Raw genomic sequence first — 113,510 nt, forward strand, 5'->3', positions numbered from 1 at the left:
CACTGATTGGGTGTTGCCGGTGGCGTCGAAGACCATGTCGAAGCCTTCGCCTGATGTCGCTTCCCTGACCAGATCGGGCACCGCGCCGCGCGAGCCATCGAGGGTCTTGAAGCCGAGTTCGGTTGCGGCGAAGGCGAGCCTTTCGCTGCTCATGTCGAGCAGGGTCACATCAAGCTCGGCGATGCGGGCGAAGATGGCGGTGCCGAGCCCGATCGGGCCGGCGCCAATAACCAGCGTGCGGGCACCGGGATCGGCGCGGGCGCGCCGCACGGCATGCGCGCCGATGGCCAGGAATTCGACGGCGGCGGCGTCGGCCAGCGACAGGCCATCGGCCGGATAGAGATTCTGCGCCGGGACAAGAATGCGTTCGCACATGGCGCCGTCGCGGTGGACGCCGAGCACCTCGATCCTGACACAGCAATTCGGCTTGCCGTGCCTGCAGGCGATGCACTTGCCGCAGGAGAGATAGGGGTTGATGACGACCGGTTCGCCAATGGCAAGGTAGACGCCCTCGCCGGTCTCGACGATGGTTCCCGACACCTCATGGCCCATGATGCGGGGGTAGGCGAGGAAGGGGTGCTTGCCCTCGAAGATGTGGTAGTCGGTGCCGCAGATGCCGACATGGCTGACCGCGACCAGCGCCCAGCCGGCAGGCGGCGCGCCAGGCTGGGGACGGTCTTCCAGGACGAGTTCGCCGGGCGAGCGGCAGACGACGGCTTTCATGTTTTCAATCCAGTCTCCAATGAAATCGCCGGCCTGAAACGATTGACGCAATTCCGCGCGGAAAACCGTTTCACACTTTCCTGGAATGCTTCAGACAGGCCGGCGATCGCTTTCGGTTTGTTGCTATTTACCGCCGCGGCGGCGCAGACCGTCGAAATAGACGATGACGATGATCAGCGCGCCGGTGATGATGCGCTGCCAGAAGGCGTTGACGTTGAGCAGGTTGGCGCCGTTGTTGATGGTAGCGAGAATGAAGGCGCCGAGCAGCGGGCCGTGCACCGAGCCGACCGCGCCGAACAGCGAGGTGCCGCCGATCACCGAGGACGCGATCGCCTGCAACTCCCAGCCTTCGGCCTGGGTCGGGTTGCCGATGCCGATGCGCGAGGCCAAGAGCACGCCGACAAAGGCCGCGCAGAGGCCCGACAGCGTATAGGCCATGTAGATGGTGCGCTGGACGTTAACGCCGGACAGGCGCGAGGCCTCGGCGTTGGAGCCGACCGAGAAAAGATAGCGACCCCAGCGGCTGTGATGCAGGAAGATGTAGGCTGGAATGCCGACCAGGATCACCATCCAGAACAAATTGGGGACGCCGAGGAAGGAGTTGCGCGAGAATTCCTGGAAGGCATCGTTGTTGATGGAGATCGAATTGCCGTTGGTCATCAAAAGGCCGATGCCGCGCAGCGAGGTCAGCGTCGCCAGCGTGATGATGAAGGGCGGCAGGCCCATCTTGACGATGCCGAAGCCGTGGAACAGGCCGATGGCGACGCCGACCAGCAGCGTGATCAGGATGGCGAGGAAAACCGGTATGCCGGCATTGATCAGCATCGCGGCGATGACGGTGGCAAAACCGACCACGGCACCGACGGACAGATCGATACCGCCGGTTATGATGACGAAGGTCTGGCCGACCGCCAGGATGGCGATCATCGAACCCTGACGCAGAAGGTTCGAGATGTTGTTGGCCGAGGCGAAGCTCGATGTCGACAGCGACAGGATGACCCAGAGCAGCACCAGCAGCGCCAGCAGCGTCAGCCCGAACAGGGCGTTGTAGTTGCGCTTGGGTTTTTCGGCAGGAATCGCCTCGGTGCTCATATCTTTCCTCCCAGCTTTTCTTGTTTCTCGGCGAGCGCCTGTGTGAGAATTTCCTCGTGATCGGCGGTGCGGAACCCATGTGTCGCCACCAGTTTGCCGCGGCGGAACACATGCAGCGTGTCTGCCAACTCATAGACTTCCGGCAGATAGGACGAGATCAGGATGATGCCGGCGCCCTTCGACAGGAGCGCTCCGAACAGGCGGTAGATCTCGGCCTTGGTGCCGACATCGACGCCGACCGTCGGCTCGTCGAAGATGAACAGCTTGGCGCCATGCGCCAGCCATTTGCCGATGACGATCTTCTGCTGGTTGCCGCCCGACAGGCTGGAGGCCAGCGCATTGCGTGTCGGCGTCTTGATGCGCAGATCGGCGATCTGGCGGTCGGCCTGGGTCTTTTCCTGCGCGCCGGAGATCAGCAGGTTGTTGGAGATGCGCTTGTAGATCGGCAGGTTGAGATTGAGGCCGACCGGCAGGTTGAGGCAAAGGCCCTGGTCGCGGCGGCTTTCCGGCGCCAGCGCCATGCCGAGCTTGATGGCGTCATGCTCGGAGTTGATCTGAACCGGCTTGCCTTCCCACAAAATCTCGCCGGCCGATTTGCGGTGGCGCCCGTAGAGCGTGGTGACGAACTCGCTGCGTCCGGCGCCGATCAGCCCGTAGAGCCCGACGATCTCGCCGGCGCGGACCGTCATCGAGACATTTTCGAAGCCCTTGCCCGACAGGTTCCTGGCCTCGACGATCGCGGCGCCGGGGGTGAAATGTTCCTTGTGATAGACCTGCTCGATCGAGCGGTTGATCATCAGCTTGACCAGTTCGGCGTCGTTGGTCTCACTGATGTTCCTGGTGCCGACCAGCGTGCCGTCACGCAGCACGGAGACGCGATCGGCCAGCTCGAACACTTCCTCCATGCGGTGGCTGATGTAGATGATGGTCACGCCTTCGGACTTCAGCCGGCGGATCAGGGTGAAGAGCTGGTCAGCCTCCTTGCGGGTGAGGTAGGCGGTCGGCTCATCGAAGATCAGGAATTTGGTGCCGCGCACGGTGGCGCGGGCGGCGGCGATCAACTGCTGCTGGCCGATGGTGAGGTCGCCGAGCACGACATGCGCCGGCAGGTCGAAGCCGAGATCGTCGATGATCTTCTGCGCTTCCTTGACCATGGCGCGCTGCTGCAGGATGCCGAAGCGCGAATTCTCCTCGCCGAGGAACATGTTGGCGGCGACCGTCAAATGCCGGCAGAGCACGACTTCCTGGTGCACGGCGTTGATGCCGAGCGCCATCGCTTCATGCGGGGTCGCCAGCGCCGCTGGCTTGCCTTCCCAGACGACCTCGCCGGAGGTGCGCGGCATGACGCCGGTCAGGAGCTTGATCAGTGTGGATTTGCCGGCGCCGTTCTCGCCGACGATGGCGTGGATTTCGCCTGCCTTGAAGGCCAGCGTCACCGGCTTCAGCGCGTGGGTGCCGGGATATTTCTTCTCCAGGCCGCGCAGTTCGAGGATCGTCCTGCCGGGCTCCAGCACGGGGGCAGGATGCAGGTCTTGCGCCGTCGATGTCATGACAATCCTCCCAGATTGGCCTCCCAGATTGGTCTCACAATCCGGTGCGCGGCAAGGCTCTTAAAACGCCCGCCGGAGCAGCCTAGCCCAGGCTGGCGGATTTCCAAGCGATATGGCTGTTGTTTCCGGGGCACGAGGCCCCGGAAACCGTGCGGCTGCGCCGAGGCTCAGTTGAGCTTCGGGTTGAGCAGCGCGTCGATCTTGGGATCCTTCATGTTGGCCTTGGTGACGAGGTTGGCGCCGGTGTCGACATTGGCCTCGACCTTCTCGCCCTTGGAAGCTGCGAGCGCGGTCTTGATGCCGTCATAGCCCATCCGGTAGGGATCCTGGACGACGAGGCCGGAAATGACACCGTCATTCAGGAACTTGATCAGCTTCTCGTCGCTGTCGAAGCCGATCAATCCGACCTTGCCGGCAAGCTTGTTCTCGGCGATCGCCTGGCCGACGCCCTGCGCCATGATCAGGTTGGAGGCGAAGATGCCCTTCAGGTCGGGATTGGCGGTGATCAGGTCGGTCGCGATGTTGAGGCCGGTGGTGGCCTGACCGTCGGCATATTTGTCGGCGACCAGTTCGAGGCCGGGATACTTGGCCTTGAGCTGTTCCTTGAAGCCCTGGGCGCGCTGCTCGAGCGAGCCGGCGCCGGGCAGTGCGGTGATCAGGGCAACCTTGCCTTCGACTTTGCCGCCATTGGCCGCGCCGATGGCCGCCGCAAGACCGTCCGCGGCGACGCGGCCGCCCTGGACGTTGTCGGTGGTCAGGAACGAGGTGAAGGCCTTGGAGTCGGCGCTGGAGTCGATGCCGATGACCTTGACCTTGCTTGCGGCCTCGTCGATCGGCTTGCCGAGCGCCTTGGCTTCGGTCGGCGCGATGACGACTGCGGCCGGGTTGCCGGCGACGGCGTTCTCGAGGATGGAGATCTGGCCGTTGACGTCGGTTTCAGCCTGGGCGCCGAGTTCCGGCACGTTGACGCCGAGATCCTTGCCGGCCTTGCGGGCACCGGCGAGCACGATCTGCCAGTAGAAGGACGTGGTGTCCTTGACGATGATCGGAATGGTCACGTCCGCCGCCGAAACCGGCGCCGAATGCATGACGCCGGCGAGCATCGAAGCGGCTGCCATCGCCATCACGGCACGGCGGTTGAGAATGCTGGTCACGAATTTCATAGGATTCCTCCCTAAGTCGCCCGGTGAACGTTACGGAAGCTCCGTTCGGATAGGCGCGGCCCAAACAGAACTTTATCAATAAAAAACATTTACGCTGTTTTGATAGTGCATCGATCTGGACGATGCAAGCGGTGTTTCGCACCCGACCTCCCATGGCAGGCACAGACTCATGCCGCTCCTCCCTGGACGCGGCCAACGCTCCCGTTCCGTTCCACTAACACATGGAATATTAATTCCATGTGTTAGTCAATATGGAACATTCATTCTTTCTTCGGGGTCGCGGATTTGTGAAGTCGAGCCCCTCCCATCAAGGCCGATGGATGCCGGCGTCACGCCAGACCCTGTACCACCGTGTAGGGACGATATTTCTGATATTCCGTCTGCGGCACGTCGATGTCGAGCAGTTCGAGGTTGCGGGTCAGGTTCGCAAGTTTTGCGGTCCCGGTCAGCACGGTGGCGACCGTCGGCTCGTGCAAGGGAAACTGGAAGGCGGCGGCCGCCAGCGGATAACCGCCTTCGCCGGCGATCTTCTCCATGGCATCGACCCGGTCGAGCACATCGCGGCTCGCGGGCTGGTAATCGAAATGCGCGCCCTGCACCGGTCCGGTCGCCAATATGCCGGAGTTGAAAACGCCGCCGATCACCAGCGACGTCTGTTGCTTCAGGCACAGCGGCAGCAATTCGGCTTCCGCGCTGCGGTCGAGCAGGGAATAGCGGCTCGCGAGCAGGATGCAGTCGAGCGGCGCCCGGCGCATCACGTCAAGGCAGATCTGGACTTCGTTGACGCCGAGCCCATAAGCGGAAATCGTACCGGCCCGCTTCAGGTCCTCGAGCGCCTTGAGCCCGCCGTCCATCAGCTGGCGAAAGTGCAGTTTTGTCTTCTCTACGCCATGCGTGTAGACGCCGATGTCGTGCACATACAGGATATCGATCTTGTTCAGGCCAAGCCGTGCGTAGCTGAAGTCGACCGACCGCATGATGCCGTCATAGGAATAGTCGTAGTCGAGCGCGAACGGCAGTGGATCGACATAGGAGTGATCGGGCACCTGGTCTTCAGGCACCGGGCGAAACAGGCGTCCGACCTTGGTGGACAGCACGTAGGAATCGCGCGGCTTGTAGCGCAGGAAATCGCCGAAGCGTCGCTCCGACAGGCCGAAACCATAGAAGGGTGCGGTGTCGAAATAGCGCAGGCCGGCCTCCCAGGCGCCTTGCAGCGTCTCCATCGCCGCCTCGCGTGAGCAGGCGCGGTAGAGGCCGCCGATCGCGGCGCCGCCGAAGCTGACCTCTGTGACGTCGAGCGCCGTCTGGCCGATGCGGCGTTTTTCCATGCAAACCCTCCCCGTTGCCGGCCGCTGTCCCGCCCGGCAGTCTACCACATGTCAGGTGAATGCTGAGCAATTCCAGGAAAAGTGTGTAGCGGTTTTCCGTCCGGAACTGCGCAGAAACAAAGAGTTAGAGCGTCGCGCCGAGATGCCAGGGCACGAACTCGTTGTCGCCATAGCCAAAATCCTCGCTCTTGGTCTTGCGGCCCGAAGCCGTCTCGACGATCAGTTCGAAGATTTCGCGGCCCATGCCGGCGATGGTCTTTTCGCCCGAGGCGATGACGCCGCAATTGACGTCCATGTCCTCTTCCATCTGATGATACATGGTGGAGTTGGTGGCGACCTTGATCGAAGGTGTCGGCCGGCAGCCGAAGCAGGAACCGCGACCGGTGGTGAAGACGATGACATTGGCGCCACCCGCAACCTGGCCGGTGGCCGAGACCGGGTCGTAGCCGGGAGTGTCCATGAACACCAGTCCGTTGCCGGTGACCTTTTCGGCATAGCCGAACACGCCGTTGAGCGGCGTCTGGCCCCCCTTGGCGACCGCGCCCAGCGACTTTTCCAGGATGGTGGTGAGGCCGCCGCGCTTGTTGCCGGGCGAAGGGTTGTTGTCGATCGAGGCGCCATGCTTGGCGACATGGTCTTCCCACCACTTCACATAGCCATCGAGCTTCTTGGCGATTTCTGGCGTCGCCGCGCGATAGGCGAGCAGATGTTCGGCGCCGTAGATTTCCGTGGTCTCGGAGAGGATGCCGATGCCGCCGACGCCGGCCAGTATGTCCACCGCAGCACCCAGCGCCGGATTGGCCGTGATGCCCGACATGCCGTCGGAGCCGCCGCATTGCAGGCCCACGACGATCTCGCTGACCGGGATCGGCTCGCGCTTCAACTGGCCGACTTCCTCGGCGATCTCGGCCAGCACGCCCATCGCCTTTTCCACCGATTTGCGCGATCCGCCGGCGTCCTGGATGTTGAAGTGGCGTTTGCCGGCGGCGACACCCTTCTGGCCGTAAAGGGTGAGCTGGTTGACCTCGCAGCCGAGGCCGACCATCAGCACGCCGCCGAAATTCGGGTGGCGGGCATAACCGGCGAGCGTGCGGTGCAGCACCATCATGCCGTCGCCGGTGCCGCTCATGCCGCAGCCCTGGCCGTGGACGATGGGCACGAAACCGTCGATGCCTGGATATTTCGGCAGCAAGGTCCGGTTGGCCGTGTCGGCGATCGAATGGCAGACTGTGGCCGAACAATTGACGCTGGCGATGATCCCGATGAAGTTTCGCGTGCCGGCGCGGCCGTCGGCGCGGCGGTAGCCCATGAAGGTGCGAGCGCGATCGGTCTCGGTCGCGTGCTCGGCCTCGCTCGGCGGCACCACCGGCAAACGGCCGGCCTCGAAAACCAGATTGTGCGAATGGACATGCTCGCCGGGCGCGATGTCCTGCGTGGCGCGGCCGATCGCCTGGGCATATTTCACCACGGCTTCACCGGCGGCAATAGGCTTGATCGCCACCTTGTGGCCGGGCTCGATGACGGCGGTGGCAAGCGCGCCGCCCGGCAGGACGGTGCCGATCTCGATGCGGCCATTGGCAACGGCGACATTGTCGGCGGGGGACAGAAGGATGGTGTTCGACACGTTCACGGGCGGTTTCCTGGGTGATCCTGGGATGCGCGGATTGACACGCGCCTGTTAAGAGTTAATGTCTTTTATCGTGAAAAAACAGTTTTGCGTCAATTGTTTTTTCGCGGCGTTACAGGGTGCTCCTAGGCAAATGGTGGCGCCGCAAACAATGGACCGGACCCGGCGAAAGCGATTCCTGCTTTTCAGGGTCATGGGAACGTCATATTGCGCTTCAAGCCGGCCGCCGCAAGCGCCGGCATGAATGGGTCAGGGGATGTCGAAGAGCAACAACGTCTACAAGGACGCCTACAACAGGTGCCTCAGGCTGCTTGACGAGACGCGCAGCCTGCCGTCGGAGCCGGAACTGGGCGCGCTGCTCGGGGTCAGCCGCACCACCGTGCGAAGCATCCTGGCACGCATGGAGGAAACCGGGCTGATCGCCTGGAACAAGCGCGCCAAGACGGTGCTGCGGGACCCCGGACCCGGCGATTTCTTCCCCGAGGAAGAGACCGACACGCTGGCCGAGATCATCGAGCGATCGTTCATGCGGCGGCTGCTCGCGGGCGGCGCCGAAGCCGGCATGCAGATCAACGAGCTCGAACTGGCGCGTGAGATCGGCGTCGGCACGACCAGCGTGCGCGAGTTCCTCATCCGCTTCTCGCGCTTCGGCTTGATCGAGAAGCGCCGCAACAGCCATTGGGTGCTGAAAGGCTTTACGCGGGCCTTCGCGCTGGAGCTGACCGAAATCCGCGAGATGTTCGAGCTGCGCTCGGCCGCTGCCTTCGCGGCTTTGCCGCAGGACAGCCCGGTCTGGGCCGATCTAGACCGCCTGGAGGACGAACATCGCCAGCTGGCACGCGAGATCGCCACGCGCTTCAACGAGTTTTCGGAACTGGACGAGCGCTTCCACCGGCTGATCCACCGCGCCTCGCGCAACCGCTTCATCGTCGATTTCTACGACGTCATCGCCATGATCTTCCATTACCACTACCAGTGGAACAAGGCGCAGGAGCGCGAGCGCAATGAAGTCGCGGTCGGTGAGCATCTTGCCTATATCGAGGCGCTCAAGTCGCGCGACCTCGGCAAGGTCGACGCCGCCTGCCGCAAGCACCTGAAGTCGGCGCGCCAGACATTGCTGACCTCGATTCCCGAAAGCCGTTTGCCGCAAAAACCCTGAGCCGCGTTGGGGAGGCAGCATCGCGGCTCGAATTTCTGTTTTATGCGTGTCATTGTCCCAATGCCGCTGCGCACCCCCGGGTCGGGCCCGAGGGCATGCTTTGGGCGACATGGATCAGTCGTGCTGCGTTGCCGCAGCCTCGAATTGGCGATTTTCCGGTCGCCGGTTGCGTGATAGGTATCCTTACGAGGACTGCTCGAAGAGGCAGATGGTTTGAACAGGCAAGTCATTTGAGCAAGAAGGCGAGACGCTGGAGCATGCCGGCCGCGCTTGTTGCGGCCTGTCTGCTGCTGCTCCAGTCGACGCTCGGCGCGTTCGCCTTCGGCACCGGCCCGAATGCCGCGCAGCTCGATGCTTTCGGCAACGTCATCTGTACCCGCGACGGTGCCACCCAGCTCCCCGGCGGCGACCAGCACCCGTCCCATCTGCCAGCCTGCTGCTCGCTTGGCTGCGGCATGTTTTCATCGGCCTTCGCGCCGCCTGCCAATGCCGGGCTGGCCCTGGGCAGCCTGTCCTTTGAAGCGGTCGCCTTCGTCTTTCCGGCGAGCATTCATCTCGACTTGGCGCGCGAACGCTCGCCGTCGAACCCGCGCGCGCCGCCGCTGGCGGCCTGAGCTGCTTGCCCGGCGGAACCTTTCGCGGGCGCACCCATCCAAAGATTAAACGGCTCGCGACCGGCGACGGCGCGATCATCACTTCATGGAGCAACCATGTCCCATTTTTCCCCCATAGCGGCGGGCACTCTGTTCAGCCGCACTCTATCTCGTTTCCGGGAGCATCTCGGCCGTGTCACGCTGGCGTTTGCGATCATGTTCGTCGGCGCCCAGTCAGTCCTGGCGCATGAGTTCAAGGTCGGCGATCTCGAAATCGAGCATCCCTGGTCGCGCGCCACCCCGGCGGGCGCCAAGGTGGCCGGCGGCTATTTCACCATCATCAACAATGGCAGCGCGCCGGACCGGCTCGTGTCGATTTCCTCCGACATTTCGGACAAGGCCGAACTGCATGAGATGGGCGTCAAGGACGGCGTCATGACCATGCGACCGGTTACCGGCGGCCTGGATGTCCCCGCCGGCGGCAAGGTGGCTCTGGCGCCGGGCGGCTATCACCTGATGTTCATCGGCCTGAAGCGGCAACCCAAGCAAGGCGAGAAATTCGCCGCCACGCTGACCTTCGAGAAGGCCGGCACGGTCAATATCGAGTTCGCCGTGGAGGGCATGGGCGGCGGTATGGACGACCACGCCAATTGACTGGCCAATTCCAGAATTTTGAAATCAGAGGGACCATCATGAACAAGTATCTTTTGGCGGCTGGCGCGCTTCTCGCGCTGGGGACGAATGCCGCCTTCGCGCACATCACGCTCGAAACCCAGGAGGCGCCCGTCGGCTCGACCTACAAGGCAGTGCTGCGCGTGCCGCATGGCTGCGACGGCAAGGCCACGACCGCCGTGCGCGTGCAGATTCCAGAAGGGGTGATCGCGGTGAAGCCTATGCCGAAGCCGGGCTGGACGCTGCAGACCAAGAAGGGCAAATATGAAAAATCCTACCAGCTCTATGGTCAGGCGGTGAGCGACGGCGTCAAGGAAGTCGACTGGAGCGGCGGCAATCTGCCGGATGAATTCTATGACGAGTTCGTCTTCCGCGCGACGCTGACGGCGGATCTGCCCGTAGGCCAGATGCTCTATTTCCCCGTGGTGCAGGAATGCGACGGCGCCACCGACCGCTGGATCGAGATCCCGGCAGCCGGGCAGGATGAAGACGCACTGGAGAACCCGGCGCCCGGCATAAAGCTGACACCGAAGAAATAACTTTCCCTGGTGCGCTCTGCTTGCCGGAGCGCACCGCATTCCCATGGCATGGCATGACCGCAATACCGTTTCGGATGGCCGATACCACCGGCAAGCTCGTAGGCTGGATCGCCTGCGGGCTGCTGGCCGTGGCGTTCATTGTCATCGCTTCGACAAATCAGGCCTTTGCCCATGCCGCGCTGATCAAGACCGACCCGGCCGACGGTGCGGTGCTGATGCAGGCTCCGGCACAGTTTTCGCTGACCTTCAGCGAGCCGGTTTCGCCCCTGGTGCTGACGCTGGTGAAGCCCGACGGCACGCCGGTTGCGCTGACATCCTTCCGCCTCAGCGACCAGACGGTCGAGATCGACAATCCGCAGGCCCTCAAATCCGGCACGCATGTGCTGAGCTGGCGTGTCATTTCCGCCGACGGCCATCCGGTTGGCGGCTCGCTCTTGTTTTCCATCGGCGCGCCAAGCGAGCCGCCCGTCGTGTCCGAGGCGGTCGACTGGCCGCAGCGATCGGCGATCTGGATCGGCAAGATCCTCCTCTATGCGGGCCTTTTCCTCGGTGTCGGCGGCGCTTTCGCCCTTGCCTGGCTGGCCGGGGATGGCCGCGCCGGTCAGCGATTTGTCGCGGCGGCGATCCTGTGCGGGCTGGTGGCGGCGCCCTTGTCGCTCGGCTTTCAGGGGCTCGATGCGCTGGGAGCGCCGCTCCCCCATCTGGTGCAGCCGGTGATCTGGCGGACCGGGCTGGGCACCAGCTTTGGCTGGACGGTGCTGGTCGCCCTGATCGCGCTGGGACTCGGTCTGCTGTCGCTGGCCGGACCGCGTGTGGCGGCCAAGCCGTTTGCCCTTGCCGGCCTTGCCGGTGTCGGCGCCGCGCTCGCCGCCAGCGGCCACGCCAGCGCTGCCGAGCCGCAATGGCTGACGCGGCCCATGGTGTTTGTGCATGGCGCGGGCATCGCCTTCTGGGCCGGCGCCCTGGTGCCGCTCGGTCTCGCGCTCAAGCATCGGACGACTGACGCTGTCGGTTTTCTGCGTCGCTTCTCGCGGGCGATCCTGCCTGCCGTGGCCATGCTCGCGGTAGCCGGGATCGTATTGGCCGTCATCCAGGTGCAGATGCCCTCGGCGCTGATCGACACCGCCTATGGCCGGCTGCTGCTGGTCAAGCTCGTGCTGCTGATCTTCCTGTTCACGCTGGCCGCCATCAATCGCTGGAGGCTCACCGCCTCGGCCGAGGCGGGATCAACGGAAGTGCAGCGCAGGCTCACCCGCTCGATCGGCGCCGAAATGCTGATCGTACTGGCAATCTTCGGGGTTGCTGCCGGCTGGCGCTTCACGCCACCGCCGCGCGCCCTGGCGATCGCGGCGGCGCAGCCGGTCTCGGTTCACATCCACACCCTGCAGGCGATGGCCGATCTCAGCATCACGCCGGGCCATGCTGGCTCGGTCGCCGCCTCGATGATCATCATGACCGGTGATTTCGGGCCGCTCGACGCCAAGGAAGTGACGCTGGTGCTGTCGAAACCCGATTCCGGCATCGAACCGCTGAAGCGCGCGGCGACCAAACCCGGCGACGGCAGCTGGCGCGTGGACAACCTCATCATCCCGATTCCCGGCCGCTGGACAGTGCGCCTCGACATACTGGTCTCGGACTTCGAGATGGTGAAGATCGAAGCGCCGGTGGACATCAGACCGTGATGGTCTATATGGCCGCTTGCGACGCGGTCCAGTGTCCTGCTTGCAACACAAATCGGCGAGGCGGTTGACGCGGCCCGAAAGGGCCGTCAATCATCTTGGGAAGAGTGGGCAACTTGGGAAGACTGGGCATCCCACCAAATCGCGGCTCCAAACCAACAAGATCCGAAAGCAGGGAAGAAACGATGGAACAAGCCGAAATCGGCCTGATCGGCCTTGGCACGATGGGCTCCAACCTGGCGCTGAACATCGCCGAACACGGGCACCGCATCGCCGTCTTCAACCGCACCCGGGCGCGCACCGACGCCTTCGTCGAGAATGCCGGCGCGCTGAAGAACATGGTTGTCCCCTGCTACAGCCTGGAGGAACTGGCCGCCGCTATCCGGCCGCCGCGTCCGATCATCATCATGGTGCTGGCCGGCAAGCCGGTCGACGAACAGATCGAAGCCTTGCGCGGCGTGCTGTCCAACAACGACATCGTCATCGATGCCGGCAATGCCAATTTCCGCGATACGATGCGGCGCTTCTCCGAACTGTCCGGCTCGGGCCTGACCTTCATCGGCATGGGCGTGTCCGGCGGCGAGGAGGGCGCGCGCCATGGCCCGTCGATCATGGTCGGCGGCACGGAAGATAGTTGGAAGCGGGTCGAGAAGGTGCTGACCGCCATCTCGGCCAAATTCAAGGACGAACCGTGCGCGGCGTGGCTCGGCACCGATGGCGCCGGGCATTTCGTCAAGACCATCCACAACGGCATCGAATATGCCGACATGCAGATGATCGCCGAGATCTACGGCATTCTGCGCGATGGTCTGGGCATGGGGCCGAAGGAGATCGGCACGGTCTTCGAAAACTGGAACAAGGGCCGGCTCAACTCCTACCTGATCGAGATCACCGCCAAGGTGCTGGCGGCCGACGATCCCAAGACCGGCAAGCCGGTGGTCGACATCATCCTCGATCGTGCCGGCCAGAAGGGCACCGGCAAATGGTCCGTCATCGAGGCACAGCAGCTCGGCATTCCGGCAACCGCGATCGAGGCCGCGGTGGCGGCGCGCGTGCTGTCGTCGATCAAGGATGAGCGGCTGGCGGCGGAAAAAGCCTATGGCACTATCGGCGTGTCGAAGATTTCCGGTGACAAGGACGCACTGCTGAAAGACCTCGAACTGGCGCTGTTCGCCGGCAAGATCGCCGCCTACGCGCAGGGTTTTGCCGTGATGAGCGGTGCCTCGAAGGAGTTCAACTGGAACCTGCCGATGCCGACCATCGCCAAGATCTGGCGCGCCGGCTGCATTATCCGTTCGCAGATGCTGGATACGATGGCAGAAGCCTTCAGCAGCGGCGGCGCTTCGACCAACCTTTTGATGGCGCCGGCTTTCATCAGCTTGATGCAGGAGGCGCATCCGTCGCTGCGGCGTATCGTGGCAAGGGCTTCCGAAGCCGGCGCGCCGGTGCCGGCGCTGTCTTCCGCGCTTGCCTATTTCGACAGCTATCGCCAGGGCCGCGGCACCTCGAACCTGATCCAGGCGCAGCGCGACTTCTTCGGCGCGCACGGCTTCGAACGCATCGGCGAGCAGGGGGCTTTCCACGGTCCCTGGGGCAGCGGCGCGGCTGGCTGAAGCAGGGCCGGCCTGTAAATGGCGGTTTGGCCTGAGCTGATGCTCAGGTCGCGCCAGGTCAGCCGCGATAGGGCAGAACCTCGCTCGGCTTGCTCAGCGTCTGCAATGAGCCGGGTGCGGCGCCACCGATCCAGCCGAGCACGGCGCGGGCAAGCTCGGAGCCGGCCAGCCGGAAGCTCTCGTTGACGACGAGCAGTTCCCGCCGGAACAAATGCAGCAACTCCGAGGATTGTTTCGACACCACGTCGACGTCGCGGCCGAGCTTGAGGCCGGCATCCTCGATGCCGGCCACGATGGCAAGCGTGGCGGCGGCGGCGCTGCTGACAAAACCGTCCGGCCGGTCCTTGCGCCGCATCAACTGCGCGGTCCGCATCCTGATCTGTTCGATCGATTGATCGATGGAAACGGTGTTGAACGGCACCTCGCTGGCGCCGACTTCGCTCAGGGCATCGACGAAGCCGTTCACCGTATGGCCGTAATAGGTGAGGCCAACGGGCGGCGTGACAAGGGCAAGGCGGCTGCGGCCCCTACCGGCGAGATAGCGCACAGCCTCGTTCGCGAAGGCGTAGTTGTCGAAATCATGATAGGGATGCACCAGCCCCATGTCGGTGCGGCCATGCGTGGCAAAGGGAATGCCGCGCTCCAGCATGTAGCGGGCCCGGGGATCGTTCGGCTGCGTGCGGGAGATGATGACGCCGTCGGCTGATCCGGTCTCGACCAGATAGCGCACCGGATCCAGCGGATCCTGCGAGCGCGAGTATGGCGTGACGATCAGGTGGTAGGGCGTATCGGCGATGACCTCGGTCACGCCATAGATGATATCCGAGACGAAGCTCATGAGCTCGTGCTCGGTGTTCAGCACAAGACTGATGACATTGGTCTTGCCGGTTCTGAGCCTGACGCCGGCGCGGTTCGGGCGGTAGCCGATCTGCTTGGCGACGAGCTGGACACGCCGCCTGGTCTCGGCGCCGATCTCCGGCGCGTCCTTCAGCGCACGAGACACGGTGGTGACGCCAAGCCCGGTCATAAAGGCGAGCGTCTTCAACGTCGGCCGTTCCTGCGCCGACGCTTCCTCGTTCCTGTCCGTACGCTGTCTGTCCATTCGTCCCGCCCGTCAGGCGCATAGCAGTCGCCGGGCGGCCCGGCAATCTTCGCGATTGCCGCGAAGCACGATTTCAAGCCCGGCAATGCGTCAATATACTGAAACGTTACAGATTGCCAATCTCGTCGCGCCGATGACGAATTTGGGTGGCCGTGAAATTCCCTTGAGAATCCAAGGTCAAACGCCATTTCGGCATGTTCCTTGCCGATTTTCATGAGCCTACGGCCTGTTTTGCGCTGCGATTGCTCATATTGCGGCGCACAATGCAGCAGCCGATGGGAGCATTTTATTCGCGGCTCGAAAAAATACCTGTCGGGTTTACGCCTGGGGTTGCGCCATCCGCGCAATTGCCGTATCGAAAATCTGTAACGTTTCAGATTCTGGGAGGAACCGAAATGCGATACAAATTTCTGACCGCCGCGCTGGCGGCAACGGCCGCGCTGCAGTTCGCCGGCCCGGCGGCAGCGACGGACCTGGAAGTCACTCATTGGTGGACTTCCGGTGGCGAGGCGGCGGCGGTCGCGGAACTCGCCAAAGCCTTCGATGCCACAGGCAATCACTGGGTCGACGGCGCGATTGCCGGGTCCGGCGGCACCGCACGGCCGATCATGATCAGCCGCATCACCGGCGGCGACCCGATGGGCGCCACCCAGTTCAATCACGGACGGCAAGCGGAGGAACTGGTGCAGGCCGGCCTCATGCGCGACCTGACCGATGTCGCCACCAAGGGTAAATGGACCGAGGTCGTGCGGCCGAAGAGCCTGCTCGACAGCTGCACCATCGACGGCAAGATCTACTGCGTGCCGGTCAACATCCATTCCTGGCAGTGGCTGTGGCTGTCGAACGCCGCGTTCGAGAAGGCCGGCGTGCCGGTGCCGAAGGACTGGAATGAGTATGTGGCGGCCGCGCCGGCGCTGGAGAAGGCAGGCATTGTCCCGCTGGCGGTGGGCGGGCAGGCTTGGCAGTCGTCCGGCGCCTTCGACGTGCTGCTTGCCGCGGTCGGCGGCACCGACACCTTCCTCAAGGTCTACAAGGACAAGGACGCCAAGTTCGCGGCCGGTCCGGAAGTCGCCAAGGTGTTCAAAGCGGCCGACGATGCGCGCAAGATGGCCAAGAACACCAATGTGCAGGACTGGAACCAGGCCACCAACATGGTCATCACAGGCAAGGCCGGCGGCCAGATCATGGGCGATTGGGCGCAAGGCGAGTTCCAGGTCGCCGGCAAGACCGCCGGCAAGGACTATACCTGCCTTCCCGGCCTTGGCCTGAACGAGGTCATCGCCACGGGTGGCGATGCCTTCTACTTCCCGTTGCTCAAGGATGGCGACAAGGCCAAGGCGCAGGAAGTGCTGGCCGAGACCTTGCTCGATCCCAAGACCCAGGTCGCCTTCAATCTCAAGAAAGGCTCGCTGCCGGTGCGTGGCGACGTCGACCTCAACGCAGCCAACGATTGCATGAAGAAAGGCCTCGCCATCCTGGCCAAGGGTGCCGTCATCCCCTGGACCGACCAGCTGCTTTCGCAGGACAGCCAGAAGCAGAAGGAGGACCTGTTCTCCGAGTTCTTCGCCAAGCCGGAGATGACCGTGGAAGAGGCGCAGAAGCGCTTCGCCGACATCATCGCCACGGCTGACTGACCGCCCGGATCCTCCCAACTCCCGGTCTTGCAGGCGCAGGACCGGGAGTGACCACCTTACCCCTTTCAACGCGGCTGGCGAGATGAGCAAGAGCGAACGCCCGAACCAGCTTTTTCGCAACCTCAATGCGAAGATCGCTTCGATCCCGATGATCCTCACCGCGCTGGTGGTGTTTGTCGGCGGCACGGCGTGGACGGTGCTCTATTCCTTCACCAATTCGAAGCTGCTGCCGCGGCTGAATTTCGTCGGCCTCGACCAGTATTACCGGTTGTGGGCGACGCCACGCTGGCTGGTTTCGATCGAGAATCTTCTGATCTACGGCGTGATCTCGCTGGTGTTCTCGCTGGTGATCGGTTTCATCCTGGCGGCGCTGCTCGACCAGAAGATCCGCTTCGAGGACACGTTTCGCACCATCTTCCTCTATCCCTTCGCGCTGTCCTTCATCGTGACCGGCCTTGTCTGGCAATGGCTGCTCAATCCGGATTTCGGAATCCAGGGCGTGATACGAAGCCTTGGCTGGACGAGCTTCAATTTCGATCCGCTCTACAATTCCAGCATCGTCATCTACGGCATATCGATCGCGGCGCTCTGGCAAGGCACCGGGCTCATCATGTGCCTGATGCTGGCCGGCCTGCGCGGCATAGACGAGGATATCTGGAAGGCCGCCCGGGTGGACGGGATACCGATGTGGAAGACCTATCTGTTCATCATCATCCCGATGATGCGGCCGGTCTTCATCACAACGCTGGTCATCATCGCGTCGGGCATCGTCAAGGTCTATGACCTCGTCGTCGCCCAGACCAGTGGCGGACCGGGCATCGCCTCCGAAGTGCCGGCAAAATATGTCTACGACTACATGTTCTTCGCCCAGAATCTCGGCCAGGGCTTTGCCGCCTCGACCATGATGCTGCTCTCGGTGATGATCGTCATCGTGCCGTGGGCCTATCTCGAATTCGGAGGCAGGAAGCGTGCCTGACCATGCCGTTTCCCTGTCCGCGCCGTCCGGCGCCATTCGTGCCGACGCCTCGGGGCCGAGCGGATCGAAGCCGCGCCACATGTTCTCGCGCCGCAACATCTTTCTCTATGGCACGCTGATCGTCGTGGCGCTCTACTACCTCTTGCCGCTCTATGTGATGATCGTCACCTCGCTCAAGGGCATGCCGGAAATCCGCCTCGGCAATATCTTTTCGCCACCGCTCGAGATCACTTTCGAGCCGTGGGTCAAGGCGTGGTCGACGGCCTGCACCGGCCTCAATTGCGATGGGCTTTCGCGCGGCTTCTGGAACTCCGTTCGCATCACCGTCCCCTCGGTGATCCTGTCGATCGCGATCGCGTCCGTAAACGGCTACGCCCTGGCCAACTGGCGCTTCAAGGGCGCCGACACCTTCTTCATCATCCTGATCGTTGGCGCCTTCATCCCCTACCAGGTGATGATCTATCCGATCGTCATCATCCTGCGCGAGATCGGGCTCTATGGCAGCCTCAGCGGACTGGTGGTCGTCCACTCGATTTTCGGCATGCCGATCCTAACGCTTCTGTTCCGCAACTATTTCACCTCCATGCCGGAGGAATTGTTCCGGGCGGCGCGTGTCGATGGCGCCGGTTTCTGGGGCATCTACCTGCGCATCATGCTGCCGATGTCGCTGCCGATCTTCGTCGTCGCCGTCATCCTGCAGGTCACGGGCATCTGGAACGACTTCCTGTTCGGCGTCGTCTACACGCGCCCCGACACCTATCCGATGACGGTGCAGCTCAACAACATCGTCAATTCGGTGCAGGGCGTGAAGGAATACAACGTCAACATGGCGGCCACCATCCTGACCGGACTGGTCCCGCTCGTCATCTACTTCATTTCCGGCAGGCTTTTCGTGCGTGGCATCGCTGCCGGCGCGGTGAAAGGGTGAGGATGGCCGAAATCGCAAACCCCAGCGTATCGATCCAGGACCTGTCGCTGAACTATGGCGCGGTGTCGGTTCTGCAGACACTCAATCTCGATATCGCCGAGGGCGAGTTCATCGTGCTCTTGGGCCCCTCCGGCTGCGGCAAGTCGACCTTGCTCAACTGCATTGCCGGGCTGCTCGACATTTCGAAGGGCCGCGTCTTCATCAAGGGCAAGAACGTCACCTGGGAAGAGCCCAAGGATCGCGGCATCGGCATGGTGTTCCAGTCCTATGCGCTCTATCCGCAAATGACGGTGGAGAAGAACCTGTCCTTCGGCCTGCGTGTCGCGGGCGTGCCCAGGGACGAGATCGCCAGGCGCATCGCGCGTGCCGCGGAGATCCTGCAGATCGAGCCGCTGCTGCAACGCAAGCCCTCCGCGCTTTCCGGCGGCCAGCGCCAGCGCGTTGCGATCGGGCGGGCACTGGTGCGCGATGTCGACGTCTTCCTGTTCGACGAGCCGCTGTCCAACCTCGACGCCAAGCTGCGCTCGGAACTGCGCGTCGAGATCAAGCTCTTGCACCGCAAATTGCAGAACACCATGATCTACGTCACCCACGACCAGATCGAGGCGATGACGCTCGCCGATCGCATCGCGGTGATGAAGGGCGGCGTCATCCAGCAGTTGGACGCGCCGCAAACCATCTACAACCGGCCGGTCAACCGGTTTGTCGCCGGGTTCCTGGGTTCGCCGGCGATGAATTTCATCGAGGGTCAACTGGAAACGGGCGATAGCCCTGCATTCGCCGCCGATGGCGTTTCGATACGGCTCGACCGATATGAGTTCGACAAGGATGGCGGCGGCGCCGGCAAGCCCTGCGTGTTCGGCATCAGGCCCGAGCACATCGCCTTTGGAGATGCGGCCAAGGCAATGCCATTCACGGCCGAGTCGGCGGTTGAGATCGTCGAGCCGATGGGCTCCGATACACTGGTGTGGACAAAGCTCGGCGGCCGTAATTTTTCCTTCCGCGTCGAGGCGGAAAAGACGCTGCGCACCGGCGACCCGGTCCGGATCGGCTTCGACCCGGCCCGCGCCTCGCTGTTCGATACCCCATCCGGCAACCGTATGTAGCTTCCAGAACCATCCTTCCAAAGACACTCCACAAGCAAACGGACAGAGACGATGAACTGGTCATTCCAACTTTACAGCGCCCGCAATTTCCAACCCTGGGAGGGCGTGCTCGCCACACTCGGCAAGCTCGGCTACACGCAAGTCGAAGGCTTCGGCGGTGTCTATGAAAATCCCAAGGCCTTCCGCGCCGAACTCGACAAGAACGGCCTTTCCATGCCGACCGGGCATTTCTCCATCGATGCGCTGGAGAAGGATTTCGACGGCGTGCGCAGGATCGCCGAGGCGCTCGGCATCAAGCTCTTGATCTGCCCCTATCTGGTGGCGGAGGACAGGCCGTTAGACGCCGCCGGCTGGCGCGGCTTCGGCGAGCGCCTAGCCAAGGTTGGCGAGGCGGCCTCGAAGGCCGGTTATGGTTTTGCCTGGCACAACCATGATTTCGAGTTCAAGGCACTTGCCGACGGCTCGGTGCCGCAGGATCACATCCTGTCTTCCGCCCCCGGTATCGGCTGGGAGATGGACCTCGCCTGGGTGGTGCGCGGCGGCGCCGATCCACAGCCCTGGATCGAAAAGCATGGCAAGCGCATCGTCGCCGTGCATGTGAAGGACATCGCCAGGCCCGGCGAAGGCCTGGATGAGGACGGCTGGTCCGATGTCGGTCATGGCACCATCGACTGGGCAGGCCTGATCAGGCTGCTGCGGGCCAGGAGCGCGGCAGAATACTTTGTCATGGAACAGGACAACCCCAACGACATCGAGCGTTTCGCCCGACGTTCGATCGCAACCGTCAAGAACTACTAGGACCGATCACCATGGCAAAGAAACTGGGTATTGGCGTTATCGGCTGCGGCAACATCTCGAAGGCGTATTTCTCGCTGGCGCCGCTGTTTTGCGGCATCGAGATGCGTGCCTGCGCCGACATCAACATGGACGCGGCCAGGGCGCGGGCGAAGGAATTCAAGCTGCGCGCCGAGACCGTCGAGGACCTGCTCAAGGCCGACGACATCGACATCATCGTCAACCTGACGATCCCGGCGGTGCATTACGAAGTGTCGAAACAGGTGCTCGACGCAGGCAAGCACGTCTATTCGGAAAAGCCGTTCGTGCTCTCGCTCAAGGAGGGCCAGGATCTCAAGGCACGCGCCGAGAAGAAGGGGCTGCGCATCGGCTCGGCGCCCGACACTTTCCTCGGTGGCGCGCACCAGCTGGTGCGTGAGCTGATCGATGAGGGGAAGCTCGGCAAGATCACCAGCGGTACCTGCCATGTCATGGGCCACGGCATGGAACACTGGCACCCCAACCCGGATTTCTTCTTCCAGCCGGGTGCCGGACCGGTGCTCGATATCGGGCCGTACTACATCACCAACCTGATCCAGCTGATCGGGCCGGTGAAGCAGGTGGCGGCCTTCGCGACGACGCCTGCCAAGGAGCGGACGATTTCATCGAAACCGCGCGCGGGCGAAAAAATCCCGGTCAACACGCCGACCACTATCCATGCCGTTCTGGAATTCGAGAACGGTGCCGTGGTGACGCTCAACACCAGCTGGGATGTATGGGCCCATGGCCACGCGCCGATGGAGCTCTATGGCGAGGCGGGCACGGTGTTCGTGCCGGATCCGAACTTTTTCGGCGGCGATGTACGCTTCACCGAGGAGGGCAAGCCGGTCAAGAAGCTGCCGAAATGGAAGCACCCGCTTGGCGTCCCGAATGAAATGCACGGCCAGGGCATGATGGCCAATTATCGCACGTCAGGCCTCGCCGATATGGCGCTGGCGATCGTCGAGGGGCGGCCGCACCGCTGTTCGATGGAACTGGCGCTGCATGCCGTCGATGTCATGACCGGTATCCTGCGCTCCGGCGAAACCGGCAAGTTCGTCGTCATGCAGACGACTTGCGACAGGCCGGCCGCGCTTGGCGTCAAGGCAGCCAAGGAGCTGCTGGCGAAGAAGAAGTAGGCCGCAAGGATTATCGATAATTTTGGGTGCCCCTCTCCCCGTTTGCTCGGGGAGAGGCTAAAGGGTGGGGCGCTGGGCTTGGCCATTGCGCACGCAATTGCCGTGCCCGTCCTTTTTCAAATCCGAGGATTTCCCATGCCCTATGTCGCCGCCGAAAATCGCTATGAAAAAATGATCTACAACCGTTGCGGACGGTCCGGCCTCAAGCTGCCGGCGATCTCGCTCGGTCTGTGGCACAATTTCGGCAACGACACGCCGCACCAGACCAAGCAGGCGATCGTCCGCAAGGCGTTCGATCTCGGCATCACCCATTTCGACCTCGCCAACAATTACGGGCCGCCGCCCGGTTCGGCCGAGACCGCCTTCGGCGAAATCCTGCGCACCGATTTCGCCGGCTACCGGGACGAGCTGATCATCTCGACCAAGGCAGGCTATGAAATGTGGGCCGGGCCCTACGGCGAATGGGGCGGGCGCAAATACATGCTGGCCAGCCTCGACCAGAGCCTGAAGCGGATGGGGCTCGACTATGTCGACATCTTCTATTCGCACCGCTTCGATCCCGACACGCCGCTCGAGGAAACCATGGGGGCGCTCGACCATGCGGTGCGCTCAGGCAAGGCGCTCTATGCCGGCATCTCGTCCTACAACTCGCAACGCACCCGCGAGGCCGCGGACATATTAAGGCAGCTCGGCACACCCTGTGTCATTCACCAGCCGAGCTATTCGATGCTGAACCGCTGGGTCGAGGAAGATGGGTTGCTCGACACGCTGGAAGGGCTCGGCGTCGGCTCGATCGTGTTCTCGCCGTTGGCCCAGGGTATGCTGACCGACAAATATCTCGGTGGTATCCCCGAGGGCAGCCGCGCCACGCAGGGCAAGTCGCTGAAGACAGCTTTCATCAATGACAAGACCATCGCCAACATCAAGGCGCTCAACGTCATTGCCGGCAAGCGCGGCCAGACGCTGGCGCAGATGGCGCTGGCCTGGGTGCTGCGCAAGGGCAAGGTAACGTCGGCACTGATCGGCGCCAGCCGGCCGGAACAGGTCGAGGACTGCGTTGGCGCGCTGAAGGTGCTTGACTTCAGCGACGCCGAATTGGCTGAGATCGATGGCTACGCGCGCGAATCCGACATCAATCTGTGGGCGGCCTCCGCCGAGCGCAAAGGCCCCGCGAGAAAGTAGGCTCGCCAGGAGATGGGCTCGCCTGGCAAGCCGGCAAACAAAACGGCGGGACATGTCCCGCCGTTTTCACGTGGACGCAAATAGCGGGGCTTCAGGGCGTTGCCGGTTTCTGGGCTGTACCCAGCCCTGCCTTCGGCTTTGCCGGCGCGGGAGCAGGGGTCTTCATCTTCGCCTCGATCCAGCCGCTGTAGTTGGCCAGCCGCGTGTAGATGCCATAGGCGTCCTTGTGGCCGCAGGCCGCGCTGCCGTCGGCCGGGCCTTCGCCCCAGCTGACGACACCGACCTGGACCGGGCCGTCGGCGCCGGTCATGAACAGCGGGCCGCCGCTGTCGCCATTGCAGGCATCACGCACACCACTGGTGGTACCGGCGCAGATCATGTTGCCGGTCAACGGATCGGTCATGTCGGCGGCGATCGCATTGGCGGCGGCATCGATGCCCTTTTCGGAATAGCGCATGCGATGGGACAGATCGCCAAGTGCCGCCTTCAGGTCATGCGCGTAGATGGCCTTGATGCCGCTGTTGCAGGCACTGTTCGGCTGCAGATCGAGATCGGCGACCATCAGCGTGGTCGGGAACGTTCCGTCCTGCATCTTGCCCCAGCCGGTTACGGTGGTCTTGCCGTTGTCGGGGGTCGATTCGCGGGCAAGCTTGATGGTCGGCGCGTCGGCCGGCTCGGCAAGCCGGAGCAGGCCGAGGTCGTTGTCGAGCGTCTGCTCGCTGTAACCCTCGTTGACGATGACCTCCACCACTTTATGGCGCTTGCCTTCGCTGAGGTCGGTGGCACCGGTCAGTACCGTGACCGAGTCCGGCGAGATCGGCTCGCCCTTGTCGTTGAGGCAGTGCGCCGCCGTCAGCACCCATTGCGGCGCGATCAGGCTGCCGCCGCAGAATTGCGCATTGGCCTGCGAAGCCGGGTTCTCGTCCAGCCTGGCGGTGGTGAGCAGCGCGACCTGGAACGGATAGGCGCCCTTTTCGGCCTGGTTGCCGCCATAGACGCGGTCGGCGCCGTCGGGGTTCTCCGCCGCTGCCTTGGCCCTGGCATCGGTCACCCGCTGCATCGGCGAGACGGCCGCTTCCGGCCTGACGGTGCTCTCGTCCGCCCGAACGGTGTTGATGAATGCAACGGCGGCAGCAACGCCAAGCAGCGATGCGGCAGCGATTGGCCCGAACCGATTTGTGATGTGCACCTGAACCTCCTGAGACATTTCTCCCGTGCGGATCGACGCCGGGCATTGTGCAAGGAGGTGTTGCCGGTTCAACGATCCGCACGCGCGCCGCATCGAAACGGTGCGCGATCGGTCACAAAACCGAATCCCACTTTTGCTAACCGTGCCCGCGAGCAGAACCCGCACAAAACCCTATAGCCCCCCACGGGCTACGTGGAAGCGATTTGTCATTGCCAATCTTGGATTATTTTAGGCAATATACCCGTGCAGAATTTTTTTGGCGGGGGCCTTGAAAATGACAGCCTAGAAGAACGCTCGCAGGGGATGCCGGCGAGCAAACTCATTTTTCGGCGTCACCACGATCTCGACAATATTTCTGTATTTTGATCCAGTCCTTGCTGACTTTTGGGAGAGTCTCACCATGACAAAACTGACAAACCTTATGATAGCGTCCGCATTGCTTTCCACCGCAATGTGGACGGTCCCGGTCTTCGCCGCCGATCCTGGCTCCGCCAGTGCCGGCAATGGCGAAAGTATGCGGGATGTATCTTCAGGCGACTTCAAGGCCGGTCGGGCAAAACCGATCACCACGCCGAAGCTTACCGACGAAGACAGCCGCGCCGCGCCGCTTGCCGACGAGGCGACGGCTGTCAAATCCTATGGCATCGTCGGACGGTCCGCCGATGGCAAGGAGATCAAGATCGAGCCGAGCGAAGCTCTGCGCGATCTCATCATCAAGGAACTGAACGCTCCGGCCAATGGAGCGGATGGGGTCCAGCGCAAGACCGAAGACCCCGGGCTCGGCGAGGGCGAAGCCGGCCGTCAGGTTTTCGGCCCCGATGATCGCGAGCAGGTCAAGAACACCAAGACCTATCCGTTCTCGGCAATCGGCTATCTCGAAGCCAAGTCGCCGAAGACCGGCAGCTATGGCAGCTGCTCGGCAACGCTGATTGGCCCGCGCACGGTGCTCACCGCGGCGCACTGCCTCTACAGCCATGAGGACAAGGACTGGCTCTCGGAATATCTGTTCGTGCCGGGCCTCAATGGAAGCACTGCCGACGACGCACCCTTCGGTGCCTTCAGCTATGAAAGCGCCTATGTGCTGCAGGGCTTCATCGACAACTACCAGGGCTATTACGGCTCGGTGATCCCGTGGGACCTGGGCATCATCACGCTGAAGCAGGATGTCGGCACCAACCTTGGCTGGCTTGGCTATTCCAACTATGACGATCTCGGTGACTTCACCGCCAATCTCGTCGGCTACCCCGGCGACAAGCCGATGGGCACGATGTGGAAGACAAGTTGCGAAGTGCATGCCGAGAACATCGCTCCGGAATATTTCCAGTATGACTGCGATACGTTCCCGGGGTCGAGCGGCAGCTCGGTCTATGCCTATGACACCAATTCCAAGCAGCGCATCATCACCGGCGTCAACGTGGCGGAAAGCCCCGACGCGAATACCGCCGTGCGCCTGAACGCCGCAAACGTCCAGTGGATCAACAGCCTGTATAAATAACACGCGCTCGCGCGGTTGCGAAAAGAGGCGGCGGATCAATCCCGTCGCCTTTTTTCGTGCCGATCGTTCAGCACGGGCTTCTCTTGCACGAGGCAGGCTCGCCGACTACGCTTGGCCTGCCAAGGGGGCGAGGCATCCAGGGGGTTCAAGGGGATGGCGCGGGCAAGGGCAATGTTCGGGGTCGTGGCCGCATCGATGCTGGGCGCGTTGATGCTTTCGACGGCTTTTGCCGATCCCGCCCCTATCGGCGGTACCTGGGCGGAGCGGGTGCAGATCCTCTATCAGGCCGACACACGCTCCGTGCTGCGCAGGACCGTGCGTGTCTGGGATTTCCATCCGGAGAAGAACCTCGATTTCGTCTGGGAGCCGGCGGCCGGCCAGTCGCCCGACCGGACGATAGCCGAAGACGGCACCGTCAACGGCAAGGGCAGGTTGGTGTGGCGGGTGCGCGGCTCGGCGAGCTATGACCCGAAGACGGTCTATTCCAGCTTTTTCGGCGACGTCAGAAACGGCCGCCCCGATGGGCAGGGCCGACTCGACCTGCGCTCGGGCGAGGTGTTCGAGGGGCACTGGTCCGCCGGGGTACTCAACGGGCAGGGCATTCGTGTCGATGCAGACGGCAACCGCTATGAGGGCCAATTCGTTGGCGGCGTCCCGAATGGCGGGGGCCGGTTGCTGTCGAAAACCGGCGAGATCTTTGCCGGCTCTTTTGTCGATGGATTGAAGAACGGCAAAGGCACCACACGGCTCGCCGGCGGCACGGTCTATACATCGCAGTGGGTAATGGGCAAGGAGGTCGGAGGCTCGCGTCCCGACGTGCTGGCCGATGCCAGGCTCGGCGGCCTGCTCAAGGCGCAGGCGGGTGGCGGCGACGCCGACAAGGTCGAGATCGGCGTTGTGGTCGATCAGCGCATGACCCAGCAGGCCGACTTGAAATACCAGCATCTGGTGCGCGACGAGGACATCGCGATCTATCCGGAGGACAACCTCTACAACGATGCCTGGAACGGCACCGGGCAGGTCAGGACCAGCAATGTCTATGACGGTCCGGACTGGGAGAATAGCCCGGCCTTTGCCGAAGTCGACCTCGGCACCAAGGATCAGTCCAGGGTCAAGCTCGACAGTCTGGAAATGAAGGTCGCCGCCAGCGACGCCTATCGCAAGCCGATGCTGTCGATCTCGGAACATTTCGGCTGCATCGGCTTCAGGCCGGATTTCTCGATCATCAACAATGGCTGGGGCGATGCCAAGGACATGAAGATGTCGATCCAGTTCACCGCCGTGGACGAGGAGGGCAACCCGACCGGCCAGCCAAGCCGCATGTTCACCAAGGACATCGGCGGCTTCGGCGAGGGCGTCGACGTGTCGATCAAGAGCGTGCTCGACGAGGCCGGCGTCGATACGGCCAGCCTGGAGACAGGGCGTTTTTCCTGCCCCTCGGCCGACAGCCTGAACGTCTGCCGCAGCCAGCTCGCCAACAAGGTCAAGTTCGGCGAAGTCGGCGACTATCTCGGCAATTTCAACCAGGCGATGACGCTGAACGCGATCGGCAAGTTCGATTATTCCTGGGCCGACGATCAGGGCAAAGTCTTCCAGCAGAGCGAGCCCTTCCGTGCCCAGATGACCATGGCGGTCTTCGAGATTCCCGAATCGATGGCCGAATGCGGTGATGGCGGTGGCGGCAACCCGGAAGCGATGCGCTACCAGAACATCGAATTCCCGATCGGCAAGCATGACTACACGATCGCCATGCCAGTGCGCGGCAACAAGAATGTCAGCGCCTACACGGCGCGGCTGAAGATGTGGTCGGCGATGTCGTCGATCCATCGTTTCAGCATCGCCGCGCATTTTGCCGACGGCAGCGTGCGCGAGAGCAAGCCGGTGACCTTCTTCTATTTCCGGCCGAAGCAGTCGCTGTTCGAGACCAGGACCGAACCAGCGGCGTGCTATCTGCCCCGCCAGATGGGCAGTTGCTAAGGTATGTCGATATTCAGGTGATGCCGGCCTGCAAATGGCTGATACCTGCGCTTCCGGTGCTCACGTACGAAAAGTACGCTCCGCTCCGGTTCTCGGTATCAGCCATTTTCGGCTCGGCCTGACCTGAATCTCAACATACCTTGATCGGGCAATGCTACGTCCGGCCCATCTCGAAATAGTTGGGCAGCGGGATGAGCCTGGTGAAGATCGTGCCCTGGGGGAAGACGCGCAGTTCCAGCATCGATCCTGACGAGCGTTGCGCGCTTTGGTCGAACAGGAAATTGCCGAGCGAATAGACCTCCGCCACGTCGCCGCCGGCAAGCGGGACGATCGCCTCGCTCGACACATGCGGATGGCCGCCGACAATGGCCGAGACGCCGCGCAGGCGCATCTGGTCGGCAAGCATGTCTTCGCGCGGCGACGGTTCCGTCTTGTACTCACGGCCCCAATGAACGAAGGCGACCACCGGACGCCGCGCATTGTCGTGCAGCAGCCGGTCGAGCAAGGCAGGGGTCAAGAGGTCGGTGTTCTTCGAGCCGTTGGTGTCGATGTCGGTGAGGCCGACAAGATCGAGATCGGCAAGCGCCAGCGTTTCTCCCTGGCCGAAATGCGGGATGCCGGCCGCGTCCAGGGCGCGCAGCGTCTCGGCATAGCCTGATGGGCCGAGATCGTAGGCATGATTGTTGGCCAGGCCGACGCCGGCGACATGCAGCCGCTTCAGCATGCTGGCGGCGAGATCCTCCGGCATGGCCAGCGTCATGTCGTCGATCGCTTCAGGCACGTTGGGCAGGATGACACCTTCGAGATTGACGATCAGCGGCCGCGATCCGGTCAGCGCCAGGACACTGTCGACGATCTTGTCGGCAACGGTGTCGCGCAGCAGGATCTTCTTCATGGCGCGGCCGAAATTCACGTCGCCGGCGATATAGTAGATCCTGTCCTTTGGCCGCGCCGGGTTGTTGAAGCCGGGGCCGAAGGCTCCGAACAGCGCCACCACATAGCTGGTGGTCCGCTCGACATAGTCGGACGTGTGTTCCTGCGAATTCTCGTTGGCGACAACCAGCGGCTGGGCGCCGAACAATTCGCGCTGCAGCCTGGTCTGGATGTAGAGCGCGCCGACGGAATCGGCATGATCGGGCTGGCGAAGCGCGGCGATGCCGTCGAGCGAGCCTGCGGCCAGCATGTTCAGCGTCTGCTGGTCGAAGCGGCGCGCGTCATGCTGCGGCAGATAGTGTGAGAAATCGGTGGATTCGACGATCAGCGTGTCCCGATCGACGATGGCTTTGAGCGCCTCGGCCAGCCTGTCCCAGTCGCCGCGTTTCGCCTTCACCGACATCGCCACCGGCACGATCTTCGCCTCGGGGAAATAGTGATGCAGGAACGGCAGCATGGCGCGCACGCCATGTTCCTTGTCGAACAGGCAGGACTCTTCGACCATGTCGCCATGTGCTTCCAGAAGGCGCACCGCATCGCTGTCGGCTGCCACGGGGCCAAGCACGGTGTCGAAGCCGCGCGCCGTGGTGGCGTAGAGCTTGTGCGTCTTGTGGAAATGGTCCGGCGACAGGATGACGATGCGCTTGTAGCGGAAGCCGGACGCGGCCCGGAAACCAAGCGCCACCAGGTCGGCGGCCAGCAGATGATGCGGCACCGTGATGCCGGTCAGCCGCTGGCTGGATGGCCCGACATCGGCGACGCTGGCGACGGCATCCCTGAAGAGTGTCGCGTCGTCGTAGAAGGGCGGAAAGTTTTCCGTGCCGGGTGGGCAGACGACAGGGGCGGCGAAGGTGGGGAGAGGCAGCGTGAGGAGCAATAGGAGCATTGCCGCGATACCGGGCCACGATCGCGCTAGGGGGATGCCTTGGCGCAGGCCCGGCCTCCTCACGGCTCGGCCAACACGATATTCTCCACGCCGCCGACATAGTAGAACGGCTTCTGCTTCGACGAGGTCAGCCGCACCACCTCGCGTGAAATGAAATCGGCAAGCCCAAACAGCGTCACACCGCCATCGGATGTTCTTGCCTTGCCGCGCAAGCCTTCGAGGATCGAATAGGTGAAGACGCCGTGGCCGAGCTCCGGCAGTTCCGCGGCGGTGTTGTTGGCGGCTGTGGCTGAAAAGACGACGATGCGTGCGTCCTGCGCATCCTTTTCCAGGCGCGGGTTGAAGGCATTGGCCGCGTGGCAGGTGTCGAGCAGCATGAAGCGCATGCCCTTGGCCCGCTCGACCGATTTCTGGATGTCACCCCAGTCGACAAGCGAGGAGCGCTTCCAGCGATCGGCATCCTGTTTGCGGCCGTCGGTCGGAATGAAATAGTAGTCCTCGTCGATGTTGATGCCATGGCCGGCGACGAAGACGATGGTGGTGTCGTGCTCGCCGGGCTTGTCGAGGAAATCCGCAAGCTGGTCGTCGATCGTGTGCGAATCCGGCTCCATGATGGTGTCGGCGCTGGCGACCGTGTAGGTCTGCTGGGCCTTCTCGGGGTTCTCGTCGAGCGCTTCGCGGTTGACCAGCACCAGCGATTCCATCGACGAGAACAAAGGCGCCGATTTCTGTGCGACCACCTTGAGGAACTCGGTGGCATCGTCGACGGGGTAGCGCAAATCGCAGGCGTGGCCCGAACAGGCGTCGGTCAGGAACGGATATTTGTCGACGCCGATAACCGCGACATAGAGCTTGCCCTTGGCCTCGGCCTTCTCGGTCTTCCTCGCTAGCGCCGTCACGCTGCGCTCGGTCAGATAGCCATACTCGTTGGTGCCGGTGATGCGGATGGTGTTTTGGCCATCCTCGACCGGCACCTCGACGATGGTGCCGTTGCCGTCCGCCGAGCGCGTGGCGATGTCGCCGACATTGCGGCTGTTCGACAGGATCGAGAAGCCGGCGACATCGGTGCCGGCTTCCTTGGCGCCTGTTATCTCGACGGCGACGTAACCGTCGCGAACCTTGCTCTGGTCGGCGGCGAGGCGGATGCCGAATTCCGGCGGCTTGCGCTGCAGGAGCTTCTGCAGCTCGTTGTCGACGCCCGGCCGCATCTCCTTGACCGCCTGTTTGGCGCTGCGCAGGATGATCGCCCGGCGCACCATTTCCGGGCTCCAGAGGTATTTCTTCAACTGGCCGGCGCGGATGAAGCGGCCTTCATGGTCGCGGCCCTGGTTGACGTGCCAGCCGATCAGCTTGTCGCCTTCGTCGGAGGAATAATAGTAGCCCTGCGGCATCCAGGCGATCCATTGCGAGCCGGCAAAGAACATCGACACGATCAGCTCGTGCGTCTTCAGGTTCCACAACCTCACTGTCTGGTCGGCACTGCCGGTGACGAGCAGGCCGGCTTTCTCCGACGCGACCATGGCATTGATCTCGCCGGTATGGCCGGTGAATTCGCCGGAGACCCTGGCGGTCGCGGCCTTGTATTCCAGCAGCGTGCCGTCACTGCCGCCGGTGATCAGGCCAAGCCCGCTATCGATCAGCGTGAAGGCGGAATGGGCAAAGCCGTTGGTGGCATCGTTCTCGATCGAACGCACCACCTTGCCGCCATTGACGATCTCCAGCACCGCATTTTCCAGCGCATCCTTGCCGCCCGCCGCGGCGTGCAGCGACCACTGGCCGTCGGCAAGTGCTGCACGGGTAAACGAGCCTGGCTCGGTGAGGGGCTGAGGTTCATCGAAGAAACGCTCGGTGGTGGGCAGTTCCAGCCTTTTGTCTAATGCCCCCAGCTGCTCCGGGCAAGCCACGCGCTCGGGGCAGGGGTTGGTATTGCCCCAGGCGATGACGCCGTTTGTCGGATCGATGCCGATCGCGGTCACCGGTTCGCCCAAACCCTGCAGCAAGGCCTTGCGTTCGCCGGTCGCCGGGTCCCAGACCTGGATGGCGTTGCGGGTGCCGCCGGCGGTCGCCACCAGCGAGCCGTCGGCACTGGCGGCGCTGGCATAGACGCTGCCGTCATGGCCGCTGTAGTCGATCAGCATCTCGCCGGTGTCGGTGTTCCAGACGGTGGAGCGGTGCTTGTCGGCGCAGCGGTAGCCGCAGGAGGCGACCAGCCGTGACCCCTTTGCAAAAGTCAGCGAGCCGATGAGGAAATCCTGCTTCGGCATGGCGCGCACCAGCGTGCCGTCGGCGGCGCGCCAAAGCTGGACCTGCCCGTCCTTGTCGCCGGTGGCGAACAGGCTGCCATCCTGCGAGACAGCCAGCGCCAGGACGCTGACGTCCCGCAATTGTTCGGCCTCATCAGGCAAGGCAATTTCCTCGCCCTTGGCGATATCCCAGAGCCGGACGCCGTTGTCGGTCGTCGTTGCCGCCAGCCGGGTTCCCGCGGCGCCGAAGGCCAGCTTATCGATGTGCCAGGAATCGGCATCGAGCTTCCTGTCCAGCGTCCAGCCGTTCGCGGATTTGTCGTCGAGCCGCCAGAGATAGACGATGCCGTCGCCACCACCGGCAGCCAGGGTCTTGCCATCGGGAGAGAAGGCGAGGTCATAGGTCGCGTAGTCGGCGGCCTTGAGCACGGCCTTCATCTTGCCGGTGGCGAAGTCGAACAGCCTGATGTCGCCATAGGGCGGCTTGTCGCCGAGGCCGGCGCCGAAATAGCCTCCGGCGGCGATCGTCTTGCCGTCCGGCGAGACGGCCACCGCGAAGATCTTACCGTCGCTGCCACCGCCGAGATAGCCGCGTATGGTGCGCAGCGTCACCCCGCTCTGCCAATCCCAGATGCGGATGGTCTTGTCGTCGGATGCCGAGACGAGGTCCTCGCCGTCAGGAGTGAAGGCGAGGTCGGCAATCCGTGCGGTATGGCCTCCGGTATCGAGGTCGAGGTGGAAATCCGGGGCGTCCTCGGCGCGGGCGACCGGGGCCGTGAGCAACGCTCCAGCCATGGCCAACCAGCAGCAGGCACGCATGAGGCGGACGCTGATCCTGGCTTTTCCCATCGCTATTTCGCTTCAGCCGCCGGTTGCCCGTTGCGAACATAAGCCTCGATCGCCGTGGCGAAAGTAGGCGAACCCGCCTTGCGCTGCTTGTCGATATAGCCGGCAAAATAACTCCAGAACGAGACGGCATAGTCACGGAAATAAGCGTCGGTCACCTTGCGCGAACACAGGTCGCCATCGACGCAAAAGGACAGACGGTTGAGGAAGTAGACGATGCGGTCGAAATTCTCGCCGAAATCGGCGAGGGGCATGTCACCACCCGAGGCTGTCATCGCCTCGATACCGATGCGTTGCCGGAAAACCTGCTCTTCCGTCGGCGAGGGGTTGGCGCTGAGCAGATTGTCGTATTTGGCGTTGAGGGCAGAGAGACGATCCTTCAAGGCCCGCTGCGCCTGCTGGTAGTCCTTGGTTTCCCAGAGTTCGACCAGCGACATGGTCTGTTCGACGCGCTTCTGTTCCTGGTTGGCCAGGAACTGGTAGACCGAGAATGCCAGGGTGAAGATGATGGCGAAACGCACCAGCATGCCCGACCAGGCATAGACGAGCATGCGCCAGTCGCGATCGGTAAAGGGATTGCTCTCCTTCTTGATCTCATGGCTGCTTGGCCAGGGAAAACCTTCCGTGGTCTCCGGCAGCGTCTGCTTCGCCTCCGGCGCCTTGGCGGGCGCGGCCGCCTGTGTCTGCTTCGTCGTGTTTGTCGTGCCCCCCGGCTTCTTCATTTGCAGCTGTCCAGTTCGATGGTGACGGAGGGATCAAGTACCACGCCGGGCGCCTCAAGCTGCTTTTTCAGGCATGCGAGCTGCGGGCGCGAAACAATGAACTGCACATCCGGCTCCGCCGGCGCCTTGTTGGGCGAAGGCAAGGCTTCGACCACGCCGCGTGAGGCGCAACTCGAGAGATCCACCACCACCGCGTCACTGCTGGTTTTGGCGAACTGGTCGTACTGGTCGAGGAAGCACGTTGCCAGTTCCGAATTGATGATCACCTGCTTGGCGCAGAGGCCGCAGCTGTCCTGGGCCGAGGCATTGGCAATCAGCAACAGGCCGCCGGCAAGTCCGGCAACCGTTCCGCGCCAGGAGAAAATAGACTTCGTCACAATCGATCCTATCTGTTTCATCCTGCCGCTAGGCTCTTGGCCGCGGCTGGGAATGTTCTCATATCGCGCCAATCGCGCAAGAGCCGGCACCAAGGCCGTGCGGCCCGGTGGCGGAGCTCAGGCGCGCGGCACCGTCTCCATCGGGAAGATCATCACCGCGCCCTTCGGGCCGCCCTTGTCGGCAAGCCGCATCACCGAGCGGGTCGGCGGCGCCATGCCGATATCGGCGAGCATGTCGGAGAAGCTGGCGGGGCCGAGGCCGCGCGTTATCGACGTGACGCCTTCCTGCGCCAGGAAGCTCAGATCTTCCTTTTCGCTTTCCGGCGGCGCCTCGGTCAGCACCGCGATCATCCGCTCCATGCCGAAGCTGGTGTCGGTGAAGGCGAGCAGCCCTTCCTCCAGCGTGGCCCGCGGCGCGAGGCGCTCGGCGACGATGTGGGTGATCGAATAGTCGCTGCCGACATAGAGTACGTTGATGTCGACCAGCTGGTCCGAGCTGTTCTTGGCCAGCACATGCACCTCATCGCCGGGCGAGACGCGCGGCACCGCGGAAGCCTGCAAGGGTTCGAGCCCATCCTTGTCGCGGCGTTTGACCTGGAACTGGACGTCGACATCCTCGGGCTTGTAATCGGAGGCCGCCGCCAGCCGCGAAAGGCCGGTGGCGCGGAAGATGGTGCGCAAATTCCTGGTCGTGGCGTCGACCAGCTTCTGGCGGTCGTCGCGATGGATGATGACCAGCGGCGGCTTGCTGCCGTCCTTCAAGGTCACGTCGCCGGACGCCGGCAGGAACCACAGCGCCGGTTTGTCGGTGGCGTCCCCGGCGGCGCCTGCAATGGCGTTCTCGCGCATCACGGCGAAGCGCAACTCGGCGCTCTTGCCGGGATCGACCAGTTCGATGTTGAAGCCGGTTTCCTCGGCCGCGGCCAGTTCGTCGAGAACCGAATTGACCAGCGTGGTTTCCTTCTCCAGTCCCTTGGTCGCGGCCGGCCGCGCCACGGTGAGCTTGTAGTCGACGGCGATCTCCGCCACCCGCGCATAGGCGTTGGCGGGAATGTCGGCGAGCTTCAGCGCAGGCTTCTTCTCGAACTCGACCGGCTTGACCTGGCTCTCCAGGTTCTTTGCCGACCGCACTTCGAGATAGCCGACTGCGTCGGATAGCGGCGACAGCGCCGAAGGCAGGATGGCAAGCTTGCTGCCGGGCGTCAGGCGATGCAGCAGCCCGGCGCCGATCGACGCCTCACCGTCCTTGACGACGATGGGCCACTGCATGACCGCGTCCGTCTTGTCGGTGCCGAAGACGCGCGCGTCGAGTTCGCCCTCGAACAGCGGCGTCGGCCGGGTGCGGCTGTCGGCCGAATATTGCTGCAGAACGGCCTGGCCAAGCTGGCGATAGGTGACGTTTGGATTTTCGGCGAGCTTCGACAGGATGGTGAAGGTGAAAAGGCCAAAGCGTGGCGCGTCCGCCGTACCCTTGGGCAGCGGCATCTCCGGCGTCGTCTCCACCGTCTGAGCGGCGTAGAAGGCAACCAGCTTGCCCTTGGTGATCGGCTCGGCGCCGGTCGGCGTCAGGTTGAAGGCGGGCTTGCGCGCGCCATTCTCGTCAAGGCCGCGCGACGCGCTTGCGACCGTGTCCTCATAGGTCTGGACGGCCGCCGCCCTTGCGGCCTCGTCGCCGCCGACCAGATCGGCGAATTCGACCTTGCGCTCCAACTCGTCATCGACCTCGACGGCTCGGGTCGCGGTGCCGGAATGGCAGCAGTCGAACACGGCCCAGACAAACGCACCCTTGTCGCGGATCGCATCGAGCGCGTCGCCGATCTCATTGTCGACCAGCGCGTTCGGCACGCCGGCATCGCGGTTGATCCACTTCTCGATGTCGACCGGCAGGAAAATCTCGTCGAGCCCGTCGGTCTCGTCGCCCTTGACCATTTCAGGCTGCTGGGCGCCATGGCCCGACAGATGCAGATAGACGAAATCGTCGCGCTGAACCTTGGCCGCAAGGTCGGCGAGTGCCGCCTTGATCGCCGCGTGGGTCGGCAGGTCTTTGGCGCCGGGCACATCCTTGGCGAGCAGCGTGACGTTCTCCGGCGCGAACCGCACCGGGTCCGGCACGTTTTTCAGCAGATACTCGTGCACCAGGCCGGCATCGTTCTTCGGCCCGATCAGCCAGTTTCTCTGCGGCAGGGCAGGATATTCGGTGCAGGCCACCAGCAGCGCATGATAGGTGCGCGATGCCGCAAGTGCCCGGAACGAAACCGTACCGGCCGCCATCAGCGCGGACGTGCCGACAAGCAGCGTCCGACGTGTCAATTTGATCATATTGCTTCCCCAAGCCCGATCGAATTTCCCAAGCGAGATTACCCTCGTTGAGGATTTTGTCAGTATTTTGAATGTCGCTACGCCATCAGGCCTGCCATCATCAAATGTGCCGGAACGCCGTCGATTGGTTCTGGACAACAACAGAAGAGTAGCAAAGACGACGGTTCGTCGCTATCTGAATGGCATTGGAACGTTTGCACCGGCAAACAGCCTGCGGATGGCGCAGAACAAGTTGGAACAGGACCATGGCTGCGAGGGATGTGCTGACGAAAAACCAGTTGTGCGTGCTCGAGAAGCTCGAGACCGCCAGCGGACCGCTCAGCGCCTATACCTTGCTCGACCAGTTGCGTGAGCGCGGCTTCCGCGCGCCGCTGCAGGTCTATCGCGCGCTCGACACGCTGGTGAAGTCCGGCTTCGTGCACCGGCTGGAAAGCATCAATTCCTTCGTCGCCTGCGCCGAGCCGCACGACCACAGTCATTCGATGACAGCTTTCGCGATCTGCGACACGTGCGGGCAGGTGAACGAAATGTCGGATCACGACGTCGACCACCGGCTGAACGAATGGGTAAGTTCGACCGGCTTCGCCGCCAAGAAGGCGGTGATCGAGTTTCGCGGCACATGTGCCAAGTGCCGGGCCGAAGCGGCCTAGGGCCTGTTCCATGCCGATGGAATCGGGATGAGGCTCTTCCCTTGGTTGAGCCCGAGTTCTTGCGAAAACCGGTTTCCCGCTTTTCAGCATCATGCCTTAACGCGCGGTCGACCAGGCGAACCAGAACGCAACGAGCGCCAGCAAGGCCGAAAGCAGCCGCCGGCTGGTCCGCTCCAGCCGTGGATCGTTGAGGAATGGCTGCAGGGCTCCGGCCAATATGACAATCAGTGCATGGATGGCTGTCGCCACAGCCACATAGATCAAGGTCAGCACGACAGTTTGGGCAAGTATCGGTCGTCCAGCCTCGACGAAGGTCGGCAGTACGGCGACATAGAAGATCGCCGCCTTCGGATTGAGGAGATTGGTGACAAGCCCGCGCAAGAAATATTTCCCGCCCGGATCGCTATTGCTCGAGACCACATCGGTCCCAGCGGTCCAGCCCTCCCAGGCGAGATAAAGCAGGAACAGTATGCCTGCCCAGCGGAGCCCTTCGTAAAGCAGGGATGAAGCCTGGATCAGTTCGGCAACGCCCAAGGCAGCGATGCCGCCGATGAACGCGAGGCCCACCGCGATGCCGGCCACGGTGGCGAAGCCGGCGCGGCGACCGTCGCTCGCCGAGACCAGCGCCAGATAGGTCATGTTGGGGCCTGGCGTCAGTTCGATCAGCAGGGACGCAAGCGCGAACGACAGGAATGTGGCCGTCGAGAACGGCAGCATTGCCTCCACGTCAATGCGCCTCGTCCCAGTTGTTCGCCGCCCGCGCATCGACATGCAGCGGGACCGACATCGACACCGCCGGCATTGCCGCGTTTTCCATGACGTGGCGCACGACGGGGATCGTCGCCTCGACTTCCGCCTCGACCGTTTCGAAGATCAGTTCGTCATGCACCTGCAAGAGCATGCGGGCCGACAGCTTGGCCTTCTCCAGCGCTTCCTCCATGCGCACCATGGCGCGGCGGATGATGTCGGCGGCGGTGCCTTGCAGGCGGGCATTGATCGAGGCGCGCTCGTTGAAAGCGCGCAGCGACGGGTTGGACGAGCGGATATCGGGATAATGGATGCGGCGGCCGAAGATCGTTTCGACGAAGCCGTGCTCACGGGCATAGGCCTTGGTTTCCTCGATATAATCGCGGATGCCTGGGAAGCGTTCGAAGTACTTCTTGATGTAGTTGCTGGCTTCCTCGCGCGGGATCGACAGCTGGTTGGCGAGGCCGAAGGCCGAGATGCCGTAGATGATGCCGAAATTGATCGCCTTGGCGCGGCGGCGTATCTCGGAAGGCATGCCTTCCACGGGAACGTTGAACATTTCCGATGCGGTGATGGCGTGGATATCGGCGCCATCGGCGAAAGCCTGCCGCAGCTGCGGGATCTCGGCGACATGGGCAAGCACGCGCAGTTCGATCTGGCTGTAGTCGGCCGAGACCAGCCGATTGCCCTTGTCGGCGATGAAGGCGGTCCTGATCTTGCGGCCTTCGGCGGTGCGCACCGGAATGTTCTGCAGGTTCGGGTCGGAGGATGACAGCCGGCCCGTCGTCGTCGCGGCCAGCGCGTAGGAGGTGTGGACGCGCCTGGTGTCGGGATGGATGAAGCCGGGCAGCGCATCGGTATAGGTCGATTTCAGCTTGGTGAGCTGGCGCCAGTCGACGATCTTGCGCGGCAGTTCGTGGCCTTCGGCGGCAAGGTCTTCCAGCAGCTGCGCCGAGGTCGACCATTGCCCTGTTTTGGTCTTGGAGCCGCCGGGCAGTCCCATACGGCCGAACAATATGTCGCCGAGCTGCTTGGGCGAGCCGATGTTGATGCGTTCGCCGATGAGCTGATAGATTTCCTCTTCGAGCCGTGCCGCACCTTGCGCCAATTCGCCCGACAGCCTGGACAGGATCTGCCGGTCGACCGAGATGCCGCGCTGTTCCATGCGCGCCAGCACCGGCACCAGCGGCCGCTCCAGCCGCTCATAGACCGAGACCAGGCCCTTGGCGGCAAGTCGGGGCTTCAGCACCAGCCAGAGCCGCAGCGTCACGTCGGCGTCCTCTGCGGCGTGCGCGGTCGCCCTGTCGATGTCGACCTGGTCGAAACCGACCGAGCTCTTGCCCGAACCGGTCACATCCTTGAGCTGGAGCGGGGTGTGGCCAAGCCATTTCTCGGCCAGCGCATCCATGCCGTGACCATGCGGGGTGCCGGCATCGAGGACGTAGGAGATCAGCATGGTGTCGTCGAACGGCGCGACATCGATGCCGTAGCGGCTCATGATGACCAGGTCGTATTTCAGGTTCTGCGCGATCTTGAGGACCGATTTGTCCTCGAGCAGCGGCTTCAGCTCCGCCAGAGCCTCGCGAAGCGGGATCTGGTTTTCGAGCGTGCCGCCGCCGAGCAGATCACCATTGCCGCTCTTGTGGGCGAAGGGAATGTAGCCGGCGCGGCCGGGCGCCGTGGCGATCGCCATGCCGATCAGTTCGGCCTGCATAGGATCGGCCGATGTCGCCCTGACGTCGAAGGCGGCGACGCCGGCCTCCCGCGCCTCGGCGACCCATGCTTTCAGCGTCGAGATATCGCGAATGCAGGGATAGGCCGAGGTGTCGATCTTGCGGGTTGCCGCGCGCTCCAGCCGCAAGGCCGAGAGCAGGGAAGGTGTATCGCCTTGCTTCGCGATGTCCGTCGCGGGCGCCGTTGCGTCCTCGGCTTGACCTGGCCCAGTGGCGGCACCGCTCCGGGCCACAACCGGCGATCCGGCGCCCACATCGGGGCCATGTGCATTGTCGGCGCGCTCGACGGTCACCGCGACAGCCTGGACGTCGCCTGCCTCGGTGCCGGTCGCTTCCGCCACGCGGCGGGTCAGCGAGGTGAATTCCATGGTCTTCAAGAAGCCGATCAGCTTCGGCCCGTCCGGCGCGTGGAGGACGAAATCGTCCAGCCCCTCGGCCACCGGCACGTCGTTCTTCAACGTCACCAACTGGCGCGAGATCAACGCCTTGTCGGTATTGGCGATGATCGATTCGCGCCTTTTGTCCTGCTTGATCTCGCCGGCGCGGGCCAGCAGCCCGTCGAGGTCGCCGAACTGCTCCAGCAACTGCGCCGCCGTCTTCGGCCCGATGCCGGGCACGCCAGGCACATTGTCGACCGAGTCGCCGGTCAACGCCTGCAGATCGACCATCTTTTCCGGCGGCACGCCCCACTTCTCGATGACCTCGGGAATGCCGATCTGGCGATCCTTCATCGGGTCGTACATGCCGACCGTATCGCCGACCAGCTGCATCAAATCCTTGTCGGAGGAGATGATGGTGGTGTCGCCGCCGGCTTCGCGCGCCAGCCGGCAATAGGTGGCGATAAGATCGTCGGCCTCGAAGCCTTCCATCTCGATGCAGGGCAGGTTGAACGCCTTGGTCGCCTGGCGGATCAGGCCGAATTGCGGGATCAGGTCCTCGGGCGGCGCCGAACGGTTGGCCTTGTATTCGGGGTAGAGATCATTGCGGAAGGTCTTCGAGGAATAGTCGAAGATGACCGCGAAATGCGTCGGCACAATACCTACATCGGTGTTGCGGGCATCCTGCATCAGCTTCCACAGCATGTTGCAGAAACCGGAAACGGCACCGACCGGCAGGCCGTCGGACTTGCGGGTCAGCGGCGGCAGGGCGTGATAGGCCCGGAAGATGTAGCCGGAACCGTCGATGAGGAAGAGATGGTCGCCTTTTTTCATGCCGGCAGGGATAGCGCGGCGCGATGGCTTGGTCCATGCCAAAGACATCGCCGGATATCGGTTCCGTCAACACCCTGACAGATTGGGTTATACAGATCCGCTCACGGGCACGTTACAAAAGTGTAACGTTGATGCCCTTGAATCGCCACCTTCACAGACCCAAATACACGTCATCGGCAGTTTTCGCCGAAGTCCGGAGCAAGGCCCGTCCCCCGCCTATCCCGGACAACTGCGGCAGCCTATCCCCCCTCTCCGGGCTGCCGCATCGTTTCGAGTACGAGGCCGCCGTGGTTCCCCCTCCACCACGGCGGTCTTTTTTTGCCTTGCGGCGGCCGTTGCGGGCCGTGGTCCAATGGTCCCGGGCTTTTCGTTTGCCCGCTCTGCCTTTACGGTTCCGGCACTGAATCGAAAGGCTTGCCAAATGTCCGCAGTTTCCCCCGTCCTCGACCGCCTCGACCAGAATCTCGACCAGAGCCTGGAGCGCCTGTTCGGCCTGCTCAGGATCAAGTCGATCTCCACCGATCCCGCCTATGCCACCGACTGCCGCAAAGCGGCGGAATGGCTGGTGGCGGAACTCAAGCTGATCGGCTTCGATGCCAGCGTGCGCGACACGCCAGGACATCCGATGGTGGTTGCGCATCACGACGGGCCGGCCGGTTCGCCGCATGTGTTGTTCTATGGCCATTACGACGTGCAGCCGGTCGATCCGATCGAACTCTGGGAAAACGATCCGTTCGCGCCAGCGATCAAGGAGGTCGGCCCCGACCACAAGGTGATCACGGGGCGTGGCTCGGCCGACGACAAGGGCCAGTTGATGACTTTTGTCGAGGCTTGCCGCGCCTGGAAGCAGGAGCATGGCAACCTGCCGTGCCGTATCACCATCCTGTTCGAGGGTGAGGAGGAATCCGGCTCGCCGTCGCTGAAACCGTTCCTTGAGGCCAATGCCGAAGAGCTCAAGGCCGACTTCGCGCTGGTCTGCGATACCGGCATGTGGAACCGTGACACGCCGTCGATCTGCGTGGCACTGCGCGGGCTTGTCGGCGAGGAGATCACGGTGAAGGCCGCCGACCGCGACCTGCATTCGGGGCTCTATGGCGGGGCCGCCGCCAACCCGATCCGCATCCTGGCCAAGGTGCTGGCCGACATCCACGACAAGGATGGCCACATCACCATTCCGGGTTTCTATGACGGTGTCGAGGAGACGCCGTCGCAGGTGCTGAAATCCTGGGAGACGCTGGGCGAGACGGCCGAGACCTTCCTTGGACCTGTCGGCCTGTCGATCCCATCAGGCGAAAAGGGCCGCTCGGTGCTGGAATTGACCTGGGCTCGGCCGACAGCCGAGTTCAACGGCATCATTGGCGGCTACACCGGCAAGGGGTTCAAGACTGTGATCGCGGCGGAAGCCTCCGCCAAGGTGTCGTTCCGCCTGGTCCACAAGCAGGATCCGAAGAGAATCCGCGCCGCCTTCCGCAAGTTCGTCGAAGACCGCATCCCGGCCGACTGCTCGGTCGAATTCCACGCCCATGGCGGTTCGCCGGCAATCCAGCTTTCCTACGACTCACCGTTCCTGGCCAAGGCCAAGGATGCGCTGTCCGACGAATGGCCCAAGCCCGCGGTGACGACCGGCAGCGGCGGTTCGATCCCCGTAGTCGGCGACTTCCAGACCTATCTCGGCATGGAATCGCTGCTGGTCGGGTTCGGCCTCGACGACGACCGCATCCACTCGCCCAACGAGAAATACGAGCTGAACTCCTTCCACAAGGGGCAGCGCTCCTGGGCCCGCATTCTGGACGCGCTGACGCGCTGAGCGGCGGAAAAGTCGTTTTCCTGTTGATTTTTCACCGGATCGCGGCGAGGACGGGGTACGCCGCGACCGGAGAAGACAATGGCCGACATTCGTTTCCACAAGCAGGATCTGCCCGACCTTTCGCATTACAATGTCGGGGCAGTGGCCATCGATACCGAGACGCTGGGGCTGAACCCGCATCGCGACCGGCTCTGCGTGGTGCAGATCTCGCCCGGCGACGGCAGCGCCGACGTCATCCAGATCGCACCCGGCCAGAAGAAGGCGCCGAACCTCGTCAGCCTGCTCAGGAACCGCAGCGTGACGAAGCTGTTCCACTACGGGCGCTTCGATCTCGCCGTGCTTTACAATGCCTTCGGGGTGATGCCGGAGCCGGTGTTCTGCACCAAGATCGCGTCGCGGCTGACGCGCACCTATACCGACCGTCACGGGTTGAAGGACATCTGCTTCGAGTTGCTCGGCGTCGGCCTGTCCAAGGCGCAGCAATCGTCCGACTGGGCGGCTGAGACGCTGTCTCCCGAACAGCTCGAATATGCCGCTTCCGACGTGCTGTATCTGCACCGGCTGCGCGACGTGCTGGCCGGGCGGTTGGCACGCGATGGGCGGACCAAGGAGGCCGATGCCTGCTTCCGCTTCCTGCCGACGCGGGCCAAGCTTGACCTGATGGGCTGGGACGAAGAGGATATCTTCGCTCACAGCTGACCGTCTTCGCGACGACCCGCGCCTCCGGCCGGTTGGAACCAGATGCCGGCCGTCGCGTTCTGTGGGCTTGAATTACTTGCTTTCGCGATTCCGGACAAAATACCGCTACACACGTCCCGGAATTGCTCGAAAAGGGGGACGAAATGGTGGACAGGAAGCCGATATCGACCGCGCCGACCGATGGCTCCAAGGTCACCATCACCTGGAAGGACAGCGACGGCGTGCTCAACGAATCCATCGGGCAATACCGCGATGACGGCTGGTGGGTCTATACCGACAGCCATACGCAAAAGAAGGTCGAGCCGACCAGCTGGCGGCCGACTTCCAGCGACGACGACGATCAATGAGCGCCGCTGGCGGGACCAGCTGCTTTCGAATAGCCTGAAGCCGTTGATATCGGGGCCGATTCGGAGCCTTCCGCTCCGCGTTCGCCCTCCTGCTCGGAGGAAATCGCCATGGGCGTCGAAAGCCTTCTCGTCTTCATCATCATTGGTGCCATCGCCGGCTGGCTTGCCGGTCTCATCGTTTCCGGTTTCGGCTTCGGCCTGATCGGCAACATCATCGTCGGCATCGTCGGCGCCTTCATCGCCGGCTGGCTGTTCCCGCGGATCGGTTTCTCCATCGGCGGCGGCATCATAGCTTCCATCATCCACGCCACGATCGGCGCCATCATCCTTTTGGTGCTGGTCAAGGTTCTGAAGCGAGCCTGAGGCTCGAAACGACAAAGGGCGCGCCGTGAAGCAGAACACACTCTACCTCCTCATTGGCGCGCTCGTCGTCGTTGTCATCGCGCTTGGCGCCTATGTCTACCGTGAGCAGACGAAGCCGAAAGGCGTCGAGCTCAAGATCGACGACAAGGGCATTTCGATCCAGCAGAACTGAGCCAGCCGCTGATTTGGGGTTCGTCATGCCGCTTGATTTCCGGATGGCGGGCAGAGTTGATCGATAAAGGCGGGGGACATGGCTGGCGGCCCGAAATCCGGGGCTGCGCGGCGTTGCCGTCGCCCTAGAGTTCCCGCATTCCGCTTGACCGTCCAGGGCGCCATCAGGCTTAGTCGGCGCCGGCAAAAGCGGGGGCAGACAGCCATCAAATGGGCCGGGGGCAGCAAGACAATTCTCTATTTCCTGCATCATTCGACCTCCCGTGCGGAGAACGGATGATCGCCGGGATAGACTTCAAGGCGAACGCGGCGGTGCGGGCGGCGCTTTCGGCGATCGGACGCACGGAAGACCTGCGCTTCTCACCGGACAATCGATTGCTGGCAATTGCCGGCTATGCGCGCAAGCGCTTGCTGGTCCTGCGCATCGACATCGAGGCCGGATCTGGTGGTCCCGATGTGACGATCCGCGATTTCATGCAGCTGACGTCAGATAATATGGGCGAAATCCATGGTCTGGATTTCATCGATGACCGCACCCTGGCGATCGCCAACCGCGACGGGATGGTCGCTATATTCAACCTGCCCCGCGAGGAGCCAGCCGGTCAAAGCCGCGAGATATCAGCCATTCGCCGAGTCCGGGGCAGGCGGCTTAGCAAACTGAATTCGCCGGGCTCGATTGCCGTCAGGCCCGAGTCGCGCGGCCGCGTCAGCCTTCTGGTCTGCAACAACTACACGCATCTGGTGACCCGCCATGTGATCAACCGGTGGCTTGGCTATCGCACGACAGGCAATCAGCGGCTGCTGGAGCGTGGTCTCGATATACCGGACGGTATTGCGCTCAGCCATGACGGCCGGTGGATCGCGGTCAGCAGCCACGGCACCCAGGACGTGAAACTCTACCGTATGTCCGCGTCGCTTGGGCCTGATACCGAACCCGCCGGGGTCCTGCGGAACGCGGGCTATCCGCATGGTGTGCGTTTCACCAGGGATGACCGGCATATCATCGTCGCCGATGCAGGCAGCCGGGTGGTAAACGTCTACGCCGGCGACGATGGCTGGAGCGGGCATCGCGCGCCGGTGCGCTCGGTTGCCGTGCTCGACGAGGAAACCTTCCTGCGCGGCAGGGCCAGCCCCGAGGAAGGCGGCCCGAAAGGCCTCGACATCGACCGGTCGAACAGCGTCGTGGCGGTGACCTGCGAGGAGCGGACGCCGGCCTTTTTCGCTCTGTCGTCGATACTCGGTGGCGTTGAAAATTGCCGGCAAGGCGAGGCCATTGCATCGGCGTGGCACCGGAACAGCGATCACTCCGACATGGAATTAGAATGACGGATCGACGCTTCGGCGCTATGATGTCGGCATAGGGCGTTTGGGGCCAACCAACCTAACGAGTAGGAGGTTGCCATGAAGCACCAAACACTGGACCAACTGCATGCAGTTGCCGAGGTCAGCACCACACAGCCGGTAATGAGTCGTACCCAGCGTCTTGTCCGTTGGGCCGAACTTCTTGAACGTGAGCCCAGCCGGCTGCTCACCGCGCTTGCCGGGACAGAATACCGTGCGCCGCCCGAGCGCGATGTCATGCGAGGCGATGACTCGCCGATAGCGGTTGCCTTCACGGACCCCATATTGCACGACGAGGGTCTGAAAGACGACAGCTATGGCGAAGCCAAGCGCTTCTTCGAGCTGACCGACCACCAACTGCACGAGATCGTCTGCTACTGCCATGTCGGCGAGGTTATGCAATCGTCCAGGGCAGCGCTCTCGGTTCGTGCGGCGATCGGCTGACGCATGTCCACCAGGTGATCATCTGGTGACGGGTGATTTAGGGCGCGGTCGAACGCGAAGTTGCAACCATTTGCGATCGCGCCCTAACGCGGAACATGTCCGCGACCGTCTGTGTCGCGGTTGACAGTGGCTTGGGCTTCGCGCCCCAGGCAAAAATGCCACGGCGAGGATTGTTCCATCGCGGCGGGCCGCCTGCCAGCGGCAAAAGCAGGTCTCGAACCGAGCGCTAAATGCCGGATCCCAGGCATTTGATTATCAATCGCCTTGAATTTTTCCGACTTAACCCGCCCTTAAATCGCCGCATCTACTCTTCAACCCGGACGCCATTGGCCCCGGGGATATCAAGCACAGCGCATGGCGAACCGCAGAGACAGCCGCATCGAGCCCAGTTTCGAGGGACCGCCACAGGCGCGATCCCAACCGGGTCTTTCGGTGAGCGAGGAGGACCGCGTCGTGCCAAGCAACCGCAAAGCCTCCGCCAAACGCAAATCGTCGAAGGCGAAATCGTCGCGCGGTGGGCGTGGCAGAAGCCGGCGCGGCCTGTTCGGCGTGCTCGGCCGGCTGTTCTACTGGTGCTTCGTGCTCGCCATCTGGGGCGGCATCGCGGTGGCCGGCGTCGTTATCTACTACGGCGCCAAGATGCCGGCGGCCACGACCTGGTCGATCCCCGACCGCGCTCCCAATATCAAGATTGTTTCGGCCGATGGCCAGTTGCTCGCCAATCGCGGCATGAGCGGTGGTGAAGCCGTCGGCCTGCACGAAATGTCGCCCTATATTCCGGAAGCCGTCATCGCCATCGAGGATCGCCGGTTCTATTCGCATTTCGGTGTCGACCCGATCGGCCTTTCGCGCGCCATGGTGACGAACCTGCTCGGCGGGCATTTCTCGCAAGGCGGCTCGACGCTGACGCAGCAATTGGCGAAGAACCTGTTCCTGAAGCCCGACCGCACACTGGAGCGCAAGGTGCAGGAGGTGCTTCTGGCGCTGTGGCTGGAGCACAAGCACACCAAGGACCAGATCCTCGAAATGTACCTCAACCGGGTCTATTTCGGCTCCGGCGCCTATGGCGTCGAGGCGGCTTCGCGGCGCTATTTCGGCAAGAGCGCGCGCGACGTCACCCTGTCGGAAGCAGCCCTGCTGGCCGGCTTGCTGAAAGCGCCGTCGCGGTTGTCGCCGGCGCGCGATCCGAAGGCCGCCGAGGAGCGTTCGCAGCTCGTGCTCGCCGCCATGCGCGAGGAGGGCAAGATCAGCGACAAGGAGCTGAAGACGGCGCTCAGCGCGCCGGCGACGCGCTCGCCGTCCTACTGGACCGGCTCGGAAAACTATGTCGCCGACGCCATCATGGAAGAACTGCCCGACCTGATCGGCGATGTGCGCGGCGATATCGTCATCGACTCCACCGTCGACCTGAACCTGCAGAAACTTGCCGAGCAATCGATCCGCAAACTGATCGACGACAGCGGCAAGAAGCTCAACGTCACCCAGGGCGCGCTGGTGTCGATCGACGATTCCGGCGCGGTGCGTGCCATGGTCGGCGGCTATGACTATTCGACCAGCCAGTTCGACCGCGCCTCGGAAGCGCGCCGCCAGCCCGGCTCGGCGTTCAAGCCGTTTGTCTATATGGCCGCCCTTGAGGCGGGCCGCACGCCCGACAGTGTGCGCAACGACGCGCCGATCAAGATCGGCAACTGGACACCCGACAATTACGGCGGCAAGTACTTTGGCAAGGTGACGCTGGCGACGGCGCTGGCCAAATCGCTGAACTCGGTCGCCGCGCAGCTGACCATGGAGGTCGGGCCGAACGCGGTGGTCGAGGCCGCGCACCGCATGGGCATCCAGTCCGATTTGCAGGCAAATACCTCGATTGCGCTCGGCACTTCGGAAGTGACGCCGCTTGAGCTGACCTCGGCCTATGTGCCGTTCGCCAATGGCGGCTACAAGCCGGACATCCATTTCATCCGCCGTATCACCACCGCCGAGGGCAAGGTGCTCTATGACAGCGGTGGCGGCAACGCGCCGCGTGTCGTCAAGCCCGAGATCGTCGGCATGATGAATTCGATGATGATGGGCACGGTCGAGTTCGGCTCGGCAAAGAAGGCGGCCTTCGCCTGGCCGTCGGCGGGCAAGACCGGCACCAGCCAGAATTCGCGCGATGCGTGGTTTGTCGGCTACACCGCCAATCTCACCACCGGCGTGTGGTTCGGCAATGACGACGGCACGGCGATGAAGAAGGTGACCGGCGGCGCTTTACCGGCGCAGGCTTGGCATGAGTTCATGGTCGCCGCGCATGAAGGCGTGCCGGTGCGGCCGCTGCCCGGCACCTGGAAGTCGACGCCGGCCGATACGATCGTGCCCGACGACATACCTTCGGCCGACAACAACCAGCAGGCGCCGGTTCCGTCGGTATCCGTTGGCCAGCAGGCGCCAACCGCGCAACCGGCGGCGCCGGCCCGCGTGGCGCGGCCTGCCCAGACCGTCGATGCCGACGGCTTCAACATGCCCGCGGACGACGGCACCACCGCTTCGGTCGGGCATCCCGTGCCACCAGGCAGCGTCGGTGGCCCGCTCAAGAAGCGGCAGACCTCGATCCTGGATATTCTGGGCGGCGGCTGAGACTGTCTTCCCGAGCGGCGTCAATCCGCCTCTCGCCAGCGCCACGGTGTTCGGCTACATCTCCGGCCCGGAGACCGTGACATGGCTGAACCCGACACCAGAAAAACCATCGTGCTGACCGGCGCCAGCCGTGGCATCGGCCACGCTACGGTCAAGCGCTTTTCGCGCGAGGGCTGGCGCGTCATCACCTGTTCGCGCCAGGCCTTCGCCGAGGACTGCCCGTGGCCCGCGGGCCCCGAGGACCACATCAAGGTCGATCTTGCCGACCAGGAAGATGTCGGCATCGCCGTCTCGGAAATCCGCCATCGGCTGGAAGCGCATGGCGGCCAGTTGCATGCGCTGGTCAACAATGCCGGTATCTCGCCCAAGCTCAAGGACGGCAACAGCCGTATGAACTCGATCGACACGCCGATGCATGTCTGGCGCGACGTCTTCCAGGTCAATTTCTTCGCGCCGATCATGCTTGCGCGGGGGTTGTTCAAGGAGTTGGCCGCGGCCAAGGGCTCGATCGTCAACGTCACCTCGATCGCCGGCACGCGCGTGCATCCTTTTGCCGGTACCGCCTATGCAACCTCGAAGGCGGCTCTCGGCTCACTGACGCGCGAGATGGCGCATGATTTCGGCCCGCACGGCATCCGCGTCAACGCCATCGCGCCGGGCGAGATCGACACCGCGATCCTGTCGCCGGGCACGGACAAGATCGTCGAGACCATTCCGCTCAGGCGTCTCGGCACCACGGCCGAGGTCGCGGACATCATCTTCTTCCTGTGCTCGCAGCAGGCCTCCTATGTGACCGGCTCGGAAATCCACATCAATGGTGGCCAGCACGTGTGAGGCGGGGGCTCATCCTGCGATCGTGAGAACGGCCTTGCCGCTGAAGCTGCGCTGCCGCAGGGCGTCCAGGGCCTGGGCGATATCATTCCACGGCACGGTCAGGGCGACGCGGGTTTCCAGCCGACCAGCCGCGACCAGGGCGAGCAGAGCGGCGATGTCGGCGCCGATGCCTGAGCCGGACGTGTAGTAGGCGAAGGTCTGAAGCCTCGCCCCCTCATGGCCTGGAACGAACTGGCGGAAGCCAACCGGCGTGAGTTCGCCGCTGCTCGAACCGAACATGACGATGGTCCCGCCGGGTGCGACGCGTTCGATCGCGTGGGCGAGGCTCTCGCCGCCGACCGACTCGGTGATCAGCGAGAAAGGACCTTCGGCCAGTTCGATCGCCTCGACCACCTGCTCGGCGCCGAGATCGCGGAGATCCCCGGCATGCCGGGCGGCTGCGATCGCGGTCACCGAGGCGCCTTGCTCGCGGGCGATCTGGATCTGGAAACGGCCGACCGCGCCGCTCGCGCCGGTGATCAGGACCTTTAGGCCGGCGAGGTCACCGCCATGGCGCAACGTCCTCAGCGCCGTCGTGCCCGCGACCGGAAGCGTGGCCGCCGAGATGAAGCCGACCTCATCGGGCAGGACGGCGAGACGATCGGTCGGAACGGCGACACGTTCGGCCCAGCCGGCTTCGTCGACCAGGGCCACGACCCTTGTGCCGACGGCCGGCCCGGAGCCATCGGCCGCCGCCTGCTCCACGATCCCAACGACGTCCTGGCCAGGTATCCAGCCGTTCGCGCGTATGGCCAGCAGGCGCAGTTCGCCGCGGTTCAACGAGGTTGCGTGGACGGCGATCAGCGCTTCGTTCGCGCAAGGGCGTGACTCGTCCACCTCGGTGAGTTTCAATCTGGCTGCGTTGTCGGAACAGACGGTGAGCGCGAGCATGGGTACACCTTTGCCAATGGTGGCGAAAACGACCCCAAGCCTACCGATTTGTGCGATCGAATAATCTAGATATAAAATCAATCGATCGCTAAAAACGGGCAATTATGAGACAACCTCTCCGCTACCCATGGCTCGATTTCGATGTCGATGACGTCCTTGCTCCGGCGATCGCCGTGCGCGTCGACGTCACCGAGACCAAGGCCGAGGTGTCGCAGCATTGGCATCGCAAGGGGCAACTCGTCTTCGCGCTCGGCGGCGGCGTCACCTGCCGCGTTCCCAGTGGCCTCTGGATGGTGCCGCCACATTGCGGCGTGTGGGTGCCAAGCCGCATGCGGCACAGCAACATCGCCACGGCCAATGCGCGGATTTTCTTCGTTTATATCGAGCCGGGCGCGGCCGAACTGCCGGATCGGTGCTGTACGCTTTCGATCTCGCCGCTGCTGCGTGAACTCATCATCGAACTGTCGGACTGCGCACCTGACGACGCGAGGTGCGCTTTCCTGGGGAGTGTCCTGCTCGCCGAACTGCCTGACATGCCGGTCCAGCAATTGCATCTGCCTCTGTCTTCCGAGCCGCGCTTGCGGCGGATCGCCGAAGCGTTGGCGGACGATCCGGCTGACCGCAGCACGCTGGCGGAGTGGGCCAGCCGCGTCGCACTCAGCCAGAGCAGTCTCGCCCGTCTCGTCGTGAAGGAGACTGGGCTAAGCTTCGGCCGCTGGCGCCAGCAACTGCACTTGATCGTTGCGATAAGGGAGCTGGCTTCCGGGGCAAGCGTTCAGCGGGTTTCGGGCGATCTGGGCTATGAGTCCGTCACCGCCTTCATCACCATGTTCAAAAAGGCGCTCGGCAAGCCTCCCGCACAGTATCTCAGCAGCATCGCAAGCAATGGTGGGTCTGCTTTCGTGACGTGATCAGGCGGCGGACGGTTCGGTCGCGGATGGCTTGTTACCGAGCACCTCTTCCACGATCCCGCGCGCGATCTCCCGTTCGCCCATGATCACCGTGTCGGCGCCGAGCCCCTTGAGATGCTCGACCTCGGCATCGGAATGGGCGCGGGCGACGACGTTGATGCCGGGTTTGGCGGCGCGCGCGCGCAGTACGATCTGGCCGGCCTCGAACGCGTTGGGGATGGCGAGGATCAGCCGGCTGGCGCCTTCGGGATTGGCGGCGGCGAACACTTCGGCGTTGGCCGCATTGCCGGCGACGGTTTCGATGCCGTCCGCTTTCAGCCTGGCCAGCGTCTTGTCGGCGTCCTCGATGACGAGGAAGGGCAGGGCAGCATCTTTCAGCGCGGCACCGACAAGGCTGCCGACACGGCCGTAGCCGATCAGGATGGCATGGCCGGCAAGTGTCGTCCTCGGCGGCGGGCCGTCTTCCTTCCTGGAGGTGGCGGCGACCGAAGCCACCTGGCCTGGTTCCGTCGCCGGGCCGACGGGCTTTGCGTCCGCCGGCGGTGCCGTCTTGGCGGCGCGGGCTTCCAGCCAAGGTTTCATCCAGTCGATGATCAGGAACATCAGCGGGTTGAGCACGATCGACAGGATGGCGCCGGCCAGGATCAGGTCGCGGCCCTGCTCGGGCAGAAGTTTCAGCCCGACGCCGAGCTCGGCCAGGATGAAGGAGAATTCGCCGATCTGGGCAAGGCTTGCCGAAATCATCAGGGCCGTGGCCAGGGGATAGCCGAAGGCGACGACGATGACGAACGCGGCCAGCGACTTGCCGATGACGATGATGGCCAGCGTCGCCAGGATCGGCAGGCCGTTGCTGATCAGGCTGAACGGGTCGAACAGCATGCCGACCGAAACGAAGAACAGCACCGAGAATGCATCGCGCAGCGGGAGCGATTCTTCCGCCGCGCGGTGGCTGAGCTCGGATTCGCTCATGATCATGCCGGCGAAGAAGGCGCCGAGCGCCAGCGAGACGCCGAACAGTTTTGCCGCGCCGAAGGCGACGCCGAGCGCAATGGCGAGCACGGAGAGACGGAACAGTTCGCGAGACCCGGTATGGGCGACGTAGTGCAGGATCCAGGGAATGACCCGGCGGCCGACCACCAGCATGACGACGACGAAGGCGGCGACCTTGGCCAGCGTAACGCCGACGATGCCCCAGATGCCGTAGCTGGCCGGCAACGACAGCAGGCCGCTGACATGGGCTTCGGCCTGTTCCTGGCCACCCAGCACGCCGGCAAGGGCCGGCAGCAGCACCAGCGCCAGCACCATGGCCAGGTCCTCGACGATCAGCCAGCCGACGGCGATGCGGCCGCGCTCGGTCTCGATAAGCCGGCGTTCCTGAAGCGCGCGCAGCAGCACCACGGTCGAGGCGACCGACAGCGCCAGGCCGAACACCAGGCCCGCGCCCACCGACCAGCCGAGCATCCAGGACAGCCCGGCGCCGAGTGCCGTGGCGAAGCCGATCTGGACGATTGCGCCGGGCACGGCGATGGCGCGCACCGATAGCAGGTCCTTGAGCGAGAAATGCAGGCCGACGCCGAACATCAGCAGGATGACGCCGATTTCGGCCAGTTCATTGGCAAGGCCGGCATCGGCGACGAAACCGGGCGTGTTCGGCCCGACCAGCACGCCGGCTACGAGATAACCGACAAGCGGCGGAATTCGGAACCGATTGGCGAGAGCTCCGAAGACGAAAGCCAGCCCCAGACCGGCGACGATGGTGGCGATAAGGGGCGTGTCATGCGGCATTGTCTATGGAGCGCCTTTCAAGCTAGCGATGTCGGATATGCGCCGCCCGAAGCCGTCGCCTGTTTTGCAATATGGTGGAAGGGGTGACGTTGATGCAACCCGCAGGCCGCGAAAATCGACGGTGCGGCGGCAAATACTCGGCCGGCGGCTGAAAAGCCGCCGGCCTGCCGGAAGTCCCGCGATGTTGTCGCCCGGTTTCGCGGTAGTCTGCCGCCGGCGATCAGGCGGCCCGCAGCAAGGCCTCGATCTCGAATATGGCGTGATTGGTCAGCGTCTTGGGAATTTCGGCGGCCACTTTGCCCTCGACCTCCTTGTGCAATTTCTTGCGCATGGTCCCGAGCACCATTGGCGGCGCGACAAGGACGATCTCGTCGAATGCCCCGCCATGCGCGAGCTTGTAGAGCCGGGCGGCAATGTCATCGGCGAAGCGTTCCTTGCCGATCCGGTGCCAGTCGGTCTCCTCGACGGCGCTGCGATGCACAGACGGGCCGTCATTGTACCGGCCTGGACTGTCGGTCCCCTGTTCGCGGGTGGGCGGATTGTCCTGCTCCATCATCTGCACGACCTCAAGGTTGGGAAACTTGTTGTCGCCGATATTCTTGAGGAAGAGCGCTTTTTCGCCATCGGCCACCATGATCCAGATGCCGTGCTTCAGCTTGATCGTGCCCATGATGACGGGTTCCTTTCTCTGCTGCGTGATGCCCTGCGCGGCACTCCGCCGCGGTTTCGGTTTTGGATGGCGGGCTAGATGGGAACGCCTTGCGAAGAGGTAATGTTCCCACCGCCAAGGTCTGCTGAACGCCCGCCGCCCGAGGCCGAAGGTTGAGAATTGTTGGCTGACGGCTTTAATCTACTAAATTGGTAGAAATTAGAAAAAACTGTTTTGCGAGACGGCGGGCCGGCGGCTAAAAAGACCTGAAATCAAGGCTTGCTTCAGCGACTTGAGTTCGCCCACACCCAGGATGTGGAATATTTTTCTCCTGCCTTTCGCAGTTGCGAAAAAGCGATTGCCTGCCATCACAGGATGCGCGAGTGCTTTGCTTCTGGTTTTTCGCGCCCGGGCGTAAAACTGCGACACTGTTCCCGGATTGCTTTTCACATGCCGCAGGCCAATGCCAAGCTCAATGCCTTCCCCGTCTTCGTGCGGGTCGAGGGCGAAGCCGTGGCCATTGTCGGCGGCGGTGAGGAAGCCCTGGCCAAAGCACGGCTGATCGGACAGTCGAGCGCGGTCTTGCGCATCATCACCGAAAATGCCGAGCCGGAACTGCTCGCCTTCATCGCTCAGTCCGGCGCCAGCCATGTCGCGGCGGCTTACGATGCCTCGCAGCTCGACGGCGCGGTCATGGTATTTGCCGCCAGCGGCGACGAGACGCTCGACCGCCGCGTCGCCGCCGACGCGCGCAAACTGGGCATTCCGGTCAATGCCGTCGACCGGCCGGAGCTCTGCGATTTCTTCACCCCGGCGCTCGTCAACCGTGCGCCGGTCGCCATCGCGATTGGCACCGAGGGTGCGGGCCCGGTGCTGGCCCAGATGCTGCGTGGCCGCATCGACCAGATGCTGTCGCCGTCGCTTGGATCGCTGGCGACGCTTGCCGCTTCACTGCGCGGTGCCGCCGAGAAATTGCTCCCGAAAGGCAATGCCCGCCGCCGCTTCTGGAGCAGTTTTTTCCAGGGTGCGCCTGCCCATGCTGTGGAAGCCGGCCAGCTGTCGCGGGCGCATGACGCCGCCGTGGATCTTCTGTTGTCGAACGCACCGGCTTCGGGCCACATCGCCCTGGTGGGCGCCGGTCCGGGTGCCGAGGACCTTCTGACGCTGCGGGCGCACCGCCTGCTGATGGAAGCCGACGTCATCGTCCATGACGCGCTGGTGCCGGAGGCGGTGGTTGCGATGGGCCGCCGCGATGCCGAGCGCCTGGGTGTCGGCAAACGCAAGGGCTGCCACACCAAGAGCCAGGCCGAGATCAACGCGCTGCTGGTCGAGCTCGGCCGGGAGGGCAAGCGCGTCGTGCGGCTGAAGTCGGGCGATCCGCTGGTGTTCGGCCGCGCCGGCGAGGAGATGGCGGCGCTGCGCGATGCCGGCATCGCCTATGAGGTGGTTCCCGGTGTCACCGCGGCCTTCGCCGCCGCCGCCGATTTCGAACTGCCGCTCACCTTGCGCGGAGTGTCCTCGTCGATGGTGTTCACCACCGGCCACGACCTCAAGGGCAATTCGTTGCCCGACTGGGCCAAGCTTGCGATTTCCGGCGCCACCGTTGCCGTCTATATGGGCCGCTCGGTCGCGGCCGAAGTCGCCGGCCGCCTGATCGAGGCCGGGCTGTCGCCGGACACGGCGGTCGCGGTGGTCGAGAATGCCAGCCTTGCCAATCGGCGCCGCTTCCACGGCACGCTGGCCGACCTGCCATCGCTGGAAGCGCGTGGCGATCTTTCCGGGCCGGTCATGACAATTATCGGCGATGCCGTCGCCGGCGCCAATTTCGAACGGTCCGAGCCGCTCGCGGCACACAAGCATGCGGGTGCGGCAACCGCCGCCACTGAGAGAGTTCAGCCATGAAGATACTGACCGCCAACCGCCTGACCGATGGCATCGCCGTCTGGTACGCCGATGGCGGCTGGGCCGAGACGGTGGGCCATGCGGACCTTGCTCATGACAAGGCTGCCGAGGACCGCCTGGAGGCGATCGGCGCCAAGGCCTATGCCGACAATGAAGTGGTCGACGTCAATCTGATCGACGCGGACGTCGTCGACGGCGTGGTCGAGCCGGTGCGATTGCGCGAGAAGATCCGCGCCGCCGGGCCGACCATTCGCGGCGATCTCGGCAAGCAGGCCGAGCGGGCCGCATAGCCAGGAATTAGATGAAACGGGCGGACGCGCCCTGAAAGACGAAGCATGTACCGTTACGATGAGTTCGACCACGATTTTGTCCAGGCCCGCGTCGCCGAGTTCAGCGACCAGGTCCAGCGCCGGCTGTCCGGAGAGATATCAGAGGACCAGTTCCGGCCGCTCAGGCTGATGAACGGCGTCTACCTGCAACTGCACGCCTACATGCTGCGCATAGCGGTGCCCTATGGCACGCTGAACAGCAAGCAGTTGCGCATGCTCGGCCACATCGCCCGCAAGTACGACAAGGGCTACGGCCATTTCACCACACGCCAGAACATCCAGTTCAACTGGCCGGCGCTGTCGGACATTCCGGCGATCCTGGCTGATCTGGCAAGCGTCGAGATGCATGCCATCCAGACCAGCGGCAACTGCATCCGCAACGTCACCGCCGATCATTTCGCCGGTGCCGCGGCCGATGAAGCCGCCGATCCGCGCCCCTATGCGGAAATCCTGCGGCAATGGTCGTCGGTGCATCCGGAATTCTCGTTCCTGCCCAGGAAATTCAAGATCGCGGTGACCGGTGCCGAGCGCGACCGCGCCGCCATCCAGACCCATGATATCGGCCTGCACCTGAAGAAGAACGCGGCCGGCGAGCTGGGCTTTGCCGTCTATATCGGTGGCGGCCAGGGCCGCACGCCGATGGTGGCAAGAAAGATCCGCGACTTCCTGCCGGAAGCCGACCTGCTGTCCTACTGCACGGCGATCCTGCGCGTTTACAATCTCTATGGCCGCCGCGACAACAAGTACAAGGCGCGCATCAAGATCCTCGTCCACGAGACCGGCGTCGATGAGATCACCCGTCAGGTCGAGGCCGAGTGGCAGGAGCTGAAGGACGCCGAACTGAAGCTGCCGGAAGCCGACATCCGTGCCATCGAAGCCTATTTCGCGCCACCGGAACTGACCGAGCGGCCGAACGGCGACGCAGCGGTCAAGCTGGCGCGTCTCGATTCCAAGGGTTTCTCGGAATGGCTCGACCAGAACGTGGTGACCCACCGCCATCCCGACTACGCGGCGGTGACGATCTCGCTCAAGGGCATCGGCGAGGTGCCGGGCGATGCGTCGGACAGCCAGATGGAAGCGGTCGCCGACATCGCCGAAAAATATGCCTTCGACGAGCTGCGCGTCAGCCATGAGCAGAACCTGATCCTGCCGCATGTTGCGCGCGCCGACCTCAAGGCGGTCTATGACGCGCTGGTCGATATCGGGCTGGCGACAGCCAATTCCAATTTGATATCCGACATCATCTCGTGCCCGGGCCTCGACTATTGCGCGCTGGCGACGGCACGCTCGATCCCGATCGCGCAGGAAATCTCGCAACGGTTTGCCTCGCTTGAACGGCAGCGCGAAATCGGCGAGTTGAAGCTGAAGATCTCCGGCTGCATCAATGCCTGCGGCCATCACCATGTGGGCCATATCGGCATTCTAGGCGTCGAGAAGAAGGGCTCCGAACTCTATCAGGTGACGCTGGGCGGCTCGGCCGACGAAAACACGTCGGTCGGCGAGATCATCGGCCGCGGCTTCTCGTCGGAAGAGATCACCGACGCCATCGAACGGATCGTCGAGACCTATCTCGGCCTTCGGCTCAACCCACAGGAAAAATTCATCGACGCCTACCGCCGTGTCGGTCCCGCGCCGTTCAAGGAGGCGCTCTATGCTGGCGAAGCCAAGGCCGCTTGACCGTATCGCCGATGTCGATGACGGCGTCGCCGCCAAGGCGGCGGGGTTCGATGCGCTTTACGGTCACCTGAAGCCGCTCGAGATCATCGAACGCTCGGTTCGCGAACTGTTTCACGACGAGATCGCCGCCGTGTCGTCCTTCGGCGCGGACTCGGCTGTGTTGCTGCACATGATCGCCGAGATCGACCGGTCGCTGCCCGTCATCTTCCTCGATACCGGCAAGCATTTCGAGGAGACGCTCGGCTACCGCGACGCGCTCGTTGCCGATTTCGGGCTGACCAACATCCAGGTGATCAAGCCCGAGGAAGCAGCACTCGAGCGGATCGACCCGACAGGCAATCTGCACCAGAGCAGCACCGATGCCTGCTGCGATGTACGCAAGGTCGAGCCCTTGGCGCGCGGCGTGGCACCGTTCCGCGCCTGGTTGACCGGCCGCAAGCGCTTCCAGGCCTCGACGCGGGCTGCGCTGCCGGTGTTCGAGGCGGTCGGCGCGCGCATCCGCATCAATCCGCTGGCGCACTGGACGACATCGGACCAGGCCGACTACATGCGCGCCCATGTGCTGCGCGAAAATCCGCTGGTCGCCTATGGCTATCTGTCGATCGGCTGCTTTCCGTGCACGCAGCCCGTACAGCCGGGCGAGGACGCGCGCAGCGGCCGCTGGGCCGGTCACGCCAAGACCGAGTGCGGCATTCACCTGTCGGGGCTGGAGAAGTCGCTGACCGACGCATCCCTATAGGATATGCTGATAATCAGGTGAGGCTGGCCTTGCCAACGGCGGCTTGCCGCGCTTCCGGTGCTCACGTACTTCAAGTACGCTCCGCTTCGGAAGCCGCCATTCTCGGTGCAGCCTGACCTCAGTCTCAACACATCCTTGGCTCGTTTGAATATTTAGGAATTCTTGATGACCGAAACGACGACACCGGAGATCCGGCTCTGGACCCCGGAGGGGTTTCGCGAGGACGAGTGGGCTCATGCCGAGAATGCGGACGCGCTTTCCGGCAATGGCCGCTTCATCCTGCCGCTGCAGGCATTCCTCGACCTTGATCCGGAGGTGCGCCGGTCCGCCAAGGAGCGGCTCGGTGTCGTGTTGCAGCCAGGCGATCAGCTCGAGAAGATCGCCGACCTGCTCGACCAGCTGTCGCTGGTGGCGCTGGTCTTCCCGGCCTTCAGCGACGGGCGCTCCTTCTCCAAGGCCGAACTGCTGCGCAGCCGCTATCATTTCGAAGGTGCCGTTCGCGCCACCGGCCAGGTGCTGGTCGATCCCTTGCCGCATATGCTGCGCCTTGGTTTCGATGAGTTCGAGATCTCCAATCCCGTGCTGCTGAAACGCCTGGAGGAAGGCCGCACCGGCGGGCTGGGTCTTTACTATCAGCCAGCCGCCGTGCCGGAGCCCAAGGGCCCGAAATATTCCTGGCGGCGCCTTCGCAACGGCTGACGTTGGGGTAATTCCGCACGTCTTTACATAGGCCGTAATCGAGCTTTCTCTTGGTCATCCGGACGGAAACATCCGCCGGGTGCAAGGGAGGAAGTCATGGATTTCGACTATGTCATCGCCGGCGGTGGGTCCGCCGGCTGCACGCTTGCCGCGCGGCTGTCCGAAGATCCATCGAAAACGGTCTGCTTGATCGAAGCCGGCGGCACGGGCAGCAACCTGCTTGTCCGCGCGCCGGCAGGCATCATCGCCTTGTTGCCGGGCCGGCCGAAGATCAACAACTGGGCGTTTGAGACGGTGCCGCAGCAGGCGCTTGGCGGCCGCAAGGGCTACCAGCCGCGCGGCAAGGCGCTGGGCGGATCCAGCGCCATCAATGCCATGCTCTATACGCGCGGGCACCGCGGCGACTATGACGAATGGGCCGACCTCGGCTGCGACGGCTGGTCATGGGACGAGGTGCTGCCCTATTTCCGGCGGGCTGAAGGCAATCAACGCGGCGCTGATGCCCTGCATGGCGGTGACGGCCCGCTGCGGGTTGCCGAGCAGCAAGAGCCACGTCCGCTCTCCCGGGCCTTTGTCGAGGCCTGCGGCGAAAACCAGATCCGCCGCAACGATGATTTCAACGGGGTCGAACAGGAAGGTGCCGGACTTTATCAGGTGACGCAATTCTGGGGCGAACGCCGCAATGGCGAGCGCTGCTCGGCGGCCGCTGCCTATCTGCAGCCGGCCATGAACAGATCGAACCTCACCGTCATCACCGGAGCGCATGCCACAGCGGTCATCCTCGACGGCAAGCGCGCCGCCGGCGTGCGGTATCGCGCGGGGAAGGGCGAAGCCGTTGCGAAAGCCAGGCGCGAGGTGATCGTCTGTGGTGGCGCCTTCGGTTCGCCTCAGCTCCTGCTGCTGTCAGGCATTGGCCCGGCCGCCGAGCTTGCCATGCATGGTATTCCGGTCATCCATGAACTGCCCGGTGTTGGCAAGAACCTGCAGGACCACCTCGATTTCATCATGGGCTGGACGTCGAAAGATGCCGACATGATGGGCATCGGCCTGCGCGGCCTGCCTGGCCTGCTGCGGCACATGCTGCGCTGGCGGAAAGATGGGGGCGGGATGATCGCTACGCCCTATGCCGAAGGCGGCGCCTTCCTCAAATCCGATCCGGTGATGGAACGGCCCGACCTGCAACTGCATTTCTGCATCGCGATCGTTGATGATCATGGCCGCAAGCTGCATATGGGATATGGCTTTTCCTGCCATGTCTGCGTGCTGCGGCCGCATTCGCGCGGCGAGGTCGGGCTGTCGACTCATGATCCCATGGCACCACCGCGCATCGATCCGCGCTTTCTTTCGGACGAACGCGACGCCGAGCTTTTGCTCAAGGGGGCCAGGATGATGCGCTCTATCCTGGAGGCACCGGCGCTGGCCAGATATCGCCACAAGGAAATCTACACCGCCGGTGTTTCGAGCGACGCGGAGTTGATGTCCCACATCCGTGCCCGCGCCGACACGATCTATCACCCGGCCGGCTCTTGCAAGATGGGCGTCGACGAGATGGCGGTGGTCGATCCGCAATTGCGGGTGCGCGGACTGCAGGGGTTGCGGGTCGTCGACGCCTCGGTGATGCCGACGCTGATCGGCGGCAACACCAACGCGCCGACCATCATGATCGCTGAAAAGGCGGCGGATATGATCAGGGCAGCCGCTTGACTCCGGTCCAGGTCGGCCCAGGATACTGTTTTCGTGCGTCATGAAGGGCTTGCTCCGCCCTCCGGGGAAGAAAACTGGTCATACCAATTGTGCGATTTGCGCTTTTCCTTTTGTCGTCCTGCCCTTAGGATAAGTCTATTATTTCACGACCCGAAATAAATGGGCCGCAAGGGAGGAACCGGGAATGGCTGGCAAGAAAATATTGATGCTCGTTGGCGAATTCAGCGAGGAATACGAGATTTTCGTCTTTGAACAGGCCATGCATGCCGTCGGCCACACCGTGCATGTCGTTTGCCCTGACAAGAAGGCCGGGGATGTGCTGAAGACCTCGCTGCACGACTTCGAGGGTCACCAGACCTACACGGAAAAGCCCGGCCACGACTACATCCTCAACAAGACGTTTTCCGAGGTGGATCCGGCCAAGTACGACGCCGTCTACGCAGCGGGCGGACGCGGTCCCGAATACATCCGCATCGACAAGCGCGTGCAGGCGCTGGTGCGGCATTTCCACGAGGCCGGCAAACCGATCTTCACCATCTGCCATGGCGTGCAGATCCTGATTGCTGTCGATGGCGTGGTGCGGGGCAGGGAAGTCGCGGCGCTGCACTATTGTGAGCCGGAGGTGACGCTGGCCGGCGGCATCTACATCGATGTCGCGCCGACCGGTGCCCATGTCGATGGCAATCTCGTTTCAGCCAAGGGCTGGCCGGGCCTGTCGAACTTCATCCGGGAATGCCTGAAGGTGCTGGGCACCGAGATCCGCCACGGCGAGATCCTGATGCGCGACGAGCGCCAGGCAGCTTGATCAGGTGGCAGACTGTCGCGCCATGGCGCGGCAGTCTTCCTACACCGCAGCTCGGGCCTCACGGAACGACACCAGCTTGCGGCGGTTTTCGTCCCACAATGCCAGTTTGACGCAACGCAGGCTGTCGAGCAGCGTGACACGGCCAATGCCGCGCAGTTCCGGATAATCCCGCAACACTTCCTGCAGCCGGTAGCCCGGCACCTTGGCGGAGAGGTGATGGACGTGGTGGACGCCGATATTGCCGGTGAACCAGTTCAGCACCGGCGGCAGGTCGTAATAGGACGAGCCATGCAGGGCGGCATGCTGGAATTCCCAATCGTCATCCTTTGCCCATTCCGTCTCCTCGAACTGGTGCTGGACATAGAACAGCCAGATGCCGGCCGAGCCGGCGAGAACGACGATCGGCAGATGAACCACCAGGAACGCACCGGGGCCGACGGCCCAGATGAGCAGCGCCGCCGCAAGCGCGATGGCGAGATTGGTGGTCATGGATGATACCCAGGGCGTCAAGCCGCCGCGCATCATGCCGACGGGCAGCCTTTGCGAAAAGATGAACAGCCAGATCGGTCCCAGACCGAACATCACCAGCGGGTGCCGATAGAGACGATAGCCAAGGCGCCCGCGCCAGGACAATCCGCGGTATTCGGCAACGGTCAACGTGAGGATGTCGCCCATGCCGCGCTCGTCGAGATTGCCGGCGCTGGCATGATGGGTCGCGTGGGCGCGGCGCCAGCAATCGTAGGGCGTCAGCGTCAGGACGCCGAGTGCGCGGCCGATCCAGTCGTCGGCATAGCGGTTGGCGAAGAAGGAGCCATGGCCGCAATCATGCTGGATCATGAAGATCCGCACCAGGAACCCGGCCGCCGGAAGGATCAGGACCAGCCCCCACCAATGGCCGTAGGCATAAGCGGCCGCGGACATGGCCCAGAGCGTGGCGAAAGGAATGAGGGTGATCGCGAGTTCGACGGCGCTGCGCCGCCGGTCCGGCTTCTTGTAGCGCGCCAGGATCTTCAGCCAGGCCCGCTTGCTGTTGGCGGCCGCGTCGGGGGAAATCATGTTCATCAGGAAGCATAGTCGGAGGCGCTCCCCTCCCGCAAGATGGCAGTCACGCGAAATTACTGTGTGTAATTGTCGCGCGACACGCCATTCCTGCCTGGTCTTCCAAATTCCGCAATGCGCGGAGGCCGGCCAGGTGGCTATCGGCGGCCGCCACCAAGGCTGTTTCTCTCCAGCCGGTCCAGCCGGTCAAGCAACTCGCTGAATCGGTTGGGAATGTCGGCTTCGGTGCGGAAAGAAGGCAAGGTATGCAGAAAGCGTGTCATCGCCTCGGCACCGAACTGGCGCCTGACTTCGGTGGCGAGCTTTTCTCCTTTTTCTGCCTTGTCGCGAGTCATCATTTCAAAATCCTGTGTCGGCTTCGAAACTCCTCCAGCAAGGGAATGGTTCCCGCATCACGCTTCTGTGGCAAGCGAAGCCGGCAGGTAAGGTAAAGTTTGAATTAAAATCGAAGTAACGCCATTGGTCACGGTTCGGGCCGGTCCGGTGGCTTACCCCTTGATTTTTGGCCGCCAAACCTCGATATCGGGCTCAAAATCCATACCATTCGAGATGACGGGAAACGGCGATGAGCGACCAGGCAAAAGACGAACGCGCGCCCAGTGAAGTCGAGGCGGCAGAGGCCAATGCCGAGCGCACGGAAGGCAGTATCGACGGCGATTATGAAGCGCTTGTGCGGCTACTGAAGGAAAATGAGGAGCTCAAGGACCGCGCGCTGCGCGTCGCGGCCGAGATGGAGAACCTGCGCCGCCGCACCGCACGCGACGTGCATGACGCGCGCACCTATGCGGTTGCGAATTTCGCCCGCGACATGCTGTCGGTGTCGGACAATCTGCGCCGCGCACTGGACGCCATTCCCGCCGAGGCCAAGGCGTCGGGTGATGCCGGCTTCAAGGCGCTCATCGAGGGCGTAGACTTGACCGAGCGCGCCATGCTGTCGGCACTGGAACGGCACGGGGTCAAGAAACTCGCGCCGGAAGGCGAAAAGTTCGATCCCAATTTCCACCAGGCAATGTTCGAAGTGCCCAATCCCGACGTTCCGGCCAACACGGTGGTCCAGGTCGTGCAGCCGGGCTATTCGATCGGCGAACGGGTGCTGCGCCCGGCCATGGTGGGCGTCGCCAAGGGCGGCCCGAAAATCGCCGCCGAGGCGCCGGTCGAGCCGGGGCCGGTGAATGAGCAGGCGGAGAAAGATGCTTGATAGGCAGTAGTCGGTAGGCAGTAGGCAGTAGGCAGTAGGCAGTAGGCAGTAGGCAGTAGGCAGTAGGCAGTAGGCAGTAGGGGAAGTAAGGCAGTCGTATCAATCGCGCGGCTTCGTGCTATTCATACGTGCAAAGCCCTACTGCCTAACCCCTATTGCCTCATGCCCTTAAATCCCATCGCCCTTCTCGACTATGCCGGCGTTGCCGTTTTTGCGGCGACCGGGGCGTTGGCTGCGTCGCGCAAGCAACTCGACATTATCGGTTTCCTGTTCCTGGCCAGCGTCACCGGCATTGGCGGCGGCACGTTTCGCGACCTCATCCTCAATGTGCCGGTGTTCTGGGTGGGAAACCGCGACTATGTGCTCATCTGCGCTGTCGTTGCGGTCCTGGTCTTCTTCACTGGGCACCGTGTCGAATCCCGCTACAAGCTGCTGCTGTGGCTCGACGCCATCGGGCTGGCCGCCTTTTCGGTGATGGGCGCGGCGAGGGGCCTGGCAATCACCGGTTCGCCCGTGGTTTCGATCATCACCGGCATGCTGACCGCGACCTTTGGCGGCATATTGCGCGATCTCCTGGCCGGTGAGCCTTCCGTGCTGCTGCGGCCGGAAATCTACGTCACGGCGGCCCTAGCCGGCGCCGCCATCTTCACTCTGGGCGATGTCGCCGGATTGCCGCAGATTGTCTCGGGATTGGCCGGCTTTGTCGTGGCGTTTGCCGTGCGCGGTGGCGCGCTGCGTTTTGGCTGGTCGTTTCCGTCATACAGGAGCCGGCCGGGAAGGCGGCCGGAGGATATTCCGTGAGTGAGTAGGGAATAGTCAGTAGTCAGTAGTCAGTAGTCAGTAGTCAGTAGTCAGTCCGTAATCTCGCGGCGTAGCGCTCACTACTCACTACTCACTTCAAGCCGCGAAACGCTGCGCTTCCCCGCCATAGTAGTTGACGTAGCGGGCGCCGATCTCCTTGACCGGCATAACCACGAACACGTCGACCGTCGAGAATTCACGGTCGATGACGCAGCCGTCGCCGATGCGGGCGCCGACCCTCAGATAGCCCTTGACCAGAGGCGGCATCGCCGCGATCGCCGCCTTGGCGTTGACCGCCTCGATCGGCATCAGGTCCATAGAGCAATAGCGCCCGGATACCGCGCGCACGTCCCAGGCGGAGTTGGTACGGCAGTGATGGGCAAGATAGGTCAGCGCCTCGGCATGCGCGGCCGGCACAGTGCCGTGGAAGGAAGCGCAGCCGGTCATCACGCCGATTTCGTAGTGATTGATGTAGGCCCAGATGCCTTGCCACAGCGCCTCGATGGTGCGCTTCGAGCGGTATTGCGGCAAAACACAGGAGCGGCCGAGTTCGAGAAAACGCTGGCCGGGATGGCGGGCGATGAGCTTGGTCAGCTCGAACTCGCCTTCGGAATAAAAGCCTCCGGCGGTGGCCGCGATTTCTTGCCGCAGCAGCCGATACGTGCCGACGATGCGGCGATGTTCGGGGCCGGAAAGCGTGGTGTCCAAGACCAGAAGGTGATCGCAGAGCGGATCGAACCGGTCGGCGTCGCGGCGATCCTGCGCCTGGAACAGGTCCTTCCTGGCGCCAAGCTCGTCGTAAAATACCCGGTAGCGCACTTCCTGCGCGGCCGCGATCTCGGCCTCGTTGCGGGCGAGCCGCACTTCGAGGTTGCCTATACGGCCGAGCGCTGCGCCTTTTATGACGGAATCGACATTACGTCCGGCAAGCAAGGCGCTGCTGGCGTTCGGCCGAGTGTCACATTCCGGCATAACTGTATGCACGAGTGATTCTCCTTCGAGCCATCCCTCTTGGCACGGGGATACGGTGTAGGTGCAACAGGATTGTGACAGTACCGTGATACGGCGTCGCGGGCAATACTTCGTCGGCTGGCGAAAACGGTCAACCGGCTACGTTAGATGAGAAGACATGAAGCGTGTCGCGCCTACGCGGGCCGCGATGCCGCGCTTCAGGCTCCTTGTTTTCATGCATGTCCTCCCGGCAAAACCAGGGTCACTTTTGGTTGAAATGCATCGGCTGCGGGCCAGAAAACCGGTTCAAGCGGCGACCTGGCCCTCGACGGCGTTGACCAGCGCATCGGGGTCGAGCGGCTTGGTGACGAAGCCGCTGGCGCCGTGGGCGAGCACCGCATGGCGGGTCTTTTCCTGGCTGTCGGCCGACAGCACCATGATCGGCACCGGCGGGACCGACATTTCCTCCTCATGGCGGCGTATCGCGGCAATCGCGTCCAGCCCATCCATGACCGGCATGTGCAGGTCCATCAGCACCACGTCGAAGCGATGCTTGTGCCCGGCGCTGGTGACGGCCTCGACGGCGGCCTTGCCATTGCCGACCACCTTGACGCGGTGCCCTGCCTTCAACAGCGTGGCGCGGGCCAGCATGGCATTGATGTCGTTGTCCTCGGCGATCAGCACGGACAGGCCCTGCTGTCGGTCGGTCGAGGTGCGGAGCGCCGGGGCGCGGCGCTTTTCCGGCTGCGGCTGCGCCAGCGCCGGCCCATGGCTGGTCAAAAGGACACGCAAAAGTGTTCCTCCGCGCACCGGCCGGGCAAGGAACGTCGCGTAGCCGCTGGCGCGGAACTCGCCAAGCATGCCCCGGTCAGTCGGCGCTATCAGCGTGACGGCTTCGCAATCGGAAAAGCCGCTTAGGCGCAGCCGCCTGAGCAGCCTCCCGTCGCTTTCTTCCATGGCGGCGTCGACCAGGAGCACGTCACAGCCGTCGGCCAGGGACGCAGCCTGCGCCACGGTGGCGGCGATACCGGCCGTACCACCATTGGCGCGGATGGTGCGGGCGATGGCGTCGGCCTCGACGGCGTTCCTGGACAGGATCACCGCGTGCCTGCCGGCAAGCGCATTCTGCCGGCCTTGCGGCGCGTCGGTGGCCTCCGTGGCCGGGATTTCGAAGACGAATTCCGACCCTTGGCCAAGCCGGCTGGAGACCGAAATCGTGCCGCCCATGGCAGTCACCAGGCGCTTGGAGATGGCAAGTCCCAGTCCCGCCCCGCCATGCGTGCGCGTCGAGGTGCCGTCGGCCTGCTCGAACTCCTCGAAAATGCGCTCCATGTCCTCGTCGCGCAGGCCGGGACCGGTGTCGGCGATGGTGAAGCAGATGCGATCGCTGGTCTCGGTGCGGGCGCGCGCGACGCTGACCAGCACGCCGCCGCTGTCGGTGAACTTGATGGCGTTGCCGATGAGGTTGAGCAACACCTGCCTGACCCGGCCCGGGTCTGCGGTGATCATCTGCGGGACATCCGGCTCGACATGGCAGCCGAGGCCGATATCCTTGGCGAAGGCGCGCGCGGCGAGCAATTCGATAATGTTGTCGGCGATCTCGCGCACCGACATCGGCTGCGGTTCCGGATCGAAGCGACCGGCCTCAATCTTGGAATAGTCGAGGAGGTCCTCGATCAGGGCGAGCAAGGCACTGGCCGAGGTCGAGATGGCGCCGACATAGGTCTGCTGCTCCGGCGACAGGCTGGTGTCGGCGAGCAGCCTGGCCATGCCCATGATGCCGTTCATCGGCGTGCGGATTTCATGGCTGACGGTGGCGAGAAAGCGCGATTTCGCCTGGCTTGCGAATTCGGCTCTTTCGCGCGCGGTGATCAGCGAGGATTCGGCGCGCTTGCGGGCTGTGATGTCGCGGGCGATGGCGCGATGCGAAACCGCGCCGCTGTCCTTGTCGCGCACCGACAGTTCGATCCACGAGAACCAGCGCGAGCCACCCGGCGTGCGGATGGCGACATCGGTGGAACTCAGGCACTCGTGATCGGAAAAGGCGGCATCGGGAACGATGCCGACCTCGATGCCGAGTTCGGCCAGGGTCTTGCCGGCAAGATCGCGATGATCGGCTTCGACGAGATCGGCGAACACCTTGTTGGCATAGACGATATTGCCGTCGCGATCGCGATGGATGACGAGATCGCCAAGCGCGTCGATGAGACCGCGAAAGCGCTCCTCGCTTTCCTGCATTTCCCACATGCGGTCGGCGAGCGTCTCGATCTCGGCGCGGCTGCGGGCGGTGGTCTCGTCCAGCAGCACCACGGTGCGATGGACGCTGCGTCTGGCATGCAGATGCAGCGCAAGGCCGGCGAGGCCGGTTGCCAGCAATGCGAGGCTGATGAAGATCGGCGCCCCGGTCAGATGCGCAAGGCCGGCCAGTATCATGATGGCAACGAAGGTGAGCAGCGGCAGCCCTTCACGCCTGGCCAATTGCTGCTCGGGCACCAGCGGCGGCGCGGCGATAAAGCGCCGCGCCGCCGTCGGCGCGGCCACCGCATCGACGTCGTCGCCCTTGCTTGCCTGCTGGCTGTCGGATTCCGCGATCATGCGAAACCCTTGCCAGACAGAGATTATGGAAAATTGCGGCGGATCGTTCGAATTTTATCGGATAGGGCGTTTTTGTCCCGGTAGCGGCGGCTTCGCCACCGGATTTGGCAATTCAGCCCGCCGGCGGCGATCCGCGAGGACGTTACATGTCGACGACGACGCGTCCGCGGATCTTGCCGTCGACGATGTCGCGTGCCGTGTCGACGATGCCGTCGAAGCCGATGGTCGTGGACAGGCTGGCAAGCTTCTGCAGGTCGAGATCGGAGCCAATGCGGCGCCAGGCCTCGAGGCGCACGGCCTTTGGCGCCATCACCGAATCGATGCCAAGCAGCGAGACGCCGCGCAGGATGAAGGGGGCGACGCTCGATGGCAGGTCCATGCCGCCGGCCAGGCCGCAGGCCGCGACGGCGCCGCCGTAGGAGGTCATCGACAGGACGTTGGCCAGCGTATGGCTGCCGACCGAATCGATGCCGCCGGCCCAACGCTCCTTGGCCAGCGGCTTGGCGGGCTGGCTGAGCTCGTCGCGCGAAATCACCTCGGCGGCGCCGAGGTTGATCAGATAAGGGCTTTCGGCATTGCGGCCGGTCGATGCAATGACGTGGTAACCGAGGCTGGACAGGATGGAGACCGCGACCGAACCGACGCCGCCGGCGGCACCGGTCACCACAACCGGGCCGCGGTCGGGCAGGATGCCGTGCCGCTCCAGCGCCATGACGCAGAGCATGGCGGTATAGCCGGCGGTGCCGACCGCCATCGCGTCGTGCGCGCTGATGCCATCCGGCAGCGGCACCAGCCAGTCGCCCTTGACGCGGGCGCGCCCCGCATAGGCGCCGAAATGCGTTTCGCCGACGCCCCAGCCGTTGAGGATGACCTTGTCTCCCTTGCGCCAGTCGGGATTGGAGGACGAAATCACTGTTCCGGCCAGATCGACGCCCGGCACAAGGGGCCAGCGGCGGACCACCGGCGCCTTGCCGGTGATGGCCAACCCGTCCTTGTAGTTCACCGTCGTCGCCTCGACCGCGACGGTGACGTCGCCCTCCATCAGATCGGCTTCGGTGAGATCCGTCACGGCGACCGACTGTTTCTTGTCGGCGTCGCGCGAGATCAGGATGGCTTTGAAGGTTTCGGACATCTTTTTCTCCGCGAGCTTGCTTGTCGGTCTGGACTGTGCGGCGATGGCCGCGCGGGGTCAATCTTTGGAAGGCTTGGCGTTTGAAGACTCGGCGTTCGAAGACTCGGCGTTCGAAGACTCGGCGTTCGAAGACTCGGCGTTCGAAGACTTGGCGTTCGAAGACTTGGGCTCGCGCCGCCAGCCGATGAGTTCGTCGAAGACGACCAGTGCCGCGCCCACGGAAATGAAGGCGTCGGCGAGATTGAAGACGGCAAAGGACCAGACTGGCGTGTGGAACAGGATGTAATCGATGACGTGGCCGTAGACGGCGCGGTCGATCAGATTGCCCAGAGCGCCGCCGATGATCAGGGCGAAGCCGGTGCGGGCGATGACATGGCCCGATGGCGTGCGGGTGGCGAGATAGAGCACGAAGGCAACGACCAGCACGGCGATGACCACCAGGCCGGTGTCGCCGAAGGAGGAAAACATCGAAAAGGCGATGCCGGTGTTATAGGTGCGAAACAGCGCCAGGAACGGCACCAGATCGACTTTTTCCTGAAACGGCAGGCCGGTCTCGACCAGATGCTTTATCCACTGATCGAGCGCTATGGCCGCGACGACGAGCAGCGCGTAGGGGGACCATGATCTCACGGGCTGGCAACCTTCATTGCTGGTCGGCGATTGGCTCGAGCTTCAGCGCGCCGCGCCGGATCTCGAACAGCATGATGCCGGTGGCGACGGCGAGATTGAGCGAATCGGCACGGCCCGCTTGCGGGATCCTGAGCAACCGGTCGCAACTCGCCGCCAGGCTTTCGGGCAGGCCCTGCTGCTCATTGCCCATCATCAGCAGAACCGGCCCACGGGAAAAATCGACCGAGCGGTAATCGACGGCACCCTTCAGATGCGTGCCGGCGACGAGGCCTGAAAACCCGCCACGCCAGGCCAGGAAAGCCTCTGTCGTCGCCTTGGCCACCGGCACGGCGAAAATGGACCCCATGGTGGCGCGCACCGTTTCCACGGAAAACGGGTCGGTGGTGTCGCCGACCAGGATGATGCCCTTGGCGCCGACGGCATCGACGGTGCGGATGACGGTGCCGAGATTGCCGGGATCGCGCACCCTGTCGAGCGCCACCCAGACGTCGCCATTGTCAGCGCGGATGTCCTTCAGGGCCAGGAATTTCTGCGAGAAGACGCCGACCACCATTTGCGGATTGTCGCGGCGGGTGATGGCGACAAGCACCTTTTCCGACACTTCGAGCACCGTGCCGCCGGCGGCAACCGTGCGTGCCGCGACCTTGTCCACGGCCGCATTGCCGCGCCCTGCCTTGGCGAACACGAGCGTCCTGATCTGCCAGCCAAGGTCGAGCGCATCGATGACCAGCTTCAGCCCCTCGGCCATGAAGGCGTTCTGCTGGTCGCGGAATTTCTTCAGGGCGAGCGCCTTGATGTCCTTGACCAGCGGGTTGGCGAGGCTGGTGACTTCCTTCACCTGGCCGGGTGCGCCTGCGTGCCGCTCGTTCATTCAGGACTCCCGGGCATTCAGGCCACCCAACGCGAAAACAATGAGGTCGAAAGCGCCCTGCCGGCTGATTTTTCACGGATGATCAACTCGCCCGATTCAACCTTGCCGCCCATGCCGGCAAAAGTGTCGCGCATCAAAGCGTGGATGGCGAAGAAGGAGGCGCGGATCGAATAGGCGGTCAGCACCACGGCAAGCGGTTTCGGCGTCAGGATCGCGCGGCAGAGGTCGGTGAGCGCCGGCAGATCCTCGAACAATTGCCAGACCTCGCCCTTGGGGCCGCGGCCATAGGCTGGCGGATCGAAAAGCACGATGTCATAGCGGCTGCCGCGGCGCTCCTCGCGCTCGGCGAATTTCACCGCATCGTCGACGATCCAGCGGATCGGCTTGCTGCCGAGTCCGGCCATCTCCTGGTTTTCACGCGCCCAGCCGATCGCCTTCTTCGAGGCATCGACATGAGTGACCTCGGCGCCGGCGCGGGCCGCCACCAAGGAGGCAAGACCGGTGTAGCCGAACAGGTTCAGCACCTTGACCGGCCGCCTGGCCGCCGCGATCAGCCCGGCCATGTGGTCCCAGTGCGAGGCCTGCTCGGGAAACACGCCGACATGGCGAAACGAGGTGAAACGGCCGAGATAGTCGATGCCGTCATGCTTCATCGGCCAGGTTTCGCCGAGCGGCGTCTTGGGGAAGCGCCAGCGGCCGATGCCTTCCTCGTCGGTGTCGCCGGTGAAGATGGCGTCGGCACGTTCCCAGTCCCTGGCCGGCAGGGCCTTCTGCCAGATCGCCTGCCCCTCGGGCCGTACGATGCGGTAGGGGCCGTATTGTTCAAGTTTCTGGCCGGCACCGCTGTCGAGCAGCGCATAATCGGCATTCGGGGCCACTTCGAGGATGAGCGGAAGCTGCTCGGCCGGCAGGACACCGTCACGACGGGCAAGGATGCGCGGCGCCGATTTCGGCGCGGGCTGGCTCTCCGCTTTCAAGTCACGCGCTTCGCGCGGCCTGGCGTCCGGCCGTGCCGTGCCACGCGCCTCGTGCGGACGCACCTCTCCGGCTCCGCCTTTGGCGGGCGGGCGGCTGTCGCGGCGTTTGTCGCGAAAAGACTTCAAGCGGGGGCATCTCCGAGCGGCGTGCCGCTTTTGGCATAGGGCAACCAGCTTCGCAACCAAGTCTGCCGCTGCCGCCGCTCCTGTTCATGTCGGTCAGAGATGGACCGATGTCAAAGAAACAGGCAAATCTGCTGGATGTCCCGCTCCGAACGCCTCCTCGACCTCATCCAGTGCCTGCGCCGACACCGCCGGCCGGTGAGCGGACAGGCGCTGGCCGATGAGCTCGGGATTTCGATCCGCACGCTCTATCGCGACATCGCCACGCTGCAGGGGCAGGGCGCGCCGATCGAGGGGGAGGGCGGGCCTGGGCTATGTGCTCAAGCCTGGCTTCATGCTGCCGCCGCTGATGTTCAGCGACGACGAGATCGAGGCGATCGTGCTCGGCTCGCGCTGGGTCGCCAAGCAGCCGGACCAGCGTCTCTCGGCCGCGGCCGCCAATGCGCTGGCCAAGATCGCGGCCGTGCTGCCGGATGATCTGCGTGAGGATCTCGACGCCTCCACCCTGCTGGTCGGGCCGCCGGCGCACGCCATGGAGGGCATCGATCTCGGCACGGTGCGGCAGGCCATCCGCAACGAGCGAAAACTCGGCTTTCTCTACCGCGACGCCGGCGGTGTGGCCTCGCAACGCGTCGTCTGGCCGTTCGCACTCGGTTTCTTCGACAAGGTGCGGGTGGTGGTGGCGTGGTGCGAGATGCGGCAGGATTTCCGGCATTTTCGCACCGATCGCATATCCGGCCTCAACCCCATCGATACGCGCTATCCGCGTCGCCGCCAGGTGCTGCTCATGGAATGGCGGGCGACACTCGACAAGCCGCGTGGGCCATAAGGCTACTGCCAGAATCTGACAGCATCCTGTTCTAGGTTCAGCGCACCGAAACGCTGAACTCTGGAGAGTACACATGACCACCCCTAATCTCGTCATCCTCTATGTCGACCAGCCGCTGCGGAGTGGTGCCTTCTACAGCGCGCTGCTTGGTCGCGAGCCGGTCGAAAGCGCGCCGACCTTCGTGATGTTCGTGCTCGACAACGGCTTCAAGCTCGGCCTCTGGTCGCGTCATACCGTGGAGCCGGCGGCAGAGGCGGCGGGTGGCGGCGCTGAGATCGTGTTTGCACTGAAGACGCCGGAGGCGGTCGACGCCACCCATGCCGACTGGTCGGGGCGTGGCTTGAAGATCCTGCAGGCGCCGACCGACATGGATTTCGGCCGCACTTTCGTTGCGCTCGATCCCGACAATCACCGCCTGCGTGTCTACTGGCTGTCGGATGGGGAACAGAAATGAGCGCGTATTGGATCGCAGTGGCGTCGGCGCAACATGTCCGGCGCGGCCGCAAGGACGGCTTCATGCAGGTCAACCACGGCAAGGCGGCGCCGCTGCGTCGCGTCAAGCCCGGCGATGGTGTCATCTATTATTCGCCGACCACGGTTTTGGGCGAAAAGGATGGCTTGCAGGCTTTCACCGCAATCGGCACCGTGCGGGAAGGAGAGCCTTATCAAGGCGAAATGGGCGGCGGCTTCACGCCGTTCCGCCGTGACGTCGAGTGGATGGCGGCTGAAGAAGCGCCGATCAAGCCGCTGCTCGACCGGCTGGACTTCACCGCTGGCAAGGCGAACTGGGGATATCAGCTGCGCTTCGGCCTGTTCGAAGTCACCGATCACGATTTTCGCCTGATCGCCGACGCGATGGCTGCCGAAAAGCGGGGGTCGGTGAGCTAGGCCTTCAGCGCGTTATAAACGGCAATGCCGGCGGCGAGATCCTCGAGTGCCGCGCCGACCGATTTGAACAGCGTAATCTCGTCAGGGCTTGTGCGGCCTTTCTTCTGGCCGCGCGCCAGTTCGTGCAGATCGGCGACGATGGCGTCCGGCTTCAGCAGGCCGGAGGCCAGTGGCTGGACGATGTCGCCGGCTTCCCTGGTGGCGCCGGCGCGGGTGTCGACATAGACCCGGGCACGGGCGATCGCCCCATCATCGCTTTCGCGCATTGTCGGGGTGAAGCCGCCGACCAGGTCGACATGGGTTCCAGGCCGCAGCAGCGCGCCCTTGATCAGCGGCGTGGTGGTGATTGTCGCCGAGGAGACGATGTCGGCCTGGCCAAGCTCGGCATCGAGGTCGGTCGCGGCGCTGGCGGCGAAGCCTTCGGCGCACAGATCGGCCGCGACTTTCTCAGCGTTGTCGGGGGTGCGGTTCCAGATGCGGATGGTTTTTATCGGCCGCACCGCCGAATGCGCCCTGGCGAGGAACGGCGACAGGGCGCCAGCACCGATCACAAGCAGTCGCGAGGCATCGTCGCGGGCGAGGTAGGATGCCGCCAGCGCCGAAGCACAAGCCGTGCGCCACTGAGTCAGGCGCTGGCCGTCGATCAAGGCTTCCGGTTCGCCGGTGCTGCCGTTGAGCAGGAGATAAAGCCCCATCACGGCGGGCTTGCCGATGGCGTTGTTGTCAGGCGAGACGGTGACGATCTTGACGCCGATATGGCCACCGGAAGACGTGCCGGCGGCGTTGAAATCGGTCCATGCCGGCATCAGCAGCAGGGTCGAGGCCTCGCCGTCGGGCCGTTCGACCGCGTGATGATGCCTGACGGGCTGCACCGCCCCGTCACGGAAAGCCGCGCGCAACGTCTCGACCAATCCGGGAAAGGTCAGCGCACGGTCGACCTCGGCGGCCGAAATGGTCAGCATGAAAAGCTCCGTGGGAAGAAAGGCGCCGGCAGGTCGCTCAATTGGTCGGCTTTGGCAATGCCGATCCCTGGGCCGATCCCTGGGCCGAGCCGTGGGTCGGTCCCGGTGTTGCCGACGGAGTGCGACTGATTGCCTGCCGCAGGTTTTCCGCCTCGACGCCGCGCTGGCGCGCCAGCTTGCGGTAGCGGCCCTGCTTGACCCAGGTTGCCAAGCTGCCGACGATCATGCCGATGGCGAGCGCCAGGAACAGGAAAATGAACAGCGGCAAGGTGAGCGTCAGCTTCGGATTGCCGGGATTGAACGGATCCAGGGTGAAGGCGACGAGTTCGCGGTTGGCGACGGCAAGCGCGACCAGGATGATCGCCAGGGGTACGAAGACCACGATGAGCATGAAGCGATTGAGCATGATTTCTTCCGTGCAAGCGGGCCGGACAAGGCCGTCTGGCGCTGACGCCGCGCCTACTTGCCGCCGTTCAGCCTTTCACGCAGTTCCTTGCCGGTCTTGAAGAACGGCACCCATTTCTCCTCGACCTCGACGGATTCGCCGGTGCGCGGGTTGCGGCCGGTGCGGGCGGGGCGGTTTTTCACCGAAAAAGCACCGAAGCCACGCAGCTCGACCCGGTTGCCTTCGGCAAGGGCGTCGGTGATCTCATCGAAGATCGCGCCGACGATGTTTTCGACGTCGCGCAGGAAAAGATGCGGATTGCGCGTGGCAATAATCTGCACAAGTTCGGACTTGATCATCAGACGGGTCCCCGTGAAAGCAGTTCGGTCAAAATTATGAGGATGATTTTATTGGCTTTTTCAGCTGTCCCAAACGGCGCTCAAGGGTGCCAGACGGAAACGAGGCCGTCAAGAAACAAGCGGTCGGCCCCAAGTTCGTGGATGACATCACCGCTGTAATCCGGCAGGCCGAGGGCGCTGCCGATCGTTTTCATCATGGCTTTTGACCACAGGAAACTCCCGCGCCGTTCCGTGTCCTTCCACTCGACCACCTTGAGCTTGGCGTCGACCCCCTTGGTCGCCAGCCAGTCGATCGCCTCGGTCTCGCCACCGACGGCGTCGATCAATCCGTTGGAAACACCCTGGCGGCCGGTGAAGATCGACCCGTCGGCGAGCGCCAGCGCCTGTTCGTGCGTCATCTTGCGGCGCTCGGCGACGATGCCGACAAACCAGTCGTAGCTGTCGAGGATAAGCTTGCGGACCATGGCGCGTTCGTCGTCATTGGTCGGCTTGAAGGGAGAGGGGGAAGCCTTGAGCGGCGAGGATTTCACTTCCTCCAGCTTGACGCCGAGCTTGTCCATCAGGCCGCTGACGTCAGGGTACTGGATCAGCACGCCGATCGAGCCGACGATCGAGGTCTTGCGGGCTACGATGTGATCGGCCGCACTGGCAATCATATAGCCCGCCGATGCGGCGAGCGTGCCGACTTCCGCCACCACTGGCTTGTCGGCGGCCAGCTTGCGCACTTCCTCGTAGATCGATTCGCCACCGACGGTGGTGCCGCCGGGTGAATCGATCGCCAGGATCACGCCTTTCACCTTCGACGACTCGCGGATGTTCTCCAGCCGCTTGATCAGTTCCTCGTCCTCGGTGATGGTGCCTTCGATCCTGACCTTGGCGATATGGTCGACGGCCGAGCCGCCGAGATCGTCGCCGTAGAGCCAGGCCGACAGCGCAATCACCCCGAGTGCCACGATGCCGATGGCCACAACACGCCAGAATGTCAGCTTGCGCCGCAAGCGGCGGCGGTCGATCAGGTCGTCGGCTCTCAATGCCATGGTCAGCCTCACAATCGGCGGGAAGAGACGCTTTTAGACCATGATGTCCTTATCGGGAAGCAGTTCCGTCTTCGGCAATCCCAACGCTGTCTGTTTTGTGACTGGCCTGCGCAAGGGACGCAAGGTAAGGGGAGAGACGGCAGTGATGAAAAAACGGCGCAAGGACGTGCATTTCTGCTATGAAGTATCGGTTGTTGTGCTGACCTCGTTTTCGTTTGTACAACCACAGTTGTCACATTTTTGCGGTTTTCATGGGCTTGTGCTTGCTTGAAGGCGCCGGCCCCCCACCTATAGGCGGTGCTCCCTGGCGGGCAGGGGTCTAGAAGAAAGCAGTCATGTTAGCGCGATCGAATGAACCGACCAGCCCCGAGATGGAGTTGGCTCCCCCGGCGGATGGCTGGACGCGGGGCGAGGCGTTCGACCGCGCCCAGCGTCATTCGCGCCGCGTGCGTGTGCTCAAATTCGCCGTGCCCCTGGCCGCGGCGCTGATCGCCGTCGCCTTCCCGGTCTATTCCTATCTGGCCGCACCCGTCTCCGTCGCGGTGCAGGCGGACGGCACCGCTTTTTCCAACGGCAAGCTGGTGATGGCCAATCCCAAGCTCAACGGTTTCACCAAGCAGAAGCAGCCCTATTCCATGACGGCCCTGCGGGCGATCCAGGACGTCAGCACGCAAGGCATCATCGAGCTCGAAGGCATAGACGCCAAAGTGCCGGTCGGGCCTGACAATGTGGCTGCGGTCAAAGCGTCGCGCGGTACCTACGATCGCGACGGCAACACGATGAAGTTGAACAGCGACGTCGTGATCACCACGACCGACGGCATGCAAGCCAAGTTCAAATCGGTCTTCCTCGACATGGGCAAAGGCACTATGAAGACGGATGATCCCGTCGATGTCAGCCGTGGCGGGTCACAGATCACAGCGAATTCCCTGACGGTCCAGGACAATGGCAAGGTCCTGGTGTTCGAGAACAGGGTGCGCGTCAACATCGATCCCGCCGCTCTGAAGGCGGCTGAGGCAAAGGGCGAAGAAGCGAATGTGGCTCAATAGTTCGACACGGCTTGCGGCCGCAACTTCGGCGATGCTCCTGCTGGGCCTGGTGCCGTCGCTGGCACAGTCCGGCGCCACCAGTCAGGTGTCGGGCCTGAAACTGGCGGGCGACAAGCCGATCCAGATCGAAAGCGACAAGCTGGAAGTCCGGCAGGCCGAGAATGTCGCCATCTTCACGGGCAATGTCACCGTCGTCCAAGGGCCGACGCTGATGAAGGCCGGCAAGATGATGGTCTATTACATCAAGGATCCCAATGCCGCGGCCAAGGGCACGGAAGCCGCCGGCGCGGCGATGACCGGCTCGGCCAACATCGACCATCTGGAGATCTCCGACAAGGTCTACATCAAGTCGGATCAGCAGGTCGCGACCGGCGATCAGGGCAGCTTCGACATGAAGAGCCAGGTGCTGGTGCTTTCGGGCAAGAAGGTCGTTCTGTCTCAGAACGACAACGTCCTGGTCGGCTGCAAGCTCACCGTGCAGATGAAAAGCGGGCTGGCCCAGGTTGATCCATGCGCTGGCCAACGTGTCCAGATGTCGATCACCCCGCCGCCGAAGTCGGATGCGCCGAAATCCGGAGCGACGAACCCCTGATGGCCAGCCTGTCATCGCTGACGGCGCGTCTTCCGGGACGAGCCGCGGCTAAGGTTTCGGCTCCGGCCACGATCACCGTCGACAAGACGAAGTTCAAGGGAACCTTGATCGCCAAGGGGCTGACCAAGAGCTACAAGGGCCGCAAGGTGGTCAGTGGCGTCACGCTTGGCGTGCGTGCCGGCGAAGCCGTCGGGCTGCTCGGCCCCAATGGCGCCGGCAAGACGACCTGTTTCTACATGGTCACTGGCCTTGTGCCGGTGGATGAAGGCACGATCGAGATCGACGGCTTCGACGTCACCTCGATGCCGATGTACCGCCGTGCGCGCCTCGGCATCGGCTATCTGCCGCAGGAGGCGTCGATCTTCCGCGGCCTCAACGTCGAACAGAATATCCGTGCCGTGCTCGAAGTGGTCGAAAAGGACCGCAAGGTGCGCGAGCGCAATCTCGACGAACTGCTCGAGGAGTTCCACATCAGCCATCTGCGCAAGGCGCCATCCATGTCGCTTTCCGGCGGCGAGAGGCGGCGCCTGGAGATCGCGCGTGCGCTGGCGACGCGCCCGGCCTACATGCTGCTCGATGAGCCCTTTGCCGGCATCGATCCGATCGCCGTCGCCGATATCCAGCAACTGGTCCGCCACCTGACGGCGCGCGGCATCGGTGTCCTCATCACCGACCATAATGTACGCGAGACGCTCGGTCTGATCGACCGCGCCTACATCATCCACGCCGGCCAGGTGCTGACCCATGGCCGCGCCGACGAAGTGGTGGCGAACCCGGATGTGCGGCGGCTTTATCTCGGCGAGGGTTTTACACTCTGACATTTCCCGCGCAATTCGGGACGGGAAGCCCTGACGCGGTTTTCCGTCCGGAATTGCCTTGGGCGTGAAATTTGTTTCCTGACACGATTTTTTGCGCTTGAGAGCCTGATTTTCGGTGATTTTGCTCCGGCATAACGCTCCGGTAAGCGGCTTTTGCTAGCTTTGCCTTGACAAGCAAAAGCCGGGCCAGTTTCTATGGCCGGCCGTGAAATTCATTCCGGGCGTCCGGACGCGTAGAGGAGGCGTTTGAAACCGAACCATGGCGTTGGCGGCGAAACTACAGCTCCGACAGTCGCAGTCGCTGGTGATGACGCCGCAGCTGATGCAGTCGATTCGGCTGCTGCAGTTCACCCATGTCGAGCTCGAGCACTTCATCGACGAGGAAATCGAGCGCAACCCGCTTCTGGAGCGCGCCGAGCCGCAGGACGACGCCGCGAGCGACCAGGCGCAGAAGATCGACGCGGAGCCGCAAGCGGCCGGCGACGGCGACTGGTTCGAGAAGGAGGCGGGATGGAGCGCCGAGGCGATTTCGGAAAAACTCGACACGTCGCTGGAAAACCTGTTTCCCGATGATCCCGGCACCAGCGAGCGGCTCGGGCCTGACCTGACGGCGCAATGGAAGTCGGCTTCGGGCAGTGGCGGCGGCTCGTCGTCCGAGGGGCTCGACGCCGGCGACATGGCGGCGAGCGCCATCACCTTGCGCGACCATGTCGGCGAGCAGGTGGCACTGGCCTTTGCCGATCCCGCGGCGCGGCTGATCGCAGCCGAACTCGCCGATGGCCTCGACGAGACCGGCTATGTCAGGGTCGATCTCGCGGAGATCGCCACGCGCCTGGGCACTGACACTGCGAGCGTGGCCAAGGTGCTGGCGGTGTGCCAGACTTTCGAACCAGCGGGCCTGTTCGCCCGCGACCTTGCCGAATGCCTTTCGCTGCAGCTTGCGGTGCGCGACCGCCTCGACCCCGCGATGAAGGCCCTGGTCGCCAATCTGGAGCTCCTGGCGCGGCGCGATTTCCAGACGCTGAAGCGGATCTGCGGCGTCGACGAGGAGGATTTGCTCGACATGCTGGCCGAGATCCGGGCCCTCGATCCGCGCCCGGGCATGGCGTTTTCTGGCGGTGCGAGCGACGCCATCGTCGCCGATGTCGAGGTGCGCGCGGCCAATGACGGGAGCTGGACCGTCGAACTCAACGCCGAAACGCTGCCGCGCGTGCTGGTCGACCATATCTATTTCGCCCAGGTGTCGCCGCATGCGAAGAACCAGGCGGAAAAGGATTTCCTCGCCGAGTGCCTGCAAAACGCCAACTGGCTGACGCGCAGCCTCGACCAGCGGGCAAAGACGATCCTCAAAGTAGCCTCGGAAATCGTGCGCCAGCAGGATGCGTTCCTGGTCCATGGCGTGCGCCAGCTGAAGCCGCTCAATTTGCGCACGGTGGCCGACGCCATAGGCATGCACGAATCGACCGTCAGCCGCGTCACCGCCAACAAATACATGCTGACCCCGCGCGGCGTGTTCGAGTTGCGTTATTTCTTCACCGCCTCGATCGCCGCGTCGGGCGGCGGCGACGCGCATTCCTCGGAAGCGGTACGGGACCGCATCAAGCAGCTGATCGACGAGGAGAAACCGGTCGACGTTCTGTCCGACGACGCGATCGTCGACATGCTCCGGGAAAGCGGCGTCGATATCGCTCGGCGCACGGTCGCCAAGTACCGGGAAGGCATGAATATTCCGTCTTCCGTGCAGCGCCGGCGCGAAAAGCGGGCACTCGCCAGCGCCGGCCGCTAAGGCAATTCCAGGAAAAGTGTAAAGCGGTTTTCCCACAGGAATCGCGTCAAGGCAAAGAGGTGGAGCGGCTCGGCGTTTCCGTGAAACGATGAACCGCTCCATGCGCTCCTGATTTCCACAGCTTTCGAGCTTCATTGACAAGCCCTGGGGAAGTGGCTAGAAGCCCGCCCGCATGAGACGGGCCCGATGCCCGCTAGCGGATGGTCCGTCACGACAATGGCCTCGGGACGGTCAAAAAGGCGGCTTGTGATCAACCGGAAAGTTCGGATTTAAATCGGCGCCAGTGACGCCGCAAAGCTTGTGCGCACGGACCACAAGTATAAACTCAGGCCAGTTTGAAGCCTGAGCAAGGAAGGTCAGTTTTCAGATGAATCTGCGCATATCGGGAAAACACATGGATATCGGCGATGCGTTCCGCACGCGCATCAACGATCGTGTCGGCGAAGCGATCGGCAAATATTTCGATCGCGGCTTTGCGGGACACGTCACCGTCATCAAATCGGGCTCGCGCTATTCGGCGGATTGCATGATCCGGCTGGATTCCGGCGCCTCGCTGCAGGCTACCGGCGACGCCCAGGATCCGACGCTCGCCTTCGAGGCCGCGGCCGACCGGCTGGAGACCCGGCTTCGGCGCTACAAGCGCCGTCTCAAATCGCACAATTCAGGCAATGGCAATGGTGAGTTGACCGACATCGCCTATACGGTGATGGCGCCGCTCGCCGATGACGACGAGGAAATCCCGGAGGATTTCGCGCCGGCCATCGTCGCCGAATCGACCATGACGCTGAAGACCATGTCGGTGGCCTCGGCGGTCATCGAGCTCGATACCAAGGACAGTCCGGTGTTCGTTTTCCGAAACGCCGGAACCGACCATCTCAATATCGTCTATCGCCGGCCCGACGGAAACATTGGCTGGATCGACCCGTCCACGACCAAGGTCGCGCAGGGATAAAAGCCAGCCGCACGAGGGGTGGGGACTGGCGACGGCAGGCGAACAAGGGATTTTCAAGCATGGATCTGAGCGATCTTATCAGCGTTCCGGCGATTTTGCCGGCGTTGAAGGCGAACTCCAAGAAGCAGCTTCTGCAATTGCTGTCCGAACGGGCGGCGGCGATTTCGGGTATTCCGGAGCGGGAAGTGTTCGACACCATCCTGCAGCGCGAACGGCTGGGCTCGACCGGCGTCGGCAACGGCATCGCCATTCCGCATGGCAAGCTCGCCGGCGTGAAGCGCATCGCCGGTGTCTTCGCCCGGCTGGAAACGCCTGTCGATTTCGAGTCGCTGGATGACCAGCCTGTCGATCTGGTGTTTCTGCTCCTGGCGCCGGAAGGGGCGGGCGCCGATCATCTCAAGGCCCTGTCGCGCATCGCCCGCGTGCTGCGTGACGCCGACACGGTCGCCAAGATCAGGGGGACGCGCGACGCCACGGCGATCCACGCGCTTTTGTCGGACACGCAGGCCTCGCACGCGGCCTGAAGCTTTTTAATGGAATCTCCAAGGGCCGCCGTGAGCGGCCCTTTTCGTTTCAGTCAATCGCCCTGGTGAATGGCGCTTAGTGAATGGCGACGGTGGTCAGGTCGTTTTCCATGGCACCGGCCAGTGCGCGGTCACGCGCATCGGAAAGCAGGATCGGCTGACCGTTGGCGGAAAACAGCGCCCACAGTTCCAGGCCGGGCGCGATTTCACCGATGTTCGGGAAGCGGCCGAGCAGGTCGTCGCTCGAGACCTTGCGCAGATAAGCGACCGAGCCTTCGCCGAGATGGGCGAATTCACCGCTGGTCATGGTGATATTCTCTTCAGTTCTGGTCATTTCAAGCCTCCTTGGCGCGAGGACGCCGCTCAAGGCCATCCCGCATGAGAGCCATCGGTAAAGATCAGTCTTTCACCGATATGTTTATTTTCCGTACCAGCCGTTCGGACTCAGGCCGATCGAGGTCGATCGACAAAAGGCCGTTCTTCAGCTCCGCCGCGATCACCCGCATGCCGTCGGCCAGCACGAAACAGCGCTGGAACTGGCGCGCGGCGATGCCGCGATGAAGGAATTCGCGCTCGGTGTCGTCGGTCTGACGGCCGCGCACGACCAACTGGTTTTCCTCCGTTGTCACATCGAGGTCGCTTTCGGCGAAACCGGCGACGGCGAGCGTGATGCGCAGCCTTTCGGCCTTGCCGTCTGTGCCGCTGAGGCGCTCGATGTTGTACGGAGGGTAGCTGTCACCAGATTTCGCCAAGCGCTCCAAGGTCTTTTCCATGGCATCGAAACCAAGGAGAAGCGGGCTGGAGAAAGGCGTCATTCGGCTCATGTTACACTGTCCTCTCAAGAGCGACATAAACTGGAAAAACCCGGATGGCATTTTTCCCGATGCTCTTGATATGGTCCGCCCCGCGACCAAGTTCAAGCCACCAGAAGACCCGCCCAAAAAGACCAGGCCTTGGACTCACAGGAATAATCGAGATGGCGCTTGAAGCGACGCGCGGATGCAGGGAGAAGCGCTGGGGCCGGGACCGTTCCCGGTCGGTCGCTTCGGCAGCTTGCAGCCGGTTCGGCGCCCTTCACGCGTGCGATCGGTCCGGTGAGCTCACGGCTACCCAAACAAGGAATTGAAATGCCCCAACCACGCAAGATCATCATCGACACCGACCCCGGTCAGGACGATGCCGTCGCCATTCTGCTGGCACTTGGCAGCAGCGAATTGGAGATCGTCGGCATCACCGCCGTTGCCGGCAACGTGCCGCTGAAGCTCACCGAAAAGAATGCCCGCAAGATCTGCGAACTGGCCGGCCGGCCCGATATCAAGGTCTATGCCGGGGCCATCCGCCCCCTGGCGCGCCAACTGGTCACCGCCGAGGAAGTGCATGGCAAGACAGGCCTCAACGGGCCGCAATTGCCCGAACCCACGATGCAGCTGCAGGAGCAGTATGCCGTCGACTTCATCGTCGAGACGCTGATGGAGGAAGAGAGCGGCACCATCACGCTCTGCCCGCTCGGGCCGTTGACCAACATCGCGCTGGCGCTGATCCGCGAACCGCGCATCGCCCCGCGCATCAAGGAAATCGTGCTGATGGGCGGCGGCTTCTTCGAGGGCGGCAACGTCACTCCGGCGGCCGAATTCAACATTTATGTCGATCCGCAGGCCGCCGATCTGGTGTTCAAGTCCGGCATCCCGATCGTGATGATGCCGCTCGACGTCACCCACAAGGCGCTGACCACCGCCAAGCGCACGCAGGCCTTCCGCAAGCTCGGCACCAAGGTCGGTACGGCTACCGCCGAGATGCTGGAATTCTTCGAACGCTACGACGAGGGCAAGTACGGCACCGATGGCGGCCCGCTGCACGATCCCTGTGTCATCGCCTATCTGTTGAAGCCGGACCTGTTCAAAGGCCGCAACTGCAATGTCAGCGTGGAAACCACCTCCGAGCTGACGATGGGCATGACCGTGATCGACTGGTGGGGCGTGACCAAGCGGGAAAAGAACGCCATGGTGATGCGCGACATCGATCATGACGGCTTCTTCGCGCTGCTGGTGGAGAGGCTGGGCCGGCTGTGAAAACTTCCTTCTCCCCGTTCACGGGGAGAAGGCCCCGGCAGGGAGATGAGGGCCGGCGCAAACGTCGATATTGCGCCTGCATCCTCAGCGCTGCCCCTCACCCGATCGCTTCGCGACCACCCTTTCCCCGTGAACGGGGCGAGGGAAGGGGCGCCGTTACTTCGACCTCGAAAACGCCAGCCACAGGCCGCCGCCGACCAGGAAGCTGCCGCTGATCCGGGACATGAGCTTGATGCGGCTGGCCGACAGCAGGCGCCCGGCGCGACCGGCGGCGAGTGCATAGGTCGAATCCGACATGGCGGCGAAGATCATGGCGGTGAGGCCCATGACGACGATCTGCAGCGAGTAGTTGCCTTGCGGCGCGATGAACTGCGGAAAGAAGGCGCCAAAGAACACCAGCGTCTTGGGATTGCTGAGCGCCACCAGCAGGCCCTGCAGGAAGAAACCGCCACGCGGCTTCCGCGCCGTTCCATCGGCATTCAGCGTGCCCTTGGAGCGGAACATCTGCACGCCCATCCAGATCAGGTAGGCGGCGCCGATCAGCCTGACCCATTCGAACCAGTGGCCCATGCCCGCGATCAGCGTGTTGAGGCCGATGCCGACAATGGCGATCATGATGGCAAGGCCAGCCTGCGTGCCGGCGACATTGGCGAGACCGGCGCGGGTTCCGTGGCGGATGCTGTTGGCGATGATCAGCGTGACCGTCGGACCGGGAACCAGGATGATGACGATGCAAGCGAGAACATAGGCGGCGTAGAGTTCCAGCGACATGGCTTTTCCCTTGGAATGCCGCTGACGCGGCGCGACTGGGGACAATCAATGCATGACGACAGCCTCCGCGCAAGACATGGGCGAAGTGGTGCGTTGTTGCACGCGGGTCAGGCGCCAACCTGCCAGGGTAGCGTCGCCTCATAGGCAGCCGCGGCCTTCAGCACCGCGAGGTCGCCGCGCGGCCGGCCGATCAGCTGCATGCCCATTGGCCGGCCCTTTTCGTCGAAGCCGACCGGCACGTTGACCGCCGGGCAGCCGCCCAGCGTGGCGAAGGCGGAAACCTGCATCCAGCGGTGATAGCTGTCCATCGGCCGTCCGGCGACCTTGCTTGGCCAGTGCGTGGTGACATCGAAGGGAAAGACCTGCGCCGTCGGCAGCGCGATGAGATCGAAGCGGTCGAAGATCGACAGCAGCGTGCGATGCCAGGAAGTGCGGATGACCGAGGCCGCGCGGATCTGCGGCGCCGTCAGCCGCATTGCGTTCTCGATTTCCCATATGGCTTCCGGCTTCAGCAGGCCGCGATTGGAGGGGTCGTCGTAGTGGGCCTGTAGGGCGCAGCCGCTGCTGGCCTGGCGCAGCGTCACGAAGGCCTGCCACAGCGCCTCGAAGTCAAAATCGGGTAGCAGGGGTTCAATCACGAAGGACTGGCCCGCGAGCCGGCCGAGCGCTGCCTCGCACAGTTCGAGGATGCCGGGTTCGACCGGCAAATGGCCGCCGAGGTCGCCGAGCCAGGCGACGCGACCGCCAGTCGAGGGCGTTGCGAGCCCTTCGAGGAACGAGCCCGGTTTCTCATAGGACAGTGGTGCCTGCGGATGATAACCCGCCTGCACGTCGAGCAGCAGAGCCATGTCGGCGACATTGCGGCCCATCGGACCCTCGACGCCCATCTGCGCATGGAAGACCTCGAAATCCGGCCCGGCAGGCACGAGCCCCTGCGACGGGCGGAAGCCGTAGACATTGTTCCAGGCGGCCGGGTTGCGCAGCGAGCCGCCGAAGTCGCTACCGTCGGCGACGGGCACCATGTCGAGCGCCAGTGCCACCGCCGCGCCGCCGCTCGACCCGCCGGCGGTGAGCGCCGGATCGAAAGCGTTCAGCGTCGGTCCAAAAACGTTGTTGTAGGTGTTGGAGCCAAGTCCGAATTCGGGGACATTGGTCTTGCCGATGATGATGGCGCCGGCATCGCGGATGCGCTCGACGAAGAAATCGTCTTCCTGAGGCACGAAATCGGCGAAGATCGGCGAGCCGAAGGAGGTCCTGAGCCCAGTGGTCGAGGCAAGGTCCTTGATGGCGATCGGCAAGCCGAAGAGCGTTCCGGTTTCGCTCGCCTGCCTGCTATCGGCAGCATCCGCCTCGCGCAGGATGTCGCCGCGATCGCGCAGTGAGACGATGGCGTTGACCAGCGGGTTGACCGCTTCGATGCGGTCGAGGAAGGCCGTCACCACCTCACGTACCGAAAGCTTCCTGTGGCGGATCGCGTCGGCCAGTTCGACAGCGGACAGGCGGCAGATGTCGCCGGCCGGCGGCACGGCATGTTTGGTCCGGGGGCGCATCATCTCAGATGACTTTCTGCAAGGCCTGATCGACATCCCTGGCCAGCGGGATCGCCGGTTGGGCGCCCGGCTTCAGGCAGGCCAGCGAGCCAGCCGTACCGGCGCGCGCCAGTGCCTTTTCGAGCGTGAGGCCGGACGACAGGCCGGCAGCGAAATAACCGCAGAAGGTGTCACCGGCGCCGACCGTGTCGACAGGAGTGATCTTCATGGCCGCAACGGTCAGGAAGTCGGTCGGCGTCGCCGCCATGACGCCGTCGCCGCCGAGCGTGACGACGATGGTGCGGCCGGTTTTCGCGGCGAAGTCGCGCATGCGTGCCGCACGGTCGCGGCCGTTCAGCGCCAGCGCCTCGCCATAAAGGTCGAACTCGGTCTCGTTGGCGACGGCATAATCGGCCTTGCCGAGGAAAGCCGCCGCGTCGCCCTGGAAAGGAGCGGTGTTGAGCACGGTGATGGCGCCGACCGCCCGTGCCTGGTCGAGCGCGGCATCGACGGTCGCCAGCGGGATCTCGTGCTGGAGCAGCACGACGTCGCTCTTTTTCAGGAAGGCCTTGGAAAGGTCGCCCGGCACCACGGAAGCATTGGCGCCGGGGACCACGGCGATGATGTTCTCGCCGTCGTCACCGACCATGATCAGCGCCGTTCCGGTCGAGGCAAAGGTTTCGCCCACGCCCGAGAGGTCGACCTTGGCCTCGCGCAGCAATGCCAGCGCCTCTCCGGCGAAACTGTCCTTGCCGACGGCGCCGACCATGCGCACCGGGGCACCGGCGCGTGCGGCGGCCAGCGCCTGGTTGGCGCCCTTGCCGCCGGGCGCCGTGGCGAAACCGGAGCCGCTCACCGTTTCGCCGGGGCTCGGCAGGCGGTCGACTTTGGCGATAAGGTCGAGGTTGATCGAGCCGATGACGATAATCAAGCAAGGCCTCCTGCCAGCATGAATTCAAGGTTCTGGAACGTCCACGGCGCGTGGGGGCGAAGACGGGCCGTTCCATCGCGCGGGAAGCTAACCTGTAAGGTCGCGGCTTGCCAGACCGCGCGAATGGTCCAGCTCGCTTTGTGGTATCGTGGCCTATTCACAACGCACGGTGACGGTGCCCTGATAGCTGCCGGCGGGAAAGATACCGCTCGATTTGGTGGCGATGAGGTCGATCTGCATGGCGTGGGTGCCATTGACAAGCTTCTGCGGCACACTTCCGTTGATGTCGGCTCCCGAGCCGTCGAGGCGGAAGACCGAGGCGAAGGTCACGTTTGTGCCGCCGCCGCTCGGCGCGGACGAGAACGCGGCCGGCGCCGGCGCCGAAACCGAATAGCAGTCCAGCAGATTGAGCAGGGAGCACACCAGGGAGCTTGCCACCACGGTGGCGCTGGCGCTCGATCCGCCTGCCTGCTTGGAACTCAGTATACTGATGGCGGGATTTGCGGCCATCGTTCCCGATGCCCCGACCATGATGGTGCAGGTGCCGATGATTGCCGCCGACACAGGCTGGCTGAAGCCGGCAAGTGCCGCCACCGCAAGCAGCGCGCGGTTATTTCTTCTTCTTTTTCTTGCCATCGCCATTTCCGGTCCTGAGGCTCCAGCCTTCATTGGCCCATCCGGGTGATGCGGCCGCAGAACCGGGAGCAGGAGCGCCCGCGGCCACGCTGGCCGTCTGGCCGTCGCCGCCGAGACCCATCTTGAGCAGCTTCAGCTCCAGTTGCAGGCGCTGGACCTCAAGTTCGTAGAGCCGGCTGCAGTCGAGACGCTTCGGCGTACGCCCGATCGGGATCACCACCCGGCCGTAGGTGGCGACACCGTTGTCCGTCTGGTTGTTGCCTCTGATAACGCCGAGATCGACATAGGCACCGGAACCGGAAACGGCGGAGCGGCAAGTGGTGCCGTCCGCGGCATGGACCTCGTCCTGGCCCTGGGGCAAGGTGACACCGGGCAAATTGAAGCCGTTCTCGTTCTGATTGAGATTGTAGATCTGGTCCTGGGCCAGGGTTGGAACCGTGTTTGTGACTGCAACCGCGAGCGCCAGCGTCAGGATTTGCGGTGCCCAAAAAACTTTCCGCATATCTGTGCCCTTATCTGCGTCTGTTGATTGGGAAAGGGGATGCTTTCGGTGCAGATACGCACTTTACGCTCGGCAGCGCCGCCGAAGGGCACGACCACGAGGACAGGACGGGAAGCCTGGGAACCCAGCTGGAACACACTTGGAGAGATCCTGGCGTCCACTGGCTGAAAATCCTGGTCGTAGACATGGATTTCGACCCTGATCTTCTGATCGTATGGATTGGCCGGGAAGACGCGAACCGCGAAGGCATCGGTGAAACTGTTGACCTCACCGCGCATGGGCGACATCGACTGAGCCTTGGCGGCAATAGGCGCCAGCCCGACGGCCAGGGCCGTCGCCAGGTTTCGTGCATGTTTCAAGACCCTCTCCCTCGCGACGGCGCTATTCGCAGCGCAGCGTTACCGTTGCCTGGTAGTTTCCGTTGGCGAAGCGGTTGCTGCCGCCCTTGGTGCCGGCGAGATGGACCGAGACAAGGTCGGCGCCGGGTGTGCTGATGGGGGTCGCCGAGCCGGTCTCGACGATGGAGTGCGCACCGGCGGAGGAATAGGTTGGTGTCCAGGTGGTCGATGTCGTGTCGGCCGACGGCACCGTCGTGGTGGTAACCGGGTCGACGCTCAGCGACACGCCGCCTGTCGTCGTCAGCGTGACGGTTCCGGCAGAGCCGCCGCTGTTGTGGGAACTCAGCGACTGGAGGTCGGGGCTCACCGTCATCGTGCCGTTGGTGGCAATGACGAGCGTGCAGGTCGGAGTGATCGTGCCATTGAAAATGACATTTTGCGTTGTGGCCATTGCGGCCTGGTCCAGGCACGCGGCCAGCAAGGCTGCACCGAAGGCGGTGCGCAACAATTTCATCGAGACCTCCTGCCAAGTCGGATCAACCCGAAGTGATAGGAGTCATGATCGCTTTATCGTTTTCCGGCGAAAACCGGAAAAACGATATTTCACGACGACACTTGCCCTGCCTCCCAGCCCAGGATGGCGCGCTTGCGGGTCAGGCCCCAGTGATAGCCGGTGAGATCGCCGGACTTGCCGATGGCGCGATGGCAAGGCACCACGAAGGAGAGCGGGTTGGCGCCATTGGCGGCACCGACCGCGCGGCTGGCGCTCGGCGCGCCGATGCTGGCGGCGATCGAGGAATAGGTCCGGGCCTTGCCCATCGGAATCCGCAGCAGCGCCTCCCAGACCCGGACCTGGAAGTCGGTGCCGATCATGACGACATGCAGCGGCTGGTCGGGCCGCCACAATGTCGGATCGAAGATGCGCGCGGCGTAAGGGCCGGTCGCGGCCATGTCCTCGACATAGACGGCGTTGGGCCAGCGGCTGGACATGTCGGCGAAAGACGCACGTTCCTCGCCCGGGTCGCTGAAGGCGAGGCCGGCAAGGCCACGGTCGGTGGCCATGATCAGGGCGGTGCCGAAAGGCGAGGGGTGATAGCCGTAGCGGATGGTGAGGCCGGCGCCGCGCGTCTTGTAGTCGCCCGGCGACATGGCCTCGTGGGTGACAAACAGGTCATGCAGCCGGCCGGGGCCGGACATGCCCAGTTCGAACGAGGTTTCGAGCAGCGGCATGCCGGAATCGAGCAGCCGGCGGGCGTGGTCGAGGGTCACCGCCTGCAGGAAGGCTTTTGGCGACAGGCCGGCCCAGCGGGTGAAGAGTTTTTGCAGGCCTGTCGGCGTCTCCCCGACCTCTTCCGCAAGCTCCTCGAGCGAGGGCTGGTCGCGATAGTCGAGGCTGATCTTCTCGATGGCGCGGCGCACGATCTCGTAGTCGCTGCCTTGCGGTGTGATGTCCTTCTTGAGGACTGCTGTGTGTGTGCTCATCGAATGATCTCCTTGGCCAGGAATATCGCCCCTTGGGGCGGCGACCGCCACCCGAAACTTGCCTTCTTGCCGCGCATGCCCAGATAGATTCGGGGCTCGTGTCCAGGAGTCGCTCATGGCTGGCCAGAAAGTGCACCTGACCGGGGCAAAGGAAACCTTGCTGATGACGCTCTACGGCAAGGCGCTGGAGAGCCGGCTGCCCCATTCACTGCTTGCGGATCATTTCGCCGACGAGGCGGTGCGCAAGATCGACTATGATTTCTCCAGGCTCAAGGTCGATGAGAATCTCGGCATCGGCCTGGCGATCCGGGCCAAGACACTGGATGTCCGCGTTGAGGACTTCCTGGCCAGAAATCCCGGTGCCATCGTGCTGCATCTGGGTTGCGGGCTCGATACGCGCGTCTTCCGTGTCGATCCACCGCCAGGCGTCGACTGGTTCGACGTCGACTATCCCCAGGTCATCGAACTCAGGCGCAAGCTCTACCCGTCCCGCGACCATTACCATCTCATCGCTTCGTCGGTGACCGAACCCGGCTGGCTGGCCGAGGTGCCGCGCAACCGCCCGGCCATCGTGGTGGCGGAAGGGCTGACGCCCTATCTCCCCGCCGACGAGGGGTTGCGCCTGGTTTCGCGGCTTGTCTCGCATCTTGCCGGCGGCGAGCTGATGTTCGACGCCTACAGCCGTTTCGGCCTGACGCTGCTTCGCCTCAATCCGACCATCAAGGTCACGGGTGCCGAGGTCCACTGGGCGATCGACGATCCGCACGAGCTGGAACTGGCGGTTCCGAAACTGCGGTTCGTCGAGGATATTTCCGCCTACAAGCCTGAACACGCCGCCCGCATGGGCTGGTCCGCCAAGCTGTTCGTTCGCCTGTGGAAACACATTCCGGCGCTGCGAAAGGTAGGCAGGCTTCTGCGCTATCGCTTCTAGATTCACCGCGCCTTTGCGGTCGCCAATGCGCGCGAAAAGGCGGTGGCAAAGCTCTCGCGGGAATCAGGATCGAGAAAGCCGCCGATCGGCACGTTCTGGCCTTGCGCTTCCACGATCATCTTGGTGATGCCGATCTCGGCGTGACGGGCGACCGAAAATCGTGCCCAGAACGGATTGAAGCGATGAGCTTCCGATTTTCCCGAAGGGGCCGTCTTGCGGATGTCGAGGCTCGTGCGGGACACCGACACCTCCTCGCGGGCGCGGGCGGCCCGATAATTGGCGCGGAAGGCGATGTAAACGGCGACCACGTCGAGGCCGAAGAAGCCGAACACCGGCCATGCACCACGCGACAGGAAAAACGCGCCTGTCACCAGCCAGCCGAACAGCAGCGCGCCCATCAGGACCAGAAAGCCCGTCCTGCCCAGCGACCGGTGTGGGGTCAGCAATGCGTGAAAGAAGGGCTCGTCAGCCTGGAACGAGGCGTTTGTGTCGCTCATGACAGGATATTATAGGAGGGAAATGGCGAGCCCCAAGTCCAAAGATTCTACCATGCCCGAAAAAAAGCTGCCGGCCGGACGACGTGACGGATCGAACGCCAAGCCGCGTCCACGGCCCGCGCGGCGGACGTCACGCTATACGCCGGCGGAAGTGCATGAGATATTCCGGCGCTTTTCTGTCCAGCGGCCGGAGCCGAAGGGCGAGCTCGAACATGTCAACGCCTTCACGCTGCTGGTGGCTGTGGTTCTGTCCGCGCAGGCGACGGATGCCGGCGTCAACAAGGCGACGCGGGCGCTGTTCAAGGCCGCCGATACGCCATGGAAGATGGCGGCTCTGGGTGAGGCCAAGGTCGGCGAATACATCAGGACCATCGGCCTCTGGCGCAACAAGGCCAAGAACGTCATCGCGCTGTCGGAGGCGCTGATCCGCGACCATGGCGGGGAGGTGCCTGATGACCGCGATGAACTGGTCAAGCTGCCGGGCGTCGGGCGCAAGACCGCCAATGTCGTGCTCAACATGGCCTTCGGCCAGCATACGATGGCGGTCGATACGCATATTTTCCGGATCGGCAACCGGCTTGGCCTGGCGCCCGGCAAGACGCCGGAACAGGTCGAGCAGGGGCTGCTGAAGATCATCCCGGACGAGTACATGCGCCATGCGCATCACTGGCTGATCCTGCATGGCCGCTATGTCTGCAAGGCGCGCAAGCCGGACTGCCCGGCCTGTGTCATCGCCGATATCTGCAAGGCCGAGGAGAAGACGACCAGTATTCCGGCGCCCCTGGTGCCGATCGCTCCACTTGAAACCGCACCAGCTGACGATCAGTAGCCGTAACCGCGCGCCATCGCCGCCGCGAAGACCGGGATCAGCAGGAAGACGAAGGCTTCCGCGCGGATGTAGGTCTTCACCGAGGCCAGTTCGCTTGCCGGCACGGCGAAGGAGGGGTTGGCGCTGGCCTGCCTGTTCCAGGAAATGAAGCGCACGGTCGGGACGATCGACAGCAGGCCGACAATGCCAAAGGCCACCATCTTGGCCCAGAACACCCAGTTGTAGACGTAGAACTCCCACCCCTTGAGGCCCCAGAAGACGCGGCCGATGCCGACGATGATGATCAGCGCGGCGATGATGCCATAGTGGCGGTCGATGCCGGCGAGCCGCTTGAGCGTCGCGGCGGGCAGGTCGCCGCGGATCAGCACGAATTCGGCGCCGATTATCCCCGCCAGGGAAAACACCAGCAGATGATGGACAATGGCAAGCACAAGGTCGGTCGTGTCCATGCTTCTTCCCTTGGGTTTGAGCACCAGCCCGCGTCGGAGAAGATCGCGTCGCAGTGTGTGCTGAAATCAGCCTGCCGGGAAAATAACACTGTCGGGCGGAATTCCCATAGCGGAGCCACAGCACCGGCCATCCGGCTTTTCTGGATGATGGCGCGTTTCGCGCTGGCCCTTGCACCGCGGGGGCTATTTGCTAAGCGCGGATAACTTCAGCGAGGCAATCCCATGAACAATCCGCACGGCGCTCCGGTCATCGAGACGGAGCGAACCATTCTAAGGGCGCACCGGCTGGAGGATTTCGACGCCTATGCCATGATGTGGGCAGACCCGGCCGTCACCCGCTTCATCGGCGGCAAGCCGCGCACGCGCGAGGAAAGCTGGATGCGCTTCCTGCGTCATGCCGGCCTGTGGTCGCTGCTCGGCTACGGTTTCTGGGCGATCGAAGAGAAGGCGACGGGCCGCTTCGTCGGCGAGGCCGGGTTTCACGATCTGAAGCGTGACATGGAACCGTCGATCGAAGGCATTCCCGAGGCCGGATGGGCACTGGCTCCGGCCGTGCACGGCGCCGGTCTCGCCACCGAGGTGGTCGGCCGTGTGCTGGCCTGGGGGGAAGAAACCTTTGGACGTACGAAAACCGTCTGCATCATCGATCCGGAGAACACAGCATCGTTGAATGTCGCTGGCAAGGTTGGCTATCGCGAAGTGTTGCGGACCACTTATCATGACGCCCCGACAGTGCTGCTGGAGCGGCTGTCCTGAACTGGAATTGGGGCCTCTACCCCGCCTTGCGGCGAAGTTTCCGCGCAAGGTCGGCCCATGGGTCGGCGCTCTGCGCGGCCGGTGTGAAGCTCCGGCCCAGCAGCACCGTCGAGGCATCGAACGGTGTTGGCCTGGCGATCCCATAGCCCTGGGCATAGTCGACGCCGATGGTCTTCAGAGCGGCGGCGATGTCGTCGCTCTCGACGAACTCGGCGATGGTACGCTTGCCCATGACCTTGCCGATGTGGTGGATCATCTCGACCATGGCGCGGTCGATGCGGTCGTCAAGCATGTCCTTGACGAAGCTGCCGTCGATCTTGAGGTAGTCGACGGGCAGGTGCTTCAGATAGGCGAAGGATGACATGCCGGAGCCGAAATCGTCGAGCGCGAAGCGGCAGCCCAGCCCACGCAGATCGGCAATGAAGCGCATGGCGTTGGTGAGATTGGCGATAGCGCTGGTTTCGGTGATCTCCAGGCAGATCATGGCAGGCGAAATGCCATGGACGAGAAACTGCTCGCGCAGGAAGCCGAGAAACGTCTCGTCGCCGAAAGTCGCTCCGGAGAGATTGATGGCGCATGTGGCGATCGGCGGCGTGCGCGGATCGGCCTGCCGGGCGGCCAGGATGCGGAAGGTGTTGCGCACCACCCAGCGGTCGATCGACGGCATCAGGCCGTAGCGCTCGGCAGCGGGAATGAAGCTCTGCGGGGTGACGAAGCTGCCGTCTTCGTCGGTCAGCCGCAGCAGGATCTCGATATGCGCTCCCGCCTCGACGTCGTCGTCGTTGAGCGGCCAGATTTCCTGGGCGTGAAGCCTGAAGCGGTTTTGCTCCAGCGCGGCGTGCAGTCGCTGTACCCAGGCCATCTCGCCGAAGCGCTCGCGCAAGGCCATGTCGCCATCGCTGTGGATCTGGACGCGGTTGCGGCCCTTTTCCTTGGCCATGTAGCAGGCGACGTCGGCGGCCCGCAGCGTCTCTTCGATCGTCACCTGCGCGTTGGCGATCTCCACCATGCCGATACTGACGCTGGTGTTGAAGGATCTTCCGTCCCAGGCGAAATGCAGATCCTGTACTGCCGTGCGCAGCCTTTCGGCGATGTCGGCTGCGTTGGTGGCATCGCAATCAACCAGCAGCACGCCGAACTCGTCGCCGCCCAGCCGGGCGAGTACGTCGCCGGACCGCAATTCGCGGGTCAGCAGTGAGGAAATCTGGCGCAGCAACTGGTCACCCGCGGCGTGGCCGCACGTATCGTTGACCAGCTTGAACTGATCGAGATCGAGATACATCAAGGCGTGCTGACGGGGCTTGCCTTGCAGTTCGACGATCGTCCTTTCCAGCCGGCTTTCGAAATCGCGCCGGTTGGCGAGCCCGGTCAACGCGTCATGCGAAGCCTGCCATGAAAGCCGCTCGATGTAGTCCTCTTCGCGCGTCATGTCGTGGAAGGCGAGCACCGCGCCGACGATTTCACCGGAGACGATCAGCGGCGCGCCGGTCAGCGCGACGGGAACAACAGAGCCGTCCAGCCGCTGCAGCAATTGCGGACGGGCGCTGGAACGGCGTGGTTCGCCGGCTAGGAGACGCTCGACCAGCTGCGAATCCTCGACGCTGGTATCCTTGTCGACGAGGCGAAACAGCGATACGACCGGTTTTCCCCTGGCAATGCCGAGCGGGCAGGCCAGCAGTTTCTCGGCCACCGCGTTCATGTAGTCCAGCCGCCCGTCACGGCCGGTGCTGATGACGGCCTGGCCGATCGAAGCCAGCGTAACCTGGGCGCGCTCGCGCTCGGCATTGAGCGCCAGCTGGAAGGCCTGGCGCTGTGCCAGAAGCTTGCGGGTGCGCCACACGGCCAGCAGGATCAGCAGGGCGGCGGTGACGAGATTGGCAAAGGTGAGCAGCATCCGGATGAAGCGCGATCCCTCGCCCAGACTGTCCGAGAAGGCCTTGGACAATGGGGTGACCTGACGATCGAGCCGATGGATTTCCGCTTTCCAGGCGCTGATCTCGGCTGCCGACGCCGGCCCCTTGCCCAGCGCCGCATGCATGGTGTCGCCGAGCCGCTGGATGGCGAGGATCATCGTGTCGGCCGCCGCCCAGTGCCGAATAGCGGTATCGAGATAGCTGAACGCCCGGAAATTCCGGAACAGCCAGATCAGCCCGGCGACGTCGTCCGGGTGATTTCTGCCTTGCAGAAAGCCTGCGCGCGCTGCCTCTGTATCGGGCTCGGGCTGCTCGAGCGCCAGGCGCGCCGAGCGATCGGCCAGCGGAACGGCGATCGCCTCGCGATACTCGGTGAAGAACTCCTCATTGCCGGTGTCCGCATACAGGCTGAGGAAATAGATGGCGTGCTTTTGCCCCTTGGACCACTGGCTTTCCCCGCCGACATAGGCGCGAACCGCCGAAAGCGTGTACAGGCTGAGGCTGGCGACCAGCGCCTGGATGAGCACGACGGCGATGAACGGCCAGACGAGCCCGAGAAGACGGGGGCTGGCATCCATCGATGACGGCGTCTTCGAATTCACGGACGTGCCATGATCCTGTCAGCGTGTCTGTCCGACTGTTTCACCTGTCGGTTGAGACGATTTTCTTCCCCTCATGTCGCGCAAATGGCGACAACAACCGGGTATCACGGGGGACTTAACAGCAAATAAATAGTTCCGTTCCCTATAAAGCCATTTCTAGATTTGGGCGGCTGAATATTACGCAACGTCAAGTGACTGCTTCAAGTTGAATCAGTTTGTATTCGAAGCTTATCGATCCTTTTCGGGCCCGTAACCGAGCGGGTCAGGGCTGCGCCTCCGCCGAATGAGGCTGGCGAGTGACGCTCAGAGTTTCTTGCCTCGACGCAATTCCCAAGCGAAAACGCCATGCGCTTTTCCCTGGAAAACCGTTCCAGGCTTCTCGAATTGCTTACGCTTGGCCCGGCGGCATGGGTTCGGGAAGCTTCAGGGTCTTCACCAGCGTCGACAGATCGGGTTCGTCGATGAGCATCGCCGCGTCGGCCGGCGCCAGCCAGGCGCGCTGGCGGCGTTTGGCCTCCTGCCAGTCAGCAAGCTCTTCGGTCACTTCAAGCAGATAGACGATGACGTCGACGCGGACGAAGCGGTTGGCCAACCGTTTCCAGTAGGAATAGGTGCCGGCCGGCTCCCTCAGCGCCTTGCCGAGCACGCCGGCTTCCTCCTGCGCCTCGATGGTGGCTGCCTTGCGTCCACTCTTGCCTTTCATAGGCCAACCCTTGGGAACGATGAAGCGTCTCGTCGTTCTCGAAGTGACCAGCATGACTTCGAAATCACCGGTTGCGGTCAACCGAAAGGGGATCGCCGCGACCTGGCGGATTCGCTCGCCTTTCTTGGCCTTGCGCACGGCCTTTTTCTTGGTGGCTGCCATTCGTAAAAATCCAGTCGGTGCAGTGCCCCATAGCGTGATACGGCGCCTCTGCAAAACCCAAACTGCCGCAGGGGTACCCGAACGCCCCTATCATGTAAGTCGGCTAAATAAAAGGGTAGTCGGCCTGTCAGCGGCAGGTGCTCACGGCGGTGCTGCCGATTATCTGCGTCTGGCAGCTCGGCCTGACCTGCGGCACCACCGGCTGCGGCTGCTGGACGATCACGCGATCCTGGGCACGATATTGCTGTTGCTGCTGCTGAAATTGCTGCCGCTGAATCCTGTTTTGCAAGGTCTGCAGGTCATTCTGCTGGATCAGCGCGTTACTTTTGGCAGCGGGATTGAGCAACTGCGCGGAAGCGGGCAGGGCAAGGCCCGCCATGACCACCGCGACCAGCGAAGCCGATGCCAGAATCAACGGTGCTCTACGCGCGGACATGCGCCCATTCTGCGAAAAGATCTTGTTCATTCCCAATATATAGGGCGGCCTGTCGGCGATGCCATGGCCATGCATGGATCTCCCATAAATCAATCATACCGTCATCCGGTCCGTGACCGCAGATTGCCGTCATATGACGACTATGAAAGGCCGAAGGCTTTGGTCAGTGTCCCTTACGTAAGTTCTCGATCTCATCTGGCGCAAGTTAACGTGGTCTAATTGAGCCAGAACTCCACAAGTGGGAATGCGGATACGCTGGCCTCGCTGCATCGAACCTTATTGCAGGATGCCGGCATATTGCGTGGGCTGACCATGGCGGGGGCACCAAACTCAAGGAGGGATTGAGAGCGCCTGCCTAAAGGGGGAAGTGCATGGCTTTGTTTTCAAAGCGTACTGTCGCGCGCTGGCCTTGTGGCTTGGCTGGCGGAGACCCAAACAAGTCGGGTCAGACCCGCGAGGTCCCGCAAGAGGGGTTATCCGGGCAGGTGGGCAAACATCCTGCCGTTCTTCAAAGACGACTTGCCCTCCTGCTCGGCGCGACGGCGCTCGTCGGGCTCGTTTCGCTTCACGCTCAGTCCCCGGCCCATGCGCAGCAATTGTCCATCAATACGGATGGGGCGCGGGGCGATGATGGTGACGACGGTATCGGTAGTGCCGACGCCGAGGGCGGCAAGTCGCCGACCGCGCCGGCCACGGGTACGAATAGTGTTGGCCGCACGACCTCTGGCGAGGCCGCTTTCGTGGGCAGCGCCCGGGGTGGGCGCGGCGGAGATGGCGGCTCGGCTGTCCATGCAACTGCCGTCCCGCCTTTTGTGGAGATCAAGGGCGGTAAAGGCGGCGACGGCGCGAAGGGCGGAACGGTCGATATAACAAACAATGCATCTGGAGCCCTTGAGACATCAGGAGACAATGCTCCCGGCATATCGGGTGACGCCAGCGGTGGCGATGGCGGTAACGGTGCATGGGCATTCGCCGTCGCGGTCGGCGGCAAGGGCGGTGTCGGCGGGCGAGGTGGCGATGGCGGAACGGCGACCGTCACCACCACGACCGAAAGCAACATCATCACGCATGGCAACAATTCGAACGGCATCACCGTCAATTCCAGCGGTGGACGCGGCGGCAATGGCGGTTTGGGTGGTGCGATCGGTGCCGGCAAGGGCGGCGATGGCGGCAACGGTGGCAATGGCGGGGACGCAAAAGGCGATAATGCCGGCTCCATTTCCACGGATGGGACTTTCTCGAAGGGCATGCTTGTGCGTTCGGCGGGCGGTGTCGCCGGTGATGGCGCAAGTGGTTTCGGTATCGTCGGCGAGGGCGGCAACGGCGGTGTGCCGACAATCGGCGGCAATGCCGAGGGGATAAATTCGGGGACCATTACCACCCGGGGAGATTTTGCCAGCGGCATGGTCGTGCAGTCGGTTGGCGGCGGCGGCGGCGATGGCGGCGGCGGCCTCGGTCTGTTCGGCGGGGGTGGCGCGGGTACGGATGGCAATGACGGCCGGACGGCAACGGGTACCAATACCGGCAACATCACCACCAGCGGCCTAGGCGCCATTGGCATGCTGGTCGAGTCGGTTGGCGGCGGCGGCGGCGATGGCGGCGGCGCATTCGGTCTCGTTTCGATCGGTGGCAAGGCAAGTGGCGGCGGCCAGGGCGGTACGGCCACCGGCAATATTGGCGGCGTCATCAAGACCGGCGTCGATGGAAACGGCGGCGATGGCGCGCATGGCATCCTGATCCAGTCGGTCGGTGGCGGCGGCGGCAATGGCGGCTATGCCATCGGCGTAGCCCCCGCGATCTCGGTCGCCATCGGCGGCGGTGGCGGCACTGGCGGCAAGGGTGGCGTGGTCAACGTCAACCAGGCCGGCGCCGGTGTGACCGTTGAAACGAACGGCCGTTCCGCGAGCGGCATCATCGCACAGTCGGTTGGCGGCGGCGGCGGCAATGGCGGCGGCGCCGTTGCCATCGGCGGTTTGGTGGGCGTTTCGGTAGGCGGCTCGGGCAATGCCGCCGGTGACGGCGACAGCGTGACCTATAAAGTTGCGAACGCCAAGGTCACCACGCTCGGGGACGATTCCATTGGCGTGCTCGTGCAGTCGGTCGGCGGTGGCGGCGGCAATGGCGGGTTTGCGCTTTCCGGCTCTACAGCCGCGGCGGTGAGTGTCGGCGGCAGTGGCGGCGCTGCAGGCAAGGGCGGCGTCGTCGACGCAACGGTCGGCGGCAGCGTCAACACGTCCGGCGATCGCGCGACAGGCATCGTCGCCCAATCGATCGGCGGCGGCGGCGGCAATGGCGGCTTTTCCGGCGCTGCCAGCTTCGGCGCCAGTGTGGGGATCGGCGGCAACGGTGCAGGCGGCGGCGATGCCGATACCGTCACGCTGCGCACGGCCGAGGGCGCGATGCAATCGATCATCACGGACGGTGCGGATTCGGCTGGCCTGATCGTACAGTCGGTCGGCGGCGGTGGCGGCAATGGCGGCTTTGCCGGCACGTTGTCGGCGATTGCCGGCTTCGGCATGGGCGGAAAAGGTGGCGCTGCCGGCAAGGGGGTGGCGACGGAAGCCACTTATAACGGTTCGGTCGAGACTTTTCGCGAAAGGTCAGCCGGTATCATCGTGCAGTCGATCGGCGGCGGTGGCGGTAATGGCGGCGGCCAGTTCGGCCTGAGCGTCAATGCAAGCGTAGGCATCGGTGGTTCAGGCGCCGGGGGCGGCGAAGCCGGGACGGCAAAATTCTTCTCGACGACAGCACTCAATGTCACGACCCATCAGTCGGATTCGGCTGGCGTCATCGTGCAGTCGGTGGGCGGCGGCGGCGGCAATGGCGGCTTTTCGTTGAATGGCGCAGGTTTGGTGGCTGCAGTCAGCATTGGCGGCAAGGCCGGCACGGCCAGCGATGCCAAGGCGGTGACGGTCGGCATCCATTCAGGATTGATTCACACCTTGGGCGACCGCTCCACCGGCATCATCGCCCAGTCGATCGGTGGCGGTGGCGGCAATGGCGGCGGCACGGCCTCGGCCGGCCTCGGTGCCAACGTCACCATCGGTGGCAAGGGCGGCGGCGGCGGTGCGGGCTGGACCGTCGATGTCACCAATGGCGCGACAGTTCACACCGAAGGTGTCCAGTCTCACGGCATCCTGGCGCAATCGATCGGTGGCGGCGGCGGTTCAGGCGGCTTTGCCGTCTCGATTGGCGGGCCGTCCTTCTCGCTTGGCGGCGATGGCGCGTCGGGCGGTGGAAGCAAGAAGGTCTATGTCGAAAACACAGGCCAGATCAACACAGACAGGGATATGTCGATCGGCATCTTCGCGCAGTCGGTCGGTGGCTCGGGCGGTGATGGCGGGTTCGCGATGGCGGCCGGCGCCTTTGCCGCGGTAGGCATCGGGGGTAAAGGCGGGGCCGGCGGTGCCGCAGGCGAGGCAGAGGTCAAGAACACCACCAACATCACGACGAAGGGTTCTCTCTCTCACGGTATCCTGGCTCAGTCGGTCGGCGGCGGCGGCGGCAATGGCGGATCTGTCGGAACGTTTGCTGTCGGTGTGTTCGGCGCAGCTTCCGTGGCGATCGGCGGCGGTGGCGGCGATGGCAATCTCAGCAACCAGGTCACGGTTACCCACAAAGGTGACATTCATGTCGGCGGCATGGGCTCGAAGGCCATTCTCGCGCAATCGGTAGGCGGCAGTGGCGGGAATGGCGGCTCGGCCTATTCAGGCGCGGTCAGCGCCGGTCTCTACGTGTCCGCCTCGGTCGGGGTTGCCGTGGGCGGCGAGGGTGGCAACGGAGGCAATGGCGGCAAGGTAACGGTTCGGGCCGATGGCAACCTGATTGCCGACACGGACGCAGCCGGTTCCGGCGGCATCGTCGCCCAGTCGATTGGCGGCGGCGGCGGTAATGGCGGCCGCGCCGCTACGATTTCGGGTGCAGCCAGCACCGGGGTCAGCGTTTCACTCGGTGTCACGGTTGGCGGCTGGGGTGGTGATGGTGGCAAGAGCGACCGCGTCATCGTCGACAGCGGCATGAATGGCGGCGGCAGCATCGCTACCAAAGGCGCCAACGCGATCGGCATCCTCGCACAATCGGTGGCGGGCAGCGGCGGCAATGGCGGCGATTCCTGGGGAGCTGCGGGCGGCTTCGGGGTCAATGCCAGTATCAATGCGACGGTCACCATCGGCGGCGGCGGTGGCAAGGGCAACATCAGTGGCGATGTGTCTGTTCACAACGCCATGACGATCAAAACCGGCGGCGACATGAGCGCCGCGATCGTTGCCCAGTCGATCGGCGGCGGCGGCGGTAATGGCGGGGCGACCAATGGCGCGACGGCCGATCTCGGCACGGAAAATGGCGTCAACGTCGCGGCCAATGTTGCTGTCGGTGGCGCGGGCGGCACAGGCAACAAATCCGGTGCCGTGGATGTCACGAACTCCGCCAATCTGACCACCGACGGCGATTATTCGTCCGCCATTGTTGCCCAATCGATCGGCGGCGGCGGCGGCATGGGCGGTGCAACAAACACGCAGGCATTTCATGTCGGCGGCACCGCCGGCACGAGCGTTACCGCAAATGTCAGCATCGGCGGCAGTGGCGGCGAAGGCAACGATGCCGCATGCGCCGCGGATGCGGGCGGCAATGCCACTTGTTTCGACGGCAAGGTCGGTGTCGCGGTCGACAATTCGGGCGAAATCCGCACGAGCGGGTTCAACTCGGTCGGCATCCTCGCCATGTCCATCGGCGGTGGTGGCGGCGGTGGCGGCTCGGCTTCGACCAAAGAGGATATCGTCGGCAAAGGCGACGCGGGGGAAACCTCGGTTGGTATCGGCGCGGCAATCGCGCTCGGCGCCGGCGGCGCCGGCAACGGCGGCACGGTTTCGGTCACCAACCGCAATCTGATCATCACAGACGGCGCCGATTCCTATGGCATCAGCGCCAATTCGATCGGTGGCGGCGGCGGCGTCGGCGGATCGTCCAGCTCTGGCGTGCTCGGTACTTACGCTATCGGCGGCTCGCTCGGCGGCGCGGGCGGCAAGGGTGGCAATGGCAACCAGGTCGATGTCTCCAACTTGGCCGGCGCAACGATATGGACCAAGCAGGAGCGTTCAATCGGCATCTTCGCACAGTCGGTCGGTGGCGGCGGCGGCGCAGGTGGTGCCGGCGAAAGCAAGGGCAAGAGCGATGGCGGTGAAGTCGCGGTAAACCTGTCGCTTGGCGGCGCGGGTGATGTCGGCGGCAATGGCGGCAAGGTCAATGTCGAAAACGGCGGCATCATTCAAACCGACAAGGCCAATTCCCACGGTATCCTGGCGCAGTCGATCGGCGGCTCCGGCGGCGTCGGCGGCGCGTCGGGCACGTCATCCAACGATTCGAAGATCGCCATCACACTAAGCCTCGGTGGCGCCGGCGGTGCCGGCGGTAGCAGCGACAGGGTTCACGTCCAGAACTTGGAGAGCGGTTCGATCCTGACACAGGACGACAACTCGCACGGTATCTTCGCACAGTCGGTGGGCGGCGGCGGCGGCGCGGGCGGCGCGGGTTCGACGGAGACCGGCAAGGCCGAGACGGCAGTCACCATGTATATCGGCGGCCAAGGCGGCAGCGGCAGCACCGGCGGTGAGGTCGAGGTCAACAACTCCGGCAGGATTGAAACGCTGGGCTATATCTCGCACGGCATCTTTGCCCAGTCGGTCGGCGGCGGCGGCGGCGCGTCGGGCGCCGCGACCGGTGCATCGGAAGCGGACATGACAATCGGTGGCGGCGCCAGCGTACCCAACGGGATTCCGATCCCGGTGATCGGCGGCCCCGACAACAAGGCCGATGGCGGCAAGGTCACCGTCTCCAACGATGGCGAGATCATCACACACAAGGATGGCTCATACGGCATCTTCGCCCAGTCCATCGGCGGCGGCGGCGGTTATGGCGGAACGGTTTCGTCCGACTTCGCCGGGTCCGATTCCTTTGCCCTCAGCCTCGGCGGCAAGGGTGGCAATGGCGGTGATGGCGGCGATGTCAGGGTTGAGGTTTCCGGCTCGATCGAAACCTTTGGCGACCGCGCGCATGGTGTCGTGGCGCAGTCGGTCGGGGGCGGCGGCGGTGTGGGCGGCGACGCAAAAGGCAAAACCTCGAACGCGCTCGGCATCGGCGGCCTTGGCGGAAAGGGTGGCGATGGCGGCGATGTGACCGTGATCCGCACCGGCACCATCACCACGCATGGTGTCGATGCGGTCGCCATCATCGCGCAGTCGGTCGGCGGCGGCGGCGGCATCGGCGGCGCCGGCTTCGGGCGCTTCGGGGCCACGGCGGATGGCGGCAGCGGCATCGACAACAACACCATCGGGTTCAATACGTTTGCAGGCGCCAAGGGCAATGGCGGCACGGTGACCATCGAGCAAGATGGCGCGATCGTCACTGATGGCGAGCGGGCACATGGCATCGTGGCCCAGGCGGTCGGCGGCGGCGGCGGTCTGGCCGGCACCCTCTCCACCGGCGCCGCCGGTTCCGGCGGTGGCATCGGCGATGCGGCGGCGGCGTCGGCAACGGCCATGAGCCAGGTCTGGGTGAAGGGTGCGAGTTCGTATGCGATGTTTGGACAGAGCGCGACCGGCGACGGTGATGCGCACGCGGTCGATCTGACCGCCGGAGACAGCCTGTTCGCGCAGGGCGCGGATTCTGTGGCCGTCTATGGTGAGAGCACGGCCAAGGGCGCAAAAGGCAACATCACCATAAACCTGAATGGCCAATACACGATCGGTGGCGCCGGTACCGGCGTCGCGGCCATGCTCGTCGGCGGCGCGAACAACACGCTGACCAACCACAGCCTGCTCTATGCGATGGGAGCGACGCCGACATTCGAGATTCAGGCTTCTCAGTTCCAGGCGTTCCAGACCTTCCTGCTGGCGCCAGGTCCGGTGGTGCCGACGAACGCAATCCTGGAATCCCTGCTCGACGATTTCAGCCCGCTGGCCATCACCGGCACTTCGGGTGACGACCATGTCGACAATTCGCCGCTGGGCGACACGCTCGGACGCGTCATCGGCAACATCGATCTCGGCGGCGGCAACAACAGCTTCCACAATTTCGCCGATGCCTCGATGGTCGGGCTCAAGACCATCAATCTCGGCGGCGGGATGTACACCAATGACGGGTTGTATACCAACCAGGGCATCGGCGTGGTTGCGAAGGTCGGCGTCGGCGGCGGATTCACCCAGGACGGTTCCGGCCGTTTCGTTACCGACATCGACCTCAACAGCCAGACCACTGATGCTCTTGCGTTGACAGGAGCAGGCAAGTTCGATGGCACCGCGCCGCTCAACTTCCTGTCCATCGACAAGCTGTTTACCGCCTATACGATAGCCACGGGCTCTTCCATGGCGGGGAATTCGCAGATCGTGGCAACGATGCCCGTGGACCATCCGGCGGCGGGCTTCAATTTCATATTCAAGGTCGAACACGGTACCGATCTGGTACTGACCACCGACAACCAGACCTTCCTGCAACTCGCGCACGATCCGCAGTCCGGCGTCAATGATCCGGGCGTGTACCAGATGGCGCAATATCTCGATGACGTCGAGGCGTCGTCCAGCCCGGATAATCCGATGGCGCGGCTGATCAATCTGGTGCGCTTCTTGCCAAGCAAAGCAGAGATTGGCGAGGCGTTGACCCGGCTGACGCCGCACTATGCCGTGCATACGTTCGACATGATCAATCGCGAAACCGACATGATGCTGGAGGCGGCGCGCGCGTGCACCGGCGTGCCAGCCTACAAGAACGCCGATGGCCGCTGCATCTGGGCGTCGATCAGCCCGCAAGCCGAGTACAGCCGCGATGCGGGTGCTGGAACCACAAGCCGTGATGACGTCTTGAAGACGATGTCGCTTGGCGGCATCGGCGAGGTCGGCCAGAACTGGTCGCTCGGTGCCACGATCGGGCGTACAGAGTTCGATTCCAAGATCGGGTTCAACGGACAATTGCTCTCACAGACCACCGGTGAAGCCTGGCAGGCTTACGCGCTGGCCAAATACACCAACCATAACTATTTTGCCGACTTTGCGCTTGGCGGCGGAACTGGTTCGTTCAACGGCGAACGCGACACCCATATCGATCCGGCGTTCTTCATCCCCGGCGAGACTTTGGACGGGCACTATCTGGACGAGGAAATGCTGCCGGGCATCGGCAACAGCGTTACCTACACCCAGAAAACCGCCATGTTCGGCGGCTCGGCGCGGTTCGGCGCTACCCAGCAGATGGGTGCGTTCTACCTGCAGCCCACGCTGCAGTTCGACGCGCGCTGGCTGCGCGTTTCCGGAAAGGAAGAGGGCTCGGTCGCCGCCTTCAACTTCGACGGCAGTGCAAATACATACTATTCGGCGACACCCGCGCTCGAGATCGGCACCGACATCGCGCTCAGCGATATTGCCAGCCTTCGCCTCTACGGAAAGGCCGGGGTGGAGTTCTCCAACAAGGACTGGGAAATCGAAGGCGGTTTCGCGGCGGCGCAGAATCTGCCCGGCAACCCCGCATTGCACTTGACGGAAACGGTCGATTCGCCGCTCTATCGGGTTGGCGCCGGGCTTGAGCTGAATGGCGTCAATGGCGTCGGCATGTCCGTCAGGTACAACGGCGCCTTCGGCGAAATGGTGAAACAGAACGCAGTCAGCGCGTCTCTCAAGGTCAGCTTCTAGCTGGCCCGGGACCGAGCCGGGCGGGAGGGGTCTTGATGAGGAAATACGCGTATTTCGCGGCAGTGCTGAGTGCGGCCTGCATTGTCGGTCTGCCGGCCATGGCCGCGCAGACCAAGGGTGACAAGGTGGTGGCGAAGCCGCCCGCCGCCGATGCGCCGCAACTGCCGGGTGGTGCATCGGCCTTGTCCGAAACCCATGGCGACTGGACGGTCAATTGCCAGATATCGGGCACAGCCAAGGTCTGCAGCCTGTCGCATCAGCAGTTCAACAAGCAGAGCAACCAGCGGCTGCTGGCGATCGAGCTGTCGAGCAAGACCGGCGACGATGCGACCGGCACGCTCGCCCTGCCATTTGGACTGGCGCTCGCCAAGGGCGTCACCCTGACAATCGACGACCAGAAGCTGGACGGCAGCCTGGCGTTCAACACCTGCCAGGTGGTCGGCTGCCTGGTGCCGGTGGCGTTCGACGCCAATATCACGCCGCTGCTCAAGAACGGCACCACGCTGAAGATCGACGCCTTCGCGGCCGATACCGGGCAAGCGGTGAGCTTTTCCATTCCGCTCAACGGCTTCAGCGGGGCGCTCGCCCGCACATCGGAACTCTTGTCAAACTGACGGCTCAGAGCGGTATCTGGTACGCGGCGTCCAACAGGCGCCGCGTATCTTATCCGTTGCGCGTCAAACGACTGTTGTTTTCAACCGCTCGGCAATGAGGGCGGCGAGCCGCGCCGCCACCTCGTCCTTGGTCATTTCGGGCCATTCCTCGACGCCGGCCTTCGACACGATCCGCACCCGGTTGCGATCGCCACCCATGACGCCGGAGGGGCCGATGCCGCTCTCGTGCGACACATCGTTGGCGACGATGAAATCGGCGCCTTTCTTCCTCAGCTTGGCCTCGGCGTTGCGCAGAAGATCCTGCGTCTCGGCGGCGAAGCCGACGACAAGGCCTGGCCGCTGGCTGTGATGACCGACGCCGGCAAGGATGTCTGGGTTCTCCACCATGCGCAGCACCGGGGGGCCTTCACCCGCCACCTTCTTGATCTTTTCGCCGGCCGAATTCTCGCTGCGCCAGTCGGCGACGGCGGCAACGAACACTGCGGCGTCGGCGGGCAAAAGCTGTTCGACCGCATCGCGCATCTCCTGCGCACGTTCGACATGGATGGTCTTCACGCCGGCTGGATCGGCAATGCTCACGGGACCGGAGACGAGGCGCACATCGGCGCCGAGTCTTGCCAATGCCGCGGCGATGGCGTGGCCCTGCTTTCCGGACGAACGGTTGGTGATATAGCGCACCGGGTCGATCGGTTCATGTGTCGGGCCGGAGGTGACGATGATCTTGCGCCCCGCCAGCGGCCTGGGACCGGCCTCGAGCAGCGCCTCGACCGCGGCGACGATCTCCAGCGGCTCGGCCATGCGGCCTTCGCCGGCCTCATGGCTCTCGGCCATCTCGCCTTTGGCCGGGCCAACGAAAGCGATGCCGTCCTTGACCAATGTCGCGCGATTGCGGCGGGTGGCCGGATGCGCCCACATTCTGGGGTTCATCGCCGGCGCCATCAGCACCGGCTTGTCGGTGGCGATGAGCACGGTCGAGGCAAGATCGTTGGCATGGCCGTTGGCGAGCTTGGCCATCAGGTCCGCGGTGGCGGGCGCCACCACCAGCAGGTCGGCCTCACGCGACAGCCTGATATGGCCGACATCGTGTTCATCGTTGCGGTCGAACAGTTCGGTGAAGACATGGTCGGCCGAGAGCGCGCCGACAGAGAGTGTGGTGACGAATTCCTGCGCTGCTGATGTCATCACCACCCGCACCGCCGCGCCGCGCTCGCGCAGCCGGCGGATCAGGTCGAGGGCCTTGTAGGCAGCAATGCCGCCGCCGATGATGAGCAGGATGTGCTTGCCGGAGAGCGTGCCTCGCTGAAAGATCCTGCCTGCCGGAGAGGCTACCGGCGCCGCCGTGCCGTGCGCGCTGGTCAGTTCGCGAAGGGTCTTTTCGATCTGGTCGATACGGCCGGGTCCGATCTGGCCATCGACAGCGGCCCGGATCATCACCCGTGCCTGCTCTTCCATCGAACGGTCATTTTCCGCCGCCAATCGGCGCAGCAGTTCCTTGACCTCGTCATCGAGGTTGCGGATCGTGATGCTTGCCATCTGATTGCACTCTGCTCATCTATATCGATAGCAATGATAGCGATGCAATCAAATCGCCGCAAGTTGCGGACTAGGCCTCGACGGTCGGGCCTAAAGAATCTTCCAGGCGATATAGACCAGCGTCAGCGCGATCACCCACAGCGCCACCCGGCCGGAGCGGCTGTAGCGCGCTTCGGCCTTGCCGATGGCGCGTGCGGTGGTCTCATCGAAGCGCAGGCCGTGCTCGGCCATCAGGTCGATCTCGCGCGATAGCCGGTCGGTGCGCGCGGCAAGCTCGGGCGCCTGGCGGGCGAGCGTCAGCAGCGCCTTGGCGCCGTCGCGCGCGTCGACCATCATGCCGCGTGGGCCAAGGTTGCCGGCGATCCAGCCGCCGACAACCGGCTCGGCCGTCTTCCACATGTTGAAGGCCGGGTCGAGCGTACGCGCCACGCCCTCGACCACCACCATGGTCTTCTGCAGCAGGATCAGTTCGGGCCGGGTCGCCATGTCGAAGAGTTCGGTCACCTCGAACAGAAGCGTCAGAAGCTTGGCCATCGAAATGGTCTCGGCCGGCTGGCCGTGGATCGGCTCGCCAATGGCGCGGATCGCCTGCGCGAAAGCCGCGACATTGTGCTGGCGCGGCACGTAGCCGGCCTCGAAATGGACTTCCGCGACGCGCAGGTAGTCGCGCGTGATGAAGCCGTAGAGGATTTCGGCGAGGAAGCGGCGCTCCTTCTTGCCGAGGCGTCCCGCAATGCCGAGATCGACGGCGACGATCGTGCCGTTGGCCTCGACGAACAAATTGCCGGGATGCATGTCGGCGTGGAAGAAGCCGTCGCGCAAAGTGTGGCGCAGGAAGGACTGGATGAGGTTGGCGGCGATCGCCTTGAGGTCGTGGCCGGCGGCTTCGAGGCCTGCGATGTTGTTCATCTTGACGCCGTCGACCCATTCCATGGTCAGCACGTCGCGGCCGGTGCGTTCCCAGTCGACGGAGGGCACGCGAAAGCCGGGATCGTCCTTCGTGTTCTCGCCAAGTTCGGAGAGTGCCGCCGCCTCGAGACGCAAATCCATCTCGATCTTGGTGGTCTGCGCCAGCGTCTCGGTGACCTCGACGGGCCGCAGCCGGCGTGAGGAGGGGATGTACTTCTCCTGCAGTCGGGCGGCGAGGAAATAGCTTTCGAGGTCCTGAAAGAAGCGGCGGCGCACGCCAGGCCGGATCACCTTCACCGCCACCTTGGTGGCAGTGCCGTCATGGATGGTTTCGGCGGTATGGACCTGGGCGATGGAAGCGGCGGCGACCGGGTCGCCGAATTCAGCGTAGAGATCGCCCACCTTGCGCCCGAGCGAGGCCTGGATCGCCGCCACCGCCTCGGCCTTCGGGAAGGTGTGCATCTTGTCCTGCAACATGGCGAGGTCGAGTGCCATGTCGTTGCCGACGACGTCGGGCCGTGTCGCCAGGAACTGGCCGAGCTTAACATAGGAGGGCCCGAGCCTGACCACGGCCTTGGCCAAGCGGTCGCTGCGCTCATAGTCCAGAGCGCGGCGGCGGGTGAACAGCCGCGCCAGCCGCCAGCCGAACTTCGGCAGGCCGGACAGTTCCTCGCCCGGCAAGGCGGCGATAACACCCTCGCGCACCAGCACCCAGCCGGCGCGTGCGAGCCTGAAACCAGCCCCGACGCTACTCATGGCTGCACCCTGGCCGGTCCTTGCGACCCGCACGAGCTGTACCGAGGATGGGAAATGCGGTTCAGCCTCAAAGCTTCCAGCCCGAATGCAGTGCCGCGATGCCGCCGGAATAGTTGCGGAAGGAAACGCGATCGAAACCGGCGCGGGAAATCATTGCCGCGAAGTTCTGCTGGTTGGGGAATTTCGCGATCGATTCAACCAGATAGGCATAGGGTTCGCCGTCTCCGGTGACCATCTTGCCGATCTTGGGAATGGCGTTGAACGACCAGGCTTCGTAGGCCTTGTCGAGCAGCGGCATCTCGACCTCGGAAAATTCGAGGCACAGGAACCGGCCCCCGGGCTTCAGCACGCGGAACGCTTCGCTCAGCGCGACATCGATGCGCGGCACGTTGCGGATGCCGAAAGCGATGGTGTAGGCGTCGAATGTGGCATCGGCGAAGGGCAATTCCTCGGCATTGGCCTCGACGAAATCGGTGTTGCCGGACAAGCCCTTTTTCTGTGCCCGGTCGCGGCCGACGGCGAGCATCGAGCCGTTGATGTCGAGCACGGTCGCATGCGCGTTGCCATGGCTGGCATCGACGATGCGGAAGGCGATGTCGCCGGTGCCGCCGGCCACATCCAGGACTTTCCAGCCCGACCGCTTCGGTGGATTGAGCCAGGTGACCATGGCGTCCTTCCACAGCCGGTGCAGGCCACCCGACATCAGGTCGTTCATCAGGTCGTAGCGGTTGGCGACCTTGTGGAAAACATCGTTGACCAGGGACTGCTTCTCGCCTTCCCCCACACGCTTGAAACCATAGGAGGTTTCCATGCCGCCCGCGGCCGTGGTTCTCTCAACTGACATTTTTTTGATCCGTCATAAAACCGGCGGGACCATAGCCGATCGATGCTGTGGGCGCTATTGTTTAAGGCGCGGTGTTCAGCCGCGCTTCCAGGTGGTGGGTTTTCAAGACCTGGACTGACCGACGGGATGTTTGAATGCCTTTGAAAGCGGAATTGCACTGCCACGTGGAAGGGGCAGCGGCGCCCGAACTCGTCATCCGGCAGGCGCAGAAATACGGCAAGGACACTTCGCCCTATATCCAGAACGGCTCCTTCGTCTGGCACGACTTTACCTCGTTTCTCGCTGCTTATGACTTTTCCGCCGACCTGTTCCGCACCGAGGAGGACTATGCGCGGCTGGCCGACCACTATCTGACCAGCCTTGCCCGCGACGGGGCGATCTACTCCGAAGTGTTCACTTCGCCGGACCATGCGACGAAAGCCGGGCTGTCGCCCAAGGCCTATACGGACGCGCTCGGCGAAGGCATGCTTCGCGCCAAGGCCAAGACCGGCATAGAGGGCCGCATGATCGTCACCGGCGTGCGCCATGTCGGCGTCGAGTCGATCGAACAGGCCGCGCGCTTCGCGGCGCGCTGCGGGCATCCGCTGGTCACCGGCTTCGGCGTCGCCGGCGATGAGCGCATGGGCGACATGGAGGACTATGTCAGGGCTTTCGAGATCGCCCGCGAGGCCGGGCTCGGCATCACCGTCCATGCCGGCGAACTGACGGGGTGGGAAACCGTGCAGGCGGCGCTCGACCATATCAAGCCCTCCCGTATCGGCCACGGCGTGCGTGCGATCGAGAATCCGGACCTTGTCCGGCGTATCGCCGACGAAGGCATCGTTCTGGAATGCTGCCCCGGCTCCAACATCGCGCTCAAGGTGTTCGACAGTTTTGCCGATCATCCGTTTCCCGCCCTGCAGGCGGCCGGCTGCAAGGTGACGCTGAACTCCGACGATCCGCCCTATTTCTGGACCTCGCTGAAGCGCGAATACGATATCGCGGCGGAGCATTTCTCGATGAACGAGAAGGCGCTGACAGCCGTCACCAGGACCGCCATCGAGGCCGCCTTCGTCGACAGAAAGACCAAGGCGGCACTTCTAGCCCGGCTGAACGGCGCGGCGCGCTGATTTTGTTCCGACAAAGCTGTGGTCGGTGGCGGCCAAGCGGTTCCTTGGCCGGTCCATTGTCGCTAGGGTTCGGCGAGATAGCTTGAAGCGCGACACGTCCGAAAGGATCCATGCGCGCGGTTTCGGGCGACACGCATCAGGAGAACATCATGAAGGGCGTCACCGTCGTCGACCACCCGCTTGTCCAGCACAAGCTGACCATCATGCGCAAGAAGGAGACTTCGACGGCCGGCTTCCGGCGGCTCTTGCGCGAGATATCGCTGCTGCTCGGCTACGAGGTCACGCGCAATCTCGAACTGACGACGACGACCATCGAAACGCCCATCGAGACCATGGAAGCGCCGACGCTGGAGGGCAAGAAACTGGTCTTCGCTTCGGTGCTGCGCGCCGGCAACGGCTTGCTGGAAGGCCTGCTCGACCTGGTGCCGGCGGCGCGCGTTGCCCATATCGGCCTCTATCGCGACCATGAGACGCTGGAGGCGGTCGAATATTTCTTCAAGGCACCAAGCGATCTTGCCGACCGGCTGGTGATCGTGGTCGACCCGATGCTGGCGACTGCCAATTCGGCGATCGCGGCGATCGACAAGCTGAAAGGGCGCGGCGCCACCAACATCCGTTTCCTGTGCCTGCTGGCGGCACCCGAAGGCATCGAGCGCTTCACCAAGGCGCATCCGGACGTTCCGGTCTTCACCGCGTCCATCGACCGGCAGCTGAACGAGAAGGGCTACATCATGCCGGGTCTCGGTGACGCCGGCGATCGCATGTACGGGACGAAATAATACAGGCAAAGTTGCCTGGCAGGATTTACCAAGCGTTTACGCAAAGACATGGTTTCGCGGCGCGTTAAAGCGGCAAACACCATCCGGCGTTAAAGGATCGACCGTAACAAAGGCCGATCTATGCTGCGCAAGCTTCTCATCTTCAGCGTCTTTGCCGGTACGTCGGCATCGATCCCTGTCGTCTATCAATCGAATCCGCAGATTTTCGAAAACCTGCTGAAATCGACGGTGGCAGCCAGGCCCGAGGCGCAGACGCAACCGGATGCCAATCTGGCGTCGGTTCCCGACAAGCCTGTGGCGCCGCTGCCGACCGGCCGCAAGGTCGTCGTCGCCGCGGACGGGCGCGGACACTTCTCGTCGACCTTCAAACTCAACGGCCGTCAGGTCGACGGCATGATCGACACCGGCGCGACATTGGTCGCGGTCAACACGTCGACGGCGCGCAGGATCGGGCTGTCGCTCAACCCGTCCGATTTCAGCCATGAGGTCAACACCGCCAACGGTTCGATCAAGGCGGCCGTGGTGACGATCGACCGCCTGCAGATCGGCAGCATCAGCGTCGATGGCGTGCAGGCCATCGTGCTCGACGACAAGGCGCTCCACACCAACCTGATCGGCATGAGCTTCCTCAACCGGCTCGGCAAATACCAGGCCGAAAACGGCACGCTGCTGCTCGTTCAGTAGAAATTCCGCTTGAGCGTTTTGTTGCCGGGGCAAGCCAGCGGTCGGTGTGCCGACGCAATTGCTGGGCTGATCCAGGCCCTCTCCAGTGTCCTATGAGACTCTGATGTAGGTCTCGATAAGTGAAATAGACGATTGGATCGAACCCGACCGTAGACTTGTCAGATGAGGGTGGCACCAACGAGTGACAGACGAGCAGCCCCAAATGCAAGCTGTTCTGCTAAGCCAGTCGCCTCCGACACTCATCCTTTGGCGTGTAACGCGCTGACAAGTTCTTGACGGCCTCCGCCGATCACGTCAATCTATTCCAATGTGCGAGAAGCACTAGCCAGCGGGTAGCAGTCTCACATTGCAGGGTGCGGGTGCCAACCTACACTCAACTTCGCAACGGCCTCTGACTACCGCTGCCCGCTGGCGATAGAGGGGGGAGAATGGACAGCCAAATTGAGGCCGCGATCATTCGCGAGGCCAAGAAGCGACTTGCTCGCTATTCCCAGAAGCAATATTTCGTCCACAAATATAGGAAGTCTTTTCGTAAAAGGACCGGTGTAGCAGCCAAGGCGTCGGCTCATACTTTGCCATCATCGTGGACCTTTCATAGACATTTTGATCCACGGTACTGCATCAATCACGCTCGGTTTTTGTCGAAAGGTATATGGGCCAGTCTGCAAGCTGGGGCATATATACCAGTCGTGGCGCAGAGGTTGAAATTTCCAAAACCAAATGGCGACTTCAGAAATATCGACTCGTTCAGTATTCCGGATGCTGCAATCGCGACAATTTTCTTTAACCGCATAAGAAAACGAAACGCCAAGATATTCTCTGACAGTAGTTTTGCCTATCAGGAAGGGAAGACGCCTTTTG

General features: G+C 63.6%; 102 protein-coding genes and 1 pseudogene (2 of these 103 cut by a window edge). 54 read left to right on the forward strand and 49 right to left on the reverse strand.

Annotated features, from left to right (window positions below):
* The 6 genes from MesoLj_RS09825 to MesoLj_RS09850 form a co-directional block, all read right to left on the reverse strand.
* Positions 1 to 723, reverse strand: partial view of a zinc-binding alcohol dehydrogenase family protein gene (locus MesoLj_RS09825; protein ID WP_202325872.1) — the 5' portion only. The gene continues 297 nt to the left of window position 1, outside the view; 723 of the gene's 1,020 nt are visible here — the first part of the coding sequence; it begins with the start codon at positions 721 to 723; the stop codon falls past the left edge of the window.
* A gap of 123 nt (positions 724 to 846) precedes the next feature.
* Complete coding sequence (locus tag MesoLj_RS09830) at positions 847 to 1,815, reverse strand: ABC transporter permease (RefSeq protein WP_056577896.1); 969 nt, start codon at positions 1,813 to 1,815, stop codon at positions 847 to 849.
* Positions 1,812 to 3,365, reverse strand: a complete 1,554-nt coding sequence (locus MesoLj_RS09835) for a sugar ABC transporter ATP-binding protein (protein WP_140772128.1) — start codon at positions 3,363 to 3,365, stop codon at positions 1,812 to 1,814. Before MesoLj_RS09835 ends, MesoLj_RS09830 begins: the two co-directional genes overlap by 4 nt.
* A gap of 167 nt (positions 3,366 to 3,532) precedes the next feature.
* Positions 3,533 to 4,528: an ABC transporter substrate-binding protein gene (locus tag MesoLj_RS09840; protein ID WP_056577892.1), complete on the reverse strand. Its 996-nt coding sequence runs from the start codon at positions 4,526 to 4,528 to the stop codon at positions 3,533 to 3,535.
* Between the two features lie 329 nt (positions 4,529 to 4,857).
* On the reverse strand, positions 4,858 to 5,856 hold the full coding sequence (locus MesoLj_RS09845) for an aldo/keto reductase (RefSeq protein ID WP_202325873.1): 999 nt from the start codon (positions 5,854 to 5,856) through the stop codon (positions 4,858 to 4,860).
* Between the two features lie 124 nt (positions 5,857 to 5,980).
* Positions 5,981 to 7,486: a UxaA family hydrolase gene (locus MesoLj_RS09850; RefSeq protein ID WP_202325874.1), complete on the reverse strand. Its 1,506-nt coding sequence runs from the start codon at positions 7,484 to 7,486 to the stop codon at positions 5,981 to 5,983.
* A 253-nt stretch (positions 7,487 to 7,739) separates the two neighbouring features.
* Between MesoLj_RS09850 and MesoLj_RS09855 the strand changes: the two genes are divergently transcribed.
* The 6 genes from MesoLj_RS09855 to gndA all read left to right on the forward strand — a co-directional run bounded on the left by MesoLj_RS09855 (position 7,740) and on the right by gndA (position 13,738).
* Complete coding sequence (locus tag MesoLj_RS09855) at positions 7,740 to 8,642, forward strand: GntR family transcriptional regulator (RefSeq protein WP_140772122.1); 903 nt, start codon at positions 7,740 to 7,742, stop codon at positions 8,640 to 8,642.
* 257 nt (positions 8,643 to 8,899) lie between these two features.
* On the forward strand, positions 8,900 to 9,256 hold the full coding sequence (locus MesoLj_RS09860) for a DUF2946 family protein (RefSeq protein ID WP_140772799.1): 357 nt from the start codon (positions 8,900 to 8,902) through the stop codon (positions 9,254 to 9,256).
* A gap of 96 nt (positions 9,257 to 9,352) precedes the next feature.
* Entirely contained in the window at positions 9,353 to 9,889 is a 537-nt protein-coding gene (locus MesoLj_RS09865; RefSeq protein ID WP_202325875.1) for a copper chaperone PCu(A)C, read from the forward strand.
* A gap of 38 nt (positions 9,890 to 9,927) precedes the next feature.
* Positions 9,928 to 10,446, forward strand: coding sequence for a YcnI family copper-binding membrane protein (locus MesoLj_RS09870; protein ID WP_140772119.1), 519 nt, complete (start codon positions 9,928 to 9,930; stop codon positions 10,444 to 10,446).
* 74 nt (positions 10,447 to 10,520) lie between these two features.
* On the forward strand, positions 10,521 to 12,128 hold the full coding sequence (locus tag MesoLj_RS09875) for a copper resistance CopC/CopD family protein (protein WP_202327233.1): 1,608 nt from the start codon (positions 10,521 to 10,523) through the stop codon (positions 12,126 to 12,128).
* A gap of 182 nt (positions 12,129 to 12,310) precedes the next feature.
* Complete coding sequence (gene gndA, locus MesoLj_RS09880) at positions 12,311 to 13,738, forward strand: NADP-dependent phosphogluconate dehydrogenase (RefSeq protein ID WP_140772115.1); 1,428 nt, start codon at positions 12,311 to 12,313, stop codon at positions 13,736 to 13,738.
* Between the two features lie 58 nt (positions 13,739 to 13,796).
* On the opposite strand, the gene MesoLj_RS09885 is transcribed toward gndA, so the two are convergent.
* Positions 13,797 to 14,840: a LacI family transcriptional regulator gene (locus MesoLj_RS09885; protein ID WP_140772113.1), complete on the reverse strand. Its 1,044-nt coding sequence runs from the start codon at positions 14,838 to 14,840 to the stop codon at positions 13,797 to 13,799.
* Between the two features lie 395 nt (positions 14,841 to 15,235).
* Here MesoLj_RS09885 and MesoLj_RS09890 point away from each other — a divergent pair, with 395 nt between their 5' ends.
* The 7 genes from MesoLj_RS09890 (at position 15,236) to mgrA (ending at position 22,618) form a co-directional block, all read left to right on the forward strand.
* Positions 15,236 to 16,474 carry an ABC transporter substrate-binding protein gene (locus tag MesoLj_RS09890; protein WP_172348537.1) on the forward strand — a complete coding sequence of 413 codons (1,239 nt, stop codon included), beginning with the start codon at positions 15,236 to 15,238 and terminating at the stop codon, positions 16,472 to 16,474.
* 82 nt (positions 16,475 to 16,556) lie between these two features.
* Positions 16,557 to 17,450 carry a carbohydrate ABC transporter permease gene (locus MesoLj_RS09895; RefSeq protein ID WP_202325876.1) on the forward strand — a complete coding sequence of 298 codons (894 nt, stop codon included), beginning with the start codon at positions 16,557 to 16,559 and terminating at the stop codon, positions 17,448 to 17,450.
* Positions 17,443 to 18,378 (forward strand): carbohydrate ABC transporter permease, encoded by a 936-nt coding sequence (locus MesoLj_RS09900; protein WP_202325877.1) that lies wholly within the window; start codon positions 17,443 to 17,445, stop codon positions 18,376 to 18,378. The genes MesoLj_RS09895 and MesoLj_RS09900 overlap by 8 nt, the downstream gene beginning before the upstream one ends.
* Positions 18,379 to 18,380: 2 nt before the next feature.
* On the forward strand, positions 18,381 to 19,484 hold the full coding sequence (locus MesoLj_RS09905) for an ABC transporter ATP-binding protein (protein ID WP_140772105.1): 1,104 nt from the start codon (positions 18,381 to 18,383) through the stop codon (positions 19,482 to 19,484).
* A gap of 51 nt (positions 19,485 to 19,535) precedes the next feature.
* Entirely contained in the window at positions 19,536 to 20,282 is a 747-nt protein-coding gene (locus MesoLj_RS09910; protein WP_202325878.1) for a sugar phosphate isomerase/epimerase family protein, read from the forward strand.
* A gap of 11 nt (positions 20,283 to 20,293) precedes the next feature.
* Positions 20,294 to 21,436, forward strand: a complete 1,143-nt coding sequence (locus MesoLj_RS09915) for a Gfo/Idh/MocA family protein (protein ID WP_202325879.1) — start codon at positions 20,294 to 20,296, stop codon at positions 21,434 to 21,436.
* Between the two features lie 135 nt (positions 21,437 to 21,571).
* Entirely contained in the window at positions 21,572 to 22,618 is a 1,047-nt protein-coding gene (mgrA, locus tag MesoLj_RS09920; RefSeq protein WP_202325880.1) for an L-glyceraldehyde 3-phosphate reductase, read from the forward strand.
* Positions 22,619 to 22,709: 91 nt separating this feature from the next.
* Here mgrA and MesoLj_RS09925 read toward each other — a convergent pair whose 3' ends face one another.
* Complete coding sequence (locus MesoLj_RS09925) at positions 22,710 to 23,807, reverse strand: serine protease (protein ID WP_202325881.1); 1,098 nt, start codon at positions 23,805 to 23,807, stop codon at positions 22,710 to 22,712.
* A 400-nt stretch (positions 23,808 to 24,207) separates the two neighbouring features.
* Here MesoLj_RS09925 and MesoLj_RS09930 point away from each other — a divergent pair, with 400 nt between their 5' ends.
* Positions 24,208 to 25,302, forward strand: coding sequence for a trypsin-like serine peptidase (locus MesoLj_RS09930; protein ID WP_140772095.1), 1,095 nt, complete (start codon positions 24,208 to 24,210; stop codon positions 25,300 to 25,302).
* 171 nt (positions 25,303 to 25,473) lie between these two features.
* A complete protein-coding gene (locus tag MesoLj_RS09935) occupies positions 25,474 to 27,279 on the forward strand; it encodes an MORN repeat-containing protein (protein ID WP_244735335.1) in 1,806 nt (601 codons plus the stop codon).
* 154 nt (positions 27,280 to 27,433) lie between these two features.
* Here the strand turns inward: MesoLj_RS09935 and amrB are convergent, their stop codons facing one another.
* The 5 genes from amrB to MesoLj_RS09960 all read right to left on the reverse strand — a co-directional run bounded on the left by amrB (position 27,434) and on the right by MesoLj_RS09960 (position 35,605).
* A complete protein-coding gene (gene amrB, locus MesoLj_RS09940) occupies positions 27,434 to 29,098 on the reverse strand; it encodes an AmmeMemoRadiSam system protein B (protein WP_202325883.1) in 1,665 nt (554 codons plus the stop codon).
* 59 nt (positions 29,099 to 29,157) lie between these two features.
* Positions 29,158 to 32,190, reverse strand: coding sequence for a caspase family protein (locus MesoLj_RS09945; protein ID WP_244735336.1), 3,033 nt, complete (start codon positions 32,188 to 32,190; stop codon positions 29,158 to 29,160).
* Positions 32,191 to 32,192: 2 nt separating this feature from the next.
* Complete coding sequence (locus MesoLj_RS09950) at positions 32,193 to 32,909, reverse strand: DUF4760 domain-containing protein (protein WP_202325884.1); 717 nt, start codon at positions 32,907 to 32,909, stop codon at positions 32,193 to 32,195.
* A complete protein-coding gene (locus MesoLj_RS09955; protein ID WP_140772088.1) occupies positions 32,906 to 33,286 on the reverse strand; it encodes a hypothetical protein in 381 nt (126 codons plus the stop codon). The genes MesoLj_RS09950 and MesoLj_RS09955 overlap by 4 nt, the downstream gene beginning before the upstream one ends.
* 117 nt (positions 33,287 to 33,403) lie before the next feature.
* On the reverse strand, positions 33,404 to 35,605 hold the full coding sequence (locus MesoLj_RS09960) for a caspase family protein (protein ID WP_202325885.1): 2,202 nt from the start codon (positions 35,603 to 35,605) through the stop codon (positions 33,404 to 33,406).
* 245 nt (positions 35,606 to 35,850) lie between these two features.
* Here MesoLj_RS09960 and MesoLj_RS09965 point away from each other — a divergent pair, with 245 nt between their 5' ends.
* Positions 35,851 to 36,255 carry a Fur family transcriptional regulator gene (locus MesoLj_RS09965; protein WP_140772085.1) on the forward strand — a complete coding sequence of 135 codons (405 nt, stop codon included), beginning with the start codon at positions 35,851 to 35,853 and terminating at the stop codon, positions 36,253 to 36,255.
* A gap of 96 nt (positions 36,256 to 36,351) precedes the next feature.
* On the opposite strand, the gene MesoLj_RS09970 is transcribed toward MesoLj_RS09965, so the two are convergent.
* Positions 36,352 to 36,972: a LysE family translocator gene (locus MesoLj_RS09970; RefSeq protein WP_202327235.1), complete on the reverse strand. Its 621-nt coding sequence runs from the start codon at positions 36,970 to 36,972 to the stop codon at positions 36,352 to 36,354.
* A gap of 10 nt (positions 36,973 to 36,982) precedes the next feature.
* Positions 36,983 to 39,946 (reverse strand): DNA polymerase I, encoded by a 2,964-nt coding sequence (gene polA, locus MesoLj_RS09975; protein ID WP_202327236.1) that lies wholly within the window; start codon positions 39,944 to 39,946, stop codon positions 36,983 to 36,985.
* 421 nt (positions 39,947 to 40,367) lie between these two features.
* Here polA and MesoLj_RS09980 point away from each other — a divergent pair, with 421 nt between their 5' ends.
* From MesoLj_RS09980 to MesoLj_RS10020, 9 genes are all read left to right on the forward strand, one after another.
* On the forward strand, positions 40,368 to 41,753 hold the full coding sequence (locus tag MesoLj_RS09980) for a M20/M25/M40 family metallo-hydrolase (protein ID WP_202325886.1): 1,386 nt from the start codon (positions 40,368 to 40,370) through the stop codon (positions 41,751 to 41,753).
* A gap of 78 nt (positions 41,754 to 41,831) precedes the next feature.
* Entirely contained in the window at positions 41,832 to 42,452 is a 621-nt protein-coding gene (locus tag MesoLj_RS09985) for a ribonuclease D (RefSeq protein ID WP_202325887.1), read from the forward strand.
* A 143-nt stretch (positions 42,453 to 42,595) separates the two neighbouring features.
* Complete coding sequence (locus tag MesoLj_RS09990; protein ID WP_140772080.1) at positions 42,596 to 42,799, forward strand: hypothetical protein; 204 nt, start codon at positions 42,596 to 42,598, stop codon at positions 42,797 to 42,799.
* A gap of 108 nt (positions 42,800 to 42,907) precedes the next feature.
* Positions 42,908 to 43,162: a GlsB/YeaQ/YmgE family stress response membrane protein gene (locus MesoLj_RS09995; protein WP_027056594.1), complete on the forward strand. Its 255-nt coding sequence runs from the start codon at positions 42,908 to 42,910 to the stop codon at positions 43,160 to 43,162.
* A 25-nt stretch (positions 43,163 to 43,187) separates the two neighbouring features.
* Positions 43,188 to 43,334: a hypothetical protein gene (locus MesoLj_RS10000; RefSeq protein WP_027031097.1), complete on the forward strand. Its 147-nt coding sequence runs from the start codon at positions 43,188 to 43,190 to the stop codon at positions 43,332 to 43,334.
* Between the two features lie 275 nt (positions 43,335 to 43,609).
* On the forward strand, positions 43,610 to 44,659 hold the full coding sequence (locus MesoLj_RS10005; RefSeq protein ID WP_202325888.1) for a hypothetical protein: 1,050 nt from the start codon (positions 43,610 to 43,612) through the stop codon (positions 44,657 to 44,659).
* Between the two features lie 75 nt (positions 44,660 to 44,734).
* Positions 44,735 to 45,118, forward strand: coding sequence for a hypothetical protein (locus MesoLj_RS10010; RefSeq protein WP_202325889.1), 384 nt, complete (start codon positions 44,735 to 44,737; stop codon positions 45,116 to 45,118).
* A gap of 354 nt (positions 45,119 to 45,472) precedes the next feature.
* Complete coding sequence (locus MesoLj_RS10015) at positions 45,473 to 47,731, forward strand: transglycosylase domain-containing protein (RefSeq protein ID WP_202325890.1); 2,259 nt, start codon at positions 45,473 to 45,475, stop codon at positions 47,729 to 47,731.
* 81 nt (positions 47,732 to 47,812) lie between these two features.
* Positions 47,813 to 48,565: an SDR family NAD(P)-dependent oxidoreductase gene (locus MesoLj_RS10020; RefSeq protein WP_056577838.1), complete on the forward strand. Its 753-nt coding sequence runs from the start codon at positions 47,813 to 47,815 to the stop codon at positions 48,563 to 48,565.
* A gap of 9 nt (positions 48,566 to 48,574) precedes the next feature.
* On the opposite strand, the gene MesoLj_RS10025 is transcribed toward MesoLj_RS10020, so the two are convergent.
* Positions 48,575 to 49,495: a zinc-binding dehydrogenase gene (locus MesoLj_RS10025; protein WP_202325891.1), complete on the reverse strand. Its 921-nt coding sequence runs from the start codon at positions 49,493 to 49,495 to the stop codon at positions 48,575 to 48,577.
* Positions 49,496 to 49,599: 104 nt separating this feature from the next.
* Here MesoLj_RS10025 and MesoLj_RS10030 point away from each other — a divergent pair, with 104 nt between their 5' ends.
* Positions 49,600 to 50,406: an AraC family transcriptional regulator gene (locus tag MesoLj_RS10030; RefSeq protein ID WP_202325892.1), complete on the forward strand. Its 807-nt coding sequence runs from the start codon at positions 49,600 to 49,602 to the stop codon at positions 50,404 to 50,406.
* Here MesoLj_RS10030 and MesoLj_RS10035 read toward each other — a convergent pair whose 3' ends face one another.
* The 3 genes from MesoLj_RS10035 to MesoLj_RS10045 form a co-directional block, all read right to left on the reverse strand.
* Entirely contained in the window at positions 50,407 to 52,191 is a 1,785-nt protein-coding gene (locus MesoLj_RS10035; RefSeq protein ID WP_140772073.1) for a cation:proton antiporter domain-containing protein, read from the reverse strand.
* Positions 52,192 to 52,411: 220 nt separating this feature from the next.
* Positions 52,412 to 52,861, reverse strand: coding sequence for a baeRF12 domain-containing protein (locus tag MesoLj_RS10040; RefSeq protein WP_140772791.1), 450 nt, complete (start codon positions 52,859 to 52,861; stop codon positions 52,412 to 52,414).
* A 198-nt stretch (positions 52,862 to 53,059) separates the two neighbouring features.
* Complete coding sequence (locus tag MesoLj_RS10045) at positions 53,060 to 53,290, reverse strand: hypothetical protein (protein ID WP_202325893.1); 231 nt, start codon at positions 53,288 to 53,290, stop codon at positions 53,060 to 53,062.
* On the opposite strand from MesoLj_RS10045, the gene cysG reads away from it, so the two are divergent.
* From cysG to MesoLj_RS10080, 7 genes are all read left to right on the forward strand, one after another.
* On the forward strand, positions 53,291 to 54,742 hold the full coding sequence (cysG, locus tag MesoLj_RS10050; RefSeq protein ID WP_140772070.1) for a siroheme synthase CysG: 1,452 nt from the start codon (positions 53,291 to 53,293) through the stop codon (positions 54,740 to 54,742).
* Positions 54,739 to 55,032 carry a DUF2849 domain-containing protein gene (locus MesoLj_RS10055; protein ID WP_140772068.1) on the forward strand — a complete coding sequence of 98 codons (294 nt, stop codon included), beginning with the start codon at positions 54,739 to 54,741 and terminating at the stop codon, positions 55,030 to 55,032. Before cysG ends, MesoLj_RS10055 begins: the two co-directional genes overlap by 4 nt.
* A 45-nt stretch (positions 55,033 to 55,077) precedes the next feature.
* Complete coding sequence (locus MesoLj_RS10060; RefSeq protein ID WP_202325894.1) at positions 55,078 to 56,748, forward strand: nitrite/sulfite reductase; 1,671 nt, start codon at positions 55,078 to 55,080, stop codon at positions 56,746 to 56,748.
* Positions 56,723 to 57,487, forward strand: coding sequence for a phosphoadenylyl-sulfate reductase (locus MesoLj_RS10065; protein ID WP_202325895.1), 765 nt, complete (start codon positions 56,723 to 56,725; stop codon positions 57,485 to 57,487). Before MesoLj_RS10060 ends, MesoLj_RS10065 begins: the two co-directional genes overlap by 26 nt.
* Before the next feature lie 165 nt (positions 57,488 to 57,652).
* Complete coding sequence (locus MesoLj_RS10070) at positions 57,653 to 58,186, forward strand: DUF934 domain-containing protein (protein ID WP_202325896.1); 534 nt, start codon at positions 57,653 to 57,655, stop codon at positions 58,184 to 58,186.
* 96 nt (positions 58,187 to 58,282) lie between these two features.
* Entirely contained in the window at positions 58,283 to 59,890 is a 1,608-nt protein-coding gene (locus MesoLj_RS10075; protein ID WP_202325897.1) for a GMC family oxidoreductase, read from the forward strand.
* A 184-nt stretch (positions 59,891 to 60,074) separates the two neighbouring features.
* Positions 60,075 to 60,695 carry a DJ-1/PfpI family protein gene (locus MesoLj_RS10080; RefSeq protein WP_140772059.1) on the forward strand — a complete coding sequence of 207 codons (621 nt, stop codon included), beginning with the start codon at positions 60,075 to 60,077 and terminating at the stop codon, positions 60,693 to 60,695.
* A gap of 39 nt (positions 60,696 to 60,734) precedes the next feature.
* On the opposite strand, the gene MesoLj_RS10085 is transcribed toward MesoLj_RS10080, so the two are convergent.
* Together MesoLj_RS10085 and MesoLj_RS10090 are read right to left on the reverse strand one after the other, a co-directional pair.
* A complete protein-coding gene (locus MesoLj_RS10085) occupies positions 60,735 to 61,757 on the reverse strand; it encodes a fatty acid desaturase (protein WP_202325898.1) in 1,023 nt (340 codons plus the stop codon).
* 134 nt (positions 61,758 to 61,891) lie between these two features.
* The gene (locus MesoLj_RS10090; protein ID WP_202325899.1) at positions 61,892 to 62,092 is read right to left on the reverse strand and encodes a hypothetical protein; all 201 of its coding nucleotides are present in this window, start codon (positions 62,090 to 62,092) and stop codon (positions 61,892 to 61,894) included.
* A 227-nt stretch (positions 62,093 to 62,319) separates the two neighbouring features.
* Between MesoLj_RS10090 and grpE the strand changes: the two genes are divergently transcribed.
* Positions 62,320 to 62,952 (forward strand): nucleotide exchange factor GrpE, encoded by a 633-nt coding sequence (gene grpE, locus MesoLj_RS10095; protein WP_056577811.1) that lies wholly within the window; start codon positions 62,320 to 62,322, stop codon positions 62,950 to 62,952.
* Between the two features lie 162 nt (positions 62,953 to 63,114).
* Positions 63,115 to 63,753, forward strand: a complete 639-nt coding sequence (locus tag MesoLj_RS10100; protein WP_140772054.1) for a trimeric intracellular cation channel family protein — start codon at positions 63,115 to 63,117, stop codon at positions 63,751 to 63,753.
* Positions 63,754 to 63,849: 96 nt separating this feature from the next.
* Here the strand turns inward: MesoLj_RS10100 and MesoLj_RS10105 are convergent, their stop codons facing one another.
* The 6 genes from MesoLj_RS10105 to MesoLj_RS10130 all read right to left on the reverse strand — a co-directional run bounded on the left by MesoLj_RS10105 (position 63,850) and on the right by MesoLj_RS10130 (position 71,035).
* On the reverse strand, positions 63,850 to 64,725 hold the full coding sequence (locus MesoLj_RS10105; protein ID WP_244735525.1) for a GNAT family N-acetyltransferase: 876 nt from the start codon (positions 64,723 to 64,725) through the stop codon (positions 63,850 to 63,852).
* 285 nt (positions 64,726 to 65,010) lie between these two features.
* Positions 65,011 to 67,299, reverse strand: a complete 2,289-nt coding sequence (locus tag MesoLj_RS10110) for a hybrid sensor histidine kinase/response regulator (protein WP_140772052.1) — start codon at positions 67,297 to 67,299, stop codon at positions 65,011 to 65,013.
* A gap of 142 nt (positions 67,300 to 67,441) precedes the next feature.
* On the reverse strand, positions 67,442 to 68,431 hold the full coding sequence (gene acuI / locus MesoLj_RS10115) for an acrylyl-CoA reductase (NADPH) (protein WP_202325900.1): 990 nt from the start codon (positions 68,429 to 68,431) through the stop codon (positions 67,442 to 67,444).
* 57 nt (positions 68,432 to 68,488) lie between these two features.
* On the reverse strand, positions 68,489 to 69,061 hold the full coding sequence (gene lspA / locus MesoLj_RS10120) for a signal peptidase II (RefSeq protein ID WP_202325901.1): 573 nt from the start codon (positions 69,059 to 69,061) through the stop codon (positions 68,489 to 68,491).
* A 13-nt stretch (positions 69,062 to 69,074) separates the two neighbouring features.
* Entirely contained in the window at positions 69,075 to 69,932 is an 858-nt protein-coding gene (locus MesoLj_RS10125; RefSeq protein WP_202325902.1) for a TrmH family RNA methyltransferase, read from the reverse strand.
* A 17-nt stretch (positions 69,933 to 69,949) separates the two neighbouring features.
* A complete protein-coding gene (locus MesoLj_RS10130; RefSeq protein WP_140772046.1) occupies positions 69,950 to 71,035 on the reverse strand; it encodes a class I SAM-dependent rRNA methyltransferase in 1,086 nt (361 codons plus the stop codon).
* Positions 71,036 to 71,170: 135 nt separating this feature from the next.
* Here MesoLj_RS10130 and MesoLj_RS10135 point away from each other — a divergent pair.
* From MesoLj_RS10135 to MesoLj_RS10145, 3 genes and pseudogenes are all read left to right on the forward strand, one after another.
* A pseudogene (locus MesoLj_RS10135) lies at positions 71,171 to 71,861 on the forward strand (helix-turn-helix transcriptional regulator).
* A gap of 73 nt (positions 71,862 to 71,934) precedes the next feature.
* On the forward strand, positions 71,935 to 72,315 hold the full coding sequence (locus tag MesoLj_RS10140) for a VOC family protein (RefSeq protein ID WP_202325903.1): 381 nt from the start codon (positions 71,935 to 71,937) through the stop codon (positions 72,313 to 72,315).
* Positions 72,312 to 72,749 carry an EVE domain-containing protein gene (locus MesoLj_RS10145; protein WP_202325904.1) on the forward strand — a complete coding sequence of 146 codons (438 nt, stop codon included), beginning with the start codon at positions 72,312 to 72,314 and terminating at the stop codon, positions 72,747 to 72,749. The genes MesoLj_RS10140 and MesoLj_RS10145 overlap by 4 nt, the downstream gene beginning before the upstream one ends.
* Here MesoLj_RS10145 and MesoLj_RS10150 read toward each other — a convergent pair.
* The 4 genes from MesoLj_RS10150 to sppA all read right to left on the reverse strand — a co-directional run bounded on the left by MesoLj_RS10150 (position 72,746) and on the right by sppA (position 75,492).
* Positions 72,746 to 73,711, reverse strand: a complete 966-nt coding sequence (locus tag MesoLj_RS10150) for an ornithine cyclodeaminase family protein (RefSeq protein ID WP_202325905.1) — start codon at positions 73,709 to 73,711, stop codon at positions 72,746 to 72,748. The genes MesoLj_RS10145 and MesoLj_RS10150 overlap by 4 nt on opposite strands.
* Positions 73,712 to 73,748: 37 nt before the next feature.
* Positions 73,749 to 74,117: a LapA family protein gene (locus MesoLj_RS10155; RefSeq protein ID WP_202325906.1), complete on the reverse strand. Its 369-nt coding sequence runs from the start codon at positions 74,115 to 74,117 to the stop codon at positions 73,749 to 73,751.
* Positions 74,118 to 74,170: 53 nt separating this feature from the next.
* Positions 74,171 to 74,455, reverse strand: coding sequence for an integration host factor subunit beta (locus tag MesoLj_RS10160; RefSeq protein WP_006200394.1), 285 nt, complete (start codon positions 74,453 to 74,455; stop codon positions 74,171 to 74,173).
* A gap of 80 nt (positions 74,456 to 74,535) precedes the next feature.
* Positions 74,536 to 75,492 carry a signal peptide peptidase SppA gene (sppA, locus tag MesoLj_RS10165; RefSeq protein ID WP_202325907.1) on the reverse strand — a complete coding sequence of 319 codons (957 nt, stop codon included), beginning with the start codon at positions 75,490 to 75,492 and terminating at the stop codon, positions 74,536 to 74,538.
* A 335-nt stretch (positions 75,493 to 75,827) separates the two neighbouring features.
* On the opposite strand from sppA, the gene lptC reads away from it, so the two are divergent.
* From lptC to ptsN, 6 genes are all read left to right on the forward strand, one after another.
* Positions 75,828 to 76,541, forward strand: a complete 714-nt coding sequence (gene lptC / locus MesoLj_RS10170) for an LPS export ABC transporter periplasmic protein LptC (RefSeq protein WP_140772036.1) — start codon at positions 75,828 to 75,830, stop codon at positions 76,539 to 76,541.
* On the forward strand, positions 76,528 to 77,133 hold the full coding sequence (locus tag MesoLj_RS10175) for an LptA/OstA family protein (RefSeq protein WP_202325908.1): 606 nt from the start codon (positions 76,528 to 76,530) through the stop codon (positions 77,131 to 77,133). The genes lptC and MesoLj_RS10175 overlap by 14 nt, the downstream gene beginning before the upstream one ends.
* On the forward strand, positions 77,133 to 77,951 hold the full coding sequence (gene lptB, locus MesoLj_RS10180; RefSeq protein WP_010911489.1) for an LPS export ABC transporter ATP-binding protein: 819 nt from the start codon (positions 77,133 to 77,135) through the stop codon (positions 77,949 to 77,951). The genes MesoLj_RS10175 and lptB overlap by 1 nt, the downstream gene beginning before the upstream one ends.
* Positions 77,952 to 78,210: 259 nt before the next feature.
* Positions 78,211 to 79,737 carry an RNA polymerase factor sigma-54 gene (rpoN, locus tag MesoLj_RS10185; RefSeq protein WP_202325909.1) on the forward strand — a complete coding sequence of 509 codons (1,527 nt, stop codon included), beginning with the start codon at positions 78,211 to 78,213 and terminating at the stop codon, positions 79,735 to 79,737.
* Positions 79,738 to 80,104: 367 nt separating this feature from the next.
* Positions 80,105 to 80,689 (forward strand): ribosome hibernation-promoting factor, HPF/YfiA family, encoded by a 585-nt coding sequence (gene hpf, locus MesoLj_RS10190; protein ID WP_027043252.1) that lies wholly within the window; start codon positions 80,105 to 80,107, stop codon positions 80,687 to 80,689.
* Positions 80,690 to 80,748: 59 nt separating this feature from the next.
* Positions 80,749 to 81,213, forward strand: a complete 465-nt coding sequence (gene ptsN, locus MesoLj_RS10195; protein WP_010911486.1) for a PTS IIA-like nitrogen regulatory protein PtsN — start codon at positions 80,749 to 80,751, stop codon at positions 81,211 to 81,213.
* 76 nt (positions 81,214 to 81,289) lie between these two features.
* Here the strand turns inward: ptsN and MesoLj_RS10200 are convergent, their stop codons facing one another.
* The gene (locus MesoLj_RS10200; protein WP_140772032.1) at positions 81,290 to 81,547 is read right to left on the reverse strand and encodes a BQ00720 family protein; all 258 of its coding nucleotides are present in this window, start codon (positions 81,545 to 81,547) and stop codon (positions 81,290 to 81,292) included.
* Positions 81,548 to 81,611: 64 nt separating this feature from the next.
* Positions 81,612 to 82,037: an Hsp20 family protein gene (locus tag MesoLj_RS10205; protein WP_096450220.1), complete on the reverse strand. Its 426-nt coding sequence runs from the start codon at positions 82,035 to 82,037 to the stop codon at positions 81,612 to 81,614.
* 303 nt (positions 82,038 to 82,340) lie between these two features.
* Between MesoLj_RS10205 and MesoLj_RS10210 the strand changes: the two genes are divergently transcribed.
* Entirely contained in the window at positions 82,341 to 83,282 is a 942-nt protein-coding gene (locus MesoLj_RS10210) for a nucleoside hydrolase (protein WP_202325910.1), read from the forward strand.
* Positions 83,283 to 83,438: 156 nt separating this feature from the next.
* Here the strand turns inward: MesoLj_RS10210 and MesoLj_RS10215 are convergent, their stop codons facing one another.
* From MesoLj_RS10215 to MesoLj_RS10250, 8 genes are all read right to left on the reverse strand, one after another.
* The gene (locus tag MesoLj_RS10215) at positions 83,439 to 84,053 is read right to left on the reverse strand and encodes a LysE family translocator (protein WP_010911482.1); all 615 of its coding nucleotides are present in this window, start codon (positions 84,051 to 84,053) and stop codon (positions 83,439 to 83,441) included.
* Positions 84,054 to 84,160: 107 nt separating this feature from the next.
* Complete coding sequence (locus MesoLj_RS10220) at positions 84,161 to 85,606, reverse strand: amidase (protein WP_202325911.1); 1,446 nt, start codon at positions 85,604 to 85,606, stop codon at positions 84,161 to 84,163.
* 1 nt (position 85,607) lies between these two features.
* The gene (locus tag MesoLj_RS10225) at positions 85,608 to 86,513 is read right to left on the reverse strand and encodes a ribokinase (RefSeq protein ID WP_202325912.1); all 906 of its coding nucleotides are present in this window, start codon (positions 86,511 to 86,513) and stop codon (positions 85,608 to 85,610) included.
* A 153-nt stretch (positions 86,514 to 86,666) separates the two neighbouring features.
* The gene (locus tag MesoLj_RS10230; protein WP_202325913.1) at positions 86,667 to 87,149 is read right to left on the reverse strand and encodes a hypothetical protein; all 483 of its coding nucleotides are present in this window, start codon (positions 87,147 to 87,149) and stop codon (positions 86,667 to 86,669) included.
* The gene (locus MesoLj_RS10235; protein WP_202325914.1) at positions 87,124 to 87,651 is read right to left on the reverse strand and encodes a hypothetical protein; all 528 of its coding nucleotides are present in this window, start codon (positions 87,649 to 87,651) and stop codon (positions 87,124 to 87,126) included. The genes MesoLj_RS10230 and MesoLj_RS10235 overlap by 26 nt, the downstream gene beginning before the upstream one ends.
* Positions 87,618 to 88,010, reverse strand: coding sequence for a hypothetical protein (locus MesoLj_RS10240; protein WP_202325915.1), 393 nt, complete (start codon positions 88,008 to 88,010; stop codon positions 87,618 to 87,620). The genes MesoLj_RS10235 and MesoLj_RS10240 overlap by 34 nt, the downstream gene beginning before the upstream one ends.
* A gap of 22 nt (positions 88,011 to 88,032) precedes the next feature.
* Complete coding sequence (locus MesoLj_RS10245) at positions 88,033 to 88,503, reverse strand: hypothetical protein (protein ID WP_172348593.1); 471 nt, start codon at positions 88,501 to 88,503, stop codon at positions 88,033 to 88,035.
* Between the two features lie 89 nt (positions 88,504 to 88,592).
* A complete protein-coding gene (locus MesoLj_RS10250) occupies positions 88,593 to 89,471 on the reverse strand; it encodes a methylated-DNA--[protein]-cysteine S-methyltransferase (RefSeq protein WP_140772019.1) in 879 nt (292 codons plus the stop codon).
* Between the two features lie 115 nt (positions 89,472 to 89,586).
* On the opposite strand from MesoLj_RS10250, the gene MesoLj_RS10255 reads away from it, so the two are divergent.
* Complete coding sequence (locus tag MesoLj_RS10255; RefSeq protein ID WP_202325916.1) at positions 89,587 to 90,402, forward strand: class I SAM-dependent methyltransferase; 816 nt, start codon at positions 89,587 to 89,589, stop codon at positions 90,400 to 90,402.
* Positions 90,403 to 90,404: 2 nt separating this feature from the next.
* Here the strand turns inward: MesoLj_RS10255 and MesoLj_RS10260 are convergent, their stop codons facing one another.
* Entirely contained in the window at positions 90,405 to 90,899 is a 495-nt protein-coding gene (locus tag MesoLj_RS10260; RefSeq protein ID WP_202325917.1) for a DUF2244 domain-containing protein, read from the reverse strand.
* A 22-nt stretch (positions 90,900 to 90,921) separates the two neighbouring features.
* Here MesoLj_RS10260 and nth point away from each other — a divergent pair, with 22 nt between their 5' ends.
* A complete protein-coding gene (gene nth, locus MesoLj_RS10265; RefSeq protein ID WP_202325918.1) occupies positions 90,922 to 91,728 on the forward strand; it encodes an endonuclease III in 807 nt (268 codons plus the stop codon).
* Here nth and MesoLj_RS10270 read toward each other — a convergent pair.
* Positions 91,722 to 92,177 carry a DUF2214 family protein gene (locus tag MesoLj_RS10270; protein ID WP_202325919.1) on the reverse strand — a complete coding sequence of 152 codons (456 nt, stop codon included), beginning with the start codon at positions 92,175 to 92,177 and terminating at the stop codon, positions 91,722 to 91,724. The genes nth and MesoLj_RS10270 overlap by 7 nt on opposite strands.
* Before the next feature lie 222 nt (positions 92,178 to 92,399).
* On the opposite strand from MesoLj_RS10270, the gene MesoLj_RS10275 reads away from it, so the two are divergent.
* Positions 92,400 to 92,933, forward strand: a complete 534-nt coding sequence (locus MesoLj_RS10275) for a GNAT family N-acetyltransferase (RefSeq protein WP_202325920.1) — start codon at positions 92,400 to 92,402, stop codon at positions 92,931 to 92,933.
* A gap of 16 nt (positions 92,934 to 92,949) precedes the next feature.
* Here the strand turns inward: MesoLj_RS10275 and MesoLj_RS10280 are convergent, their stop codons facing one another.
* The 3 genes from MesoLj_RS10280 to MesoLj_RS10290 form a co-directional block, all read right to left on the reverse strand.
* Positions 92,950 to 95,448, reverse strand: a complete 2,499-nt coding sequence (locus tag MesoLj_RS10280; protein ID WP_202325921.1) for an EAL domain-containing protein — start codon at positions 95,446 to 95,448, stop codon at positions 92,950 to 92,952.
* Between the two features lie 388 nt (positions 95,449 to 95,836).
* Positions 95,837 to 96,313, reverse strand: coding sequence for an NUDIX hydrolase (locus MesoLj_RS10285; protein ID WP_140772008.1), 477 nt, complete (start codon positions 96,311 to 96,313; stop codon positions 95,837 to 95,839).
* Positions 96,314 to 96,440: 127 nt separating this feature from the next.
* The gene (locus MesoLj_RS10290) at positions 96,441 to 96,824 is read right to left on the reverse strand and encodes a hypothetical protein (protein WP_244735337.1); all 384 of its coding nucleotides are present in this window, start codon (positions 96,822 to 96,824) and stop codon (positions 96,441 to 96,443) included.
* Between the two features lie 410 nt (positions 96,825 to 97,234).
* Here MesoLj_RS10290 and MesoLj_RS36610 point away from each other — a divergent pair, with 410 nt between their 5' ends.
* The gene (locus MesoLj_RS36610; protein WP_274609151.1) at positions 97,235 to 105,421 is read left to right on the forward strand and encodes an autotransporter outer membrane beta-barrel domain-containing protein; all 8,187 of its coding nucleotides are present in this window, start codon (positions 97,235 to 97,237) and stop codon (positions 105,419 to 105,421) included.
* Positions 105,422 to 105,456: 35 nt separating this feature from the next.
* A complete protein-coding gene (locus MesoLj_RS10300; RefSeq protein ID WP_140772005.1) occupies positions 105,457 to 106,035 on the forward strand; it encodes an invasion associated locus B family protein in 579 nt (192 codons plus the stop codon).
* 63 nt (positions 106,036 to 106,098) lie between these two features.
* Here the strand turns inward: MesoLj_RS10300 and coaBC are convergent, their stop codons facing one another.
* The 3 genes from coaBC to ubiE form a co-directional block, all read right to left on the reverse strand.
* The gene (gene coaBC / locus MesoLj_RS10305) at positions 106,099 to 107,568 is read right to left on the reverse strand and encodes a bifunctional phosphopantothenoylcysteine decarboxylase/phosphopantothenate--cysteine ligase CoaBC (protein WP_202325922.1); all 1,470 of its coding nucleotides are present in this window, start codon (positions 107,566 to 107,568) and stop codon (positions 106,099 to 106,101) included.
* 90 nt (positions 107,569 to 107,658) lie between these two features.
* Positions 107,659 to 109,233 carry a 2-polyprenylphenol 6-hydroxylase gene (ubiB, locus tag MesoLj_RS10310; RefSeq protein ID WP_140772003.1) on the reverse strand — a complete coding sequence of 525 codons (1,575 nt, stop codon included), beginning with the start codon at positions 109,231 to 109,233 and terminating at the stop codon, positions 107,659 to 107,661.
* 67 nt (positions 109,234 to 109,300) lie between these two features.
* Positions 109,301 to 110,077 (reverse strand): bifunctional demethylmenaquinone methyltransferase/2-methoxy-6-polyprenyl-1,4-benzoquinol methylase UbiE, encoded by a 777-nt coding sequence (gene ubiE / locus MesoLj_RS10315; RefSeq protein WP_202325923.1) that lies wholly within the window; start codon positions 110,075 to 110,077, stop codon positions 109,301 to 109,303.
* Positions 110,078 to 110,211: 134 nt separating this feature from the next.
* On the opposite strand from ubiE, the gene MesoLj_RS10320 reads away from it, so the two are divergent.
* The 4 genes from MesoLj_RS10320 to MesoLj_RS10335 all read left to right on the forward strand — a co-directional run.
* Entirely contained in the window at positions 110,212 to 111,186 is a 975-nt protein-coding gene (locus tag MesoLj_RS10320; RefSeq protein WP_056577727.1) for an adenosine deaminase, read from the forward strand.
* A gap of 149 nt (positions 111,187 to 111,335) precedes the next feature.
* A complete protein-coding gene (gene upp / locus MesoLj_RS10325; RefSeq protein WP_010911460.1) occupies positions 111,336 to 111,965 on the forward strand; it encodes a uracil phosphoribosyltransferase in 630 nt (209 codons plus the stop codon).
* A 120-nt stretch (positions 111,966 to 112,085) separates the two neighbouring features.
* Positions 112,086 to 112,649 carry a TIGR02281 family clan AA aspartic protease gene (locus MesoLj_RS10330; protein WP_202325924.1) on the forward strand — a complete coding sequence of 188 codons (564 nt, stop codon included), beginning with the start codon at positions 112,086 to 112,088 and terminating at the stop codon, positions 112,647 to 112,649.
* A 428-nt stretch (positions 112,650 to 113,077) separates the two neighbouring features.
* A protein-coding gene (locus MesoLj_RS10335; protein ID WP_202325925.1) for a reverse transcriptase domain-containing protein crosses the window boundary here: on the forward strand, positions 113,078 to 113,510 show its 5' end (the start). 1,070 nt of this gene lie beyond the right edge of the window; only the first 433 of its 1,503 coding nucleotides appear in the window; the start codon lies at positions 113,078 to 113,080; the stop codon falls past the right edge of the window.

Source organism: Mesorhizobium sp. 113-3-9 (assembly GCF_016756515.1).
Taxonomy (GTDB): domain Bacteria; phylum Pseudomonadota; class Alphaproteobacteria; order Rhizobiales; family Rhizobiaceae; genus Mesorhizobium.

What these genes read in the sequence shown, in the direction of transcription:
- MesoLj_RS09830 (WP_056577896.1), bottom strand. Translation starts at nt 1,815, where the DNA reads ATGAGCACCGAGGCGATTCCTGCCGAAAAACCCAAGCGCAACTACAAC.
- MesoLj_RS09835 (WP_140772128.1), bottom strand. Translation starts at nt 3,365, where the DNA reads ATGACATCGACGGCGCAAGACCTGCATCCTGCCCCCGTGCTGGAGCCC.
- MesoLj_RS09840 (WP_056577892.1), bottom strand. Translation starts at nt 4,528, where the DNA reads ATGAAATTCGTGACCAGCATTCTCAACCGCCGTGCCGTGATGGCGATG.
- MesoLj_RS09845 (WP_202325873.1), bottom strand. Translation starts at nt 5,856, where the DNA reads ATGGAAAAACGCCGCATCGGCCAGACGGCGCTCGACGTCACAGAGGTC.
- MesoLj_RS09855 (WP_140772122.1), top strand. Translation starts at nt 7,740, where the DNA reads ATGTCGAAGAGCAACAACGTCTACAAGGACGCCTACAACAGGTGCCTC.
- MesoLj_RS09860 (WP_140772799.1), top strand. Translation starts at nt 8,900, where the DNA reads ATGCCGGCCGCGCTTGTTGCGGCCTGTCTGCTGCTGCTCCAGTCGACG.
- MesoLj_RS09865 (WP_202325875.1), top strand. Translation starts at nt 9,353, where the DNA reads ATGTCCCATTTTTCCCCCATAGCGGCGGGCACTCTGTTCAGCCGCACT.
- MesoLj_RS09870 (WP_140772119.1), top strand. Translation starts at nt 9,928, where the DNA reads ATGAACAAGTATCTTTTGGCGGCTGGCGCGCTTCTCGCGCTGGGGACG.
- MesoLj_RS09875 (WP_202327233.1), top strand. Translation starts at nt 10,521, where the DNA reads ATGGCCGATACCACCGGCAAGCTCGTAGGCTGGATCGCCTGCGGGCTG.
- gndA (WP_140772115.1), top strand. Translation starts at nt 12,311, where the DNA reads ATGGAACAAGCCGAAATCGGCCTGATCGGCCTTGGCACGATGGGCTCC.
- MesoLj_RS09885 (WP_140772113.1), bottom strand. Translation starts at nt 14,840, where the DNA reads ATGGACAGACAGCGTACGGACAGGAACGAGGAAGCGTCGGCGCAGGAA.
- MesoLj_RS09890 (WP_172348537.1), top strand. Translation starts at nt 15,236, where the DNA reads ATGCGATACAAATTTCTGACCGCCGCGCTGGCGGCAACGGCCGCGCTG.
- MesoLj_RS09895 (WP_202325876.1), top strand. Translation starts at nt 16,557, where the DNA reads ATGAGCAAGAGCGAACGCCCGAACCAGCTTTTTCGCAACCTCAATGCG.
- MesoLj_RS09905 (WP_140772105.1), top strand. Translation starts at nt 18,381, where the DNA reads ATGGCCGAAATCGCAAACCCCAGCGTATCGATCCAGGACCTGTCGCTG.
- MesoLj_RS09910 (WP_202325878.1), top strand. Translation starts at nt 19,536, where the DNA reads ATGAACTGGTCATTCCAACTTTACAGCGCCCGCAATTTCCAACCCTGG.
- MesoLj_RS09915 (WP_202325879.1), top strand. Translation starts at nt 20,294, where the DNA reads ATGGCAAAGAAACTGGGTATTGGCGTTATCGGCTGCGGCAACATCTCG.
- mgrA (WP_202325880.1), top strand. Translation starts at nt 21,572, where the DNA reads ATGCCCTATGTCGCCGCCGAAAATCGCTATGAAAAAATGATCTACAAC.
- MesoLj_RS09930 (WP_140772095.1), top strand. Translation starts at nt 24,208, where the DNA reads ATGACAAAACTGACAAACCTTATGATAGCGTCCGCATTGCTTTCCACC.
- MesoLj_RS09935 (WP_244735335.1), top strand. Translation starts at nt 25,474, where the DNA reads ATGTTCGGGGTCGTGGCCGCATCGATGCTGGGCGCGTTGATGCTTTCG.
- amrB (WP_202325883.1), bottom strand. Translation starts at nt 29,098, where the DNA reads ATGCTCCTATTGCTCCTCACGCTGCCTCTCCCCACCTTCGCCGCCCCT.
- MesoLj_RS09945 (WP_244735336.1), bottom strand. Translation starts at nt 32,190, where the DNA reads ATGGGAAAAGCCAGGATCAGCGTCCGCCTCATGCGTGCCTGCTGCTGG.
- MesoLj_RS09950 (WP_202325884.1), bottom strand. Translation starts at nt 32,909, where the DNA reads ATGAAGAAGCCGGGGGGCACGACAAACACGACGAAGCAGACACAGGCG.
- MesoLj_RS09960 (WP_202325885.1), bottom strand. Translation starts at nt 35,605, where the DNA reads ATGATCAAATTGACACGTCGGACGCTGCTTGTCGGCACGTCCGCGCTG.
- MesoLj_RS09965 (WP_140772085.1), top strand. Translation starts at nt 35,851, where the DNA reads ATGGCTGCGAGGGATGTGCTGACGAAAAACCAGTTGTGCGTGCTCGAG.
- MesoLj_RS09970 (WP_202327235.1), bottom strand. Translation starts at nt 36,972, where the DNA reads ATGCTGCCGTTCTCGACGGCCACATTCCTGTCGTTCGCGCTTGCGTCC.
- polA (WP_202327236.1), bottom strand. Translation starts at nt 39,946, where the DNA reads ATGAAAAAAGGCGACCATCTCTTCCTCATCGACGGTTCCGGCTACATC.
- MesoLj_RS09980 (WP_202325886.1), top strand. Translation starts at nt 40,368, where the DNA reads ATGTCCGCAGTTTCCCCCGTCCTCGACCGCCTCGACCAGAATCTCGAC.
- MesoLj_RS09985 (WP_202325887.1), top strand. Translation starts at nt 41,832, where the DNA reads ATGGCCGACATTCGTTTCCACAAGCAGGATCTGCCCGACCTTTCGCAT.
- MesoLj_RS09990 (WP_140772080.1), top strand. Translation starts at nt 42,596, where the DNA reads ATGGTGGACAGGAAGCCGATATCGACCGCGCCGACCGATGGCTCCAAG.
- MesoLj_RS09995 (WP_027056594.1), top strand. Translation starts at nt 42,908, where the DNA reads ATGGGCGTCGAAAGCCTTCTCGTCTTCATCATCATTGGTGCCATCGCC.
- MesoLj_RS10005 (WP_202325888.1), top strand. Translation starts at nt 43,610, where the DNA reads ATGATCGCCGGGATAGACTTCAAGGCGAACGCGGCGGTGCGGGCGGCG.
- MesoLj_RS10010 (WP_202325889.1), top strand. Translation starts at nt 44,735, where the DNA reads ATGAAGCACCAAACACTGGACCAACTGCATGCAGTTGCCGAGGTCAGC.
- MesoLj_RS10015 (WP_202325890.1), top strand. Translation starts at nt 45,473, where the DNA reads ATGGCGAACCGCAGAGACAGCCGCATCGAGCCCAGTTTCGAGGGACCG.
- MesoLj_RS10020 (WP_056577838.1), top strand. Translation starts at nt 47,813, where the DNA reads ATGGCTGAACCCGACACCAGAAAAACCATCGTGCTGACCGGCGCCAGC.
- MesoLj_RS10025 (WP_202325891.1), bottom strand. Translation starts at nt 49,495, where the DNA reads ATGCTCGCGCTCACCGTCTGTTCCGACAACGCAGCCAGATTGAAACTC.
- MesoLj_RS10030 (WP_202325892.1), top strand. Translation starts at nt 49,600, where the DNA reads ATGAGACAACCTCTCCGCTACCCATGGCTCGATTTCGATGTCGATGAC.
- MesoLj_RS10035 (WP_140772073.1), bottom strand. Translation starts at nt 52,191, where the DNA reads ATGCCGCATGACACGCCCCTTATCGCCACCATCGTCGCCGGTCTGGGG.
- MesoLj_RS10040 (WP_140772791.1), bottom strand. Translation starts at nt 52,861, where the DNA reads ATGGGCACGATCAAGCTGAAGCACGGCATCTGGATCATGGTGGCCGAT.
- cysG (WP_140772070.1), top strand. Translation starts at nt 53,291, where the DNA reads ATGCCGCAGGCCAATGCCAAGCTCAATGCCTTCCCCGTCTTCGTGCGG.
- MesoLj_RS10055 (WP_140772068.1), top strand. Translation starts at nt 54,739, where the DNA reads ATGAAGATACTGACCGCCAACCGCCTGACCGATGGCATCGCCGTCTGG.
- MesoLj_RS10060 (WP_202325894.1), top strand. Translation starts at nt 55,078, where the DNA reads ATGTACCGTTACGATGAGTTCGACCACGATTTTGTCCAGGCCCGCGTC.
- MesoLj_RS10065 (WP_202325895.1), top strand. Translation starts at nt 56,723, where the DNA reads ATGCTGGCGAAGCCAAGGCCGCTTGACCGTATCGCCGATGTCGATGAC.
- MesoLj_RS10070 (WP_202325896.1), top strand. Translation starts at nt 57,653, where the DNA reads ATGACCGAAACGACGACACCGGAGATCCGGCTCTGGACCCCGGAGGGG.
- MesoLj_RS10075 (WP_202325897.1), top strand. Translation starts at nt 58,283, where the DNA reads ATGGATTTCGACTATGTCATCGCCGGCGGTGGGTCCGCCGGCTGCACG.
- MesoLj_RS10080 (WP_140772059.1), top strand. Translation starts at nt 60,075, where the DNA reads ATGGCTGGCAAGAAAATATTGATGCTCGTTGGCGAATTCAGCGAGGAA.
- MesoLj_RS10085 (WP_202325898.1), bottom strand. Translation starts at nt 61,757, where the DNA reads ATGAACATGATTTCCCCCGACGCGGCCGCCAACAGCAAGCGGGCCTGG.
- MesoLj_RS10090 (WP_202325899.1), bottom strand. Translation starts at nt 62,092, where the DNA reads ATGATGACTCGCGACAAGGCAGAAAAAGGAGAAAAGCTCGCCACCGAA.
- grpE (WP_056577811.1), top strand. Translation starts at nt 62,320, where the DNA reads ATGAGCGACCAGGCAAAAGACGAACGCGCGCCCAGTGAAGTCGAGGCG.
- MesoLj_RS10100 (WP_140772054.1), top strand. Translation starts at nt 63,115, where the DNA reads ATGCCCTTAAATCCCATCGCCCTTCTCGACTATGCCGGCGTTGCCGTT.
- MesoLj_RS10105 (WP_244735525.1), bottom strand. Translation starts at nt 64,725, where the DNA reads ATGCCGGAATGTGACACTCGGCCGAACGCCAGCAGCGCCTTGCTTGCC.
- MesoLj_RS10110 (WP_140772052.1), bottom strand. Translation starts at nt 67,299, where the DNA reads ATGATCGCGGAATCCGACAGCCAGCAGGCAAGCAAGGGCGACGACGTC.
- acuI (WP_202325900.1), bottom strand. Translation starts at nt 68,431, where the DNA reads ATGTCCGAAACCTTCAAAGCCATCCTGATCTCGCGCGACGCCGACAAG.
- MesoLj_RS10125 (WP_202325902.1), bottom strand. Translation starts at nt 69,932, where the DNA reads ATGAACGAGCGGCACGCAGGCGCACCCGGCCAGGTGAAGGAAGTCACC.
- MesoLj_RS10140 (WP_202325903.1), top strand. Translation starts at nt 71,935, where the DNA reads ATGACCACCCCTAATCTCGTCATCCTCTATGTCGACCAGCCGCTGCGG.
- MesoLj_RS10145 (WP_202325904.1), top strand. Translation starts at nt 72,312, where the DNA reads ATGAGCGCGTATTGGATCGCAGTGGCGTCGGCGCAACATGTCCGGCGC.
- MesoLj_RS10150 (WP_202325905.1), bottom strand. Translation starts at nt 73,711, where the DNA reads ATGCTGACCATTTCGGCCGCCGAGGTCGACCGTGCGCTGACCTTTCCC.
- MesoLj_RS10155 (WP_202325906.1), bottom strand. Translation starts at nt 74,117, where the DNA reads ATGCTCAATCGCTTCATGCTCATCGTGGTCTTCGTACCCCTGGCGATC.
- MesoLj_RS10160 (WP_006200394.1), bottom strand. Translation starts at nt 74,455, where the DNA reads ATGATCAAGTCCGAACTTGTGCAGATTATTGCCACGCGCAATCCGCAT.
- sppA (WP_202325907.1), bottom strand. Translation starts at nt 75,492, where the DNA reads ATGGCATTGAGAGCCGACGACCTGATCGACCGCCGCCGCTTGCGGCGC.
- lptC (WP_140772036.1), top strand. Translation starts at nt 75,828, where the DNA reads ATGTTAGCGCGATCGAATGAACCGACCAGCCCCGAGATGGAGTTGGCT.
- MesoLj_RS10175 (WP_202325908.1), top strand. Translation starts at nt 76,528, where the DNA reads ATGTGGCTCAATAGTTCGACACGGCTTGCGGCCGCAACTTCGGCGATG.
- lptB (WP_010911489.1), top strand. Translation starts at nt 77,133, where the DNA reads ATGGCCAGCCTGTCATCGCTGACGGCGCGTCTTCCGGGACGAGCCGCG.
- rpoN (WP_202325909.1), top strand. Translation starts at nt 78,211, where the DNA reads ATGGCGTTGGCGGCGAAACTACAGCTCCGACAGTCGCAGTCGCTGGTG.
- hpf (WP_027043252.1), top strand. Translation starts at nt 80,105, where the DNA reads ATGAATCTGCGCATATCGGGAAAACACATGGATATCGGCGATGCGTTC.
- ptsN (WP_010911486.1), top strand. Translation starts at nt 80,749, where the DNA reads ATGGATCTGAGCGATCTTATCAGCGTTCCGGCGATTTTGCCGGCGTTG.
- MesoLj_RS10200 (WP_140772032.1), bottom strand. Translation starts at nt 81,547, where the DNA reads ATGACCAGAACTGAAGAGAATATCACCATGACCAGCGGTGAATTCGCC.
- MesoLj_RS10205 (WP_096450220.1), bottom strand. Translation starts at nt 82,037, where the DNA reads ATGAGCCGAATGACGCCTTTCTCCAGCCCGCTTCTCCTTGGTTTCGAT.
- MesoLj_RS10210 (WP_202325910.1), top strand. Translation starts at nt 82,341, where the DNA reads ATGCCCCAACCACGCAAGATCATCATCGACACCGACCCCGGTCAGGAC.
- MesoLj_RS10215 (WP_010911482.1), bottom strand. Translation starts at nt 84,053, where the DNA reads ATGTCGCTGGAACTCTACGCCGCCTATGTTCTCGCTTGCATCGTCATC.
- MesoLj_RS10220 (WP_202325911.1), bottom strand. Translation starts at nt 85,606, where the DNA reads ATGATGCGCCCCCGGACCAAACATGCCGTGCCGCCGGCCGGCGACATC.
- MesoLj_RS10230 (WP_202325913.1), bottom strand. Translation starts at nt 87,149, where the DNA reads ATGGCAAGAAAAAGAAGAAGAAATAACCGCGCGCTGCTTGCGGTGGCG.
- MesoLj_RS10235 (WP_202325914.1), bottom strand. Translation starts at nt 87,651, where the DNA reads ATGCGGAAAGTTTTTTGGGCACCGCAAATCCTGACGCTGGCGCTCGCG.
- MesoLj_RS10245 (WP_172348593.1), bottom strand. Translation starts at nt 88,503, where the DNA reads ATGAAATTGTTGCGCACCGCCTTCGGTGCAGCCTTGCTGGCCGCGTGC.
- MesoLj_RS10250 (WP_140772019.1), bottom strand. Translation starts at nt 89,471, where the DNA reads ATGAGCACACACACAGCAGTCCTCAAGAAGGACATCACACCGCAAGGC.
- MesoLj_RS10255 (WP_202325916.1), top strand. Translation starts at nt 89,587, where the DNA reads ATGGCTGGCCAGAAAGTGCACCTGACCGGGGCAAAGGAAACCTTGCTG.
- MesoLj_RS10260 (WP_202325917.1), bottom strand. Translation starts at nt 90,899, where the DNA reads ATGAGCGACACAAACGCCTCGTTCCAGGCTGACGAGCCCTTCTTTCAC.
- nth (WP_202325918.1), top strand. Translation starts at nt 90,922, where the DNA reads ATGGCGAGCCCCAAGTCCAAAGATTCTACCATGCCCGAAAAAAAGCTG.
- MesoLj_RS10270 (WP_202325919.1), bottom strand. Translation starts at nt 92,177, where the DNA reads ATGGACACGACCGACCTTGTGCTTGCCATTGTCCATCATCTGCTGGTG.
- MesoLj_RS10275 (WP_202325920.1), top strand. Translation starts at nt 92,400, where the DNA reads ATGAACAATCCGCACGGCGCTCCGGTCATCGAGACGGAGCGAACCATT.
- MesoLj_RS10285 (WP_140772008.1), bottom strand. Translation starts at nt 96,313, where the DNA reads ATGGCAGCCACCAAGAAAAAGGCCGTGCGCAAGGCCAAGAAAGGCGAG.
- MesoLj_RS10290 (WP_244735337.1), bottom strand. Translation starts at nt 96,824, where the DNA reads ATGCATGGCCATGGCATCGCCGACAGGCCGCCCTATATATTGGGAATG.
- MesoLj_RS10300 (WP_140772005.1), top strand. Translation starts at nt 105,457, where the DNA reads ATGAGGAAATACGCGTATTTCGCGGCAGTGCTGAGTGCGGCCTGCATT.
- coaBC (WP_202325922.1), bottom strand. Translation starts at nt 107,568, where the DNA reads ATGGCAAGCATCACGATCCGCAACCTCGATGACGAGGTCAAGGAACTG.
- ubiB (WP_140772003.1), bottom strand. Translation starts at nt 109,233, where the DNA reads ATGAGTAGCGTCGGGGCTGGTTTCAGGCTCGCACGCGCCGGCTGGGTG.
- ubiE (WP_202325923.1), bottom strand. Translation starts at nt 110,077, where the DNA reads ATGTCAGTTGAGAGAACCACGGCCGCGGGCGGCATGGAAACCTCCTAT.
- MesoLj_RS10320 (WP_056577727.1), top strand. Translation starts at nt 110,212, where the DNA reads ATGCCTTTGAAAGCGGAATTGCACTGCCACGTGGAAGGGGCAGCGGCG.
- upp (WP_010911460.1), top strand. Translation starts at nt 111,336, where the DNA reads ATGAAGGGCGTCACCGTCGTCGACCACCCGCTTGTCCAGCACAAGCTG.
- MesoLj_RS10330 (WP_202325924.1), top strand. Translation starts at nt 112,086, where the DNA reads ATGCTGCGCAAGCTTCTCATCTTCAGCGTCTTTGCCGGTACGTCGGCA.